General features: G+C 57.6%; 99 protein-coding genes and 1 tRNA gene (2 of these 100 cut by a window edge). 46 read left to right on the forward strand and 54 right to left on the reverse strand.

The genetic code is table 11. The features are described 5' to 3' along the window. Window positions 1–285, reverse strand: the 5' portion of a protein-coding gene (locus tag ACPOL_RS05585) for a PadR family transcriptional regulator (protein WP_114206183.1). Its footprint begins 45 nt before the window's first position; only the first 285 of its 330 coding nucleotides appear in the window; its start codon is at window positions 283–285; its stop codon lies off the left edge, out of view. A 141-nt stretch (window positions 286–426) separates the two neighbouring features. Here ACPOL_RS05585 and ACPOL_RS05590 point away from each other — a divergent pair, with 141 nt between their 5' ends. Next, on the forward strand, window positions 427–1,089 hold the full coding sequence (locus tag ACPOL_RS05590) for a DUF6629 family protein (protein WP_114206184.1): 663 nt from the start codon (window positions 427–429) through the stop codon (window positions 1,087–1,089). A gap of 193 nt (window positions 1,090–1,282) precedes the next feature. Then, a complete protein-coding gene (locus tag ACPOL_RS05595; protein ID WP_114206185.1) occupies window positions 1,283–1,534 on the forward strand; it encodes a hypothetical protein in 252 nt (83 codons plus the stop codon). Between the two features lie 906 nt (window positions 1,535–2,440). On the opposite strand, the gene ACPOL_RS05605 is transcribed toward ACPOL_RS05595, so the two are convergent. From ACPOL_RS05605 to ACPOL_RS05635, 6 genes are all read right to left on the reverse strand, one after another. Then, complete coding sequence (locus ACPOL_RS05605; protein WP_114206187.1) at window positions 2,441–3,670, reverse strand: S41 family peptidase; 1,230 nt, start codon at window positions 3,668–3,670, stop codon at window positions 2,441–2,443. Between the two features lie 122 nt (window positions 3,671–3,792). Next, entirely contained in the window at window positions 3,793–4,332 is a 540-nt protein-coding gene (locus tag ACPOL_RS05610; RefSeq protein ID WP_114206188.1) for a hypothetical protein, read from the reverse strand. 154 nt (window positions 4,333–4,486) lie between these two features. Next, window positions 4,487–4,738, reverse strand: coding sequence for a hypothetical protein (locus tag ACPOL_RS05615; RefSeq protein WP_114206189.1), 252 nt, complete (start codon window positions 4,736–4,738; stop codon window positions 4,487–4,489). A gap of 152 nt (window positions 4,739–4,890) precedes the next feature. Beyond that, window positions 4,891–6,702, reverse strand: coding sequence for a sodium:solute symporter family protein (locus ACPOL_RS05620; RefSeq protein ID WP_201759103.1), 1,812 nt, complete (start codon window positions 6,700–6,702; stop codon window positions 4,891–4,893). A gap of 525 nt (window positions 6,703–7,227) precedes the next feature. Continuing rightward, window positions 7,228–7,722 carry a zinc-ribbon domain-containing protein gene (locus tag ACPOL_RS05630; RefSeq protein WP_114206191.1) on the reverse strand — a complete coding sequence of 165 codons (495 nt, stop codon included), beginning with the start codon at window positions 7,720–7,722 and terminating at the stop codon, window positions 7,228–7,230. 490 nt (window positions 7,723–8,212) lie between these two features. Further along, the gene (locus ACPOL_RS05635; protein ID WP_236657254.1) at window positions 8,213–10,366 is read right to left on the reverse strand and encodes a beta-galactosidase; all 2,154 of its coding nucleotides are present in this window, start codon (window positions 10,364–10,366) and stop codon (window positions 8,213–8,215) included. Between the two features lie 306 nt (window positions 10,367–10,672). Here ACPOL_RS05635 and ACPOL_RS05640 point away from each other — a divergent pair, with 306 nt between their 5' ends. Beyond that, a complete protein-coding gene (locus ACPOL_RS05640; protein ID WP_114206192.1) occupies window positions 10,673–11,434 on the forward strand; it encodes a hypothetical protein in 762 nt (253 codons plus the stop codon). On the opposite strand, the gene ACPOL_RS05645 is transcribed toward ACPOL_RS05640, so the two are convergent. Beyond that, window positions 11,435–13,462: an arginine--tRNA ligase gene (locus ACPOL_RS05645; RefSeq protein ID WP_114206193.1), complete on the reverse strand. Its 2,028-nt coding sequence runs from the start codon at window positions 13,460–13,462 to the stop codon at window positions 11,435–11,437. It lies immediately after the preceding gene. A 225-nt stretch (window positions 13,463–13,687) separates the two neighbouring features. On the opposite strand from ACPOL_RS05645, the gene metG reads away from it, so the two are divergent. The 5 genes from metG (at window position 13,688) to ACPOL_RS05670 (ending at window position 18,856) form a co-directional block, all read left to right on the forward strand. Next, window positions 13,688–15,748 (forward strand): methionine--tRNA ligase, encoded by a 2,061-nt coding sequence (gene metG, locus ACPOL_RS05650; RefSeq protein WP_114206194.1) that lies wholly within the window; start codon window positions 13,688–13,690, stop codon window positions 15,746–15,748. Between the two features lie 166 nt (window positions 15,749–15,914). Continuing rightward, window positions 15,915–16,742: a TatD family hydrolase gene (locus tag ACPOL_RS05655; RefSeq protein WP_114206195.1), complete on the forward strand. Its 828-nt coding sequence runs from the start codon at window positions 15,915–15,917 to the stop codon at window positions 16,740–16,742. 80 nt (window positions 16,743–16,822) lie between these two features. Next, window positions 16,823–17,323 carry a YajQ family cyclic di-GMP-binding protein gene (locus ACPOL_RS05660; RefSeq protein ID WP_114206196.1) on the forward strand — a complete coding sequence of 167 codons (501 nt, stop codon included), beginning with the start codon at window positions 16,823–16,825 and terminating at the stop codon, window positions 17,321–17,323. A gap of 19 nt (window positions 17,324–17,342) precedes the next feature. Further along, entirely contained in the window at window positions 17,343–18,332 is a 990-nt protein-coding gene (locus ACPOL_RS05665) for a polyprenyl synthetase family protein (RefSeq protein ID WP_114206197.1), read from the forward strand. A 104-nt stretch (window positions 18,333–18,436) separates the two neighbouring features. Next, entirely contained in the window at window positions 18,437–18,856 is a 420-nt protein-coding gene (locus ACPOL_RS05670; RefSeq protein ID WP_114206198.1) for a cobalamin B12-binding domain-containing protein, read from the forward strand. Between the two features lie 16 nt (window positions 18,857–18,872). On the opposite strand, the gene ACPOL_RS05675 is transcribed toward ACPOL_RS05670, so the two are convergent. Continuing rightward, window positions 18,873–19,064 carry a DUF1059 domain-containing protein gene (locus tag ACPOL_RS05675; RefSeq protein ID WP_161557222.1) on the reverse strand — a complete coding sequence of 64 codons (192 nt, stop codon included), beginning with the start codon at window positions 19,062–19,064 and terminating at the stop codon, window positions 18,873–18,875. A 209-nt stretch (window positions 19,065–19,273) separates the two neighbouring features. On the opposite strand from ACPOL_RS05675, the gene ACPOL_RS05680 reads away from it, so the two are divergent. Both ACPOL_RS05680 and ACPOL_RS05685 read left to right on the forward strand, forming a co-directional pair. Then, complete coding sequence (locus ACPOL_RS05680) at window positions 19,274–21,142, forward strand: ABC transporter ATP-binding protein (protein ID WP_114206200.1); 1,869 nt, start codon at window positions 19,274–19,276, stop codon at window positions 21,140–21,142. Window positions 21,143–21,282: 140 nt separating this feature from the next. Continuing rightward, on the forward strand, window positions 21,283–25,815 hold the full coding sequence (locus tag ACPOL_RS05685) for a glucoamylase family protein (protein ID WP_114206201.1): 4,533 nt from the start codon (window positions 21,283–21,285) through the stop codon (window positions 25,813–25,815). A 40-nt stretch (window positions 25,816–25,855) separates the two neighbouring features. On the opposite strand, the gene ACPOL_RS05690 is transcribed toward ACPOL_RS05685, so the two are convergent. Further along, window positions 25,856–27,103, reverse strand: a complete 1,248-nt coding sequence (locus tag ACPOL_RS05690; protein ID WP_114206202.1) for a PP2C family protein-serine/threonine phosphatase — start codon at window positions 27,101–27,103, stop codon at window positions 25,856–25,858. Window positions 27,104–27,359: 256 nt separating this feature from the next. Here ACPOL_RS05690 and ACPOL_RS05695 point away from each other — a divergent pair, with 256 nt between their 5' ends. From ACPOL_RS05695 to ACPOL_RS33980, 3 genes are all read left to right on the forward strand, one after another. Further along, window positions 27,360–27,587 (forward strand): CDGSH iron-sulfur domain-containing protein, encoded by a 228-nt coding sequence (locus ACPOL_RS05695; RefSeq protein ID WP_114206203.1) that lies wholly within the window; start codon window positions 27,360–27,362, stop codon window positions 27,585–27,587. Window positions 27,588–27,778: 191 nt separating this feature from the next. After that, window positions 27,779–27,940: a DUF433 domain-containing protein gene (locus ACPOL_RS36065; RefSeq protein WP_414633360.1), complete on the forward strand. Its 162-nt coding sequence runs from the start codon at window positions 27,779–27,781 to the stop codon at window positions 27,938–27,940. A gap of 146 nt (window positions 27,941–28,086) precedes the next feature. After that, entirely contained in the window at window positions 28,087–28,275 is a 189-nt protein-coding gene (locus ACPOL_RS33980) for a hypothetical protein (RefSeq protein ID WP_201759104.1), read from the forward strand. A 32-nt stretch (window positions 28,276–28,307) separates the two neighbouring features. Here ACPOL_RS33980 and ACPOL_RS05705 read toward each other — a convergent pair whose 3' ends face one another. From ACPOL_RS05705 to ACPOL_RS05725, 5 genes are all read right to left on the reverse strand, one after another. Beyond that, window positions 28,308–29,177 (reverse strand): hypothetical protein, encoded by an 870-nt coding sequence (locus tag ACPOL_RS05705; protein ID WP_114206205.1) that lies wholly within the window; start codon window positions 29,175–29,177, stop codon window positions 28,308–28,310. A gap of 52 nt (window positions 29,178–29,229) precedes the next feature. After that, the gene (locus ACPOL_RS05710) at window positions 29,230–30,465 is read right to left on the reverse strand and encodes a vWA domain-containing protein (RefSeq protein WP_114206206.1); all 1,236 of its coding nucleotides are present in this window, start codon (window positions 30,463–30,465) and stop codon (window positions 29,230–29,232) included. 36 nt (window positions 30,466–30,501) lie between these two features. Next, entirely contained in the window at window positions 30,502–32,037 is a 1,536-nt protein-coding gene (locus ACPOL_RS05715) for a magnesium chelatase ATPase subunit I (protein ID WP_114206207.1), read from the reverse strand. Between the two features lie 176 nt (window positions 32,038–32,213). After that, window positions 32,214–32,834 (reverse strand): LON peptidase substrate-binding domain-containing protein, encoded by a 621-nt coding sequence (locus tag ACPOL_RS05720; protein ID WP_114210613.1) that lies wholly within the window; start codon window positions 32,832–32,834, stop codon window positions 32,214–32,216. A 90-nt stretch (window positions 32,835–32,924) separates the two neighbouring features. Further along, window positions 32,925–33,242, reverse strand: a complete 318-nt coding sequence (locus tag ACPOL_RS05725; protein ID WP_114206208.1) for a tetratricopeptide repeat protein — start codon at window positions 33,240–33,242, stop codon at window positions 32,925–32,927. A gap of 192 nt (window positions 33,243–33,434) precedes the next feature. Between ACPOL_RS05725 and ACPOL_RS05730 the strand changes: the two genes are divergently transcribed. Both ACPOL_RS05730 and ACPOL_RS05735 read left to right on the forward strand, forming a co-directional pair. Continuing rightward, window positions 33,435–33,926 carry an acyl-CoA thioesterase gene (locus ACPOL_RS05730; protein ID WP_236657256.1) on the forward strand — a complete coding sequence of 164 codons (492 nt, stop codon included), beginning with the start codon at window positions 33,435–33,437 and terminating at the stop codon, window positions 33,924–33,926. A 174-nt stretch (window positions 33,927–34,100) separates the two neighbouring features. Then, window positions 34,101–34,937, forward strand: a complete 837-nt coding sequence (locus tag ACPOL_RS05735) for an Mrp/NBP35 family ATP-binding protein (RefSeq protein ID WP_114206210.1) — start codon at window positions 34,101–34,103, stop codon at window positions 34,935–34,937. A gap of 156 nt (window positions 34,938–35,093) precedes the next feature. Here the strand turns inward: ACPOL_RS05735 and ACPOL_RS05740 are convergent, their stop codons facing one another. Next, window positions 35,094–36,818, reverse strand: coding sequence for a DUF4932 domain-containing protein (locus ACPOL_RS05740; RefSeq protein ID WP_236657257.1), 1,725 nt, complete (start codon window positions 36,816–36,818; stop codon window positions 35,094–35,096). Between the two features lie 62 nt (window positions 36,819–36,880). Next, entirely contained in the window at window positions 36,881–39,448 is a 2,568-nt protein-coding gene (locus ACPOL_RS05745; RefSeq protein ID WP_114206212.1) for a beta-glucosidase H, read from the reverse strand. Window positions 39,449–39,686: 238 nt separating this feature from the next. Here ACPOL_RS05745 and ACPOL_RS05750 point away from each other — a divergent pair, with 238 nt between their 5' ends. Further along, the gene (locus ACPOL_RS05750) at window positions 39,687–41,243 is read left to right on the forward strand and encodes a hypothetical protein (RefSeq protein ID WP_150132918.1); all 1,557 of its coding nucleotides are present in this window, start codon (window positions 39,687–39,689) and stop codon (window positions 41,241–41,243) included. A gap of 72 nt (window positions 41,244–41,315) precedes the next feature. Here the strand turns inward: ACPOL_RS05750 and ACPOL_RS05755 are convergent, their stop codons facing one another. The 12 genes from ACPOL_RS05755 to ACPOL_RS05810 form a co-directional block, all read right to left on the reverse strand. Continuing rightward, entirely contained in the window at window positions 41,316–42,248 is a 933-nt protein-coding gene (locus tag ACPOL_RS05755; protein WP_114206214.1) for a phytoene/squalene synthase family protein, read from the reverse strand. Window positions 42,249–42,413: 165 nt separating this feature from the next. After that, window positions 42,414–43,466 (reverse strand): zinc-dependent alcohol dehydrogenase, encoded by a 1,053-nt coding sequence (locus ACPOL_RS05760; protein WP_236657258.1) that lies wholly within the window; start codon window positions 43,464–43,466, stop codon window positions 42,414–42,416. A gap of 32 nt (window positions 43,467–43,498) precedes the next feature. Then, window positions 43,499–44,602, reverse strand: coding sequence for a zinc-dependent dehydrogenase (locus tag ACPOL_RS05765; RefSeq protein WP_114210615.1), 1,104 nt, complete (start codon window positions 44,600–44,602; stop codon window positions 43,499–43,501). Between the two features lie 25 nt (window positions 44,603–44,627). Further along, on the reverse strand, window positions 44,628–45,347 hold the full coding sequence (locus ACPOL_RS05770) for a phosphorylase family protein (protein WP_114206215.1): 720 nt from the start codon (window positions 45,345–45,347) through the stop codon (window positions 44,628–44,630). Between the two features lies 1 nt (window position 45,348). Then, window positions 45,349–46,356, reverse strand: coding sequence for a hopanoid-associated sugar epimerase (gene hpnA, locus ACPOL_RS05775; RefSeq protein WP_114206216.1), 1,008 nt, complete (start codon window positions 46,354–46,356; stop codon window positions 45,349–45,351). 72 nt (window positions 46,357–46,428) lie between these two features. Further along, on the reverse strand, window positions 46,429–46,854 hold the full coding sequence (locus tag ACPOL_RS05780) for a hypothetical protein (RefSeq protein ID WP_114206217.1): 426 nt from the start codon (window positions 46,852–46,854) through the stop codon (window positions 46,429–46,431). Next, a complete protein-coding gene (gene hpnH / locus ACPOL_RS05785; protein ID WP_114206218.1) occupies window positions 46,851–47,975 on the reverse strand; it encodes an adenosyl-hopene transferase HpnH in 1,125 nt (374 codons plus the stop codon). Before hpnH ends, ACPOL_RS05780 begins: the two co-directional genes overlap by 4 nt. A gap of 145 nt (window positions 47,976–48,120) precedes the next feature. Beyond that, entirely contained in the window at window positions 48,121–50,166 is a 2,046-nt protein-coding gene (gene shc / locus ACPOL_RS05790) for a squalene--hopene cyclase (RefSeq protein ID WP_114206219.1), read from the reverse strand. A gap of 49 nt (window positions 50,167–50,215) precedes the next feature. Continuing rightward, window positions 50,216–51,205 (reverse strand): 4-hydroxy-3-methylbut-2-enyl diphosphate reductase, encoded by a 990-nt coding sequence (locus tag ACPOL_RS05795; RefSeq protein ID WP_236657509.1) that lies wholly within the window; start codon window positions 51,203–51,205, stop codon window positions 50,216–50,218. A 144-nt stretch (window positions 51,206–51,349) separates the two neighbouring features. Beyond that, on the reverse strand, window positions 51,350–51,946 hold the full coding sequence (locus tag ACPOL_RS05800; RefSeq protein WP_114206221.1) for a Uma2 family endonuclease: 597 nt from the start codon (window positions 51,944–51,946) through the stop codon (window positions 51,350–51,352). Window positions 51,947–52,000: 54 nt separating this feature from the next. Continuing rightward, entirely contained in the window at window positions 52,001–53,725 is a 1,725-nt protein-coding gene (recN, locus tag ACPOL_RS05805; RefSeq protein WP_114206222.1) for a DNA repair protein RecN, read from the reverse strand. A 141-nt stretch (window positions 53,726–53,866) separates the two neighbouring features. Continuing rightward, a complete protein-coding gene (locus tag ACPOL_RS05810; protein ID WP_114206223.1) occupies window positions 53,867–55,186 on the reverse strand; it encodes a metallophosphoesterase family protein in 1,320 nt (439 codons plus the stop codon). Between the two features lie 368 nt (window positions 55,187–55,554). Between ACPOL_RS05810 and ACPOL_RS05815 the strand changes: the two genes are divergently transcribed. Next, window positions 55,555–56,091 carry a hypothetical protein gene (locus ACPOL_RS05815; RefSeq protein WP_114206224.1) on the forward strand — a complete coding sequence of 179 codons (537 nt, stop codon included), beginning with the start codon at window positions 55,555–55,557 and terminating at the stop codon, window positions 56,089–56,091. Between the two features lie 84 nt (window positions 56,092–56,175). Here the strand turns inward: ACPOL_RS05815 and ACPOL_RS05820 are convergent, their stop codons facing one another. From ACPOL_RS05820 to hslV, 3 genes are all read right to left on the reverse strand, one after another. Further along, entirely contained in the window at window positions 56,176–58,098 is a 1,923-nt protein-coding gene (locus ACPOL_RS05820; protein WP_114206225.1) for a sulfatase-like hydrolase/transferase, read from the reverse strand. A gap of 367 nt (window positions 58,099–58,465) precedes the next feature. Continuing rightward, the gene (hslU, locus tag ACPOL_RS05825) at window positions 58,466–60,037 is read right to left on the reverse strand and encodes an ATP-dependent protease ATPase subunit HslU (RefSeq protein WP_114206226.1); all 1,572 of its coding nucleotides are present in this window, start codon (window positions 60,035–60,037) and stop codon (window positions 58,466–58,468) included. Window positions 60,038–60,167: 130 nt separating this feature from the next. Further along, window positions 60,168–60,830: an ATP-dependent protease subunit HslV gene (gene hslV / locus ACPOL_RS05830; RefSeq protein WP_114206227.1), complete on the reverse strand. Its 663-nt coding sequence runs from the start codon at window positions 60,828–60,830 to the stop codon at window positions 60,168–60,170. A gap of 240 nt (window positions 60,831–61,070) precedes the next feature. Between hslV and ACPOL_RS05835 the strand changes: the two genes are divergently transcribed. Beyond that, window positions 61,071–61,553 (forward strand): hypothetical protein, encoded by a 483-nt coding sequence (locus ACPOL_RS05835; protein WP_114206228.1) that lies wholly within the window; start codon window positions 61,071–61,073, stop codon window positions 61,551–61,553. Between the two features lie 135 nt (window positions 61,554–61,688). Next, window positions 61,689–62,639, forward strand: a complete 951-nt coding sequence (locus ACPOL_RS05840) for a cation diffusion facilitator family transporter (RefSeq protein WP_114206229.1) — start codon at window positions 61,689–61,691, stop codon at window positions 62,637–62,639. A gap of 81 nt (window positions 62,640–62,720) precedes the next feature. Here the strand turns inward: ACPOL_RS05840 and ACPOL_RS05845 are convergent, their stop codons facing one another. Continuing rightward, on the reverse strand, window positions 62,721–64,592 hold the full coding sequence (locus tag ACPOL_RS05845) for an ATP-dependent DNA ligase (protein ID WP_236657260.1): 1,872 nt from the start codon (window positions 64,590–64,592) through the stop codon (window positions 62,721–62,723). 321 nt (window positions 64,593–64,913) lie between these two features. Here ACPOL_RS05845 and prfA point away from each other — a divergent pair, with 321 nt between their 5' ends. Together prfA and prmC are read left to right on the forward strand one after the other, a co-directional pair. Next, window positions 64,914–65,990, forward strand: coding sequence for a peptide chain release factor 1 (gene prfA, locus ACPOL_RS05850; protein WP_114206231.1), 1,077 nt, complete (start codon window positions 64,914–64,916; stop codon window positions 65,988–65,990). Window positions 65,991–66,177: 187 nt separating this feature from the next. Next, on the forward strand, window positions 66,178–67,029 hold the full coding sequence (prmC, locus tag ACPOL_RS05855) for a peptide chain release factor N(5)-glutamine methyltransferase (protein WP_114206232.1): 852 nt from the start codon (window positions 66,178–66,180) through the stop codon (window positions 67,027–67,029). A gap of 19 nt (window positions 67,030–67,048) precedes the next feature. Here the strand turns inward: prmC and clpB are convergent, their stop codons facing one another. The 3 genes from clpB to ACPOL_RS05870 form a co-directional block, all read right to left on the reverse strand. Further along, on the reverse strand, window positions 67,049–69,694 hold the full coding sequence (gene clpB, locus ACPOL_RS05860; RefSeq protein ID WP_114206233.1) for an ATP-dependent chaperone ClpB: 2,646 nt from the start codon (window positions 69,692–69,694) through the stop codon (window positions 67,049–67,051). A gap of 106 nt (window positions 69,695–69,800) precedes the next feature. Further along, window positions 69,801–70,298: an Hsp20/alpha crystallin family protein gene (locus tag ACPOL_RS05865; RefSeq protein ID WP_114206234.1), complete on the reverse strand. Its 498-nt coding sequence runs from the start codon at window positions 70,296–70,298 to the stop codon at window positions 69,801–69,803. A 122-nt stretch (window positions 70,299–70,420) separates the two neighbouring features. After that, entirely contained in the window at window positions 70,421–71,818 is a 1,398-nt protein-coding gene (locus ACPOL_RS05870; RefSeq protein ID WP_114206235.1) for a class I SAM-dependent rRNA methyltransferase, read from the reverse strand. Window positions 71,819–71,835: 17 nt separating this feature from the next. On the opposite strand from ACPOL_RS05870, the gene ACPOL_RS05875 reads away from it, so the two are divergent. The 9 genes from ACPOL_RS05875 to lipA all read left to right on the forward strand — a co-directional run bounded on the left by ACPOL_RS05875 (window position 71,836) and on the right by lipA (window position 78,379). Continuing rightward, the gene (locus tag ACPOL_RS05875) at window positions 71,836–73,251 is read left to right on the forward strand and encodes an alpha/beta hydrolase family protein (RefSeq protein ID WP_114206236.1); all 1,416 of its coding nucleotides are present in this window, start codon (window positions 71,836–71,838) and stop codon (window positions 73,249–73,251) included. A gap of 93 nt (window positions 73,252–73,344) precedes the next feature. Beyond that, a complete protein-coding gene (locus ACPOL_RS05880) occupies window positions 73,345–73,746 on the forward strand; it encodes an STAS domain-containing protein (RefSeq protein WP_114206237.1) in 402 nt (133 codons plus the stop codon). A 123-nt stretch (window positions 73,747–73,869) separates the two neighbouring features. Continuing rightward, window positions 73,870–74,217, forward strand: a complete 348-nt coding sequence (locus ACPOL_RS05885; protein ID WP_161557223.1) for an STAS domain-containing protein — start codon at window positions 73,870–73,872, stop codon at window positions 74,215–74,217. Between the two features lie 139 nt (window positions 74,218–74,356). Further along, entirely contained in the window at window positions 74,357–75,433 is a 1,077-nt protein-coding gene (gene purM, locus ACPOL_RS05890; RefSeq protein ID WP_114206239.1) for a phosphoribosylformylglycinamidine cyclo-ligase, read from the forward strand. 20 nt (window positions 75,434–75,453) lie between these two features. Next, on the forward strand, window positions 75,454–76,059 hold the full coding sequence (gene purN, locus ACPOL_RS05895) for a phosphoribosylglycinamide formyltransferase (RefSeq protein WP_114210616.1): 606 nt from the start codon (window positions 75,454–75,456) through the stop codon (window positions 76,057–76,059). Between the two features lie 47 nt (window positions 76,060–76,106). Continuing rightward, window positions 76,107–76,439, forward strand: coding sequence for a c-type cytochrome (locus ACPOL_RS05900; RefSeq protein ID WP_236657262.1), 333 nt, complete (start codon window positions 76,107–76,109; stop codon window positions 76,437–76,439). Then, window positions 76,436–76,804 (forward strand): DUF2127 domain-containing protein, encoded by a 369-nt coding sequence (locus tag ACPOL_RS05905; RefSeq protein ID WP_114206241.1) that lies wholly within the window; start codon window positions 76,436–76,438, stop codon window positions 76,802–76,804. The genes ACPOL_RS05900 and ACPOL_RS05905 overlap by 4 nt, the downstream gene beginning before the upstream one ends. An 81-nt stretch (window positions 76,805–76,885) precedes the next feature. Beyond that, window positions 76,886–77,371 carry a quercetin 2,3-dioxygenase gene (locus ACPOL_RS05910; protein WP_114206242.1) on the forward strand — a complete coding sequence of 162 codons (486 nt, stop codon included), beginning with the start codon at window positions 76,886–76,888 and terminating at the stop codon, window positions 77,369–77,371. A 90-nt stretch (window positions 77,372–77,461) separates the two neighbouring features. Further along, entirely contained in the window at window positions 77,462–78,379 is a 918-nt protein-coding gene (gene lipA / locus ACPOL_RS05915; protein WP_114206243.1) for a lipoyl synthase, read from the forward strand. Here lipA and ACPOL_RS05920 read toward each other — a convergent pair. Further along, on the reverse strand, window positions 78,376–79,686 hold the full coding sequence (locus tag ACPOL_RS05920; RefSeq protein WP_150132919.1) for a metallophosphoesterase family protein: 1,311 nt from the start codon (window positions 79,684–79,686) through the stop codon (window positions 78,376–78,378). The genes lipA and ACPOL_RS05920 overlap by 4 nt on opposite strands. 161 nt (window positions 79,687–79,847) lie before the next feature. Here ACPOL_RS05920 and leuS point away from each other — a divergent pair, with 161 nt between their 5' ends. The 8 genes from leuS to ACPOL_RS05960 all read left to right on the forward strand — a co-directional run bounded on the left by leuS (window position 79,848) and on the right by ACPOL_RS05960 (window position 88,324). Then, complete coding sequence (gene leuS / locus ACPOL_RS05925; protein WP_114206245.1) at window positions 79,848–82,550, forward strand: leucine--tRNA ligase; 2,703 nt, start codon at window positions 79,848–79,850, stop codon at window positions 82,548–82,550. A gap of 3 nt (window positions 82,551–82,553) precedes the next feature. Then, on the forward strand, window positions 82,554–83,477 hold the full coding sequence (locus ACPOL_RS05930; protein WP_114206246.1) for a hypothetical protein: 924 nt from the start codon (window positions 82,554–82,556) through the stop codon (window positions 83,475–83,477). Then, on the forward strand, window positions 83,474–83,698 hold the full coding sequence (locus ACPOL_RS05935; protein WP_114206247.1) for a DUF2905 domain-containing protein: 225 nt from the start codon (window positions 83,474–83,476) through the stop codon (window positions 83,696–83,698). Before ACPOL_RS05930 ends, ACPOL_RS05935 begins: the two co-directional genes overlap by 4 nt. Window positions 83,699–83,854: 156 nt before the next feature. Then, window positions 83,855–84,577, forward strand: coding sequence for a ZIP family metal transporter (locus ACPOL_RS05940; RefSeq protein WP_114206248.1), 723 nt, complete (start codon window positions 83,855–83,857; stop codon window positions 84,575–84,577). Window positions 84,578–84,748: 171 nt separating this feature from the next. Next, window positions 84,749–85,018 (forward strand): hypothetical protein, encoded by a 270-nt coding sequence (locus ACPOL_RS05945; protein ID WP_114206249.1) that lies wholly within the window; start codon window positions 84,749–84,751, stop codon window positions 85,016–85,018. Between the two features lie 121 nt (window positions 85,019–85,139). Further along, window positions 85,140–86,405 (forward strand): EAL and HDOD domain-containing protein, encoded by a 1,266-nt coding sequence (locus ACPOL_RS05950; protein ID WP_114206250.1) that lies wholly within the window; start codon window positions 85,140–85,142, stop codon window positions 86,403–86,405. Window positions 86,406–86,465: 60 nt separating this feature from the next. After that, window positions 86,466–86,542: transfer RNA gene (locus ACPOL_RS05955), tRNA-Arg, on the forward strand. Between the two features lie 153 nt (window positions 86,543–86,695). Then, on the forward strand, window positions 86,696–88,324 hold the full coding sequence (locus tag ACPOL_RS05960) for a S10 family peptidase (protein ID WP_236657263.1): 1,629 nt from the start codon (window positions 86,696–86,698) through the stop codon (window positions 88,322–88,324). A gap of 32 nt (window positions 88,325–88,356) precedes the next feature. On the opposite strand, the gene ACPOL_RS05965 is transcribed toward ACPOL_RS05960, so the two are convergent. The 6 genes from ACPOL_RS05965 to ACPOL_RS05990 form a co-directional block, all read right to left on the reverse strand. Next, entirely contained in the window at window positions 88,357–88,755 is a 399-nt protein-coding gene (locus ACPOL_RS05965) for an EamA family transporter (RefSeq protein ID WP_236657264.1), read from the reverse strand. Continuing rightward, window positions 88,755–89,201, reverse strand: coding sequence for an EamA family transporter (locus tag ACPOL_RS05970; RefSeq protein ID WP_236657265.1), 447 nt, complete (start codon window positions 89,199–89,201; stop codon window positions 88,755–88,757). The genes ACPOL_RS05965 and ACPOL_RS05970 overlap by 1 nt, the downstream gene beginning before the upstream one ends. Window positions 89,202–89,317: 116 nt before the next feature. Then, window positions 89,318–90,802 (reverse strand): hopanoid biosynthesis associated radical SAM protein HpnJ, encoded by a 1,485-nt coding sequence (gene hpnJ / locus ACPOL_RS05975; protein WP_114206251.1) that lies wholly within the window; start codon window positions 90,800–90,802, stop codon window positions 89,318–89,320. Between the two features lie 204 nt (window positions 90,803–91,006). Next, a complete protein-coding gene (locus ACPOL_RS05980; RefSeq protein ID WP_161557224.1) occupies window positions 91,007–91,768 on the reverse strand; it encodes a class I SAM-dependent methyltransferase in 762 nt (253 codons plus the stop codon). Between the two features lie 340 nt (window positions 91,769–92,108). After that, window positions 92,109–94,949 carry a GH36-type glycosyl hydrolase domain-containing protein gene (locus tag ACPOL_RS05985; RefSeq protein WP_114206253.1) on the reverse strand — a complete coding sequence of 947 codons (2,841 nt, stop codon included), beginning with the start codon at window positions 94,947–94,949 and terminating at the stop codon, window positions 92,109–92,111. 286 nt (window positions 94,950–95,235) lie between these two features. Beyond that, window positions 95,236–96,132, reverse strand: a complete 897-nt coding sequence (locus tag ACPOL_RS05990) for a proline iminopeptidase-family hydrolase (RefSeq protein ID WP_236657266.1) — start codon at window positions 96,130–96,132, stop codon at window positions 95,236–95,238. A gap of 234 nt (window positions 96,133–96,366) precedes the next feature. Here ACPOL_RS05990 and ACPOL_RS35425 point away from each other — a divergent pair, with 234 nt between their 5' ends. Beyond that, window positions 96,367–96,495 carry a hypothetical protein gene (locus ACPOL_RS35425; RefSeq protein ID WP_275066508.1) on the forward strand — a complete coding sequence of 43 codons (129 nt, stop codon included), beginning with the start codon at window positions 96,367–96,369 and terminating at the stop codon, window positions 96,493–96,495. On the opposite strand, the gene ACPOL_RS05995 is transcribed toward ACPOL_RS35425, so the two are convergent. The 3 genes from ACPOL_RS05995 to kaiC all read right to left on the reverse strand — a co-directional run bounded on the left by ACPOL_RS05995 (window position 96,492) and on the right by kaiC (window position 99,856). Further along, window positions 96,492–97,571 (reverse strand): GGDEF domain-containing protein, encoded by a 1,080-nt coding sequence (locus ACPOL_RS05995; protein WP_114206255.1) that lies wholly within the window; start codon window positions 97,569–97,571, stop codon window positions 96,492–96,494. The two genes, ACPOL_RS35425 and ACPOL_RS05995, sit on opposite strands and share 4 nt — an antisense overlap. 176 nt (window positions 97,572–97,747) lie before the next feature. Beyond that, window positions 97,748–98,092 (reverse strand): circadian clock KaiB family protein, encoded by a 345-nt coding sequence (locus tag ACPOL_RS06000; RefSeq protein ID WP_114206256.1) that lies wholly within the window; start codon window positions 98,090–98,092, stop codon window positions 97,748–97,750. A 3-nt stretch (window positions 98,093–98,095) separates the two neighbouring features. Beyond that, complete coding sequence (gene kaiC / locus ACPOL_RS06005; protein ID WP_114210620.1) at window positions 98,096–99,856, reverse strand: circadian clock protein KaiC; 1,761 nt, start codon at window positions 99,854–99,856, stop codon at window positions 98,096–98,098. A gap of 328 nt (window positions 99,857–100,184) precedes the next feature. On the opposite strand from kaiC, the gene rpmI reads away from it, so the two are divergent. Both rpmI and rplT read left to right on the forward strand, forming a co-directional pair. Then, window positions 100,185–100,382 carry a 50S ribosomal protein L35 gene (gene rpmI / locus ACPOL_RS06010; protein ID WP_114206257.1) on the forward strand — a complete coding sequence of 66 codons (198 nt, stop codon included), beginning with the start codon at window positions 100,185–100,187 and terminating at the stop codon, window positions 100,380–100,382. 171 nt (window positions 100,383–100,553) lie between these two features. Continuing rightward, on the forward strand, window positions 100,554–100,934 hold the full coding sequence (gene rplT, locus ACPOL_RS06015) for a 50S ribosomal protein L20 (protein WP_114206258.1): 381 nt from the start codon (window positions 100,554–100,556) through the stop codon (window positions 100,932–100,934). A 102-nt stretch (window positions 100,935–101,036) separates the two neighbouring features. Here the strand turns inward: rplT and ACPOL_RS06020 are convergent, their stop codons facing one another. The 3 genes from ACPOL_RS06020 to rpsU form a co-directional block, all read right to left on the reverse strand. Then, entirely contained in the window at window positions 101,037–101,441 is a 405-nt protein-coding gene (locus tag ACPOL_RS06020) for a GlcG/HbpS family heme-binding protein (RefSeq protein WP_114206259.1), read from the reverse strand. A 117-nt stretch (window positions 101,442–101,558) separates the two neighbouring features. Further along, a complete protein-coding gene (locus tag ACPOL_RS06025) occupies window positions 101,559–101,858 on the reverse strand; it encodes a zinc-ribbon domain containing protein (protein WP_114206260.1) in 300 nt (99 codons plus the stop codon). A gap of 493 nt (window positions 101,859–102,351) precedes the next feature. Further along, window positions 102,352–102,549: a 30S ribosomal protein S21 gene (gene rpsU / locus ACPOL_RS06030; RefSeq protein ID WP_114210621.1), complete on the reverse strand. Its 198-nt coding sequence runs from the start codon at window positions 102,547–102,549 to the stop codon at window positions 102,352–102,354. Between the two features lie 209 nt (window positions 102,550–102,758). Here rpsU and ACPOL_RS06035 point away from each other — a divergent pair, with 209 nt between their 5' ends. The 3 genes from ACPOL_RS06035 to aspS all read left to right on the forward strand — a co-directional run bounded on the left by ACPOL_RS06035 (window position 102,759) and on the right by aspS (window position 106,643). Beyond that, window positions 102,759–103,283 (forward strand): gamma carbonic anhydrase family protein, encoded by a 525-nt coding sequence (locus tag ACPOL_RS06035; protein ID WP_114210622.1) that lies wholly within the window; start codon window positions 102,759–102,761, stop codon window positions 103,281–103,283. A gap of 190 nt (window positions 103,284–103,473) precedes the next feature. Then, window positions 103,474–104,793 (forward strand): histidine--tRNA ligase, encoded by a 1,320-nt coding sequence (gene hisS / locus ACPOL_RS06040; RefSeq protein ID WP_114206261.1) that lies wholly within the window; start codon window positions 103,474–103,476, stop codon window positions 104,791–104,793. 8 nt (window positions 104,794–104,801) lie between these two features. Continuing rightward, window positions 104,802–106,643 (forward strand): aspartate--tRNA ligase, encoded by a 1,842-nt coding sequence (gene aspS, locus ACPOL_RS06045; protein WP_114206262.1) that lies wholly within the window; start codon window positions 104,802–104,804, stop codon window positions 106,641–106,643. Window positions 106,644–106,649: 6 nt separating this feature from the next. Here aspS and ACPOL_RS06050 read toward each other — a convergent pair whose 3' ends face one another. From ACPOL_RS06050 to ACPOL_RS06070, 5 genes are all read right to left on the reverse strand, one after another. Further along, on the reverse strand, window positions 106,650–107,246 hold the full coding sequence (locus tag ACPOL_RS06050) for a putative signal transducing protein (protein WP_114206263.1): 597 nt from the start codon (window positions 107,244–107,246) through the stop codon (window positions 106,650–106,652). 25 nt (window positions 107,247–107,271) lie between these two features. Further along, complete coding sequence (locus ACPOL_RS06055; protein ID WP_114210624.1) at window positions 107,272–108,303, reverse strand: ComEC/Rec2 family competence protein; 1,032 nt, start codon at window positions 108,301–108,303, stop codon at window positions 107,272–107,274. Between the two features lie 86 nt (window positions 108,304–108,389). Then, window positions 108,390–110,519: a fused MFS/spermidine synthase gene (locus tag ACPOL_RS06060; protein ID WP_150132920.1), complete on the reverse strand. Its 2,130-nt coding sequence runs from the start codon at window positions 110,517–110,519 to the stop codon at window positions 108,390–108,392. 38 nt (window positions 110,520–110,557) lie between these two features. After that, a complete protein-coding gene (locus ACPOL_RS06065; RefSeq protein WP_114206265.1) occupies window positions 110,558–111,610 on the reverse strand; it encodes a hypothetical protein in 1,053 nt (350 codons plus the stop codon). Between the two features lie 95 nt (window positions 111,611–111,705). Continuing rightward, the gene (locus tag ACPOL_RS06070) at window positions 111,706–113,043 is read right to left on the reverse strand and encodes a tol-pal system YbgF family protein (protein WP_114206266.1); all 1,338 of its coding nucleotides are present in this window, start codon (window positions 113,041–113,043) and stop codon (window positions 111,706–111,708) included. A gap of 305 nt (window positions 113,044–113,348) precedes the next feature. Here ACPOL_RS06070 and ACPOL_RS06075 point away from each other — a divergent pair, with 305 nt between their 5' ends. Both ACPOL_RS06075 and smc read left to right on the forward strand, forming a co-directional pair. Next, window positions 113,349–114,074: an SDR family oxidoreductase gene (locus ACPOL_RS06075; RefSeq protein WP_114206267.1), complete on the forward strand. Its 726-nt coding sequence runs from the start codon at window positions 113,349–113,351 to the stop codon at window positions 114,072–114,074. Window positions 114,075–114,408: 334 nt separating this feature from the next. Next, on the forward strand, window positions 114,409–115,343 hold the 5' end (the start) of the coding sequence (gene smc, locus ACPOL_RS06080; RefSeq protein ID WP_114206268.1) for a chromosome segregation protein SMC. 3,013 nt of this gene lie beyond the right edge of the window; the window shows 935 of its 3,948 coding nt (coding positions 1–935); its start codon is at window positions 114,409–114,411; its stop codon lies off the right edge, out of view.

Below are 115,343 nucleotides of genomic sequence, written 5' to 3' on the forward strand. Positions count from 1 at the left end.
TTGCTGGCTCTCTTCCTTGAGGGCCTTCCGCCCCGCGGCGGTGAGCAGGTAATACTTCGCCCGGCGGTTGTTCTCTGTCGATCGCCACTCGGCTTTGATCTTGCCCCCGCGCTCCATCCGCGCCAGGGCCGGGAACAACGATCCCGGATTCACTTGGAAGACTCCGTTGCTGATTTGCTCGATCCGCAAGGCGATCCCGTAACCATGCATCGGTTCCAGCGCCAGCGTTTTCAACACCAGCATCTCGAGGGTCCCCTGCACCAGATCGCTCGACTTGTCCGTCATTTCGTTCGGCTCCTCTCGACAAGCTAGAGGTACGCTCTGCTCCTCTAGTTTGTCAAGAGGTGAGGGAGGGATCCGCCTTTTCCTTATCTCAATCCTGCTAAGTGTGAGAACCTTGCACTGGAAGAGCGGGGAGAAAGCACAATGTGTTTCTCGGCAACGGCCAATTTCGTTGGGAGCGCGGTCCTCGGAACCGTCGGCGTCGCCACTCTCTCTAAGGTGAAGCACCGGCGCGAACTGCTCTTCGCTTCGATCCCAGCACTCTTCGCCGTCCATCAGTTCATCGAAGGATTCGTCTGGCTCGGCCTCGATGGCGTGCTCTCGCCTGCGGTCGCCCATAACATGGGCGCCGCCTACGTCCTCTACGCGCAGGGGCTGCTCCCGTTTCTCTTGCCCTTGAGCGTGTTACTGGTTGAACCCGACGTGGCCAGCCGCCGCCGCATGCTGCCCTTCACCATCATCGGCACACTGACGGCTCTCTACATGCTCTGGGGACTCACCGCGGCGCCGCTGCAGGTCTACATCGAACGCGATAGCATCGTGTATGTGAATGCCGCCACCAATCACACCACCTTGGCCGTCTTGTATGTCATATCTACCTGCGGCTCACTCTTCTTTTCGAAGATCCGTCCCATGATCATCTTCGGCGCCGCCAACCTGGTCATTCTGCTCGTAGTGATGGCGGTAAGACGGTACGCGTTTACCTCGGTGTGGTGCGCCTACGCAGCCATCGCCAGCGTCATCATCCTTGTCTATCTGTGGAGGAGCAGCCCCGAGAGGCCGTTTCAATACGCTGTACAAATTTGAGACCTTCGATTCCGAAACCTACAATTCTGAGAGCTGCGATTCCGAGACTTGCGATTCCTAGATTCGCCCCGCCCTTCGCTCCCGACAAATGCCAATTTCAACCCGCCTGTAGCCGCAGCGTCCGCTAGACGCACCTTCAGGCGTGTTCATCCCAGTAGGGTATCCACAAAATCACGTCTGCGAGGAGATCGATATGCTGCTGCCCTGGAATGCACTTGGAAGGACGAACCGCTGGAAGCACTTCGCCGCCATGGCCATAATTGGAGACGGAGTGATGGCGATCGTAAGGCCGCGCCGTGATGCGACCGCATGGGCCCAGGGACCAGCCGTCTGGAAGGGACTTATGCAGGCATTGAATGAGCGTCCCGCGCTAACCCGCCTGATCGGCGTCGCCGAAGTGGTCGGGGCCGTCTGCTGGGTCCTCAGTCACGAAGAACCCGAATGATCTGCAAGGGATAGGCAATTGTCCGGACCGGAGCGGTATTTGACCGGGTAAGATCCAGTATGCAGAGAAACGCAATGCTGGTGGCCCTTGGCCGGGATAGGTTCAGCCACTTGTTGGTGGCCCGTCATCATTGAACCCAATCTTGATTGGCCTCTCTGGTGGCTTGCACTGAGCTTGGTCGCTTTCGCAACCGGGCTGGCCACTCTCTTATCCGATATAGGGCGGCCAGCCGTTGTCAGCGCCTCTATCGTGGGAACACTAGTCGGCCAGTGCGTCGGGTTTTGGATCTGGCGGCCATCTGATGCGATTACCGCATCCTTTGTGCCCTTTGCAGCTGCTGCCGCCGTCCTGGTAGCCGTTCCGGTTGCGTTCGTTGCTGGCTTCGCACTGCCAAGCCTTACGGTATCGGACCCGAAGCGCCGCCGAGCCGTGTGGACTGCACTGCTCTGCTGCGTCGCATTTGGGCCGATGGTGGTCTTGATGACACCGCCGCTCGTCGCGTACAGGGTGGCGCGGAACGATCAGCTGGCGGCACAACGGTTCCACTCATTAAACAACGCCGTGCAACAATTGCTAGCTGAACCCGGCTATCTGGCTGGAAATTGTGAAGGATCCGCTTTACGGCGGCACTACGCAGGCCCTTCGTTCAGCGAAAGCAGCTGGCGCTATATCTCCGGCAATGCGGTGAGAGAGAACGGTTATTCCTTCGTCCTCAGTTGTGCGCAGAGTGGGCAATACAGGCTCAACGCGTCACCGACTAGAGAAAAAGGGGATGGGACACGCCAGTTTTGCGCCGACCAGTCCTGGACAGGCACCTGTTCAATAAAACGAAACCAGTCGCAGTGCGCATGCATGCCTTCCATGCAATAGGCGAGGGGGCCCTATTTCACGGAAGGCGGCTGAAGCCTAGCTATTCTTCGCCTTGAGCAACGAAAGCCCCTTATTCAGCTGATCGTCCGCGGCCGGAGGCGCCGTGCTTTTATCTTCACTCTCCGCTGCAATCTGCTCATCGAGGCTCGGCACTACCACCACATTCGGCGTGACCGCCTCATCCTGGATCTTCTTCCCGCCGGGAGTCGCGTATTTCGCAACCGACAAAATGACTGCTCCGCCGCCAGGAAGCTCGATTGTCTTTTGCACCGAACCATCGCCGAAGGTTCGATCACCCACGACGTCGCCACGCTTGTTGTCCAGCACCGCGCCGGCAATCAGCTCACCCGAGCCCGAAGTTCCATGATTCACGAGCACCACCAGCGGGGCGGACGTGATGAACTCGGATTTCTGAGCACTGAAGACCTGCTTGGGAAACTTCTGCCCCTCGAGGGTAGCGATCGTGCCGGTTTCGATGAATGCGTTCGCCAACCGGATCGCCTGCTGTTCATCACCCAGCGCCACGTTCCTCAGGTCGAGCAGCACCTTCCGGTTCTTAGGTCCGGCCTTCAGCTTGCCAATCACCTCATCGACCCGGGCCTTGGTCAACACCACCGGCTTCAGGTAAAGAATGCTGGAGCTCTCGTATTCCTGCTGACCGAGCGCCGGAATCTCGTCGGCCGCCTTTACCCGGGTGAGCGTCACCTTGTCCGGCTCCGCCTTGCGGGGCCTCACCAGCGAGAAGGTCACATTGGTACCTGGCTTGCCTTCAAGCAGCAACCGGATCAAAGCCACTGACATCTCCCGAGTGGATTGCCCCTCGATTGATTCGAGGATGTCGCCATCCTCAATATTTTGCTTATCAGCGGGAGAACCAGGAATCACCGAGACTACGGTTGCGTAGCCAAAGCGCTTTGACATATTCAGCCCGGTCACACCGACGCCGCCCGTCGAGTCTTTATCCTCACCATCGCGATGCTGTTTGTAAGTCGCATATTCCGCGGGGGAAAGGTAGCTCGAATCCGCATCCAGGCCTTCCAGCAGCCCATGAAGCGCGCCGTCGGTCACCTTGTCGATATTCGGATCGACGACATAGTCGGTCTGGACCTTTTTGAGGACTTCCTCATAAACGCCCATCTCGCGGTAAGCGCCATCATCGCTCTGCGTATTTGCCCGGACGCCATGGAGGCCGACGGCCCCGAGGAACACGATCACCACCAATAACGCCGAGAATCCAAAAATCGCCCGTTGGAAGCCTTTGCTCATAGCACCGCTCAAGGCCCCGTAGGGACCTAATCTCTAGATAATACCGCAGCCAGTCGCCCGGCCACACCAAGCATTGGACGCCGTAGCGCCAGGAATGGATAGCGGCCTTTTACTCTGAGCCATCACTTCTCACCCCTCAGGTGAGTGACAACCTCGAAGAAAGTCGGCTCGTCTACCCCCTGGCCCTCAAAATCAGCCACCCACCCATCGGCGACCGAAATACAGGTCCAGACTAGATCCTTTTCATGAAAAGGGCTTTTCGCCCCCAGGCAATTCACCCCGAGAGGAACTGACACCGGTGTTTCACCAACGAAGTTCGACCCCGGATGGGTGGCTCGGAAAGCCTCCATCCAACTCGCCGTTTGCTGCTCGACCGATTTCCCTGGATCTTGCGAGATCACGGTCACGAAGATCGCCTGCACCGCTAGTCGCCGGTCCATCGTATAAGGCATTTTCTTGAGCGATATGCCCTGAGGTGAGACAAAGGAGTCGGATTTCACCGCGTCCACATCCGCGGTCCAGGGCCACGGCACCCGGATATTTAATCCGCGATAGTTCACCCTGCCCGTCGGGTGAAACAAATGCCAGGCCGCCGCGGTGATGAAGGGGCTATACCAGCCAGCAAACCCCACAAAAAGGGCGGCAATCGAGACGCGAACCATCCGGGTTGTCCAGTGAGGGTTGGGCATTCTCAGGTGGTGTCGTCACTGTATCCTTCCACGACGATGATCAAAACGCCACAAGAATGAGAGCAGGAAATGAAGAACGGCGAGGAGCGGGACTGAAGTGGTCTGAAATGCTCCGCCCGATTTGGACTTAGTGGGCGCTCCGGCCGAGCGGGCGGGTCGTCCCTTCAACTGGCGGCGCCGGTTTCGCCTGCGAGCGGCGGCCCAAGAGGAACATCGTCCCTCCAAAAACCAGCATGACCAAGCCCCAGATGAGGTTGATGTTCATCCCTACTGATTTCTCATAGATCGGGCTGCCCTGCGTGACCAGCCCATAGATTGTCAAAATCGCGCCCACAATCAAGAACATCAGCCCCATCGGAATACGAAGATCCAAGTTCATCTCAAACCTCTAATCTTTATTCCACTTCCTGTCAGCGAAGCACAACGTTGCGATCGAAAAGCGCCGCGACCGAACCATCAGATGCCGAGGGCCCCATTCATACCGCCTTTTGCTTGAGTGGGACTCTCGAATACCAGGTTGACGCTCAATCTCTATCGAAAGATGATGTTCAACCCGACCAGCAGCACAATCAACCCCACTGCCAAGGTAGAAGGCCGCGTATACCAGCTCATCGTATGCTCCACCGGCTTTGGGGTCAGCGAATAGACCAGCCCCACCAGGTCCTTCTCTTCGCGTGGCTTGGTGAACAAGCTGATGATGATCGTGAGCACAAAGTTCACCGAGAACGCCCAGATCGCCGTCCAGAAATTCTGCGCCATGTCGCTCGGATAGCTATGTACGACCGCGATCCAGCCGCCATGAATTCCCGGATGCGCATCTGCCGGCAGCGTCAGACCATGATGAACGATTGCCGCCACCGTCCCGCTCACCAACCCGGTAAACGCCGCATGGCCCGTCGTCCGCTTCCAGAACATCCCCAGTAAAAACGTCGCGAACAGCGGCGCATTCACAAACGAGAAGACCAGCTGCAGCGTGTCCATAATGTTGTTGAACGAAGTCGCCGCATACGCCGCGCAGATCGACAGCAGGATTCCCCCTACCGTCGCCCACCGCCCCATCTTCAGATAGTGCGAATCGGAAGCGCCTTTATTGATGTAGCCCTGGTAAAGGTCGTAGGTCCAAACCGTGTTGAAGGCGGTCACGTTCCCCGCCATTCCCGACATGAAGCTCGCCAGCAGCGCCGTCAGGCCTAGCCCAAGAATTCCGGTTGGAAAGTAATGCAGCAGCATATTCGGAATCGCGAGATCGTAGTCGAGCAGCGGCTGCCCCTTCTGGTCATAGAGCACCTTGCCATTGATGGGGTCGACCTTCACCGGGATCAGCCCTTTGCCAGCAGGGACTACCTCTCCGTTCGCAGCATTCTGAACCGCGATTCCATTCACGATCTTCGCTGAGTTCGCCGTGAGCGGAGTCGCAATCGCCAGCAGCCCCGGCAAAATGACCAGGAACGGAAAGAACATCTTCGGAATCGCGGCGATCAGTGGCACCCGGCGCGCGTTCTCCTCTGAGTCGGTCGCCATCGCCGTCTGGATGACCAGGAAGTCGGTGCACCAGTAGCCAAAGCTCAGCACGAATCCCAGTCCCATTGCCAGGCCAAAGACCTCGACCCCCAGCGGATTTGTATTCGCATGGGTCATCCCCCGCCAGGCATGCGAATAGGCCTCGGGAAGCCGCGTCTTCAAGCCGTCCCAGCCGCCAACATTGCGCAGCCCGATCCACACCAGCGGCAAGAAGCCTGCCACGATCAGGAAGAACTGCAGCACTTCGTTATAGATCGCTGAGGTCAACCCACCGAGAAAGATATAGCCGAGCACGATGATCGCCGAGATGACGATTGCGAAGTGGAAGATCCACCCCAGTGGCAGTCCCATGCTCAGGAATAAGCCGTCAAAAACATGCAAGGTCTGGATTAGCCGCGCCATGGCATACATCGAGATGCCCGAGGAAAATACCGTCATGACCGCGAACGAACATGCGTTATAAGCGCGCGTCTTCTCGTCATAGCGCAGCCGTAGAAACTCCGGCACCGACCTCGCCTTCGATCCGTAATAGAACGGCATCATGAAGACGCCCACAAAGATCATCGCCGGGATCGCGCCGAGCCAGTAGAAATGGCTGGTCGCGATGCCATATTTCGCCCCTGACGCCCCCATGCCGATCACTTCCTGCGCGCCCAGGTTGGCTGAGATAAACGCCAGGCCGCAGATCCACGCGGGCAGCGCCCGTCCTGCCTGGAAGAAGTCCTTACTCGTCTTCATGAACCGCTTTAGGGCAAAGCCGATGCCTAGCACGAAGACGAAATACAACAGCATGATCAGCCAATCAACGAATGTCAGGTTCAAAGCAGTCCGCCATCACCTTCCCCAGCAAGAATCGAAACCCACAACAAAACAACTCGAAAGCCCAAAGAATCTGGCGCCCTATTCATGCCGCCCCTGGCTTGAATGGGAAGACGAATTCCACGCATCATCACAATCCACAATCCCTTGACTAGCTTTTTGGGAGACGGGAGAAAGATCTATCCATCTGAACGATCTATCAAACTGAACCGCTGCGCGCCCCAACCCTAAATCCTGTGACCTAAGCCACGCCAGCGAAATCCCAATGTACGCGGTTTCATGAACACAGTCCAGAACCACCCAGGAGACTATTTCGAGCCACTTACAGAACTTGTCATATAGAGCGAGGACCTGAAGCGCAGTGAAAAGGCCGACCGTCTTCACTACCACCACAAATCCGTCCTTCTGGAAGGAGGTGCAGAGGATGCGGCGAATTTCTCTCTGGACGAATGGTTCTTACCTACAAATTAGAGGAGGAGGGATCGGAGCTGGGGGCCGACGGAGCCCCCAAACTTCAAACCTTAGAATTCAAACCGTACTTCCAGCAATACTCTTCGCGACCCCTGCAGCTCCGGGCACTTCGTAGCGCTTTCCCTGATAGGCAAAGACCATCAGGACGATCCACGCCACCAGCGTCACCAGCGATATCAGCATCGAAAGCAGCGCCCAAAAGGAAAAAATGCCGTAGTAATGGACGCCGAAGAATCCGAATGCCAGCACAATTCGGAGCAGGTTCAAAAACCCAAATACCACGATTGACTGCGCAGCATGGAAGCGCACGAAAGGACGCTTATCGATCAACAGAAAGATGATGCCGGTGATCCAGCCGACCAGGTAACAGAGCATGCCCGCTACGTTTTCCTGCAAACCGCTTGAAGTCGCGACCGCGGCGGCGGGCGCCGGCGCCCATGCTGCCCCGGGTGGAGGTGGAGGTGCCGCCGCAGCGCCCATTGGCGCGCCGCACTGAGGGCAAAAAGCTACGCCTTCTGTTACCGATGAACCACACTTGCTGCAGAATGCCATGGTGTCCTCCACTCTAGGTTTCTCAGGGACTGGTACGTTTCACAGATACGGGACAGACGAGGATTGAGTACGGGCATTTCAGAACCATAACAACGTACTCCAACGCAAACCGGGTTTCAACAAGAACCGTTTTGGGCGCATGGTTTCTCTCTGAGAGGCAGGAGACCTCCAGGAAGCCGAGACGAAAGATCGACAGGCGTTGGCTCTACGGGAAGTGATCTACGTGCCGTCAAAAAAGAGAAGTCGCCCTCCATTTCACACGTGACGAAGGGCACGTGACGAAGAGCGACTGGGCGACCCAGGGAGGGCCAATCAAAGCGGGTAGGCAGGTGACGAGTTAGACGTACGGGATATGGCCGCCGCACACCCGATTGATTCCGTCGGGCATCGCCAAACGTCATCTACCTACCTACAGGTGCAAAGAGTAGTGCAGTTACAGCGACCGGTGTGTGCAATATTGCTCAGTTTCATCGATTGAAAAACGAAGGTACTAGCGCTCCTCGATGATCGCCAAGTCCCAGGCCTTGATCCTCATCGTTCCCGAATTGGGAACGGCAGAGTTTTTGGTCAAATCTACGCCGGCGCCATAGGAATAAGGCACAGATTGCTCCTCACCCGAGTAGTTCAGGTAATAGTGGATCTTCTTCCCCATCCCGTTCAACCCATGCTTGACCCGCACCGCCGGCGGCAATGACTGGTCCGGCCCACTGAGCCCTGCCTCTTTCAAAACGCCGAGCAACACATCCCGTTGGAGGGTGTCGGTGAGATAAGTGCCCTCGTAAGTCAACGACCCTGAACCGAACTGGTTCTCAGTAATCGCTGGCCATTGGCCAAAGAAAGGATGGTCATAGGAAGCGAGAGGCTTGGCATGTTCGGGAAGCAGGAACTCCGCCCAATAGCTCACCTTGTTCTCGGCGCCAGCGTGATAAGGATCATCTTTAAGCGCCAGCGGCTTCTCGAGGTTTGAGAACTCCTGATAACTGAACCCCGCAGCCTCACGCAGCGGTCCAGGCGCCCGCACCCACCGCACCGCATTATTCTCGTTGGTAAAGCCGCTCTTGAAGGTCATCAGGACCCGGCCGCCGCCTTTCACGAAGTCGGAGATCTTCTGCAACAAGGCGTCATCCGCCACATACAGCGCCGGAACAATCAGCACTTTGTACCGGGAGAAATCCGGATCGTCGGCGAAAACGAAATCGGTCCCGACATTCAGTTGGTAGAGCGAGCGATGAAGCTGATTCAACAAACTCGTATATTCAGGACCAGTCTTCGCCGCCGGCCACGGATCGTTCCCCTGGCGAACGATCGGCATGAAATCCAATCCATTCGCCGAGTCGACGCTATAGAGAATCGCGACCTCGTTCGCGATCTTCAAGTTCACTAAATGCGTGCCCATTTTATTCAATTCATGCGCGGTCTTCGACACCTCGGCATAGGCGCGGTTCGGCTCCAGGTCATGGCCAAGAACACCCTTCCAATAGACCTCCTGCCCGGAAGGAATCGAAGCCCAATGCCAGTACTCGACCATGTTCGCGCCGCTCGAGAGGTGGGTGTAGACATCCAGTCGAAGCTGCCCATCGTACGGTGGATATTGCATCGTCGAGTCCCAGCCAATGGTCTGTGCGTTGGTCTCGGTGACTAAGTAATTCGCATGTTTCAGCGAACGCGCCAAGTCGCCCTGAAAGGTCTGCGCCTCCCCATCCATGTGGTCCTGGGTGCCGTGGTAGGGATTGTCCGCAACGACATCGAGCGACTTGGCGACCTGAAACTCATCCACATCGCGCCGCCCGATCCCGCCAAAGTCGGTCGTCACAAACTGGTCAGGACGCCGGTACTGCCGTACGATCGCCGCCTGCCAGGCGAGAAAGTCCGTCACTCGGATCTGCGACCAGCGCGACCATTCCAGTTTGTAACCGGTGCTGATCGTCCCATCGCGAGGCGGCAAGTTCTCCCAGCCATTCACGTCCTGACCCCAGTAATTTAGCCCCCAGGCCTTATTCAGCGCGTCCGTCGTGCCGAACTTCTGCTTCAGGTGGTTGGTGAAGCCAACGAATACGTCGTGGTTGGTTGCGCCATTGGAGCTGGTTTCGTTGTCCACCTGCCAGCCAATCACCGCCGGGTTGTCGCGGTAATGCTCGACCAGCTTGCGGATCAGCCGTTCCGCATAGAACCGGTACGCCGGACTATCGGTATCCATGTTCTGCCGCATGCCGTAGGAGCTTTCGCCGCCACCCATTGGTCTCGCCAGCACCTCCGGATGCGCGTGATACATCCACGTTGGAATCGAGTAGGTCGGGGTTCCGAGGATGACTTTGATGCCCGCCTTCCCCATGGCATCGACCACCCGGTCCATCCATGCGTACTCGAATCTGCCGTCCTCCGGCTCCCAAAGACTCCACGTCGACTCACCCATACGAACGACGGTGACGCCGGCCTCTTTCATCAGCGCCACATCCTTATCCAGCCGCTCATAAGGCATGTACTCGTGGTAATAAGCGGCGCCATAAAGCACGTTGGTGAAAGGGGCGTCCGCCGGGGCGGCTGCGCTCACCGGAACCGCGGCGTCCGTAGCCGCCTTTCCAGACGACGCGGTCAGCAGCATAACGGCCGCCAAGGATAGAACTCTGCGATAGCTCTCGATCACGGGTCTCTGCCTCCGAATGGGCTTGGCTGCGTTGTGCGATGAAACGTTTACTATAAACACTCCCCTCTGCTCACGAACAGTGCTATTCGAGCCGTGAACTCGTCCCGCGATCTCAGGAGCTGATCTGGGTTAGACTGCTGGGGATGATTGAGCCGTCCAACGCGAAGCGGCTCTAGAAGCTGTTGCTCATCGTGGCGGCGGGTGGTCCTCGCTGGCATCATTCCGGCCGTCGTTTATTAAGCGGCGGATTAAACGCGCACACCTGGTTCTCTACTTTCTCATCGCTGTAGGTTTTTTTAAAGGACGATGCCACTTTCCCCGCTACTCGTGCCGCTGCTCGCCAGCCTGGTGCTCTCCTACCGGGCAAGCCCTACCACCGTCTACGTCGCCGCCGACAGCCGGCTCACTTCTCCAGCGAGCCAGGGTGTAACACCCCCGCCGGTCGACACCGCGTGCAAGATTCGCGTCCTTAAAGGTGGAGTCGTCTTCGTCGGCACCGGCAACGCTCTATTTTCTGCCGACGGGGTCGAGACGAATATCTATGCTTTAGCCGCCCACGCGGCAGCCGCGCTTCCCAGCCGTCCGCTCGAAGACGCCGACATCCGCGACATTGCCTTGGTGTGGCAGAACCTGATTCATGGCCGCCTGCAGGAGAAGCTCCAAGCAGGGCCACAAAACACAGCCAACACATCGAAGGTGGCGGCCACCGCTGGAACGACGGGATCGTTCTATGCCGCCACCGCAAGCGGCGACGTCTTCGCCATTACCCTGCGCGTCGCGCTCGATGATCAAGGCCTGCTCCGCGATACCGAAGAACCGCAGCCGCAGCCCGGCTTCCTCGTCGCTACCGGAACAAATATAGCCAAGCAAGACGCTCTAGAACTGGCCACATCGTCACAAAATGTTATGCTTCCCTGGCCCCGGAGATTGCAGGCGATCGAACTGCAGACCATCCGCGAGGAAGCCCAGCGGTACGGCCGCGGCTCCGACATCGGCGGCCGTGTCGACATGATCCAGATCACCTCGAAGGGCCCTGCCTGGATCCTCCGGAAAGCGAATTGCCGCTGACTACATCACTTCCGGCGATTCAATCCCCAGCAGCTTGAGGGCGCGCACCAGCTCCCGTTCCGCCACAGCTGCGGTCGCCAGCAAGAACGTCTTCCGGGCCGCATCGCTTTCATGCAAAACGTGATGACGGTGGTAGAAGTTGTTGAACTCCTGCGCGAGCTGAAAGGCGTGCTTCGCCAGATGGGCGGGTTCGGCGGTTGCAATGCACTGTTCCACCAGAAATTGCAGCTTCGAAGCCCGCAGCCAGAGCTGCCAGATGCCGTCTCCATCTTCACCCGCGAGATAAGGCGTGGTGTCAATCCGAGTCAGTTCTGCCAGGACCGTCTCTGCGCTCGTCTCCGCCTTGCGAAGAATGTTCCGCGCCCTCACGATCGCATACTGCACATAGGGCCCAGTCTCGCCTTCGAAGCTGAGCGCCTCGCGGAAGTCGAAGGCTATGACCGTATTCCTTGTGAACTTGAGCATGAAGTAGCGTAGCGCGCCTACCGCAATCTTGGTCGCAGTCGACTCGCGCTCTTCCTCGCTGAGTTCAGGATGCCGCGCATCGACTTCCTTCTTCGAAGCCAGGATCAGCCGGTCGATCAGGTCGTCGGCCTTCACTCCAAAACCCTTGCGTCCGGAGACTTCGATATACGGCCGCGCCTGGTCTTCCGGAGAAACCGAATACCCCAGTTCCATCGCGCAGCGCGGCGTCAACGCCACCATCTCGTAGGAGAAATGCGTGTAGCGCGAAGCTTCTTCGACATACCCAAGGCCCTTCAGCGCTTCGATCACATTGCTCTGCGGATCGGACTGCCGGCTATCGATCACGTTGTAGATCGAGGTGGCTCCGCCAAAGTGAGGATGCTCCGCTTCACCACCTTTTGAGGTGGAAATCCAGCAAGTATGCTCCGGAGATTGATCTATGTACGCGAAGAAGGGCAGATACTCAAAGTCCTTCCCAAGCAAGCCGAACTTCCAGAGGTGATAAGCAATGTCTTTGCCGACATAGGTGACGGTGCCATTCGAGCGAACGATGACTTTGGCGTCTTCATCGGGGCCACGGGCGCCATCGGGGCCTTCTTCGATGACCTCCGACCCAGCACGCTTCATCACCCAGCAGCCCTTGTTCTTGCCCTCGGTCTCGAAGTAGAGCACGCCCTTGGCCTTCATCTGCTCGAAGGCCGAGTCCCAGAAATGCAGCTGCAGGATGTCGCTCTCCCGGGGAAGGAAATCGTAGTCGATGTCCAATCGAAGCATCGTCTCTAGATGCCGCCGCAAGACCGCGGTGGAGACCAGCTCCGCGATTGCGGCGAATTCGTTTCCGCCCGCCTCCAGCTGGTGCAACGCTTCAAGGCGAACTTGCCGTCGGGACTTCTTCTCTGCTTCTTGCGCGGCTGGGTCAACATCGGCTGCCTCATACCACTGCGAAACCCGCGCATACAGGTCCCAGCAGTAGTAGTCGATGCGCTGTCCGCTTGAAAGCAGACTCACCATAAGGCTGCGGACATCCTCCAGATTCAACCGCTCCAGATGGGTCAGCCCCACCACCACATCAGCGACCTGGACCCCGGTGTTGTCGATGTAGTTCTGCACATCGACCCGCTGCCCGGCCGCCCGCAGCAGCCGGACGAAGGTATCGCCGAGCACGGCATTGCGCAGATGCCCGATATGGGCGGCCTTGTTGGGATTGATACTCGTGTGTTCGACGAGCGAGCGAACGCCGGTCGGCGGGACTACTTCGACTGCGTCGGCAATAGCCGCGACCGCTTCACCCCGCTCCAGCCGTGCATTGATGTAGCCGGCGCCCGCTACATCAAATCCGGCGAAGCCATCGATCGTTCCCAACTCGGCAACCAGCTCTTCGGCGATCTTTCTCGGAGCTTTCTTCAGACGCCTCGCCAGCTCAAATGCCAGCGGCAGAGCATATTCGCCAAACTTGATGTCTGGAGGCTGTTCGATGACCAGCTTCGGGTCCTCAATCTGATACTTCTTGCGAAGCACCGTGCGCAGTCGTTCCAGCAAGACTTTCTGTTGTTTCAAATACAAACCATTCACCGTCCAAACAGGCGGGAAGACGTGTCTAAACCCCTGATTTTCTTGCTGATTTTAGCAGACACGCACATAGCTGCTCCCACAACAGCCGGGTCATCCTGAGCGGAGTGCGAAGCACGGAGTCGAAGGACCTTCGGGTTTTCCCTCGGCTTCAACGATTCCCCGCCAAATATTCTAAGATAGAGAAAAGACAGGATAAGTCCCGCAACGCATCGACCAATGCCCGAAAACAAGTACTACATCACCACCCCGATCTATTACGTCAACGCGCGTCCGCATATCGGACACGCGTATTCGACGATCGTTGCGGACATCCTGGCGCGGCGTCACCGGCTGCTTGGAGAGGACACCTGGTTCCTGACCGGCACTGACGAACACGGGCAGAAGATCGAGCGTTCCGCCAAGGCCGCGGGAAAAGAGCCGCAGGCCTTCACCGACGAAGTCTCGGCCCAGTTTCGCGGCCTTTGGGACCGCATGGGCCTTAGCTACGACGACTTTATCCGCACCACTGAGCCGCGCCACAAACGAGGCGTGCAAAAGCTCTTTGCCGAGCTTCAGAAGCGCGGATTCATCTACAAAGGCTCCTACAGCGGCCAATATTGCGTATTCGATGAGCTCTATGTCGACACCCCGCCCGGAGTGCCGTGTCCCGACTGCGGCCGCCCTACCGAAACGGTGATTGAAGAGAATTATTTCTTCAAACTGTCTGCCTTCGAACGCAAGCTGCTCGAACACTACGACGCCAACCCCGACTTCATCCGCCCTGAGAGCAGCCGCAAAGAGGTGATCTCGTTCGTCAAGAGCGGGTTGCGGGACCTCTCGGTCTCGCGCACCAGCTTCAACTGGGGCATCCCGGTTCCCGGCGACGAAAAGCATGTCATTTACGTCTGGCTCGATGCCCTCGCCAACTACATGACCGCGGTCGGCTACGGCAGCGACGCCCCCGAAGACATCGCCAAATTGCAGAAATACTGGCCTGCCGACTTACATTTGGTCGGCAAAGAGATCACCCGTTTCCATTGCGTCTACTGGCCAGCCTTCCTCATGGCCGCCGGACTGCCGCTGCCCAAATCGATCACCGCCAACGGCTGGCTGCTCTTCGAAGAATCGAAGATGTCGAAGTCGAGAGGCAATATCGTTCGGGCAGAGACGATTGTTGAAGTGCTCGGGAGCGATGCGTTGCGGTACTTCCTGATGAGGGAGATTCCTTTTGGACAGGATGGGAGTTTTTCGTTCGACGCGCTGGTGCAGCGGTATAACGCGGATTTGGCTAATGGGTATGGGAACTTAGTCAGCCGCGTTTTGGCAATGATCGAGAAGTATTTTGATGGCAAGATCCCCCCAGCGCAGGCGCAAGACGGGACTGATCTAGCAGAAGACTTTCTGAAGAACACCTCCACCATTCAGGAGATGTTTGACGATCTAGACTTCTCTCGTACGCTTGAGCACCTGTGGAGATTGGTTGGCATAATGGATCTCCAGCTAACCAGAGAAGCTCCGTGGAAGAAGTCCGATGGCGTATCTGAAGAAGATCATCAGAAGCAGCAATCGGAAATTCTTTATAAAGCCGCGGAAGTGATCCGCATCCTGACTGCCCTCCTTTACCCATTCATCCCCGAAGCCGCCAGCAAAGTCTGGCAGCAACTCGGACTTGGGGTCTTCAAAGACGGCAAGACCGAAAAGTGGCTTCCCGGGGAATACGAACAACTTCTCCAATGGGGAGGCCTCCAGCCCGGCACCAAACTTGGCGAACTCGGCCCTATCTTCCCCCGCGCAGACAAGGACGCTATAAAAAGAATGCAAGAACTCGAAGATAAAAAGTCGCAGGAACTCGAACAGAACAACGCCGCTCCGGCGCCCGTAACTTCCGCCGAAGCCTCTGCTCCCGTCCCAACGCCGGAGGCGCTTGCCGCCGCCGCGCCAACCGCCGCTCCGACGCCTGCGCCCACCGAAATCATTGGCATCGAAGACTTCGCCAAGGTTGAGCTTCGTGTCGCCCAAATCAAGGTTGCCGAACGCATCCCCAAGGCCGATAAGCTCCTCCGACTCGAAGTCGACCTCGGCTATGAGACTCGTCAAATCCTCTCCGGCATCGCCGAGTACTATACCCCCGAGTCGCTCATTGGCCGCAAGATCGTGATCATCGCCAACCTCGCGCCCCGCAAGATGCGCGGTCTGGAATCGAACGGAATGCTGCTCGCCGCTTCGCTTGGCGAAGGCGACAAGCCCGTTCTCGCAGGATTCTTAGAAGACGTGCCACTCGGAGCCAGGCTCAAATAGAATTGCCGTCTCTAACGTTTTCACACTGCGCGGAGCGCGTAGCTGCTACATAAGGGAAGGCTCGTCATCCTGAGTGGAGCACGAAGTGCGTAGTCGAAGGATCTGCGGTTCCACCAATGTGCGTTGAAGCACTACCTCCATTCTAAGAATTCTTTATTAGCCACGAATGCTCATCGACTCCCACGCTCATCTCGACTCCCCGCGGTATGCAGAAGATCGCGAAGCACTTCTGCATCGCGCCTGGGACGCAGGCGTGCGCACTATCCTCTCGATCGGCATCGGCGAAGGTCCCGAAACCATGCACCAGGCGCTCGAGATCAGCCGCCAATATAAAGACCAGCCCGAGATACCGCGAATCTTCGCCTCTGCCGGAATCCATCCCCACGAGGCGAGCCTGGCTGACGACGCGGCCTATGCCAAGCTCGACCAGCTGCTCCAGCAGCCGGAGGTCATCGCCTGCGGCGAGATCGGCCTCGACTACTACTACGACAACTCTCCCCGCGACATCCAAAAAGCCGCCTTCCGCCGCCAGATGGAGATTGCCGCCGCCCGCCAGCAGCCCATCATCATCCACTGCCGGCCTTCGGAAAACTCGACCAACGCCTGGGACGACACTCTCGACCTCCTCGAAGCCCAGTGGAAACGGACCGGCCTCGGTGGCATCCTGCACTGCTTTACCGGCGAATGGGACCACGCCCGGCGCGCCCTCGATGCCGGATTCCTGATCTCCTTCGCCGGCAACATTACCTTCCCCAAGGCCCAACCGATCCGCGACGCCGCCTCCCAGGTGCCGCTCGACTGTATTCTGGTCGAGACCGACGCGCCGTTTCTCGCTCCGGTCCCCAATCGCGGCAAGCGCAACGAGCCGGCCTTCGTCCGCGAAGTCGCCGCCAAGCTCGCCGAGCTCCGCCAAATCGATTCGGAAGCCGCCGCTTCGCGCACCACTGAAAACTTCCACCGTTTTTTCGGTACAGCGCCGCAGCTAGAATCGTGATCCAAGGAAAAGAATCCGTCTTACGCGGATAATCTAATGAGAGAAAGCAAGAAGGAATTGCTTAAAGGCACTCAGAGTCCATGGCAGCAGACAACTCGTTTGATATCGTGAGCAAAGTGGATATTCAGGAAGTCAGGAACGCGATCGACCAGGCGTCGAAGGAAGTCAACGCCCGGTTCGACCTCAAAAACTCGCATTCGAGCATCAAGCTCGAAGGGGACGACACCATCCAGCTCGCCTCCGCTGACGAATATAAGCTCCAGGCGGTCATCGAAATCCTCCAGCAGAAGATCATCAAACGCGGGATCTCCCTCAAATCCCTTACGTTTGAGAAGCTTGAGCCCGCTTCGGGATCGAGCGTTCGCCAGAAGATCAAGCTCACTCAAGGGATCGCCAGCGAGAAAGCCAAAGAGATTGTGCGGGTAATTAAAGACTCCAAAAAGAAGGTTCAGGCGTCTATCCAGGGGGAGACCGTCCGCATTACAGGCAAAGACCGCGATACTCTACAAGAAGCTATTGCTTTGTTAAAGGGCCATGACTTCGGCATAGACATGCAGTTCACAAATTTCCGTACCAATTAGCAAGAACCCGGGAGAACGGTTGAGTACACTGGCACTATCGACGGCAAAAGAAGTCTTCGATCTGCTGCGCGACGATCTCCGCGCCATCGAACGAGAGCTTGGCCGCGACGCTGTCTCCGATGTCGCCGCAATCACCGAGATCGCCGACTACCTTCGCGAAGGCGGAGGCAAGCGCATCCGCCCCTCCCTCTTGCTGCTCGCCGCCAAAGCTCAGGGCTACGAAGGCCAGGGGATGGTCAAGCTGGGTGCGGTCGTCGAGATGGTGCATACCGCGACCCTGGTTCACGACGACATCATTGATGCCGCCGACACCCGCCGCGGACGCCCCTCCGCCAATACCACCTGGGGGAACGCCAAATGCGTCCTGGCCGGTGATTGGCTCTACATGCAGGCCTTCCACATTGCTCTTGAGGAGCGCAATTTCCGCATCCTCGACCTGCTCATCTCGCTCACCCAGCAGATGGTTGAAGGCGAGTTGCTGCAAATGGAGACCCTGGGGCGCGCCATCTGCGAAACCGAGTATTTCGACCTCATCTACCGTAAAACTGCTTGTCTTTTTCAGGTCTCCATGCGCCTCGGCTCCATCCTGGCCGGCGCTACCGACGAAATCGAAGACCAACTCGGCGAGTATGGACGCTCCCTCGGGATGGCCTTCCAGATCGTCGATGACGTGCTCGATCTCACCGCATCCGAAGATATGCTAGGCAAGCCCGTCGCCAGCGATCTCCGTGAAGGCAAGGCCACCCTGTCCGTCATTCACTCCTTGGAAAACGGGACCGAGGCCGACCGCGGGGCCATCGAAAAAGTCCTCCTCGACCAGAGTTTCGACAGGGTAGACCATGCAGAGATTCTTGAAATACTGAACCGCAACGGTTCGGTCGAATACGCGATGGCCGCCGCTTTCCGCTGCGCCGAAGCCGCCCGCCAAGGACTGGCCGCCCTCCCCGACAACGAATTCAAACGCGCCCTGTTATGGGTGCCCGATTTTGTTGTGGCGCGGGATAAGTAGGCCCGATGCCCTACTGATTCTCACCTTTCTCGGGCTGAAAAGATCGTTTAGTCGCGACAGCGAGCGAAATCTCAACGGCTGGAGTATTTTGAAGAAGCCCAGTCATGGAACTACCCACCCCTATTCGCGTCCTTGTCGCCAAGCCCGGACTTGATGGCCATGACCGCGGCGCCAAGGTCATCGCCCGGGCTTTGCGCGATGCCGGCATGGAGGTCATCTATACCGGTTTGCGCCAGACTCCGGAGATGATCGTCAACGCAGCCATTCAGGAGGACGTCCAGTGCATTGGACTAAGCATCCTGTCGGGCGCCCACAATGTCATCGTTCCGCGGATCATGGCCCTGTTAAAAGAGAATGCCGCCGACGACATTCTTGTGGTACTCGGCGGCACTATACCCTCTCAGGATATTCCGTCCCTGAAAGCTCAGGGGGTTGCTGCGGTCTTTGGTCCCGGAACCTTGCTTGCGGCGACGGTTAACTTTATCCGCAGCCATGCCCGCCGCACAACGCTACACCCTTCCTGAGCCGATTGTCCTGAGTTCAGGCAACGTCTCGAATGGCCTGCCGCACATGCTGGACCGCTTCCTCTTTCAGTTCCAGGTGATGCACCTTCGCCGCATGGTCCTGGATGGTCGGCACCATCTCCTCCTCAGAGTTGCCTTCCAGCTTCCAACCGCACTCCGTGTAGCCGACATCGGCGCACCGGAATTCCTTCTTTGTCTGCTCCGCCATAAACTCCTCCTCGCCGAAAAACGCTCGGCTTACTCTCCTTTGGGATGCATTGACCTCAAGGGAGATTGCTCCATGACCCATGGCAACAATTCATGAGACGATGGTTTCACTAATATCCAACGCGTTGTTATTGGCCCGCATCAAAGTGGAGTGATTATCCGCTTTGGCATTGTAATCGGCTTCCTGCTGCTTAGGAAATACAACCAGCTATGAACGTAAATGGAACTGGTCAAACCGGTGCGCCGGCAAATGGTGCGCCCAAAAAGCATGTAGAGGTTCCTGGAAGCGCCTGGGGGGATCGGCTTCGTGCGCTCAAGAATGTGCCGCCCGTCCTCAAGATCCTTTGGGAGTCCGGTCCAGCGGTCGTCACCTGGGGCATCATCCTGCGGCTCATCACTGCCGGATTGCCTGCCCTGCTTGGTTACATATCTTCCTGGATCCTCGGCAATGTCAAGCTGGCGATCGATCACCAGCCACTGCCTCCGCGCTTCTGGTGGATGGTTGGGGCTGAAGTATTCTTTGCCGTTTTTGCGAACGCGATCAATCGCCTGATCGACTATCTTGATAGCCTGCTCTCCGACCGTTATACCTTTTTCGTCAGTGTCCGGGTGATGCGGCAGGCTGCCGACCTCGATCTCACCACCTATGAAGACCCGGTCTTTTATGACCGGCTCGAACGTGCCCGCGTCCAGGCGACTGATCGTCTCGGCATGATCCAGCAGATGGGCCGGCTCTTGCAGCAGGTAGTCACAACCGCCATCTTCACCGGCATTCTTATGTATCACTCGCCGTGGCTGGTGCTCCTGCTGACGCTGGGCGTACTGCCATCCTTCCTGGGCGAGACCCACTACGCTTTTCTTGGCTATGCCAAGAACTTCCGCCAGACTCCCGCCAAGCGGCAGATGGACTACTTGCGCCAGGCCGCGGGCAGCCGCGAAGGCGCGAAGGAACTGAAGCTCTACAACCTTGCCGATTACTTCACCGGCCGTTTTACCTCCCTCTCCAAGGAGATCTACGAAGAGAACATCGAGCTTTCCCGCCGCAAGCTTTTTTGGGGCGGCATCCTGACCATGATCGGAACGCTCGGCTACTACGGATCGTATGTTTTCGTGATCTGGCGCGCGGTCGAGGGACAGCTCGACATGACCACCCTGTTGTTCCTGACCACTTCGATTATCCAGGCGCAATCGAACTTGCAGCAGGTCTTTTCAACTGCCTCAGGCATCGCCGACCAGGCGCTCTTCCTGACCGACCTAATTGCGTTCTTCGATATGAAGCCGACCGTGATATCGAAGCCGAATGGCCAGCTCGTACCTCGCCCGATCCGCCGCGGCTTCGAGTTCCGCAACGTCTCTTTCGCTTATCCAGGGACAACTCGCCGGGTTCTCAAGGACTTCAACTTCACCCTTTCGCCCGGGGAGCGCATCGCTCTAATCGGCGAGAACGGCCAGGGGAAGACCACGGTCGTTAAGCTGATTACCAGGTTGTACGACCCCACTGAGGGTCAGATCCTGCTCGATGGCGTTGACCTGAGGGAATACAAGCTTGAAGATCTCCATCATGAAATCGGCGTCATCTTTCAGGACTTCATGCGCTACGAGATGACCGCTCGCGAAAACATTGCGGTGGGCCGGGTGGAGCGTCAACATACCGAAGAGGAAATCGAACATGCCGCCGAAAAGAGCCTCGCCGCCAGCGTGGTGGCAAAGCTCAGCGGCGGGTATGACCAGATGCTCGGCCGCCGCTTCGAAGGCGGAGTCGAACTCTCCGGGGGGGAATGGCAGCGGGTCGCCCTGGCGCGCGCTTACCTGCGCGATGCTCAGCTGCTGATTCTTGATGAGCCGACCGCAGCGCTGGACGCCAAGAGCGAGCTTGAAGTCTTCGAACGTTTCGCTGAACTCACCACCGACAAGATGGCGCTCCTCATCTCTCATCGCTTCTCGACGGTACGCATGGCCGATAGGATAGTTGTATTGGCGGGGGGCCGGCTGGTCGAGGAGGGCAATCATCAGCAGCTAATGGCGCTTGGCGGACGCTATGCCGAAATGTTCGAGATGCAGGCCGCCAGCTACCGGTAAGTGTTGATACTTGACGATCTACAGTTGGATCCGTATGGCTGGTTTGAACCACACTGCGGCGAACAGATTTAATGTTGAATGGGCTGCAATTGGAGTAGCGCTGAAAACCTTTTTCCTGGACAGAACAAACCTTGACATCAATGACTGAATTCATTCAGATAGCCGACGAAAGAAATCCTGACGCCGCTCCCCTCTCGGTCGACCATCTTCGTCAGCATGCACGTACCACGGCCCGCGGCTGGGGTGTGACCCGAAGGCCACAGGGACGAGGTGCATTTCCTGCCCGTGTGGAAGCTGCCCGCACCTTGCTCGATAAACTTTACGGTCAGCTCGACCGAATGCCGCCGCCTGACTACTCTAAAGTTACTTCCCCCGACCCTATCCTTGAACTGCGTGAAAACCCCCGCCTCATCCGGGCAGTCGTCTTGGAGGCGGCTTCCTTGCGCCGTAAGATCCCGGGGCTCCCTCGGGTGGTCACGCAATCCGCCCATGCTTCCGCCCATCCGGGCGAACAACAGGGAAGCTTGCCGCGGAATCTATACATCGCCGAAGCCTATTTCGATGCCACTCAGTCGGTCTGGAACCCGGACGCTTTTCGCATCTACCTTGAACAACTCCAGCTGGACGATCCGCTCGATCTCGAAGAGCTCTGGGCGATTCCAAGCTTCATGAAGTTCCATCTTCTGGAGCAGGTCCTCGATCAGGCACAGGGTATGCTTGACTCGCCCTCGACCGTAGACCTCGCCTCAAAGAAGCTACTCTCGACCCGCATCAGGACCCTTCGAGATGTGGGCTTCGCCGACTGGGTCCCGCTGCTGGAGTCGTTGATCATTTTCGATCCCACCTTGCGCCAGGATCCAGCACACTCCTACTCGCTGATGGATTTTGAGACTCGTGAGAGCTATCGCAAGCGCATAGCGAAGGTGGCCCGCTACTCCGAGTTCACCGAAGCTCAGGTAGCCTCTGCCGCCTTAGACCTCGCTCACGAGGCATGGAAGCTTCCCATCACCGACGCTCGTCTCTACCTGCGACGCAGCCACGTCGGCTATTATCTGATCGATAAAGGATTTCCGCAGCTCGCCAGCCGCATCGGTTATCGCCCCGCCTTCATCGATCGTTTGCGTACGCTTATCCGTAACAACGCCGATGATTTTTATATTGGCGGCATCGAGGTCATCACTATCCTGCTGATGGCAGCGGTAATCGCGCCCTTGGCTTCTCGCTATCCGGTGATCGGCGGTCTGACACTCGCCTTCTTTCTGCTCCTGTTACCCGCCGCCCAGGGCACCGTTGACCTCTTCAATAACATTGTCACCGCGCTCTTCAAAGCGCATCCTCTTCCGAAGCTCGACTTCAGCAGCGGAATTCCAGCCGAGTTCGCCACATTTGTGGCTGTGCCCACGTTGCTGATGAATGAGAAGCAGCTTCGCGAACTCGTGGAAGAACTTGAAGTCCGCTTCCTCGCGAATCCCGATCCCAACCTCCACTTCGGCCTGGTTACCGATCTGCCGGATTCTGTCACGCGGCCTCGTGAGAACGACACCGATCCGTTGGTCGACCTGGCATTGAGCCTCATTAACGAGCTGAATGCCCGCTATCGCGAGAGCAACTATGGATCCTTCTTTCTCCTGCATCGTCACCGCATTTTCAATGCCAGGCAAGGCGTGTGGATGGGCTGGGAACGCAAGCGCGGCAAGCTGCTTGATCTGAACAAGTATCTGCGCGGCGACTTCGACGCCTTCCCCGTCAAGGCGGGAAACCTCGAGGTACTGCGGCAAGTCAAATACATCATCACCCTGGATTCCGATACTCAACTGCCCCGCGGCACTGCGTCCCGCCTGGTCGGCGCGATCGCTCATCCGCTCAATCGCGCCATTATCGATCCGCGTTTGCGCATCGTCACAGAGGGCTACGGTTTGCTGCAGCCGCGAGTTGGGGTCAGCGTCAGCTCCGCTTCCCGTTCTCGCCTGGCAGCAATTTATTCGGGGCAAACCGGCTTCGACATTTACGCACGCGCGGTCTCCGACGCATACCAGGATCTTTATTCTGAGGGCATCTTTACTGGCAAAGGGATCTATGAAGTTGCCAGTTTCCATGCCGTGCTGGACCGTCGTTTCCCTCGCAACTCCTTGCTGAGCCACGATCTGATCGAAGGCTCATATGCTCGGGTGGGTCTGGCCACTGACATCGAGGTCATCGACGACTATCCTTCGCACTATAGCGCCTACACCAGGCGCAAGCATCGCTGGGTGCGCGGGGACTGGCAGATCGCGCAATGGATGTTCTCGAAGGTGCCGGACGAATCTGGCCGCTTCGTGCCTAACCCCATCAGCACGATCTCCCGCTGGCGCATTCTCGATAACCTGCGCCGCTCACTCGTCGAACCGTTCACCTTCCTGCTGCTGGTAGCCGGTTGGCTGGGCCTGCCTGGCGGTCCGCTCTATTGGACGGTTGCCACCCTGATCATCTTTTTCCTGCCCAATATCGTTCAACTCTTCTTCTCGCTCGGCCATGCAGCCTTTTCAGACCAGGAGGGCGCTGTCGGCGAAGCCTTCTCGGGGTTCTTGCAGGCACTTGGTGTTTCGCTGCTCACTCTCGCGTTTCTTCCTCATCAGACGCTGCTTTCACTCGACGCTATCGTGCGCTCGCTCGTCCGCCGCTTCATCACCGGGCAGCGGTTGCTTGAGTGGGAAACTGCTGCGGAGGCCGAAGCCAACGCCAAGTCCAAGAAGCGAACTCCGGTCGACACTTACCTTGCCGCAATGCCCCTGATTGCGATAGCGCTCGCTGCCATCATCTGGTACTTCAACTGGGGCGCGCTCCATATCGCCGTACCCGTCCTTGTTTTATGGGGATTCTCCGGCTCAATCACTGCCTGGCTCAACGCGCCGCCCCGCGAGCAGCATGCACGCATCAGCCCCGCAGATGCGGTCTTCCTGGAGCAGCAGGCACTGCGCATCTGGCGTTTCTATGCCGAGTTTGGCAGCGAGAAACACAACTATCTCATTCCCGATAATGTCGAGGAAGAACAGCTCGTCGAAGCGCCGCGGGTTTCCACCACGAACATCGGCATGTTGCTCAATGCCCGCCAGGCTGCCGGGGATCTCGGCTTTATCACCGCCCATGAGTTCGTCGATCTCACTCGCCGTACGCTCGCCAGCATCCACAAGCTTGAAAAGCTCAACGGCCATCCCTACAACTGGTATGACACTCTGACCCTGGCGCCATTGCAGCCGGTCACAATATCCAGTGTGGACAATGGCAACCTGGCCGCTTCTCTTTACACGCTCCGCGCCGGGGCGCTTGCCATGCTCAAGCTTCCGCTCCTGCGACCGAATCTCTTTGGCGGCCTGCGTACTCATTGGCAGCTGATGCTGGCGCAAAAAGGAATTCCGAAGCAGATCGCCAGCCATCCGCTTCCACCTGAAACAGCGAGCAATGACACTTGGGTCAGTTGGTGTTTGGGAACCGAAATGCTGGAGGGTTTTTCGGCGCACACCGAGCTTAGCGGCGAGGCTGCCTGGTGGCTTCGCGAGACCGGGCAGCGGATCAAAGCGATCAGCCAGCTTATCCGCGACTACCGTCCCTGGATGCTGCCTGAGTTCGCCCCGTTGCGGGCGATCCCGCAGCTAGGTTTCTCGCTTGAAACGCCTATAGCACTGGCCACTGCGCCAGAGTTCGCCACTCAACTCGAGGCACGCCTCGACCGCATGTGGGCGACCTCGACCGACCAAGCCAACTCTGTGCTCAGCGAACAGCTTCGTTCCTTGCTACCCGACGCCATCATTCGGCTTAAAGCGTTAAACTCTGCCCTGGTGGCAATCGCGGAGGATGCATTCCACCTCGCCGATCAAATGGATTTTGGATTTCTGCTGGAGAAGAGCCGTCTGCTTCTCTCGATCGGCTACGAAGTCGCCACCAAGAAGCTGCATACCGCGACATACGACATGCTCGCCTCCGAAGCCCGGATCGCGACCTTCCTGGCGGTGGCAAAGGGAGATATTCCCCAGCAAAGCTGGTTCAAGCTGGCGCGCACTCACACCATCGCCTTCAACCGCCCGGTGCTGCTCTCCTGGACCGGCACGATGTTCGAATACCTGATGCCATCTCTCTGGATGCGCAGCTATCCCGACACCCTGGTTTCCCGAACTTTAAGTGCCGCGGTTGAAATTCAACGTGATTTCGCCCGCAAACATCGCATCCCGTGGGGCATCTCCGAATCCGGATATGCCGAGCAGGACCCTGCCGGCCACTACCACTATCAAGCTTTCGGCATTCCCGACATGGCGCTGAAATGGGATGCGACCGCTGGCCCCGTCGTGTCGCCTTACTCCACCTTCCTGGCGCTCGGCACCGATGCGCCGGCGGCCATGAAGAACCTTCGCCGCATGGCCAAAGCCGGATGGGTTGGCGCCTATGGCTTCTATGAGTCCGCCGATTACTCCCAGACGAAAGGCCAGGCCAAGCTCGTTCGCGAGTGGATGGCCCATCATCAGGGAATGTGCCTGCTCGCCATCCTCAACCTGTTGCACGAAAACGTCGTCCAGACCTGGTTCCACTCCAATCCACAACTGCAAGCGACCGAGCTGTTGCTGCACGAGAGACCGATGCGCGAAGCGGCTTTGAGGGCGGAATACAAACAGTTCTCCCCTAAGACTCGCCGCACCGCCTGAACCGGGAGCAGAAACGAAAGATCGCGAAAATTAGCTGGGCTCAATCGCAGCTGCATTTGGCGACAATTAAGGTAATGTCGTCGTGTTGTTCCTCGGAACTGAATCGACGAAGGGCCTCAACGATCAATGCCAAAATCGCTTGTGCCGGTTGCGCCCGGTGGCGTCTCAATGCTTCGATCAGACGAGCTTCGCCGAACTCCTCTTCTGCTTCATTGAAGGATTCAGTAACGCCGTCGGTGTAAAGGGCCAGCATGTCTCCCGGATGCATCTGGCACTCTACCGTGGGGCCATCCCAATCTTTGAACAAGCCCAACACCGTGCCGGTTGAATGAAGCATCTCCAGGGTGTCATCCTGGCGCAGAAGGATAGCCGCCAAATGGCCGCAATTCGTATATCGCAATCGTTGTTTCGGGCCGTCATATTCGGCGTAGAAGAAGGTCGCGTAGGAGCTGTCCGCGGTGTTCTGATAGAACAGCTCATTCACTGAGCGCAATAGAAGGTGCGGCTGCTCGCGAGCCAGGGCAAATTGGCTGCGCAGGTTTGCTTGAAGATTGGCCATAAGCAGCGCCGCTGCCATTCCCTTGCCGGAGATATCGCCGATCAGCAACCCCAGCCGCTCTTGTCCCAAGGCCAGGAAATCATAATAATCCCCACCGACGTGACGGGCCTGGATGCACACGCCGGCATAATCGAGGCCCGCCACCGCAGGCAGGGTCTGCGGGAAAAGCCTGGCCTGCACCTGCTTGGCAATCTCCAGCTCCTGTGCGGTGCGCCTTTCCAGCTCCGCCTTCTCAGCGATCGCGCGGCGTTGCGCTTCAATGTCTCGGCTCATCTCGTCGGAAGCGATCAATTCAAATGCGTTTTTGTCTGGATCGCAAAAGCGGGCGAACGTTCCTCCCCAAAGCTGCGACTGCGGCGGTTGGGAAAAATGCACTCCCCGGCTAAGCCACAACTCATAGGTGGCATTGATGTCCTCGGTAATGAATCCGATGTTGGTCGGCCGCCCAATGAGCTTGTAGTTGTCAGAGTTCCGCTTCGGCGCGAGCAGCGCCAGGATCGTGCTTCCATCGGGAGGAGCGACGGCGATCCACCGGCCAAATTCGAAGCGGCCATCGGCCAGGACGCTGAACCCTAACTGATCCACATAAAAGGAGACGCTCCGGGCGAGATCCCGAACGTAGACATTGGATTTGAAGATACGAAGATACGGGCTGTCCGAGCTTCCGCGCCTTGTCCCTCGTTCCACCAGGTCCAGCGGAGCGGAGGTTTTCTTCTCAGGAGTTTTCACTCTGGCTCAGTGTTGATTCCCTTTCTGCAGCTATGGTAACGCCGCCGGTTCTCGCAGGCATTTCCTTTCTCTCGGTCTTGCGGAATTCCTCCATCCACAGAGCTCTTTCGTCATGAGAATGGAGAATTTGGATGAATGCTGAGATCCTACGGCAGCCGTCATTCATCGGTAGTCAACGGTCGTATCTCGGCAGTCGGCTCGCTGATAAACTCGAATTAAAGCAGCTCATCCAAAATTTGCAGGAGTGTCACACCGCATGTCCGATACCGCAGTCAAGATCACTACCCGGCCGAACGGCCCCTTCCGCGTCGAAGGTCCGATTACCCTCATCAATGTCGATGGTCAGGAAATCGATCTGACCGGCAAACCCGCCGTCTCCCTCTGTCGCTGCGGCGCCTCGGTCAACAAACCATTCTGCGACGGGACCCACTCCAAGATCGGCTTTCAGGCGGCTGAGGCCGCGGTTGCCGCCGAGCAGAAGTAGCGCGTTTCAGTGCTCTAGGCTCAATGGGCGGCGGAGCGGGAACGACTTACCGACGGCGAGTTTGACTGCCGCTGCCCGTAGTGCATCCGCTTATGATGGAACGGAGGGTAAGCAAGATGAGAACAGCAACTCTCGATTGATCGCGATGCCCTGCCGTGGAGAGCACCCCTGGTAAGCGTAGCGGCGCATGGGTGTTCAAAGGGACGCGGACGCCCGTTTCAACCGTGTTCGAGAACCTTCAAGACATGAGTGTCGACGAGTTGGTCGAGGGGTTCGGAGCGACTCGCGAACAGGTTCAAGCCGTCCTACAACTCGCGGCGCACAGTGCGGAAGCAGCGGCTTCTCGCCCATAGATACTGGTTCTTTTACAATGGAGCCCCGCGCACTCTCGCCCGCTACCTGATCGAACATCATGCGGTCACTGAAGCCCGCGCCCGTGGGCTGGCAGGATTGGAAAACGGCGACCTCTTAAACGAGGCCGAAGCCGCATGGCCTTGAAGTGCTGGTAACAACCGACAAAAACCTCAGTTATCAGCAGAATCTAGCAAGCCGGAAGACGGCCGTGGTTGTGCTCGGCCAAGGCCTCTGGACACTCATCAAGCCATATGTGGCGCAGGTCGTTGCGACGGCGAATGCGGCGACACCGGGCAGCTTTTCCGAGGTGGAAATTCCGTTTGATTCCAGTTAGATCCGAAGAGCGGGGAAGAAGCGGCAACCCGGCTACTGCGATCCCAATCCCAGCGGTTCTCGCAAGAACGTATAGGCGATTAGCAATCCTGTGAGCCCAAGACCAATAAACACAGAAGCAAGTAACGCCAGACGGTTCACCGGTCGAGCGCCGCTACCTTCGCCGATCTCGCCCAGGAAAGCGCAAGCGCCGATTATGGCTCCAACCAGCGCGACCATGACCCATCGTTGCCAAGCGGTTAAGGAGCGGTTGCGCGCCGGTATCTCTTCTGTGCGACGTTCATCGGATGCGTATGGCACGAGGGCGTTCAGCAACGGTCTCATCGGTGCGAAGAGAACGATGGCACCCGCAACCACCGTGAGCAGATGGGTAGCAGTGCCGTGAATTAACTGCTCTGGATAAGCGACCAATACCAATATTGCAAATACAGTAGCGACTGTGGCCGCTTTCCAGTCTTTGGCGGTGGGCTCTGTAGCGCTCTGCGAGGTGCGGATGGCCAGTTGCACGGCTGCCGTGACAAGTGCCATGCCGCCAAGTAACGCGATGAGCATGTTCTGCGACTTTGACCCAATCCACATCGAAGGGTGGCGGCCCATGGAGAGTGCATCCGACCCGAGGGTGATGAAGACTACCAGAACCACCGCCTCCTGTGACCGGATGAGATACACCTGTCGCTTTCCGGAAGGGGCTTCGCGGTAGGGGCGAAACGCGCGAAAGAGCGACAGCAATGCGACAAGAATTCCCACTATGACACCAAATGAACCAATAGCATCATACGGGTCTTCCCCAAAAGGGATGACGTCGAGCAGAGCGGGATCGTGTTTGGCAAACATGAACAACCAGTAGAACAGGCAAGCGAGTCCGAAGACGATCACGGCATTGCGCTGGAGAACCTTCGGCATGGATTAGCCCCACTCATTGCGATACCGGCAAAGGCGCTTTTCGTGACTGACCTCAGTGAATGGTCTTCATCTTTCGTTGCATATAATCCATCAGCAAATACTCGCCCAGCGTATCCGGCGTCGTGAAGTATGCCTTGCCGCGACACATCGATGTCACCTTCTGCACGAACTGCACCAGCCCAAAATCCGAAGCCAGCATGAAGGTGTTGATCATGATGTTGGACCGTTTGCAGCGGGCGACCTCATCGAGCGTCTCGCTTACCACGAGCGGATCAAGTCCGAAGGCATTCTTGTAGATCCGGCCGTCGGGCAGCGTTAACGCCGAGGGCTTGCCGTCGGTGATCATTACGATCTGCTTCATGTCCTTGCGTTGCCGGGAGAGAATCTGCTGGGCGACCCGCAGCCCTTCGCGAGTGTTGGTGTAATGCGGGCCGACCTGCACACGCGGCAGCTGCGAGATGGGCATCTCTTCCGCTGAATCGTGAAAGAGCACGAGGTTCAGCGAGTCCCCCGGATACTGAGTACGAATAAGATGCGAGAGCGCCATCGCCACTTTTTTCGCCGGGGTGAAGCGGTCCTCGCCATAAAGAATCATCGAGTGCGAACAATCCAGCATCACCACCGTGGCGCAGGAACTCTGATACTCGCACTGATGCACGTGTAAGTCGCTGTATTCGAGATTGAGCGGCAGAGTGATCCCCTCGCGCGCGATCGCCGAATTCAGGGTAGCGGTGGTATCCAGGTTAATCGTATCCCCGAACTCGTACTGCTTGGAGGCGCCGCTGGTCTCGATGCCGGTGGCCCAATGCCGCGTATCATGACGGCCGAAGCTCGACTTTCCCAGCGAACCTAGTAGATCGCGTAGCGTCTTGAAACCCAGAAAGTCCAGGCTCTTGTCGGTGACTTCGAAGCGGACTTCTCCCTGCGGTCCGCCTGCCTGACCGGGCCCTGGACTGTTCCGCGAAGGGTCGCGAGGCTGCTGCGTCGACAGGTAATTTTCCTGTTCCATGCGATCCATCAGCTTCTCGATCAACTCATCCAGCTTGCCGTCCGCCGCCATCTCGTCGATCTTCTGCTGAAGCTGTTCATCGAACAAGTCGCCCGCTTCAAGCGCCTGCTTCAACGCCTCTTTGAGGTCGTCCATGGTGTGGTCGAGCTCAGAGAAGCGCGTGAACGGGTCTCGGTACCCTGAATTAAGCAGGTAGTCGGAGAGCGCCTTCAACAGGTCGTCCATCTCCATCTCGGAGGCCAGGTCGCCGTTGTACTTGGTGTAGCGAACACGTTTCATGGTTCCACCTCGCGGTCTAGTTCAATCCGCCGCGCCCTAGTTCAAACCACCGCGTCTTGACCGCCGCTGTTGCTGCTGCCAGTCCTGGTAGTCTCCCTCAGGATCGAGGCGCTCCTGCTTCCGCTGGACCTTGTCCGGAGAAGCAAACCCCCGCTCCTCGCTGCGGCTCAGCTTGCGGTGAGCGACCATCCCCTCGAGCAGGAACTCCGCCGCCGCGACGACTCGCTGCGGAATGTCGGAACTCTTCACTCCCACGGCGGAAAGCTTTTCAAAGAGCCCTTGTATCTCCTTCAAGTCGGTGAGCGCCGAGGCTGTCGGCTGGTCGTCATCAAGCTTGACGGTCCCGCCGAGGTTGAACCACTGTTCTATCTGCTGGGTATTGATGGTGGAGAAGTATTTGTCGTAAATCTTGCCGGCGGCAGTCCGGATCAGCTCACGAACGACCACGTCGGCGCCTTTCATCTCGCCTTCGTATTCGAGCTCGATCTTGCCGGTAATCCCCGGAAGCGCCGCATAGAGGTCGCTGACCCTGGGCAACACCAGCGTCTCGCCATGAGTGAGCGCTCGACGCTCGGCATTCGAGACGACCAGTTCCATGGTCGAGATCGGAAGCCGCTGACTCACTCCGCTGCGCTTGTCGACGCGTTTATCTTCGCGTGCCGAGAAGGCCACCTGCTCGACGATCTCGCGAACATACTGCGGTACCTCCGTCTCCAAGCTTCCGCGCTCGCTCCAGGCCTCCTGCGAAGTGATCGCGATCCCCTCTTCGATGGTCTCCGGGTAGTGGGTCCGGATCTCCGACCCGATCCGGTCTTTCAGCGGAGTGACAATCTTCCCGCGTGCCGTATAGTCCTCCGGATTGGCGCTAAAGACCAGCGCAACATCCAGCGCCAGGCGCACCGGATAACCCTTAATCTGCACATCGCCTTCCTGCATGATGTTGAACAAGGCGACCTGGATCTTGCCGGCTAAATCGGGCAGCTCGTTGATGGCGAAGATACCGCGGTTTGCTCTGGGCAGCAATCCATAATGCATGGTCAGCTCATTTGACAGATCCTGGCCACCGCGTGCTGCCTTGATCGGATCGAGGTCCCCGATCAGATCGGCGACGGTCACGTCCGGCGTTGCCAGCTTCTCCACATAGCGCTCGTCGCGGGTAAGATACGCAATTGGCGTCGCATCGCCCTTCTCGGCGATCAGGTCGCGGCAGCGCTTGCACAGCGGGTCATAGGGATTGTCGCGAATCTCGCATCCCGCCACATAGGGCAAACGTTCATCCAGGATTGCGGTCAGTGCCCGCAAAATGCGGCTCTTCGCTTGCCCGCGCAGCCCCAGCAGGATGAAATTCTGTTTAGAAAGAACAGCGTTCACGATCTGCGGCACTACGGTATCTTCATAGCCCACGATCCCGGGAAAGATGGTCTCCTTGGTACGAAGGCGACAGATCAGGTTTCCACGCAACTCCTCTTTGACACTGCGCGTTTTGAGGCGCGCCTCGGAGAACTGCGGGCTGGCACGAAGGCCGCCTAGGTCGAGCGGCAAGGAGTTCGGAATAGGACGCACTACGGACATGAAAGACTCCTGATGGCCTCGACCGCTGAATCGAGTGAACGAAGCCGTATGGGACAAGTATGACTCTAGAGTAGACGATCGTCGCAAACGATTCGATTATGGCGTGGGATCGAAGGGAATCGATTTGCGTCAGGTCGAATCATTTAACCCGAACTCAATGACGCTGTGCGGTCCTGCTACATGACATGCCCATTGCGGCCCGACGCCCGGGAAGTCTGCGCGCCACGCCGCAGCTTGGGCAGGATCGCGTTGTAGAAGGCCAGTAGCTTTGCCGTCCGCTCCGCATCGGAACGCGTGACCAGCAACTCCTGTTTGAAGTTAAGGTCAGCCGGCAGTGTCCAGGCAAGGGTGAAAGAAACCGGCGCATCGAGATCAATCGCGAGATTCCGCGGCGAGGCTTGATTATCGTTCAACCCGATCAACTCCATGACTTCGAGATGGAGAGCGGTACATTGCGCACGCTCTTCGCGGCTGGATTCTTCGCCAAGATCGAGGAAGCGATCCACTTCGGCCTGCAGGTAAGCCTGTGAAGTGTCCAACAATTCGATCTCAAAACGCTCGCCGCCTTCGCAGAGAATGTCCATCCGTCCGTCGGCATATTGCTGAAGCACGGTTACGATTTGAGCCGTGCAACCTACGACCGCAAGCCCTTCGCTTTGCGCACGGACAACTCCGAACGGCATTTGCCGCTCGATACAGCTAGTCACCATCTCCTTGTAGCGGTCCTCAAAAATGTGCAATGGCAGCGGCGCTCCGGGAAAGAGCACCACGTCGAGCGGGAACAGGGGGATCTTCATGACTTCTGCAATTATGCGCGAATAGATAGGGTCCGGACATCCGCCCGGATCCATCTCTTTGATTGGATTATGCCTTTTCAGGAATTTTAGTTAGACCTGGCCCTCGAGTTCATCCAGCAGTTGCTGCATCTCGTTGAGGGCATGCTGGTTCCCTGTCCGTTGCGCACTAGCGATGCCTTCCCGCAGGCGGCTCTTCGCTTCATCGGTCCGGCCAGCCTTCGCAAGCGTCTGGCCGGCCATGAAATACCCTGCAGTATAGTCGGGATGCTCGGCGAGCAACCGGTCGAACTCCGCTACTGCGGTTCCTGCATCGCCTTCCGATGCGTAAGCCATGGCCAAGCCATATCGCGCGAAAGCATCGGCGGGCTGCTGGGCGAGGATCTCCTTCAACATCGCAATCTTGTCCATAAACCTATTTCACCACGCACAAGGGGTGGAGAGAAGGATTCGAAACCCATCGATGCCGATTTGCTTAAATTCATTGAAATGCCCAAACTTGAATCTAGAACCTAACATTGGCAGTAGCGCGAAAGAGAGCAATCCATGGAATTCACCGGCCACTCCCTTCCTGTTCGGCGGGGAGGTGAATCGCAGTCAGAGATGACCGAATTGATTCTGCCGAATGACACCAACACTCTCGGCAACCTGCTCGGCGGCCGATTGATGCACTTCATTGACCTCGTCGGCGCGATGGCTGCCTATCGCCACTCCCGGACTCATGTGGTTACGGCTTCCATGGACCATATCGACTTCATTGCACCTGTCCATGTCGGGGACCTGCTGATCCTCAAGTCACTGCTCAATCGCGCTTTTAACACTTCGATGGAGGTGGGCGTCAAGGTCTGGGTCGAAAATACGATCGTCGGCACTCATCGCCACGTCGCCTCGGCTTACCTCACTTTCGTGGCAGTGGATTCGCAAGGACGCAGCGTCCCGGTTCCCAAGCTCCTGCCGGAGACCGAGGAAGAGATTCGCCGCTACGAAGACGCCGGCCGACGGCGCGAAAATCGCCAGCGGGAACACGAGCGCCGCATGGCCAGCAAGTCCAGCCCCAACCACCAAACCACCCCCCCGCTCACTCAGGCTAAATAGGTGCAGGATGCCCCACTCCGCCTGAGTGCTCCCTTCAAGCCGGCGTTGGCATGAATGGGAGTCTGGTGCGCCATTCAACCCGACCTGGGCTTGAGTGGCGCGTAGGCGGCTGAACCTTGTCATCTCCTGATAAATGCCACGTCAACTGTCATACTAGAGAGAGGAGTCATTCCCATGGCAGCATCTACCCACGGCGTCGCGCCCACCCCCCAATCTCTTCCCGGAGTCGCGAATATCGTCGCAATCGGCTCTGGCAAAGGCGGCGTCGGCAAGACCACTTTGGCAGTCAATCTAGCCGTCGCGCTCGCTAAACTCGGCCATAAGGTCGGCCTCATCGACGCCGACATCTACGGCCCTAATGTCCCGCTGATGATGGGTTCCGGCAAACAGCCCCGCATTCTTGAGGGCAACATGATCGAGCCGATCCTGGCACACGGCGTGAAAGTAATCTCAATCGGCTTCATCTCCCCGGGCGACAAGCCCATGGTCATGCGCGGGCCGATGCTTCACCAGATCATCCGCCAGTTTCTTCAGCAGGTTGAGTGGGGCGAACTCGACTTCCTGCTGGTCGACCTGCCCCCTGGAACCGGCGACGTCGTGATTTCGCTCGTCCAGACTGTGCCACTCACTGGCGCCGTCGTGGTCTCGACCCCGTCTGATGTCTCCCTACAGGACGCGCGCAAAGCCCTCGAGATGTTTCATCAAGTCAATGTCGAAGTCTTGGGCATTGTTGAGAACATGAGCCACTTTACCTGCCCGCATTGCCATCAGGAGATCGACATCTTCTCCAAGGGGGGCGCCGACCGCATGGCCCGGCAATTCAGCATCGCTTTCCTGGGATCGATAGAGCTCGACCCGGAGATCCGGCACGGCGGCGACACCGGGCTTCCGGTAGCTCTCGCTGGCGAAGGTTCGCCTCAAGGAGATCAGTTCTTCAAAGTAGCCAAGCAGGTCGCCGCATTGGCAGTGGCTCAGTCTGCCAAGACTCGGGATGTGCTCGAGATCAGTTAGTCAGGATCTCAGACGCACAAAAGCCTCCGGTCAATCAAGCCGGAGGCTTTTGTTTGCGCCAGTGTCCCCGATACAGAGCGCCGTCTGCAAAACTCCCCTAGATCCATTACGTAACGGCAACGGGCCAAACGCCATGACATGAACGGTCTTGCGGGACTACTTTGGCTTAACCGGCGCGGGGCTGGTTCCCTCATCCGAGGAATCCGCCTGATGCGGCAGAGCAAAGGGCTGCTTTAAGCCCTTTTCCGCTGCCTGCTTCGTATCCGCTTGGCCGTCGCGGACCGTCAGAGCAGCTTTATACTCCGCCACCGCCTGCTCCCGCTCTTCCTCGACGTCGTGGATGCGGCCGAGATAAATATGCGCCCAGGCCAGCGTTCTCGGGTCCTTCGAGAGCCGCACCGCGTCCCCGAACCGCGCCTGAGCGTCATCCATATTGCCGCTGAGCAGCGCCACCTGGCCCAGGATGTAATCGGCGTAAGCTGGATCGCCGGATTTTTGGTCGATAGCCGCCTGCGCCAGTTGCGCGGCGCCCGCCTTGTCTCCCTTGATGAGCTTCATTTCGGCAAGGTCAAGGCCATGTAACTGTCGTGAAGCATGAGTCACCACATCCGACGTGCCAGTCTTCGAGAACTGGACATGCTTGGCGCGACTGATCTGGCTCTCGACATCCATACCGTAGACCATTTCGCCGATGCTTTCCTTCAAGCTGGCGGAATCGCGCTCAAAGGACCCGAACGCGTCATAGAAATACTGGGTGAGCACATACCCCTGAGACATGGCCGTATCCACGGCTTGCTGGCGGGCGGCGCCGACTTTTTGCAGATAGGCGGTGCGCTCGCGATCAGCGCGCTCAAGATCGACGCGGCGAAGATCGGGGGTAGGCGCCTTGACCTCGGGAATGCCCGTATCCAGCGTTCGCGCCTCAACTGCCCGAATCATCGACTCAATCGTCAGCGCCACGATATCGCTGCGGAAGGTGTAATCCAGTGGCGCTTCGCGCACCGATTTCAATAATGGCAGCAGCCGATCCATGGACGAAGCGCGGGCAAACAGCAGCGGCTCAATCTCATAATGAAGATAGGTGTGCCTGACCTGCTGCATGTTGATGCTTCCATTTACCGGCGAGGCGACCACAACATAATCTGTTCCATAGACGCGTGCGTTGGTTTGGCTTGGTGCGAGCAGCGGCTCAATCACCACCAGGAAGCGCCGGCCGTCGTATCCACCCGCAGGCATCTTCAAGTAGAGATTCGTGGCCAGGATCATCTTGGTCAAGGGGTCATGCAGCCGGTTGACTTCTTCCTCATAGGCGTTGCGGTTTGCTACCCAGATGACATGGAGTTGCGCAGCCTCGGCGAAGCTGCGCAGCAAGGGAAGGATCTCCACCACCTGGGTTGAATCCGGCGGCATCTCGGTGAGATCGACACTGGGTGTGAGTTCAGGAGGTGGCGTCAGATAGAGCGCGAGGGAGATATACTGAGCCAGATCGCGACCCGAATCGGCGAGCCGGTGTCCGGCAATATAAGTGCAAACCCGGTCCCGCGCATCGCGCGCCTCCGCTGACCCCTGCAGATACTGGTTTAACTCGTCGCGGATCCGCTGACGGAGCGGGTCAGAGCTCTCCAGTTCCTGGTCATAACCACAGGTATTCAGCGCAATGGCAACATCAAAGAGGGCTTCGCTGGTCTCCAGGCTGATCGCCGGCCCGGCGGGATCGACCAGCGCAGGCGGCTTCGGCGGTACCGGCTGTCTTGGCGCTTGCGAAGACGAAGCACTGGCTGCCGGAGTCTCGTTGTTCTGGCCAGCCGCGCCAATCGCGGCTAACAGAAGCGAAAACGACAAACAGCTAGTACAACGAAACTGACGCAAGAAAGACCGCATAGCTGCAACCTGCAGTGTATGCAACCGCGGGATAGGGGGTCAAATGCCGGTTCTCCTCCGCGTTATTGCAAAGTCGCGTTTTCCGCCGCGGATACCGAGACTGAACCCGACAGCGGAAGATCAACCGACGATTCGCCGACCAGTATTCCGAAGTTCCCTGGCGAAACCCTCCAGCGTTTCGCCGAAACATCGTAGTACGCGAAGGCCCGCGCATCGAGGGTCACTGACAAATGTTGGGTCTCTCCCGGTTTGAGGTTGACCTTGCTGAAGCCCTTTAACTGCTTGGCTGCATGCGCGATGCTGGTGTGATCGTCGGCCACATATACCTGCGCGACCGTCGCGCCAGCGCGATCTCCGGTATTTGTGACATCGAAGGCGACGGTGTAGTTCCCGCCGGAACCGCCATCCTGGTTCACCGTCAAGTTGCCATACTTGAAGGTGGTGTAGGACAGACCATAGCCGAAAGGAAAGAGCGGTTTTACGCCGTTCTTTTCATACCCGCGATATCCAACAAAGATTCCTTCCTTGTAGGTGACTTTCTTCGAATCTCCCTCGGGGTAATAATTCGCAAAAGTAGGATTGTCCTCAGCCTTGCGTTCAAATGTGGCTGGAAGATGTCCGGAAGGATTGACGTCACCGAACAAAACCTCCGCTAAAGCCCTTCCACTCCCCTCACCGCCATACCACTGCTCAAGGTAAGCGGGAACCTTGTCCAGCCATGCCAAAGAGTCGACATTCCCGCCGGAAGTCACCGCGACAATTGTGTTTTTGTTGGCCGCGGAGATTTCCTTGATCAGTTCCTCCTGGCCAAAAGGCAGGCCAAAGGTGCGATCGCTCCCCTCCGATTCGCTGTCCTGGTCGAATCCAGCGGCGACCACGACTACATCGGCTTTCGCCGCCAGGGTCTTTGCTGCTGCGCTGACGAGCGTTGCCTGGTCGGCGATCGCCAGCCGTATGCGGCCGCCAAACATTGAAGTCTGGTTGTCCTCGACAACCACCTTATGCGGGCCGGCCGAGAGCTGAACCGTGAGCGTCGGCTGAAAGGCGCGGCACAACCTCCAGTCATCGATGATGAGCTTGTCGTCCAGATAAACGCGACTGCCTGCTCCCTCACCTGAGCTCTGCACTCCGATTTCGTAGGTCCCAGACGTTTTCGCCGTGTAGTAGCCTATCCAACGGCGGGACACCTCGTGCTTAGCTCCCGAAGAAAAGAGCGCCAGTATGGTGTCCATATCTTCCGTCATGGTCTGCCAGGTGAAGCCGGCGCTATTAATGTGAGAGATGGTCTTCGTCGTCGCCGCCGGTCCCGAGAGCTCCGCGTTGTTGAAGCTTTGCACAATCAGGCCAGCCTTGCCGCCATGTGCGGTCGTTGTGAAGTTCGTCTGAGCAGCGAGATCGGGAATCGTCGGCAGACCGCGCTCATAGTAGACCACGGCGTTGTTGCCGAGGTATCCGGCTATGCCTTCCAGGTCGCTGACTCCATGAAACGGAACGACGCCCGCACTGCCGCCACCAACTGGCACCGCCGGATAGGCGTCCGGTCCAACAACCAGGATGGTCTTGACCTTTGTCTTGTCGAGCGGCAGAAGTTTGCCTTCATTTTTAAGCAGCACGATGCCTTCTCGAGCCGCATTGAGGGCAACTTCCTGGTTATTGAGATCGTAGGTCGAAAGCGAGAGGTCGGTCTGCTGATACCCCGGGGCTAACCATCCGAAACGGTTTGCGGTGTCTACAATATGGCGGACCTTCTCGTCGATCGTCGCCTGTTTCACCCTGCCGTCTTTGAGCGCAGGAAGAAGGTTCTTGCGGTTCATGAATGCACCGGTCGGCATCTCAATGTCGAGGCCGCCGTTCGCCGCCGCTACGCCGTCATAGGTCGCCACCCAATCGGACATGACCACCCCGTTGAATCCCCACTCCTTCCGCGCAATTTCTGTGTTGAAGTAGCTGTTCTGGGTCATATGCTGGCCGTTGGTGAGGTTGTAGGAGTCCATGATCGCGCCAACATGGGCCTTCTTGACCGCCGCTTCAAAAGCGGGCATGTAAATCTCCCGCAGACTTCGTTCGTCGATGATCGAATCAGAATCGTGCCGCAAAAATTCCGAGTTGTTGCCGAGATAGTGCTTTACCGTCGAACTGACTCCTTGTTTCTGCATTCCATCGATATAGCCGACCGCCATCGCCGCAGAGAGAAACGGATCCTCTCCGAAGTACTCGAAGTTGCGGCCGTTTCGCGGTGACCGGTAGATATTGACACCCGGCCCTAACATGAAGTGAATGCCTCGTGCCCGCGCATCCTTGCCAATCCCTGCGCCCACCTCCTCGGCCAGCTCTGGATTCCAGGTGGCGGCGAGACCGATTCCTCCCGCATAGGTCGTCGATCTGAATCCGGAGTTGCTGCGAACCCCCACCGGCCCATCCGACATCTCCAAAGCCGGCAATCCAAGCTCTGGCTCGGCGCGGATCGCAAACCCTGTGCCGCCGATGTAATCGATTTTCTGCTCCGGAGTCATCTTGCCGAGAATGGCGTCTGCGCTGGGCGCGGACTGCGCGAAGCACGAACCTACCCCCAGCGATATTGCCGCGAAGGCGCACATGGACGAAACTACCCGTTTGATCCCAAGCATCATGGTTGTCTCTAGAAACACTTTCTAGTTTGAAAAAAGATGATAGCAACCATACGCACTCTATACGGGGATGTAAACTCGGCAATATACGAGGATGTAGACTCGGCAAGTAGACATGCTGAAGATGCTGCTCTCCTCATCGGCGAGGAGCGAACCAAGCACCGTTTGCCTGCCGCGCTAAGGAGTGCGGGGACCGAACGATCCGTGGGCGCTTCGCGTCTTTGTCGCGTGGGGATGCACAATGCTTCGACGAACCTCCGATTCCCGACCCGCGATGCTCTTATTCCTGCTCGTGGTTTTTTGGGGGGCGGGTGCCTGTGCACAGGACATCTCTGTCGTTCGGTTGCCGCAAAGCAGCGACATGACCGTACGCCTGGTAAATCTGGCGAGCCATCAGAGCTATGACCGCACGGGGGATGCCTATTTCATCGTTCCCGCGGGCAGATATTCGATCCAGTTATTACGCGCCGGAAGTACGGTCTATCAGGAGGCCGAATACATTTCGGCCTCCGCCCCGAGTTCCCGCACGGTCAATCCCAAGAAGTTGGAACTGGCTGTAGGCATTCCGACGCCAAGTCCGCAATTTGACTCGAACGTATGTTCTGCGTTGGAATCGGCTATCCGGTTGACGATCGCGAGCTTTGGATTGAGTGACGCTGATATCCAACGCCGGCTGGCGAACGCCGATCTTCGAGGTTCGCTGCATTGCACAACCAGTGCAGACTTGGACTCCGTGCTGAGCACGCTTACAGGGTCCTACGGGATCAACTCGCTGGGAATGGTCGACGTATCCATCGACTACTCGCCGCTCGCGCCCCTGCACCGGCCCCACAACCGCGGAAATTCACCGATTTATCTTGATCCGTCGACACAAAGGTTAGCGACGGCCCAACAGCCTGCTTCGAACCTGACCCCTGACCTGGTGAACGATATCAAGAACGGCATCGCCGACCTGGGAGTCGATGAGAGTGGCAAGCCGCTGTTGGTGTGCGGCGCAATCGATGTCAACACTCCAGTGTTTTGCGACACCAACGGCCTGGTGACCGCAACCCCGGCGATCGCCCATCTTCGTGCCCTTTATCACCTCCGCGTACAGACTAAGCCGGTTGATTTCCGCGGGGTCGAAGACGACCGCTGGACCACCTTTGCCGGCGAGGAGGAATATCGCGTCACCCAGGAAAAACTTGCCGCCGACGTCAAAGCGATTCAGGAGAACTTGCTTAAGAGGATCGCGCAAGTACAGGCGAGTTTGGTCTCCGCGCAGAGTGCTCAGGCCGACGGCCAGACTGTCCAGTCCTACGTAACTTCGGATCTGCTGACACTGCTCGACGCGACTCAGTCGGAGTTCAACCAGGCACTCCGCGAGGCTACGCTGCATCCGCTACGCCAGCACTTTCCTCAAGTGCTGGCAACTCTGCCGGAGAGCGCCGATCCATCGACGCCCGCGCCTGTCGCGGAGAAGGCGTTTCGGGACTTAAAGGACGCCATAACCACGCTAGGCGCCGCCTCAGGCAACCTTGGCATCGACCTCGTCTTCAGAACGACCCCCGTTGAGGCCGAGGGGGTCCACTTGAGCTTTGATCATTGTGAAAGGTGCATGCCAGTTGTCAGTCAGGGCGGCGAGCGTCGCTTCTATCGCGGAAGATACTACGTGAGAGCCAATCTGGATGGGTATGTTCCGTATGAGGGCTGGCTCGATCTGGTCGATGATCCTAGAACCATTCTCGAATGCGAAATGGTGAGAGTGCACCGGGCTTCCGATGCACGCGGATCCACCTGTTCCCTGCGGTCTCAGTGACTCTAAAACCGAACGGCGCACCTGTATCCCAAGTTGAAGGAGGAGGAAAGCCCTTGTCTCCTACCAATACTTTCAGACGCGCAGCAGCAACCGGTTGCCGAGCACCCGGAGAATGCCCCAGGCAAGGATGGCAAGTTTCTCATAGGTCGGCACTCTGACCCGCGAACGAAACACCTCGTAATTCGAAGCTTTGATCCTGTGTAACAGCCGGTGGTAGATAGTAATCAGCACCCACATTGCCGGACGGCTGTCTGGGACGATCAACGGCAACAGTTCTCGACCTGATTGATAGTATCGCTCGGCCCGTTCCGCTTCGAACCGCAGCAGCTCGCGAAGCTCGGCCGGCGCGGCTCCGCCAAGACTCGATAACTGTTCCACACTTACCCCGAAGCGGCCTAAGTCTTCGCGGGGAAGATAGACTCGGCGGCGCTCTGCATCTTCGCGCACATCGCGCAGAATATTTGTCAGTTGGAAAGCAATCCCGGTCTCCTCGGCAAGCTTTTCCGCTCGCTTATCTTGATAGCCGAAGATGCGGATGCATACCAGACCCACGACGGATGCGACTAAGTAGCAGTATTGATAGAGATCGGCGAAAGCCGGATAAGTCTGGTAATCGCCGGTCGCGGAATTGCCCTGAACAGCTTCGCGGGAAAGGTCCATTGTCGTCCCTTCCACTAACTGCTCGAGTAACTGGTTAGGTATATCGAAGCGGCGCTGCGCATCGGAGAGCGCAACAAAGACGGGATCGTTGGTATCTCCGTCATGCGATGTTTCTCGACACGATGCTTCGCGCCAGGCAATAAGCCACTGCTCGAGATTCGCACGCCGTTGGTCGATCGGCAGGCTTTCATCGTCGGAAAGATCGTCCGCATGGCGCATAAAGGCGTAGACTGCGCAGATCGCGTTGCGCTTCGCCGGAGGTAATGCGACAAAGGAGTAATAGAAGTTCTTAGCTTCCTTACGCGCGATCTCTCTGCAGATTTGATAGGCTTCCGCAACCTGCATAGTTAAGCAGCCACCTCTCGGCTACTCTGCCGTTTGCTGTCGCACGAGTTCGATCTCTCAGATGTCGATTCTTCCTGGCTCTGCAAGACGGGCAATGCCATGCGCTCCGCTCGATCTATTGGTGTATAGCTGATGCATCTCCGAAACATTATCTCAGGAGAAGGATCAAGGAATGATGGCCGTCTTGATGTCGTTCGAGCGGTCCATCAATTTGCGGAAGACACTGTTCAGTTCCATCAACCGGGCGCGGCCGGTAATGTATTCACTACATTTGAAGCGCCCGCTCACCACCAGATCGAAGGCCCTGCGGCAGGTGGCCGGGGTATGGTGAAAGCTGGCCTTTAGGGTGATGTCGTTATAGTGCAGCCTGTTGGTGTCGAGCGAGACGCGAGTTCCTACAGCGCAGCCGCCAAAAAAATTGACCGTGCCGCCTCTGCGAACCATATCGACCGCCCACTGCCACGTCATCGGGGTAGCCGCGGCGTCAATGGCGATATCGACGCCCCGGCCTTTTTCAGTAAATCCGCGAACGGCGGCGATCACATCGCGCGTGCCGGTGGTCCGCACAATCTCTTCCGCGCCGAATAGTCGAGCGCTTTCCACTTGCTCCGGACGTTTCACCACCGCGATGACGCGCAGGCCGCTCAATGCGGCGGCATGAATAAACATGAGCCCGATCGGACCGGCGCCAATCACCGAGATCGTATCTCCAGGACGGGCCCCGCTCTCTTCCAGCCCACGAACGACACATGCCAGCGGCTCGGTCAGCGCCGCATGCTCCAGTGGCACATGCGAGGGAACGACCAGCGTGTTCTTTTCAACAATGCGGGCGGGTATACGGATATATTCCGCATACGCTCCATTGTTAAATAAGAGGTCTTCGCAGAGATTTTCCTGCTGGCGCGCACACCAGAAACATTTACCGCATGGGGCCGAGTTCAGCGCCACGACTCGCATCCCTGCAGCGAAGCGGGTGACTCCCGCTCCAACCGCTTCAACTACCCCGGCCAATTCATGCCCGAAAAGCGCAGGCAGCGCCAGCATCTTCGCGTGATAGCCGCGGCGGTAGGTCTTGAGATCGGTGCCACAGGTAAGCGCGGCTTGGACCTCAACCACGATTTCGCCCTTCTCAGGGTGGGGCATGGGAACGCGTTCAATCCGGACATCCTCTTGTCCGTACAACACCGCCGCGTTCATTTCAGTTAGCTGAGTCAGCATGGCACGCTATTTCTTCACTCCACGCGTGGGACCTACGCCCCCGGATGGATCATGACTTTCATCGAACTGGCACAAGGGTTAGACGCAATTTGAATTGCTTCGACCGCTTGGTCGATGGGGAACCGGTGGGAGATAAGGCGCGTCAGATCAAACCCGTTACGGTATCCCTCAAAAACCAGCTTAGCCCCTTCCTCCTGAATATCCGCGGAGGAGCTATACGAACCCATCAGGCTCTTTTCATCCATGCAAACGACTGCTGGGTCAATTGTCACCTCACCATGTTGAGTCTGAGCAAAGAGGAGAATTCTGCCGCCCGGGCGCGCTGCATCCATGGCCGTGCGGATGAGCGAATTTCCGCCGACGGCAAGAATCACGACGTCCGCGCCGCGGCCTTCACTCTCCGCTCTGGTGACGGCGATCACGTCTTCTCGGGAGGCATCGATCGGGTGGGCAAGCCCATAATTCGCAGCAATCTTATGGCGCTCCGGATATAAATCCGAGGTCAGCACCTTGGCCCCGGAACGGGAAGCCAGGCTGGCTAGCAAAATCCCTATGGGCCCCTGCCCGATCACCAGCACTGTCTCATCTGCCTCGATCTTGAGATTGCGGACCGCCTTGAAGCAGGTATTGACCGGCTCGACAAAAGCGGCCTGCTCAAAAGGCACATCGTCCGGAATCCGGACCAGTCCTCGTTTCACGATCCAATCCATCACCCGCACATACTCGGCGAATCCGCCGCCCGAGGGCTCAAACCCCGCCGTGCAGCCCACCCGTTTATAGCTGTCGCATTGGGCGAATGTCTTCTTGCGGCAGTAATAGCAATCGCCGCAGGGAACGTGGTGAAAAACCACCACCCGGTCGCCCGGCCGGAAACCGGCGACGTCACGACCTACCGCCGCGATCACCCCGGCGGTTTCATGGCCGAAGATGCGCGGCGCGGAATGGGAGCCGGTATGGATCTTTTTCAGGTCGGTTCCGCAGACGCCACAAGAGTGGACTCGGATCAGGACTTCGCCGGCCCCAATCTGGGGAACCGGCATTTCCTCCAACCGGACATCGTTGATACCGCGGTAGACGGGCGCCTTCATCCTTGCGGGAAGAGAGCCTGCCACGGTAAATGGGCCTGTTCCAGTCATCGTTGCCATATTTTCATCTCATATCCTACGCTTTACCCGGGTTTTCGTCTGCGGCCAGGAATCGTTCCAGCTCGTTACATAGATTGAGTGACGCTCGCGAGCTGGCCCGCGCCATGCGGCCGACCAGCTTCCAGAGTCCCGGCCTCAGCGCCACATAAGCCGCAAAAGAACCCTCCTGGAATTGGCCTTGCGGCGAGATGAAACGCTCCATTCCCGGCAGGTCGAAGTTATACTCATCCGAAATCGCCTTGATGGAGGCAAAAGGAATCTGGTGCGCGCGGGCGGCCCGAGCGACTGATGCCGCCTCCATATCAACGAGATCGGCAGCAAATCGCTCCCTTAAGCGATGCTTCTGTTCCGCTGAAACCACACGATCCACGGTTACGAGAAGCATGCCTTTGCCCGCGAGGTCGGTGGTTACTGCCCCATTTGGCTCGTTGATCTCGTAAAGTTGCCCCGATGACGCGTCGATGACCGCGTGAACTGGGCAAACCGTTCCCGCCGTCAAGCCACTGTGAAGTCCCCCTGCCCAACCGGCAGAGGTAAGCTGGTGGACCGGTCCAAAACTCAACGCAGCCTCGGTAGCCAGATGGGCGCGCGCCGCACCCATGCCTGCGAATGCGGCGATCGCCTTCTCCGAAGAGTAGACCACGACCCCTGCGGCGGTGGTCTCTCGCTTCCAATTGCGAACCAGGGGCTGCAACTCCCTCGCTAGCGCCGCGATGATAGCAATCCTGGATCTCAATTCAACGGCTTCCTCGATGGTCCCCGACGTAGCCGTTAAGCTGAAACCACTCTACGGCCGCGCGCAATGCAGGGTAGACCGGAACCTGGCGAAACCCTAATTCCCGCACCGCCTTTGCCGACGATGCGAACATCATTTTCTTGCCCATCCTCACCGCCTCTACGGTTGCTCGCGGTTCTTTACCGAGCAGTCGGCCGGTGACGTTCTCATCGAAAAAAGCAAAAGCCATGGCGACCGCATGCGGCACCTTCACCGTCGGAGAAGGGAGCCCAGTGATCGCCGAAAGCTTATCCAGGATCTGCTTCAAGGTGAGATTTTCGCCACCGAGAATGTACCGTTCGCCAAAACTGCCCACTTCGAGTGCATCCGCGTGCGTCCTTGCTACTTCGCATACATCGACCAGGTTCAGTCCGGTATCGACATACGCCGGGAACTTGCCGTTGAGAAAGTCAACAATGATTCCTCCGGTAGGTGTGGGTTTGAGATCGTGAGGACCGACCGGCGTGGTTGGATTGAGAATCACGACCGCCTGGCCAAGCCGGGCGGCGCGGACGGCCTCTTGCTCGGCAAGATATTTCGAACGTTTGTAATGTCCGATCATGTCGGCAAGAGAAACCGGCGTCGATTCATCGACAATCGTGCCGTCCCTCCGGAAACCCATCGTCGCCACGCTGGAGGTGTAAACGAAGCGGGGGATGCCTTGTTCGCGGGCCAGTCGAAGCAGATCTCGCGTACCGTCCACATTGGCGGCATACATCATTTTGGGGTCCCGTACCCACAGCCGATAGTCGGCGGCCACATGCATCACCGCATCGCAGCCGCGGATCCCGATCTCCAGGGTGCTTGGGTCGCACAGATCTCCGACGAAGCTATCTCCGGCGATTCCCTTCAGATTGTCCAGCCGACTTGTCTTCCGCGTCAGCAGACGGAGACCAGCTCCCCTGTTAGCAAGTTCTCGCGCCACATGACTACCAACAAAGCCCGTTGCGCCGGTAAGAAAAACTTTCATATAGAAGGAAGACGACACTCCGCGCCAGAAGTGGCGAGAGGATAAAGAAGCCCCATTCCAGTAAATTGGCCTCTAGTCCAAGGCCTCTGGCTGCAGGCCTATATTTTTTTCACCCGCAGCTTTTTTCTGCTGATATTGCGCAACCCAGTGCTCCCAATGCTTGCCCGCTGCCCGGTCTTTGCCAAACTCCAGCCGGGCAATGTCAGCGTAAGAAATAGAGAGCTTCTCATTCGAATTCACCGGAAAGAGTCTCACGAACGACTCACTCAGTGACTTGCCCGGTCGCCGGTCGAAGATGTAACCATCGAACTTGGTTCCGTCCTTGCCGGTGATCGTGATGTCACCGCGATAATCAAAAGCCTTGTCGAGAGCGGCGACGATCTCAGAATCAGACGCCAACTCAGGGATCCAGCCTTCGAGATTCTCGTGTTCGAAGCCGGCGGCGACCTCGATGCTATCGGGATCAGCTGCGGCCGGCGTTGTAACTCTTTCGCTCAAGCGCGCAACTCCTCGACTTCTCTTTCGACGGGTTCAGAGATCTGGACAAGGGTGCCGTGACCGCCCTGCGCTGGCTTGTTCAGCAGATCGAGCGCGCCGCGATCTTCATACTTGTTGAAGAGCGTCGCCTTGACCATGCCGAGGAACCCGTTGAGCGAACCAAAGCCATGATCGACAGCGGTCGGCTCGTATCCGCAGCTGACCATGCAGTTCGCGCACTTGGGATTTCCGCTTTCGGTCCCGTAACCGTCCCAATCGGTTAAATTCATCAACTCTTGAAAGGTGTCGACATAACCATCCTGCAGCAGGTAACACGGTTTCTGCCAACCGAAGATGTTATATGCTGGCGAGCCCCAGGGTGTGCATTTGTAGCTCCGCTTGCCCATGAGGAACTCAAGGAAGAGCGGCGACATATTGAATTTCCAGCTTTTCTTCCGGTTAGACAGAATCGCCCGAAAGAGCCTCCGCGAACGGGCGCGCCCGAGGAAGTGCTTTTGATCCGGCGCCTTATCATAGGTATAGCCCGGTGAGAGCACAATGCCTTCAACCCCCATCGACATGACCTCGTCGAAAAAGGCGCGCACGCTGTTGGCATCGGCGCCATCAAAAAGGGTCGTGTTAGTCGTCACCCGGAAGCCGCGTTTTACGGCCTCGCGAACGCCCTCGACAGCGATGTCATAGCCGCCTTCGCGGCAGACCGAGAAATCATGGTGTTCGCGTTGACCGTCAAGATGCACCGAGAACGTCAGGTATTTCGAAGGGGTAAACTCCGGCAGACGCTTCTTCAATTCGAGGGCGTTAGTGCACAGATAGACGTACTTCTTGCGTGCAACCAGGCCTTCGACAATCTCGACGATTTGCGGGTGCAGCAAAGGCTCGCCGCCAGGGATGCTCACCATTGGGGCGCCGCACTCCTCGACTGCCGCAAAGCATTCCGCGGGCGAGAGATTTTTCTTGAGAATATGCGGAGGATATTGCACCTTGCCACAACCTGCGCAAGCTAGGTTACAGCGGAAAAGCGGCTCAAGCATCAGAACCAGCGGATACCGCTCGCGTCCCTTCAGCTTTTGCCCCAGGACGTACGTCGCTACCGTCCACATCTGTGAAATCGGTACAGCCATGGATCCAATCTCCTTTACCTCAGCAACCGTATTCGCCGAAAGTCCCCGCTTCGGCCTTGCTTGATCTCCTAAGCCCTGTTGTTGATCTCCTAAGCCAGGAACTCAAGCCGCTGCGGAACTGCTTCGTGACTCCGTCCGTTTGCTGCTAAACACCGCGCTCCATCGACTTGCGGTAAGTGGTCAATGCCAGGAGCGGAAAATAATCGCGATAGTGGTGGTAAGCCAGATAGAACACCCGGGGAAAGCCGGTACCGGTATAGATCGCCTGTTTTTCGGCCCCTGATCCACGACTTTCATCCCAGGATCCATCCGTCCGCTGATGGCTCAGCAGCCAACGAATTCCCTTGGCCACTGAATCGCTTCGCGTATCGCCCGCCGCCAATAGCCCCAGCAACGCCCATGCGGTCTGCGACGGCGTGCTGACTCCAACCCCGCGGGTACCTGGATCGTCATAGCTCTCGCAGCTTTCGCCCCAGCCGCCATCGGAATTCTGCACCATACGGATCCACTCCGCTGCCTGTTGAATCTGCGGCTCGTGATTCCACACTCCGATCGCTTCCAGCCCCCGCAACACCAGGAAGGTCCCATAGATATAGTTCACGCCCCAGCGGCCAAACCAGCTTCCGTCCGGCTCCTGCTGGTCATAGATGAACTTGATCGCTCGTTCGACCCGTTTGTCTTTGCTCGTATAACCGTAGGTAGCGAGCATCTCCAAGATCCGCCCGGTAATGTCGACGGTCGGAGGATCCAGCATCGCGTTATGGTCAGCAAACGGAATGTACTGAAAGATCATCTTGGTGTTGTCTTTGTCGAAGCTTGCCCAGCCACCGTTCTGGCACTGCATGGCGAAGATCCAATCGATCGCCCGCTTCGAGACATCGTACTGGTAGCGCTCGCGTGGATTGTCGACCTTGTTCAGCGCAAGCAGAACCTGCGCGGAATCGTCGACATCCGGATAAAACTCATTATTGAACTCGAAATACCACCCGCCCGGCTCGGCATTTGGCGCCTTGACCGCCCAATCCCCCTTGTGGCGGACTTCCTTCGACAGCATCCAGTCAGCCGCCTTCAGCAAGCGAGAATCGTTGCGCGAGACTCCGGCTTCCCCAAGTGCATAGACCGCGTAAGCCGTGTCCCAGACCGGCGACATACAGGGCTGCATCCGAAAGGTTGGCTCAATCTGATCGGGGACGCCGGGATCTTCGATGCCCAGCTTCTCGAACTCGTCCATCGCCCGGATCACCTGCGGATCGTCCACCGAATATCCAAGATGGCGTAGCGCGATGATCGAATTCAGCATGGCCGGATAGATCGCGCCCAGGCCATCCGACATTTCGAGCCGTTCCAGCATCCACTTCTCGGCTCTCTTCAGAGCGACTTGACGCAAGGGCCGGATATGGACCCGCTCGGCGAGGTGAACTAACCGGTCGGCAACCAGGAAGAAATTCCTCCAGCTCACCAGCTTCTTCCGATCGAAACGCAGCCGAAGGTCGGCGTTCTCCCGTCCGCCTACGAATAATTCGTCAATCCCCTGCTCTGGCGCCAACTTCTTGAAAGGCTTCTTGGCGTAAAGAATGGAAAGCGGAACCAGGATCGCCCGTGACCAGGAAGAGATCTCGTAAATATTGAAATAGAACCAGTTCGGAAACAGCACGATCTCGGGCGGCACCGCCGGCACCGCGTCGTAATCGTATTGGCCGATTGCGCAGAGATAAATTTTGGTGAAGGTGTTGCATTCCACCACTCCACCGTGCTCCAGGATCCACTCTCTCGCCCGCTCCAGTCTGGGATCCTGAGCAGGCATCCCCATGAGCTTTCCGGCGAGGTAGCACTTTACCGACAAGCTGATATTCGATGGACCGCCAGGATAAATCGACCATCCGCCATCTTCGTTCTGATAGCGAAGGATCTCGCTCATCGCCCGGCCCATCTTGCCAGGATCACCGGTGCCGAGCAGTACATGGCCGAAGATGTAATCGGCTTCCAGCATCGAATCTGCTTCAAGCTCGCCACACCAATAGCCGTCCGGATGTTGCTGGCCCAGCAAATAATTCTTGGCGTGTTCAGCAGCCGCGGATACATCCTCGAGGGATGCATCGATCCTGCCGAATCTTGGCGTGGGAGGCTCGATTGGCTCCGGCGAGACTGCCTTCGATACCCCGAATTTTCCACTTGCCCTGAGTACGCTCATCTTGTCGATAATCGACCTGCTTCCATTCATCAAAGGCGGGGCACGAGTATTAGGCGCTCACCGCAGGGATCGCCGGAGCGGCGGCAATCGCTTGCACGATCTCCGGGGGCAGCCCGAAGCGCACATTCTCCGGCATCACTTCTACCTCTTCGACGCTGCCAAAACCCTTTTGACGCAAATAATTTACGACGTCTTCGACCAGCACTTCCGGTGCCGATGCACCGGCCGTCAGGACCACCGTCTTGACCCCTTCCAGCCATTCCGGCTGAATCGAACTCGAATTTTCTATGAGATGACTTCGGGTGCTCAAATTACGCGATACTTCCACCAGCCGATTGGAATTCGAGCTGTTGTCCGACCCGACCACCAGCACCAGGTCCGCCTCATGAGCCACGTTCTTGACGGCCACCTGGCGATTCTCCGTGGCATAACAAATATCTTGAGAATGGGGGCCGGCAATTTTCGGAAATCGGGCTTTTAACGCGGTAATGATGTCGCGTGCTTCATCGAGGCTCAAAGTGGTCTGAGTAAGATAGGCGACCCGCTCTGGATCGGGCACCACGAGCGACTCGACCTCTTCGGCACTCGATACTACCTGGGTCACGTCTGGCGCTTCGCCCAGCGTGCCCTCGATCTCATCATGGTCGCGATGGCCGATCAGCACCAGTGAATATCCCTGCTTGGCGAACTTGACCGCTTCGACATGGACCTTGGTCACCAGCGGGCAAGTGGCATCGATCACCTTGAGCTTGCGCTCCTTGCTGCGCTCACGCACCGCCGGCGAAACGCCATGGGCGCTATAGATCACCCGCATCCCCGAAGGAACGTCGTCGATGTCATCGACGAAAATCGCGCCCTTCTCCGCCAATTCGTTGACCACGAAGCGGTTGTGGACAATTTCCTTACGGACATAGATTGGCGCGCCGAAGGTCTCAAGTGCTATGCGAACGATGTCGATCGCACGCACGACGCCGGCGCAGAAGCCGCGCGGCTTCAGCAAGAGAACGCGCTTCTCCGCATCGGGAAAAGCCTGAATCAGATCGGCATTGAAGGTGTTGGTTGACGTGGCTGTCACATCTCCCAGTATACAGGCGAAGCCTCTTCTCCAAAGAGAACGACTTTGGAGTACCACTTTGATTCGGTAGGCATTACCGGATATGGTACGAACCCAACTCCTGGGCGTCTATGCCCAAAATCGTTCCATCTTCAGCTGAAAACCCTCGACAGGCGGATTGCCTTCCAGGAACTCCGGCTTGAGGATCGTCTCCGGCGCTAGCCCAGGACGGTAGATGATCGCCAGCTTCCGAATCGGATCGATGAGCCACGCAAGCTGGGCGCCGTTCGTTATCCACTTCAGCATCTTTTTCTCGACGGCAGCCGCGCGATCGCTCGGCGAGCGCACCTCGACCACAAAATCGGGGCAAAACTGACCAAATTCCTCTTGCTGTGCCGGCGTCAAGGAGTTCCAACGTTCAGACGAAATCCAAGCCGCATCTGGCAGACGCAAGGATGTATCCGGCAGGCGAAATCCCGCGTTGGCGTTGACCGCGAAACCGTTGCCTGTATGCTCTACCCAATCATCCAGCTTGCGGAAGACATAGCCCTCGATATTGCTGCCCTTCAGGCCCAGTGGAGTCATCACGAGGATTTCTCCCCTCTCATTCATCTCAAACTGATAGGGCTCGTTGGCTTTGCAGAAAGCAAGAAATTCGTCATCGCTCAGGCGAGCGGCAGGGACAATCTTCGCAGGCAGAGTCAATAGCTCTAAAGACGATCCCATGGAGGCTACTCCTTCAACGATTCTACTCGTCCGTCCCTAAGGGTGCGCCACCACCTACCGGCTGCCACGCAACAACTGTTCAGCATGCTTCACCGAGGTCTCGGTCACCGCGGCTCCGCTGAGCATTCGCGCAATCTCCTGCGTTCTTTCGGACTCATCCATCAGCCGGATCGCCGTCTTGGTTCGCCCCTGATGTTCGCGTTTTTCGATGAGGAAGTGTTGGTCGGCAAAGGCGGCTATTTGCGGCAGATGGGTCACGCACAAGATCTGTTGCGCGCGCGATAGCTCCTTCAGCTTCTGGCCCACCGCTTCAGCCGCGCGCCCCCCAATGCCGATGTCGATTTCGTCGAAAACCAACGTGCGCGGCGCCGCTGTTTTCTTCTTTCCTCCCTTTGCCGAAGCATGGGAGGCAGCCAGGTTAGCTCCCTCTTCAACGCTGACCTTCAACGCGAGCAGCACCCGGGACATTTCGCCGCCCGAGGCAATCTCATCAAGCGGCTTCAGCGGCTCGCCAGCATTCGTCGCAATCCGGCATTCGACCGTGTCCCAGCCATGCGACGTCCAAAAGGTCTCTTCTTGCCTCGAGGCGACTCCCACCGCGAACTTCACCTTCATGGCCAGGTCGTTGATCTGGTGCTCGGCGAGCTTTTCCAATCGCTTGGCCGCCGCAATCCGTTCTTTGCTGAGCGAAGCAGCCGCCGAACAATAGCGCTCCGCTGCTCGCAACAGATCCGCCTTGAGGCTTTTCAGGACTTCGTCACGATTCTCAATCTCCGCCAGCTTCGCGGAAACCTCCTCGCCATAGGCGATGACCTCGCTGAGCGTTGATCCGTATTTGCGCTTCAGCCGTTCCAACAAGGCCAGACGGTCTTCAATCTCCGCCAGCCTCTCGGGCGACGCCTGAATACTCTCGGCGTAATCGCGAACGGTTGCACCAACATCCTCAACCACCGCCCGCGCCGAGGCAAGCTGCTCCGCTGTCTCTACAAACTTGTGATCGAAGCGAGCCAGTTCGTCAAGGTGCTTCTCAGCAGCCCGCAGATTTCCTTCCGCCGAACTGCTTCCCTCGTACAGCAGTTCATAAGCACTCATCGCCGCCGCGTAAAGCTTCTCGGCATTCGCGAGGATGCGCCGCTCATTTTCGAGAGCTTCGTCTTCTCCTGCGACCGGCCGAACGCCGGCAATCTCTTTGTTCTGAAAGCTCCAGAGATCAGCCGCCCGGAGCCGGTCCTGTTCATCGCGCTCGAGATCGTCCAGGCGGGTAGAAATCTCGCGCCAATTCGCAAATGCCGCCGAGACTGCCGTTGCCAGCTCCCCATCGGCAGAGATCCCGGCAAACCGGTCCAGCAGGCCACGCTGCTGGGCCGCGTCAAAGGCGCCCAGCGTCTCAGACTGAGCATGGATCAGCGCCAGTTCTGGGGCCAACTGACGCAAAACGGTCACTGTCGCCGGCTGGTTATTCACATAGACGCGACCCTTGCCGTTCGGAAGAATCTCGCGCCGCAGAATGACCTCTTCGCCATCGCCGTCAAGTCCGTTCGCCTCCAGCGCGGCCTCTGCCCCAGCCGTACTCTCAAAAACACAGGCCACTACGGCCCGGTCCGCTCCGTGGCGAACCATGTCCGAAGAGGCCTTATCACCCATTAGCAGCGCCAGAGCGTCCACCAGAATCGATTTCCCCGCGCCCGTCTCACCAGTCAGCAGGTTCAGCCCAGGCCCAAAGACGGCGACCGCGTGATCGATCACCGCATAATTTTCAGCCCGCAGTTCGAGCAGCATGGTCCCTCTGGGAGCATTCTTGCACGAAGGCGTCCGCCTCGTGCAAACTCCCACTTTTCCATCCCGAACTCTGACCTCCTGACGGCGTACGAAGCGGCGGGTCGAACGATTCGGTTTCGGCTCAACTTGTTTTCGCCAGCTTTACGACACCGTCCGGTTCTGGATATTCACCGTGACCACGTCGTCTGGAGTCTTCGCTCCGGCTCCGTCGGACGCAGGATGAAACTCGATCCGCAGGGTCTCGGCGGTCACAATGATCCGGAGATAGCCGTAGCCGCTATCGTCATAATTTTCAAAGGTGAGAGTACTGCTGATGCTCACCGGTGTGCGGATGGCGCCATTCGAGCCCGACTGGAGCTTGTTGACATTGTGGCCGCCACATCCAGCAATGATGTATGGGATCTGCGTGTTGTTCACCTGCCGTGTGAACCGCTGGTAATTGTGGGCATGGCCGGAGAGCACTGCGTGAGGCCAGAACCCAGCAGTGGTCGCCGCCTGATCGATGTCCTGCAGCATCCGCGGACTGCCGGAATGCTGGGATCCATAGGTGAAAGGCGGATGATGGACGGCGATGAGCAGCGCTCCCGCATAACTTTCGCTCTTCGCCCGTCCCAGAGCGGTGGTGAGAAAACTCAGTTGGATATCGCTTACCGGCGACGCCGGGTTCCCTTCACTCGAGATCACCCCGGGATCCTCCAACACATTGCTGTATATGCCCAGAATGCGCACAAACGGAGCGTCAAAAGTGTAATAGACGCCTGGTTGGATCATGGCCGTTCGCGAAAGGCCGCCGGCATCGGTACTGACGACTGGAGTTTCGGAGCAGAAATTTCTCAGGAAAGCTTGCAGAGTCGGGGAAGGATCGGTCTTGTAGACGACCCCGTCATGATTGCCGGCAATCGCAACGATCGGCGCCGGGTAGTGGCGGTAAGGCTCGTAGAACTGGTCATAGTAATACGCTCCCTCGCCAAAGTTGTAGACGACATCGCCGAGATGAAAAAAGAACGACGGGACGTCTGCGGCATCGGCTTCATCGAAGTCCGCGACCATCTTGTCGGCCACGAGCGATTGGTTCTGCGGACCTTTTACGCTCCCCGTATCTCCTACCGAATGAAAGACAGTCTGTGCGGATTCCTCGATCTTGCTAACCACCGCGGAGCCGGCATCGCCCCAAACCTGCGCCAGCGTCAGGATCGGCTCCGTAGCGCCTCCACGCGCCTCGGGGATAGGTTCCTGCAGGGTGGGATCATTGAGGCTGTAGTCGCCCTCATCGGAGGTCGTGTCGACGAAGCCGGAAGGGTCAGGGCTTGGCGTCGGCTGCGCGAAGACCGGCTGCCCAGGCGCGGGAGCAGGCGCGGGCGTCGGATCCGATGCTGTTGGCGGAGTCGGCGCGGACGGGTCAGGCGCCGGCTTGGGGTGCTTGGTGGGATGAGATTTTTTCGGATGTTTGGGGGCGGCCATAATGCTCCTTCGTCTTTGAATACAACGACGATCCAGATCCGACGTCGCTCGACCACCATCCAGGCAAATCGCTTTTACGGAAACGCTGCCGGCAGGTTGCCATTTGGACGCGGCTATTCTGAATCGGCTCTAGAATAGACCTTTTCCATTCACCTGCGATCAACGCCACGTTGCTATTCGAGCCTGGATCCATTTCGAAAACACAAGAGTTGACCCTCGCAATTTGCCTGCCAGAGTGCTAGCGAATTAGGCACTCCCTGCCGATCTTTCTTGGTAATCGGGCAAACGTTCGATAGATTCTGTAGTCAATAGTTACAGACGGATGAATTTCAGCCAGGCAAGGCATTCGGTTAGGCAAAGGAGAATGGATGGTCCCTGAATCGCATTCGCTTCGTCACCTCTTTCACCAGTTGGTGGAAGACTGTTATGCCGAGCATGTCGGCATCCGCGATACGGAAGTATCGAGCTATGTCGCTGACCTACTTACAGATTTCTGCGAAACCGACCGGCTCTATCGCTTACGGGATGCCAGCGGTCGCCCGCTTGAAGAGGTTGGCGAGATGATGGCCGCCTCCGATCCTGTCCACGGCACCGCTGCCTCTTTCGACGAGGAGCGTCACATTCGCAAGCACATCGGCGACTACACTCTTTTTCTTACCGGCATGTACCCAGAGTCGCTCCATCTCTGGAGGCAGCGGGTTCGCTTCCTGCAGATGGTCAGGGCGGGCAAGGAGAGCTACTGGATCGTCTCTCAATTCAATGTCTTCGAATACGCTCAGGAGGCGCCTCTCTTCCAGAAGCTTGCTGAATCCTTCGAAGGCTGCGTTTACGGATTGACCAAGGTACGCGGGGAGATGGAAAAGCGCATGGCGTTGCCGCCGTCCACGCAAACGCGAGTGATGTGAGACGAGTCACAATCAAAGAATTACTGAAGGGTTAACGGCACATTTCCTGATGGATCTGTGCCGTTTTTCCCTCTTCCCCTGTTTTTAGAACTGCCCTCCGTAGCCGAGGATGCTGAACAGCCCTCCTTGCAGCCATGTCGTGTCCGGCTGTTCACTTTCAACCAGTTTCCGGTAGACGAGGTGGGCCACCTTCGATTCAATCTGTTTCAGTCGGTAGGGAGGTGGAAGTTTTTGTTGAAGTTCATTCGGAATGATGTAGTTTGTCAGCAACTGAAAAGCTTCTTCTGCCCGGGGATCACAGGTCGTGTTTTCAAGCTCCATGCGCCCACGTTCCGTTGCATAGTCGTAGAACTCGAATTCCGCCGAGCTCTTCTTGATAATGCTGGTGGTTTTAAGCCAGTCGGCATAAACGCCAAACTTGAATGCATCGGTACGATACCCGAGTACGTGCGTGGGGGCGCCCCCTGGATTGAAGTAATCGGGTGCGATTTCATCCGTCGCGTGAAGGACGTACGGACGCCCAGGAGCGTCTTTGGATTTGAGCATCGAGAGCATATCGTGGCGTCCGCCGTACATCGCCGCGAGCGGGCCCCTCATCCAGTCGGTGCTTCCCCCAGCCCCGATGCTGACCAGCATTGGCATGAGATCCACCGAGGAAGTAAGGCCGGTGCGGATATCGTCGATATCGCCGGTAAGCTGTCCGCGCGGGTCGACGACGATCAAGGGGACGTGCCAGGCCTCTTCATACATGGTGGCCAGTTTCCCTTGCGGCAGTCCGTGAGCGCCCGAATATTCGCCGTGGTCCGACACAAAGACGATCACGGTGTTGTCGACAATGCTGTCGGGCAGGCTGTACAACGTGTCCAGCACCCTCCCTATCTCGCCGTCGACCTTCTTAATGACCTGGGCATAACTGTTTAAGCCCCGTTTCCAGTAGCTGAAGGGCGCTTTCGCCACTCCTCCATGCAGATCCTTAGCGGGATACTCCTCGATGGTGAAGCCGGTTTGTGATGGGTCCTCGCTGATACCGCCCCAGATGTATTCGGAAAATGTCTTGATGAAGCCTTGGGTCGAAGGCTTATTCTGCTTCTTCCAGTCTGCCGCGTTCTCCCAATTCGGGGGCAGGTCGGGAAAGTCGTAATCGGGCGGAGTCTTGAGCATGTTCTCGTCCCACGGCACCTGCGGTCCCGTTCCGGGATAGCTCGCACCTTGGGCGTAGTTGTTTGGATTCACCCCGCTATCCGGTGAGAAGAGGTTGGTGAATGTCTGAAATTCGGTCCCGGCGGGGAAAAATTCCCTATCATGAGGGTTTACAAAGCTCGCGGTGAGACAAAAGGGGGTATCCCCGGGCTTCACGCCGCTGAGAAACTCAGCCGCCTGGATCGACGTGTAGATGTCGCTGTGATAGCCGTGCTGCCAGTCACCGTAAGTACCCTGAAGATTGAAACCGGTCGGATCGGGATAAGTGGCATAGTCGAAGCCGTAATCCTCCAATCCGTTATTGCCCATGTCATCGGGCTTCCGGGCAAGGGAGACATGCCATTTTCCGCGGTAGGGTGTCTGGTAGCCGAGTTTTCGCAGGAGTTTGCCGTAGGTCGGGTAAGCGGAATTGAGCACCGGTTGCTTATACAACAACGGGTTGGTGATGATGGGTGGCGAGATGATCGTGGTGAGCAGCCAGTTCTGCTGCGAGTAGAGGCCGGTGATCATGACGCCCCGGGAAGGAGTGCAAGCATTTGCGGCAGTGTGGTAGTTGTCGAACTTCACTCCGCGCTGCCAAAGGTCGTAGACATGCGGCATGAACTGCTTGAAGAATCCTGCTGCATCGGTAATGCCCTTGGGAAACACCGAGGGGTAACGCAGTTCATCGACAAGAATAAAGAGGATATTAGGCTGGTTCGATTTGTTTGGCGCGTTTTGAGCGGACAGCTTACTCAAACCAAGACCACTCATTAGGCTCCCGCCTGTCACGGCGGCGGTGGATTTCAGGAAATCTCTACGCTTCATCTAAGCACTCCCTTTCGACCGTAACTCTCGCTGCACGCCCTTTCTTTGTCCATACAGAGTCTCTAAAGTGATCTAAATTTGGTCTAACGAATCAGAATTCGCATGACTAAGCCGCCTTCATTCGGCAAGAGTAGAAGGACGCAATGCCGGCTTAGGATCGCGTTAGAAAAGAGGAATTGAGTGGTGGGGCTCCAAGGAGGCGCAAACGCAGAGGGAGTAGAACCGGCAGACCGTACCTTCTAGTTACCAAGGAATTTTGCGAAGCAAATCTGACGGGATAAAGGAACGTGGCCTCTCGGTAAATCGAAGGACTTTGCCGATCGACTCGGAAACCGTGACAGGTCCCGGAGCGACCGGCGCCTGTCGCTTACAGGATGTAGCGTGCCAGATCGTGATCCTTCACAATTGAAGCGACCATATGCCGGACGTATTCCGGATCGATCACAACCACCGTCTCCAACCCTGAAGAGGTCTGACGCTCGATCACCGGCAGCGGGAAGCTCGCGCCGCTCTCTTGTGCGGAAGCTGCTACGTCGATCAGGTTCCCACTTTCGCCCTTGCGCGCCTTGGTGAGATCGGGAGCGAGGAAGCTAATCTCGTCGAGCACCTTTTCCATAATGGTATGCAGACGGCGAGCCCCGATGTTTTCCGTCGTTTCGTTGACGCGGAAGGCGAAGTGAGCCATCTCCTTCAATGATTCCGGGGTGAACTCCAGCTTGAGGCCTTCGGTATCGAGAAGAGCGGCATACTGCTTCGTGAGAGATGACTTCGGTTCAGTGAGGATGCGAACGAAATCCTCGACAGTGAGCGATTGCAGCTCGACTCGGATGGGGAAGCGCCCCTGCAGCTCCGGAATCAGGTCGCTGGGCTTCGAGACATGGAAGGCTCCGGCGGCAATGAATAAGATGTGATCGGTTCGCACCATGCCGTAGCGGGTATTGACGGTAGTGCCTTCGACGATCGGCAGGATGTCGCGCTGCACACCTTCGCGCGAAACATCCGGGCCGTGTCCGCCCTCACGCCCGGCAATCTTGTCGATCTCGTCCAGAAAGACGATTCCGGAGTTTTCTACTCGCTCGACGGCGACCCGAGTCACCTGATCCATATCGATCAAGCGGCCTTCTTCCTCTTGGACCAGATACTCAAAAGCCTCGGCCACCTTCATCTTGCGCTTTTTCGTGCGCTGGCCAAAGAGATTGGGCAGGATGTCCTTGAGGTTAATGTCCATCTCCTCAACACCTTGATTGGAAATAATTTCAAAAGAAGGGGAGTTCCGCTCCCGCACGTCGATTTCCACCGTACGCTCATCCAGCTTGCCTTCGCGGAACTGCTGCCGCAGCTTCTCCCGCGTCCGATTGTGAGATTCGTTGCTCGGGTTCGGAAAGCTCAGCGTTCCATCGGACTCATGACTGGGAGCGTCGGCCGATACCCCCCCAGGAGTCGATGGCGCTGGTGGATTCGCCGTTGACGCCGGCGATGGCGGCGGCAGCAACAAATCCAGCAGCCGCTCTTCGGCATTCATCTCGGCTTTGTCTTCGACCTCTTCCAGTTTTTCCTCGCGAACCATGTCAATGGCGATTTCAACCAGATCGCGGACGATCGACTCGACGTCCCGCCCCACATAGCCGACCTCCGTAAACTTCGAAGCTTCGACCTTGAGGAAGGGCGAGTTAGTCAGCTTTGCCAAACGGCGGGCGATCTCCGTCTTGCCGACCCCGGTTGGCCCGATCATGATGATGTTCTTGGGCATGATCTCATCGGCAAGCTCGGGCGAGAGCTTCTGACGGCGCATCCGGTTACGTAAAGCAATGGCAACTGCACGCTTGGCGGCGTGCTGGCCGACTACATATTTGTCGAGCTCCGCCACGATCTCTCGCGGAGTCAGATCATCGAGTGCAAGTTCCTGGTCCTCAGCGGCCCCAGGCAAATAGATCGCCATATATCCAATCCTTTGCTGCTCCACAATGTCCGTTTGCCGACAATCGTGGAGCTTTTTGCCACCATCGATCAAAGCACTGTCTGGTTAGGATGCGGAGCTTAGAGACCCACAAGCAACCGTCTGGAGGCGCTCAGACCTGCACTGCTGCCGCGGGAGCCGTCAGTTCTTCGATCGTGATCTGGTCATTGGTGTAGATGCAAATCTGTCCGGCAATCCGCAACGACTTCTCGGCAATCGCACGCGATGGCAGATCGGTATTCTCCATCAGCGCTCGGGCCGAAGCCAAGGCGAAGGAACCGCCGCTGCCGATTGCTGCAATCCCTTCGTCCGGTTCGATCACGTCGCCTGATCCGCTGATCAGGAACGTGGTTGTCGGGTCGGCCACCACTAAGAGAGCCTCCAGGTTGCGCAACATCTTGTCCGTTCGCCAGTCTTTAGCCAGCTCCACCGCGGAGCGGCCAAGGTTTCCTGCATACTGCTCCAGTTTCGACTCGAAACGGCCGAATAGCGAAAATGCATCGGCCGTCGATCCGGCAAAACCGGCTAAAATCTTATCCTGGTAGAGACGCCGGATCTTCCGCGCGGAGTGTTTGATCACGCTATCGCCCATCGTCACCTGGCCATCTGCGGCCATGACCACGCTCCCGTTCCGGCGGACACATAAGACGGTCGTCGACCGGATGCGCGGCCGGGTCTCGGAAGACTGCGACGCGTTCGACTGGGGATTGAATTTTTGTCCGGTGTTAAAGGAAGCGCCGGGGCCGGCTGACAGCGAAGACGAGCGTTTTACCATGTTCTATTCAAGTATAGCTCAGCGCCTTCAGGCAGCAGTTCCACGAGCGGGAACCGCCCACTTAACGGTCGCCATAAGGCCAAGATTCCAGAGACATAGGCAGCCTGAGCTGCTTCTTCTTCGCATTATCCGGCGCGGCGGAACGGCCCTCTTCATCCTGGAGTATCCTGCATCTATCCTCGCAGTGAAATCGGCGCGACTGCTATCGGCGCGAGCGAGCCAAGCCTGACGGAGAGTGAAATGCAGGGCCTATCACTACGCGATCCCGAGCTGTTGGGAACACTCGCCGCAGTGGGCCTTGGTCTCGCCGGAATTGCCCTCTACATGAGCCGGCGCAAACGTCTTTCTGCTGAGGAACTGGAGCGCGAACGCCGCCTGGACCTGGTTAAGACCGGTCGCATCATCGACGGTACGGTCATCGATGTCTCCGACATAAGCGAAGCCGAAAGTGGCCACGCGGGCGGTCTTCAACTCATACTCTACAAGTACGAGATTGCGGGCGTCGTCTACGAGTGTTCGCAGGACGTTTCGGCGATGAAGAACTTTGTTGACATCCAGTCTTGCCGGCTGGGATTTCCCTGCTCCATCCGCTACGACCCGCACCAGCCGGAAAACAGTATTGTCGTGGCTGAAAACTGGAGCGGTCTGCGCGATTCAGCGACGCCCTTCCAGCTACGCCGGCCCACTAGAAATCCCAACGCTGCCACCGTGCCGAGACGTTAGCGTCAAGCTGATGCGACTTGAGTTCCAATTTCGTTCCCACCCGCGCGCTGCTAAGCGAATAAAGGATGTTCCCGTCGAATACAAGACTTCTGGCAATTGATTCCGCTATGGCCCCGGCATAGACTAAGGAGCACCATGCACGTCCACGCGCCAGTGACCGGAGCTGCCCAGCAAAGGATGCAAAACATCCTGCGTTTCTCGCTGGTGCTCACGCTTGCCTACGTACTCGTCACCTTCATCGCCGGCATCCGGGCCCATTCATTAGCCTTGATCTCCGAAGCGGGACACAACATTTCGGATGCACTGGCGCTGCTGCTTTCCTTCGTTGCCGTCTATTTTCAAAGCCGCCCGGCGACCGACGCCAAAACCTTTGGTTACCAGCGCGCCGGCGTCCTCGCTGCGTTCGTGAATGCCACGACATTGCTCGTGCTTTCGGTGTGGATCGCGATCGAGGCAGTGCATCGGCTCGCCACTCCGCAGGCGGTGCAACCGAAGCTGATGATGTATGTTGCTGCCGCGGGCGTACTCATGAACGGTTTGATCGCCTTGCTGCTCTCCCGGGTGAACACCGATGTCAATATCCGCAGCGCCCTAATCCACATGCTGGGGGACACGCTTTCGACCGCGGCCGTCATTGTCGGTGGCGCGGCAATCCTCTTCACCGGCCGCACCTGGATCGACCCGGCGCTCTCGATCATCATCGCCGCGCTCATCCTTTGGAGTTCCCTGTCGATCGTCCGGGAGACGCTCAATATCCTGCTCGAAGGAACCCCCAAGGGCATCTCACTGCCGGAGATTCGCTTCACATTGCAGCAGATCGCAGGTGTCGAGGACGTCCATGACCTCCACGTCTGGAGCCTCGGCTCGCAGACCCATGCGCTTGCCACCCACGTCACGATCGCTGATATTCCTCCGTCGGAGAGCGCTCTGATCCTCGACCAGATCAAGCTGACCTTGCGAGAGAAGTTTCATGTCCACCACACGACAATTCAGTTCGAAAACGTCGAATGCGAAGTCGCGCATGGCTGCGTCATGCCAGTCGGGACCGTCTCCGCGCACTCTCACTCGCATAGCCATTCGCACTGATATGCTCCCGCTTGCCTCGCGATCTTCTTTACACTCAAGGCGCTGAGCAGCAAAGGGGCCGCAGAAAATCGCTGTCACGGTTCACTGGCTCAACTCCTCGTTTCGTATCAATTCCGGCTGGGAGGCATAAATCTCCTCTACCCGCGCGAGCGAATCGATCTCGGCAACCGGCTTGTCCTGCCGGATTCGCAGGATGCGAGGAAAGCGCAAGGCGAAGCCGCTCGCATGACGGTCTGACCTGGTGACATTGTTGAAGGCAACCTCCAAAACCAGGACTGGTTCGACACTTCGAACGTAACCGAAATCCTCAACGGTGTGATCTTTGAAGAACTGCGAGAGCTCGGCAATCTCCGAATCGGTTAGCCCCGAATAAGCTTTGCCCACATTTCTCAGCTGCTCTCCGTCGCGCACCGCAAACGTATAGTCGCTCAGAATACCCGCGCGTCTGCCGTGGCCAAACTCGGCGGCCGTGACCACTACGTCCAGCGTGGCCAACTCGCGCTTCAGCTTCAACCACGCCAGCCCCCTGCGCCCGGGCTGGTAGATGCTGGCGAGAGACTTGATCATTACGCCTTCATTGCCGCGGTTGCGAGCGTCCATGTACGCCTGATCGAGCTGCTCGGCGCTGGATAAGACGATTGCCGGAGCCAGCACGAGACGGGATGGTCCGTCGGCAATCTCTTCTGAAAATAAACTTCCCTGGGACCGTGCCGTGTGTGCCTCCCGGAATCCAGCCCGTACCGAATCGGTGTGGTTCCGGGCAAACTCCTCTAGGATCTTTCGCCGTGCTGAAAGAGGACGTTCCAGCATTAATTCGCCATCTAAATAGAGCAGATCGAACGCCATAAAGATGATTGGGGTTTGTTCCCGCATCTCGTCAGTGACCTTCTTGCGGCCGATCCGCTTCTGAAGCAGGGAGAACGGCAGTGCCCGCGAATTCGCGACGTCCCAGGCAAGGATTTCGCCGTCCAGAATCACCGGCAGGTGGAGGGATGCAAAAGCCTCTATAAGCTCCGGAAAGGCAGCTGTCATATTGTCCCGGGAGCGCGAAAATAACGCGACTCGTCCCGGCTGCTCCGGATCGCCGCAATGCAGCTGGGCGCGAATGCCATCATATTTATCCTCAACCTGTGCCTCTTTGAGGACCGACTGAGCCACTTCGGTCTCAATGAAGGAGAGATCCAGTTTTGAAGATGAACCGGCTTCATCGACGGAGAGCTGGTTTCCGGTGGCCTCGGCAGCCACCTCTACGGCAAAACGCGCCACAGCCTCGTCGACGCTATCGACCGGACTAGCCAGCATGAAACCCAGGGGATGAAACAGCGACATTCGCGCCTCTTGCAACCGGCCGGCAGCGGCCAGGCGAACCACCTCCGGGAGCGAACCCTTTAACATCGTCGCCTGGCGGATGGCGGAGGCCTCGGCTCCGAAGGCAGCGGCGATTGCTTCTTCTACCAGACTCTGCTTGACTCCGGTGCGCATATCGCCCAGCGCAAGCTTGATCAAATACTTCGCTTCGAGCGGAGTTGCCGCGCGCAGCAACTCCAGGATCACCGGCAGCTTCGCCGATGGACCTTTGGCTGAGGCAATCTGCGAAAACCGCTCCTCGACTTGTGCCAGGGTCAAAGTCACGGGCTTACCGGCTTGCCGGAGCAGCAGGTCGGCTGCAGCCGCTCCCAGGTCGCCATGGCGGCGATACGCTTCATGCATTGCCGCTTCGCTTGCACCTGACTCCTCTGCCAGCGCCTTTGACAGGATCGCTCCGCCCAGATTCAGAACCCGCGGATCGGTCTCCGCAAACGCCTGCCCAGCCAAGTACAGCGACCCCCGCGCCGCATCCTCGACGGACAGCGTCTTCAGCCAGTCGGCTATCTGTGCCCGCTTCTCGAGCTTCTTCGTCGTCGACGCAAGCGCATCGCAGAGTTGAGCGAATTCAAGAAAGGTAGCAGCCACAGTCTCGAATATAGATGCCGTTAATGGCGCCGCGGGGTTGGGACCTATCTTGCGTATGAAGCTGGAACTGTCGCATTCACCATCCGGGCGAAAGCCCAAGCGGTCAGCGATCTCCCATACCGGATCAGGACCCGACCACGCTCCCTGAAACCTACCATGCCCACCCTGCATCAGTTAAAATAGCGCTATGCGTCATCTTCTTCCTTTCCGCGCTCTTGTCTAGCGGCTCCCGCCGCCGATACTGCTCGTCTGCACGATCCTCAGAATTCATTGACCAGAGACGAACCGGGCTCCAGCTCCCGGGTGAAGGAAGCGCACCTCATGTTTGACCGTTTAGAACAACTCGAAGCCCGTTACGAAGAATTCGGCCGCCAGCTTGGCTCGACCGAGATTGTGAATGACCACGAGAAGTACCAGAAGATCGCTAAACAGCATCGCGACCTGGAGACCGTCGTTGAGAAGTTTCGCGAATACAAGCAGATCAAGACCGGCATCGCCGACGCCGAAAGCATGCTGAGCGAAAGCGACGAAGACATCCGCGCCATGGCCGCCGAAGAGCTGGCCCAGTTACAAGCGCGGCTGCCAAAGGTTGAGGACGACCTCAAGGTCCTGCTGCTGCCCAAAGACCCGAACGATGAGAAGAACGTTGTCCTCGAGATCCGCGCCGGTACCGGCGGGGATGAGGCCTCGCTGTTCGTCGCTGAGGTCTTCAAAATGTACGTGCGCTTCGCTGAACTGCATCGTTGGAAGGTCGAAATACTATCGTCATCGGAGAGCAGCGTCGGCGGCTTAAAGGAAGTAATTGCAATCATCGAGGGTGACCGCGTTTATTCACAGATGAAGTACGAGAGCGGAGTGCACCGCGTGCAGCGCGTCCCCGAGACCGAGACCCAGGGTCGCGTGCATACCTCGGCAATCACCGTCGCCGTGCTGCCAGAGGCGGAAGACGTCGACGTCAAAATCGAAGCCAAGGATCTGCGAATCGACACTTTTTGCTCTTCCGGCCCTGGCGGTCAGTCGGTGAACACGACCTATTCGGCGATCCGCATCACCCATCTGCCGACCGGAACGATCGTCAGTTGCCAGGACGAAAAGTCGCAGATCAAGAACCGCGAGAAGGCGATGCGTGTTCTCCGCGCGCGCCTCTATGAAGTTGAAATGGACAAGCAGCACGAGGCGCTCGCCAAGGAGCGCAAGCAGCAGGTGGGTTCAGGGGATCGCAGCGAAAAAGTCCGTACCTACAACTTCCCGCAAAATCGGCTCACCGACCATCGCATTGGGCTGACCATCCACCAGCTGAGCGAGATGATGCTGGGGAAACTCCAGCCAGTCGTGGACGCACTTACGGCGCACTATCAGGCCGAACAGATGAAGGCAGAGACGGCAGCCGCAGCTTGAAGACTAAAGAGCTCTTTATGACCGGGGCCATAAACGACAAGCTACGGGACCAGGCGCGATCAGATGGTATGCTCTCTAAGACGACTGGAGGGGGCCGCTCCTCAGCGACCCGGGGTCAATCCCTCAGCCGTCCCAATTCAAGAGAAGGCCGCCAAGTGGCGGCCTTGTTCGTTAAGGCCCTCCCAACGTGACTTCTTTAAGGTCAGTTGCTCACCAACTCAAAATAGCTGTCATAGAGCTTCGTAAGTCTGAAATCCGCGAACCGGGCAGAGATGCTGAACTTCTTTTGATGCATGTTACCGGTCTCAGCCGAACCGACCTGATCGCCCACCCTGAGCACACGTTGACTGAGGAGCAAATCCGCCAATATGAAAGGCTCGTCGCTCGAAGAAAACGCTCCGAGCCAATCCAATACATTCTTGGCGAACGGGAATTTTACGGCTTGCGCTTCGTCGTGACGCCGGACGTACTGATTCCCCGTCCCGAGACTGAACTGCTTGTTGAAGCGGCGCTAGAGCATATTCCGGACGAAAAACCGGCGAGCCTTGCCGACGTCGGTACCGGCTCCGGAGCGATCGCCGTAGCCCTGGCACACTACCGTCCGATGGCCAAGATCGCAGCGCTCGACGTCTCTCCATCTGCACTCGAGCTGGCACGGCGCAATGCAGCGGCCCACGCAGTTGGCGACCGCATCCGCCTTCTGCAATCCGATCTGCTTGAGGCGGTAGCAGGTGAACAGTTTGACGTAATCGTCTCAAATCCGCCCTACATCGCCGATGGCGACCGCGACTCACTCGAAGCGCAAGTCCGCGATCACGAACCGGCGATCGCGCTCTTCGCCGGACCAACCGGCCTCGAGGTCTATGAGCGTCTCATAATTCAAGCAGAGACGCGCCTCAAACCAGGCGGCTGGTTAATGATGGAAATCGGCGCTGGACAGCATCTGCAACTGCGACAGCTACTGAACCGCTGGCAGGATGTCACCTTCAGGGACGATCTACAGGGAATTGCGAGAGTCGCTCTCGCTCGACGAGCCTAAGCGACTCCCAAAAACGCATTTACACGGTCTGCGCAAGTGCCGGTTGGGCGGCTTTGCGCCCCACCACTCGAAAGGACAAGCGGTTATTCAGCGGATCGGCATCGACCAGCACGTGGTCGCCATGAAGCACTTCGCCATCGAGGATTTTCATAGCGAGAGGATCCTGAATGAGCCGCTGCAGAGCCCGTTTGAGGGGTCTCGCCCCGTAGGCCCGGTCATAGCCGGTAAGCATGAGTTGATGCCGCGCGCCCTCGGTGAGTTCGAGCGTGATCTTGCGGTCGCTCAACAGCTTCTTCAGGTCCGCCAGCCGCAGGTCGATGATGTGGGCCAGTTGTTCCTCGCCCAACGGACGGAAGATCACGATGTCGTCGACACGGTTGAGGAATTCTGGCCGGAAGCTCTGGCGTAGCACCTCCATCACCTCATCGCGGGCATGATCGAACGCAGCTTCGCTGTTCAGGTTTTCGCCTTGCAGCACGTGAGCGCCGAGATTCGAGGTCATGATGAGCACGGTGTTCTTGAAGTCGACCGTTCGCCCTTTCGAATCGGTGAGACGGCCATCATCAAGCACCTGCAGGAGCACGTTGAAGACATCGGGATGCGCCTTCTCGATTTCGTCGAAGAGCACCACCGAATACGGCCGTCGCCGCACGGCTTCGGTCAGCTGACCCCCTTCGTCATAGCCTATGTATCCCGGAGGGGCGCCAATCAGCCTCGAGACGGCGTGCTTCTCCATATATTCGGACATGTCGATGCGGACCATCGCCTGATCATCGTCGAAGAGAAATTCGGCGAGGGCCTTTGCCGTCTCGGTCTTGCCGACCCCTGTGGGTCCGAGAAAGATGAAGGAGCCAATAGGGCGCTTGGGATCGCTCAAGCCGGCGCGTGAACGGCGAATGGCATTTGCCACCGTGGCCAGCGCATCGTCCTGGCCGACAACCCGCTCTCGCAAACGGCCTTCCATCGCGACCAGCTTTTTCACTTCGCCTTCCAGCATCTTTGAAACCGGAATACCGGTCCATTTGCTGACGATGCGGGCGATATCTTCTTCGTCGACCTCTTCTTTCAGCATCCGCGAGCCTCCTGCGGCACCATCCTGCGCGGCGTTCAGTTGCTTCAGTTCGGCTTCGAGCTTAGGCAACTCGCCGTATTGGATTTGCGCCGCCCGCTCTAACTGTCCGGCACGGGTCTGCTCCTCGGCCTCGAAGCGCTTCGCCTCCACCTGCTTCTTCAACTCGCTGAGCCGGGTAATGGCTTCGCGTTCGGTCTGCCAGCGGGCGCGAAGCCCGGTAGACCTCTCCTTCAACGCGGCCAGTTCGCGCTCCACGACCTCACGGCGGTCTTTTGAATTTTGATCGGTCTCCCGCTTCAGAGCCGCTCGTTCGATCTCAAGCGAGGTTTGCTGACGTTCCAGCTGGTCGATTTCGGTAGGCACGGAACCGATCTGGATGGCCAGCGAAGCAGCGGCCTCGTCAACCAGATCAATGGCCTTGTCGGGGAGGAACCGGTCGGAAATGTAGCGGTGAGAGAGCGTTGCCGCGGCAACGATCGCTGAATCCTTGATGCGAACATTGTGGTGCGCCTCGTAGCGGTCTTTGAGTCCGCGAAGAATGGCGATCGTATCTTCGATATTTGGCTCGCCGACGAACACGATCTGAAAGCGGCGTTCCAGCGCCGCGTCTTTCTCGATGTATTTGCGATACTCGTTCAGCGTGGTCGCTCCGATGGCCCGGAGTTCGCCGCGCGCCAGCGCCGGCTTCAGCATATTCGAAGCATCCATCGATCCTTCGGAGGCGCCTGCGCCTACCAGGGTGTGTAACTCATCGATGAACAGAATGACCTGACCGCGCGCTTCTTCCACATCTTTGAGGACTGCTTTCAAGCGATCTTCGAACTCGCCGCGATACTTGGCGCCGGCGAGCATCGATCCGAGATCCAGGGCGACCACGCGTTTCTCGCGAAGAATTTCAGGAACATCGCCGGAGACAATGCGGCGCGCCAATCCTTCGACAATGGCCGTCTTGCCGACTCCAGGTTCGCCGATCAGCACCGGATTGTTTTTTGTCCTTCGAGAGAGCACCTGAATCACTCGGCGAATCTCCTCGTCGCGGCCGATGACGGGATCCAGCTTGCCTCGCCGCGCCAGGTCCGTCAGGTCTTTCGCGTACTTTTCGAGCGCTTGATACTTCGCTTCAGGATTCTGGTCCGTGACCCGCTGCGATCCTCGCACCGAGGTCAGTCCGCGCAGGATGGCGTCGTGCGTCGCCCCGACTGCCGCCAGGGCCAGCTGCGCCGGGTCGTTCTTTTCCTGGGCAAGCGCCAGCAAAAGATGCTCGGTCGAGACGTAGTCATCTTTAAAGTTCTGGGCTTCTTTGAATGCTCGATCGATGACCTTCTGTGCGGCGTTCGATAGGCTGGGCTGCGTTCCCGAGCCGGAGACCTTAGGCAGAGTGCCTACGGCCTGGTTGACTTTGTTGAGCAACTGCTCGGTCGGTACGCCGACCTTTTGCAGCAGTGGCACAATGATTCCCTCCCGGTCTCCCAGAAGCACCGCCAGGAGATGAAGCGGCAAGACTTCCGGGTTGCCGTTTTCCGCAGCCAACGCGCTCGCGCTCTGGATCGCTTCCTGCGACTTTACTGTGAACTTGTCCCAACGAATCGCCATATAGTTGTGTCTCTCTTGTCTAGTTAAACGTCCTCAGGCACTTCTGAAAAAGCCACGGGAGGCCTCATCAGCCCCCCGTTGTGGTCTCTCTTTACTCGTCAACCAATCAGGCAGCCGTCTTCGATGCCTCGACGGTCCGGGTTTCCGGCGTGGCGCCGTTGACGCCAATCTTAATCTGCTTTGGCTTCGCTTCGGCGCGCTTATCCAGCTCCAATTTCAAAATACCGGAGTCATAGCTGGCTTTGACATTCTCGGTGTCAACGGTCGTCGGCAGCGTAAAGGCGCGGAAAAAGGTGCCATATCGACGCTCAATGCGGTGAAAATTCTCTTCCTTCTCTTCTTTTTCAAACTTCCGCTCGCCGCGGACGGTCAAGGTATTGTTCTCGATGCGAACGTCCAAATCTTCCTGCTTCATCCCGGGCACTTCGAGCTTCAGCACGATCTTCTGTCCGTCTTCATAGACGTCGACCGGGGGGACAAAGCCGGTTGTTGTGGGTAGGTCATCATCGCCGCCCTGGGTACGAGAGAAGTCCTGAAACAGCGAGTTCATACGGTTCTGCAAGGTAGCTACTTCACGAAATGGATCCCAACGTGTAATCGCCATATCGTTCCTCCAAGTCATCAGTCGTTGTGTTCAGCGTTTTCGTACGCTTCATCACTACTGATGAAACTATAGCACAGGGGATTCACAAAATATGAGCGATATAGACTCACTTTCTGAAAAATTCATGATTCGACGATGCAAATCAGACACTTCAGGTACTCCGTCTCCGGCACTCCGAGTAAAACCGGATGATCGGCGGCGGCGCCACGCCGCTCAATCAGGCGCACCTGCCGCCTGGCGTCTGCCGCCGCCGCCGCAACGACTGCCGTAAACTCTTCTATGCCAACGTGGTGAGAGCAAGAGCAGGTCACCAGAGTTCCTCCAGGCCGCAGCATCTTCAGCGCCCTCAAGTTGAGTTCTTTATATCCCCGTAATGCTCCCTCGGCGGCTCGCTTGGATTTGGCGAAAGCCGGAGGATCAACCACGATCGAGTCAAAGAGAACTCTGCTGTCGCTCCACTCGCGCAGGAGGTCGAAGGCATTGGCTTCGAACCATTCCACTTCCAGCTTCCCGAGGCTGTCGCGGTTAAGGGCGAGGTTCTGCTCGGCAACCTCCAGCGCTGAACGCGAAGAGTCCACTCCCGTCACCGTTTCGCAAGATCGAGCGAGGTGGAGTGCGAAGCCGCCTTGATAGGTACATACGTCCAGGGCATGGCCACGGCAGTGCTTCGCCGCAGCCGCGTAGTTTTCGCGCTGGTCGAGAAAGGCGCCAGTCTTCTGGCCTGAATTCGCATCGTAGTGGAATTTCAGGCCATTCAGGCGGAAGACGGTCGAGGCCCCAGCAAAGTGCGCCGGGGGATCGGATCGTGAAAATAAAGGATCGGCAGTACCCGCGTCCAGCTGTTCGAGCGCGACAATCTTTGGATCACTGCGTTCAAAGACAGCGCGAACATCTGTCTCTTCACGAAGAACTTCGACGATGGTTGCACGCACCATTGGCGTGGCCATTCCCTGCGTCAGAAATTGCAGGACGACTAGATCGCCATACCGGTCCGCGACCAGTCCAGGAAGAAAATCCGCTTCGCTGAAGATGAGGCGGCAGGAGTCTGTCCCTGCAGGTCCACCCTCTAAAAGGCGCCTGCGATATTGCACAGCCGCCAGGACTCGCGCTCGCAATAACTCCTGCCATGCATTCTCATCGATGATCTCGCGGCTGACCATTCGCAGAGCGATAAGAGAACTGGTGCTGTAAAGCCCCGTGCCGAGAGATGCGCCGCGCTGATCGACGACGTGCATTAATCGCGAGTCGGCGACCATGCTGACTTTTTCTACATCCGAGCGATAGACCCAGACATGGCCGCCGCGCAGCCGATCGGCAGCCCTGCGCGAGATCACGGCAAGCGGTCCTCGCCGGCCCGGCCCGGCAGCCGGCTGGGATACCCCAGCCGTTGCGGCGGCCTTGGCCCTGGCGCCCTTGACCCTTTGGTTCGATCGCGACTCAGCCGCGGCCGAAGTTCCATTCGAAGCTGCGCCTGCTCTGTCTTTGCGGCCGGATTGTTGCGGAATCTCTTTAGATGGCATCAGAATGAAGGATCACTGTGGGCAATCTTCGCACAACTCCAAACTCACCCGCCTTTCAGCGAGGGAGACTTATTCCTCTTCGAATCAGACGTTGGTGCTTCTCGCTGCTTCTGCTTGCAGTAACCGCCGAAATCATCCTTCCGGCGCAGGTCGGGAGTCCGAATGGCCAGGCTAACAGTCCTGGTCAGAAGTCGGCAGCGCCGCCGAGCACACAAGCACCGAAGCTCACGACGAGTAAGCCGGCTCAGCCGGTGGCTGTCCCTGCCGGGCCCCCGCCGGTGCCGGTGAAGACTGAAATCGGCCAGTTGCATGGAGCATCGTTCCGCATCGATGTACCGCAGAACAACTGGAACCACAATCTGGTGATGTACTACCACGGCTATGAATCGAAACCGCGTGTCTTTGCCGAGGTAGAAGGCCAGCCGCGACCGCCCAGCCGTATCCTCCAGCAGATCTTGAACCGCGGATATGCAGTCGCCGAATCCGGCTATTCCGCCGGCGGATGGGCAGTGGAATATGCCTTCAAGGAGACCGAGGAGTTGCGCGAGTACTTCAATAAAAGATACGGGAAGCCCAAGGAGACGCTGGTCATGGGGCACTCCATGGGCGGACTGCTCACGGTGATGACACTTGAACAGCGGCCAGAGAACTATGCAGGTGGCCTGGCGCTTTGCGGAGTTCTCGCCCCGACCGACCTCGTGATGCAGCGGGCGTTTGCCAATCGGGTAGCCTTCGACGCATTCTTCCCGGGCGTGTTGCCGGAAGTCGACCACATTCCATCCACATTCATGATGAACGATGTGCCGGTGATCACGAATGTCCAAAAGGCGCTGGATGCAAAGCCGGACTCGGCGGCACTCATCCGCTCACTGGCAGACATCCATACGAATCGGGGATTGGCGGATGTCCTGGTCTTCAACACGTTTGTGATCGAAGACCTTCGGCTAAAGACAGGCGGCAATCCTTTCGATAACCGTAACTTGATTTATACCGGCACAACCGATGATTACACCCTGAACACCCAGGTGAAGCGCTATGCCGCCGACCCTAGAGCGGTCCGATATATGAGCAGCTTCTATACTCCGATGGGCGCGCTCAAACGCAAGCTGCTCGCAGTCCATACCACCTATGATCCGCTGGTGCCGGCAGCGACAGCCGCCTATTACGACGAGGCGACGCGACGTTCCGGGGTGGGGGACTTGTTTGTCCAGAAGTACGTGAACCGGGACGGCCATTGCAACATTACTGCCGACCAGACCGGAGAAGTCTTCGACGAATTGACGAGATGGATTGACAAGAGTCAGAGACCTCAGCCTGGCCTTCTGGCAGAAACCCCGGCAGAAGCTGCGGAGCCGCATCCGCCAACGCCATTGAAAAGCCCTCCTGAGCCGCAGCCCAAGTCTCCACCCAAAAATGTCGGCCGCCCGCAATGATCGGCCTCACCTATTCCGGACGATTGATTACTAAATCGATCGGCTATGCTAAAGTTCGAAGCACGCTGGTAAGTTACCAGAGCGGGAAGCGCCATGCAGCTTGAATCCGAAGTCATCCAGGCGGAAAGCGGAATTATCGTGATTGCCCTGAAAGGCCGATTAATCGCCGGTCCCAGGTTAACGATCGCCGAAGCGCAAGTGAAATCGATCATCAAGCAGGGCGCGAACAAGCTCGTTCTGGACGTTTCACAGGTGGAACACGCGGACAGCTCCGGTTTCTGCTTGCTGTTGCATGCCTATACGGCGATCACCGCGGTCGGAGGGCAGTTGCGCATCTCCGCACCGAACAAGCGGCTCTTGGACCTCTTTCAACTCACGGAGACCGATCGGCTACTTTCCATCTGCCCCGATCGCGAGAGCTGCTTCGTCAGCTTAAAAAAGAAAGCTGCTCCCAAAAGCAGCGGTCCAACTCAGATCCCAACTGCAAAAGCGTGACATGCAAGCGGGGTTTACGCCGGGCAAAACAAAGCTTTAATTTTGCAGAACTTCAGGCGAATGGTCCCCGTTTCTTGTGCTAAGGTTTGCTTTCCACACTCCAAGTGGCTAGGCGGGAGACAAATGCAGCTCGATACGGAAGTTCTTCATCTTGAAGGCGGCATTGTCGTACTGGTGCTCAAAGGCAGGCTGACCCTGGGCAGCCGCCTCAGCCTGCTGGAAGCCGAGATCACCAGCCTTGCCGATGGCGGCGCTGGAAAGGTGATCCTCGATCTTCAAGCGATCGAGTACGCCGACAGCGCAGCGCTGGGCGTGCTCATTCACGCCTCCAGCGCAGTGCGATCCAAGGGCGGACAACTCCAACTCGCGGCTCCTAACCAGCGCCTTCAGGATTTGTTCAAGCTGACGAATACTGCTGCATTACTCACTATCTATCCTGACCGGGCAGCCTGCATTTCGCACCTCCAGTAATTTCTTAAACCGCTTGGTTTGTCCCGGATTTCGGTACAGGCGATGCTAAACTTGGAGTTTCCGAACGAATCGCTGTGCTTCGGTGGGCTGTACGCCGGGATCGGCCTTTAACGTTCAATTCTGAATCGCGGATTCACCCTTGCCAGACGCCAAAGCCCCCGCCAAGCAATCCCCCAAACCCCAACCCGCACCTGCTACCTACGCCGATGCCGGAGTAGACATCACCGGCGGTGATCGGGCGAAACAGCGAATCCGGTATCTTGCCCAGCGCACCTTTGGCAAACAGGTGCTGAGCGAGATCGGCGGGTTTGGTGGCCTGTATCGCCTGGATACTGCCCGGTTCACCTCCCCGGTGCTGGTCTCAAGCGCTGATGGAGTGGGGACCAAGCTCAAGATTGCCTTCGAAATGGGAGTTCATCACACCGTGGGCTGTGACCTGGTCAACCATTGCGTCAATGACATCGCCATTCAGGGCGCGACGCCACTATTTTTTCTTGATTATCTGGCTACCGGCAGATTAGACGAGGGAGTCATCGAGAAAGTGGTCACCGGACTTGCGGATGCCTGCCGAGCGAACGGTTGTGCACTGATCGGCGGGGAAACCGCTCAAATGCCAGGCTTTTATACCGACGGCGAATACGATCTGGCAGGCTTCATCGTGGGCGTGGTCGACAAAGAGAAATTGATTACCGGCGCCAAGATTAAGGCGGGCGACGTGCTGATCGGCTTTCCTTCAACCGGCCTGCATAGCAATGGCTATTCTCTGGCGCGCAAGCTGTTTTTCGAGGTGGCCGGCTACAAGCCAGACCAATATGTCACCGAACTCAAGGACAAAGCAGGCGCTGCCCTGATGAAGGTCCATCGGAGCTATCTTCCCGTGATTAAGAAGCTGACGGCGAGCGACTATACGACTGGCATGGCTCATATTACTGGAGGTGGCATTACCGAGAATTTGCCCCGCATTCTGCCGAAGAATATCTCCGCGATCATTGAGACCGGAAGCTGGCCCATTCCGCCGATTTTCGAGCATCTGCGGGAGCTTGGCAACATCAGTCAGGAAGAAATGCTACGCACCTTCAATCTTGGAATTGGCCTGATTGCCGTCGTTCCTGCTGACCGCTTCACCCGGGCCAAGGCCATGCTTGATCGAGCCGGGGAGAAGTTTTTCGTGATCGGCCGCGCGAGTAAGGGCGATCGCAAGGTCATCTATTCCTAATGAGCGATTCCTGAATGGGCATGAACAAGAAGTTAGGAATTCTGCTCTCCGGCCGGGGATCCAACTTCCTCGCCATCGCCGATAGCATCGCAGAAGAGAGACTGTCTGGCGCCGAGATCGCAGTGGTGGTCTCAAACCTGGCCGACGCACCTGGAATCGCTGCCGCCCGCGAACGCAGCTTTGCCGCCGCCGTGATCGAATCTCGAGGGCGCAAGCGAGCCGAGCACGATGCCGAGATCGTCGCCACGCTGCAACATCACGAGGTTGATCTGGTGTGTCTCGCTGGCTATATGCGCCTGCTCTCTCCGGAATTTGTGCGGGCGTTTCCGCAGCGCATCCTGAACATTCACCCCTCGCTTCTGCCGGCGTTTCCAGGTTTGCACGCGCAGCGCCAGGCGATCGAATATGGCGTTTCCTATTCGGGATGCACCGTCCACTTTGTCGATGAGGAGTTGGATCATGGTGTCATCATTGTGCAGCGCACGGTCCCGGTGCTTCCGGGAGATGACGAACGAACCCTTTCCGCTCGTATCCTTGAACAAGAGCACCTGGCGTATCCCGAAGCGATCGCCCGGGTGCTTTCCGGCAACTATGAAGTGAAAGGCCGCCGCTACATAGCTAGATGATTGAAGAATTTAGATCTCGCCGGCAGAGGGCGTGGCGTGGGGGTGGGTTGGCCTGCGCCAGCGTGCTCCTGCTCGTGGGATGTAAGCCCCCGCTCCCGCCATCGAAGCCGCTTTCAGAATTGACCCCGCAGGAAAACAGTGGCTACGCCGTCTTTCAATCCAGATGCGCGCGCTGCCATTACGCAAACTCCGACAGCGGTCTGCGTGGCCCTGGTCTCCAGGCCCTTTATAAACAGCCATATCTGCCCAGTGGAGCGCCTGCCAACGACGACCGGATCACCTACGTCATCCGCTATGGACGAGGCATGATGCCCGCCTTTGGCAGCGACCTTGACGAACGCCAACTCAGCAATCTGATCGCCTATCTGCACACCCTATGAGCGACGAATTGGAGCGCAAGGATCCATCTCAAACCGGGAAAAAGCCTCTTCCCCTCCCGGGAATGGCAGGCATTGCCCTGTACATGCTGGCCTTGTCGGTGGTTATCGGTTTCGGGGTGGTGGGGCACCATTATCCGGCATTGCTGCTCATCATCAGCGGCCTGACGGCATGCGCGAGCTTCGGCTTATTGCGTCAGCAACGCTGGGGATGGGCGCTGTCACTCGCCGCTACCTTCCTGCTCATGGTCTATCAGTTCTATATTCTGGCCCGCTTTCACCAACCGCCGGCCGGATTTATGGGCGCGCTGAATCTAATTCTGTTTTTATATCTGGTCAGGCCAGAAGTGATGGAGCGGCTAAAATAATTCCGTCGCTGGTTAAGCAGCGGAACGCCCTGCCGGAGTACAAATCCCAATTGGATCAGATCCTGTTCAGAAGGATTGAGCATGCTTGCAAATCTCCCGCCCCACATACTCTCACCGGAAGAAGGTCCAGCCTTCTGGTTTCTGAATAACCTCATTACGGTGAAGGCCACGACCGAATCCACAGGAGGCGCATATTCTTTGTGCCATCAGATCAGCCCTCCCGGATCGGCCACGCCCTACCACCTGCACCACCACGAAGACGAAGCGTTCTATATCCTCGAAGGTGAATCCACATTCACTTGCGACGGAAAGAAGACGATCGCCGGCCCGGGCGAATATCTGTTTCTTCCTCGTGGAATTCCGCACGGAATTCAAGTGACCGGGTCGATCCCAACTACCATGTTGATCTTCGCCATGCCCGGCGACGGCTTCATTGGGATGATGGAAGAGATGGGCAAACCTGCGAAAGAACGAGTCCTGCCGACTCCTGCCGCTCCCGATCTCGAGAAACTCACCCGGCTCTGCAACAAATACAGTATCGACATTCTCGGCCCGATACCGGCATAACCCCGGGACAGAAACAGATCCTGTGTCTGCCAAGAACTGCCCAATTCGTTAGCTCTTCGAGCCGAACGTTACAATGAGTGAAGACAAACCATGGCTTCCAGCGTCGAACTTATCCAGATAGAATCCGCCCGCAAAACCCCAATCTCCAAGCCGGAATGGCTGAAGGCCCGCGCTCCCGTCGGCGACAATTACCACAGCCTCAAGAAACTGGCGCGTTCGCTCAATCTGCATACGGTATGCGAGTCCGCCCACTGCCCCAACATCGGCGAATGCTGGAACCATAAGACCGCGACCTTCATGATGCTGGGCAACACCTGCACCCGTCGCTGCGGATTCTGTGCCGTTCCCAAGGGCCGCCCCGACCCGATTGACTTTGACGAACCCCGCCGTGTCGCTGAAGCCGTCGCTACCCTTGGCTTGAAACACGCCGTGATCACCAGCGTCAACCGCGACGACGATATCGTCGGAGGCGCCCGCGCCTTCGCCATGGTCATCGAAGAGATCCGCCGTCAGGCCCCCGGCTGCCAGGTGGAAGTCCTCATTCCCGATTTTCAGGGTAAGGAGGAGGCCATCCGCATCGTCGTCGAGGCGCGTCCGGAGATGCTCAACCACAACACCGAATCGGTGCCGCGGCTCTATCGCGTCGTCCGATCCGGAGCCCGGTACGACCGGACACTGCGCCTGCTCGAATATGCCAAGGAAGTTGACCCCAAAGCCGTCACCAAGTCCGGAGTCATGGTCGGCCTCGGCGAGGAGATGCACGAACTCCTCCAGGTTTACCGCGATCTCGCTGCGGTCGGCACCGACGTCCTCACCATCGGGCAATACCTTCGGCCATCAAAAGACCATTTGCCGATGACCCGGTATTACACGCCCGAAGAGTTTGCCTTCATGAAGGAAGAAGCGCTAACAATGGGCTTCCGCCACGTGGAGTCAGGTCCACTGGTGCGCTCTTCGTATCACGCGCATGAACAGGCAGCCAGCACTGGCGTGACGCTCCTGAGTTAAAGCGTCAGGAGCCCTTCTGGAGGGCAGTTGCGCGGATCGCCGCCTTCCGGGGTCCAGGCCACGCGGCCGTCTTCGTCGTAGAAGGTCTCGGCGAGATTCGGCCCATCCAGCTGCAAGACTGCAAATCCATTCAATACGCGAAGCTTGTTTTCAGGATCGTTCGCGGAGCAGGTCTCGAACCATGCCACGCGGGCGTCGTTCTGCAGCTCGTTCGCGAATCCCCACGGCAACGCTCCGTGACCGATGCAGCGGCAAAGCGTTCCATTCGCCAATGGCTTGTAGGCGATGCCGGCGTGAACGTGCCCCCAGAACCAGTAGGCCGGTGGAACAGTGCCTTCAAACGCGCTGCTCACTTCGGTGGACAGCCTCAACGGAATCGGCGATTGGATTCCGGTCTCGGGAATGCCATTGTGATGAGTCAAGAGGATGACCTTCTTGTTCTCTTGAGCTGCTCGCTGAGCCAAGCTGCGCAAGAAGGGAAGCTGAGCACTGTCTCCCAAAGAACCATCCAGGTAGAGCGTTAAGACATCGGCGTGGTAGGCCGAATCGAGGCCAATGATCATCCAGTTGGAGTTCTCCAAAGCGAAGAAGCTATAAGGCGATTGATAGGTATTGAAGACCGGGCCGCCCACGACCTCGTTGAAGTAGGGGCCGCCGCCGCAATACATGTCATGGTTGGAGTTCAAGGCAAACGACCCAAAGGAGCCTCGAGGCCAGATGCTGGTAAACCGGCTGCTCTGCTCAGCGCTCGTGCCAGCGTAATAGACGTCGCCGAGATGAATGGTGATATGGGGATTGAGGCGGGGTATGAACTTCGAAATCTTGGTGCTCGGCGAGTCGCCTGCGCCGAAATTGCCAGTCCCGAAATCGCTCACCATCGCGATCGTAACTACGTCCGGAATAAGGACGGGATTCGGCGCGCCTGGCGGAAACGGATGTTTGTGCAACAGGTTCTCGAGCCATACGGTCCCCGAAAGCAGCTCCCAGAATGGATCGAACTCCTGGAATTTTCCGGTGCCCAGGATCTCGCCCCGGGGACCCACCCCACCCCGGCCGGCTTCGCCTGATTGCTGAAGGAGTCGCTGATTGTGCCCATCCCAATCTCCAATCAGGAAACTCTTCAGCCGCAAAAGCGGACGGAATCTGGGTTGAGCGAGTTGGCCGGTCTTCAGGTAATCGCCGAGTTGTCCGTGGGCCTCGTCCAGCATGGGCTTGAGCCTTGCCTGTTCCTCGGTTGGCAACGCGTTCCAGGCGGCTTTCATTCGTGCGATGCACTCTTCTCGTTGCGCGGCAGTCAAAAGGGTCACGGTTGCATCCATCCTGAGAGTTTGGCACGGTTCCTTCCGGCCTATTCTTTTCCTCGCGCGTGAAAGGCCAATGAACCCGGTATCTTTCCTGCAGCCTCCACCCAAGGTTGCCTGAACGCCGGGAATCCCGCACGCCCGCCACGTTTACAATCAAGACAGCCATGTCTGTCCCCACCAACACCGACGAAACTGCTGTCGCCGTGTCGACAGCTGCCGCGCCGGAGCCCGAGCGCGAGCAGCGCTACACTCCTGCCGAGATCGAGCCGCGCTGGCAGCAGCGCTGGGCTGAACAGCCGGAACTCTACGTCGCCGAGCCGCATTCTACTGGCAAGCCGAAATATTATGTGCTGGAAATGCTGCCCTATCCCTCAGGGCAGCTACACATGGGTCACGTCCGCAACTATGCGATTGGCGATGCGTTGGCGCGGTACATGTGGATGCGCGGGCACAACGTCCTGCACCCGATGGGCTGGGACGCGTTCGGCCTGCCCGCCGAAAACGCCGCGCTCAAAAACAACACGCCTCCCCGCGAATGGACGCTATCGAATATCGCCGCGATGAAGCGCCAGATGGAGCGCCTCGGCCTCAGCTATGACTGGCAGACCGAAGTCACCACCTGTCTGCCCGACTACTACCGCTGGAACCAATGGTTCTTCCTGCGCATGTACGAGCGCGGCCTTGCGTACAGGAAAAAGAGCAAGGTAAATTGGTGCCCGCAATGCGCCACCGTGCTCGCGAATGAACAAGTAATCGACGGTTGCTGCTGGCGGCATGAAGACCAGATCGTGGAACAGCGCGACCTGGAACAATGGTTTCTTCGCACTACCAATTACGCGCAAGAGCTGCTCGACGGCCTCGACAAGCTGCCGGAATGGCCGGAAAAAGTTCGCACCATGCAGCGTAACTGGATAGGACGCAGCGAAGGGGCGACCGTCGAGTTTGCCGTCGATCCGTCCACTCTCGAGGAGAGCAATGCCGACCAGGCCTTGGAAGAGAAGGTCGAGCATCGTCCCGGACACACCTTGAAGCCGGCCGCTGAACCGGTCGCCGGTGCCGTGGGATCGGCTACGAATGCAGCGGCTACGGAGAAGATCGCGGTCTTCACCACTCGCATTGACACGATCTTCGGCGCGACCAGCCTGCAACTTGCACCGGAGCATCCGATCGTTGCCGAGTTCGCGGCCAAAGACAGCAAACTTGCAACCCACGTCGCCACGTTGATCGAGCAGCAGGCCAGGGCACGCGAATCGGATGACATCGGGGCCATCGATAAGCACGGCGCGTTCACCGGTCACTACGCAATCAATCCTTTCAGTGGTGAGCGTATCCCTATCTGGGTGGCGAACTACGTTCTCTCCGGGTACGGGACCGGCGCGATCATGTCGGTACCCGCTCACGATGAGCGCGATTATGAGTTTGCCAATAAATACGATCTCGAAGTACGCATCGTAGTTCTGCCGCGCCGGGTGGGCGAGCCCCCTGCCGCCGGCGACGCCGAAGCTCCCTTGCTGCCCTACACCGAAGAAGACAGTCTGCTCATCAACTCCGGCGAGTTCAACTCGCTCGGCTGCCAGGAAGCTCGGCGCAAAATGGCTGCATATGCCGAGGAGCATGGCTTCGGCAAGACCACGGTCACCTTCCGGTTACGAGACTGGGGCGTCAGCCGCCAACGTTACTGGGGTACGCCAATCCCCATGCTTTACTGCGAGAAGGACGGCATCGTCCCGGTGCCAGAGGACCAGTTACCCATCCTGCTGCCCGAGCAGGTCGAGATCACCCAACAGGGCGGTTCTCCGCTTGCGAACGTCCCCGATTTCGTCAACGCCACCTGCCCGAAATGCGGCGGCCCGGCAAGGCGAGAGACCGATACGATGGACACCTTTGTCGACTCGTCCTGGTATTTCTATCGCTATACGAGCGCGAAAGAGAACAAGGCTCCCTTCGACTCCGATGCCGTATCCTACTGGTTTCCCATCGACCAGTACATCGGCGGCGTCGAACATGCCATTCTGCACCTCATATATTCGCGTTTCTGGACGAAGGTCATGCGCGATATGGGACTCATCCAGAACGATGAGCCCGCCACCCGCCTTTTCACTCAAGGCATGGTCATCAAAGACAAGGCAAAGATGTCGAAGTCCAAGGGCAATGTCGTCTCCCCTGACGACATGATCGCCCGCTATGGCGCCGACGCTACACGGATGTACTCGCTCTTTGCCGCGCCGCCGGATCGCGACCTCGACTGGCAAGAAGATGGAGTCGCCGGCGTCAGCCGCTTCCTCGCTAAGGTTTACCGCTTTGTAACCCGCTACGCGGAGACGCCTGCCTCCAAAGGACAAGCGTCCGCTCCAAATTCGAAAACGTCACAGGCGTTGTTACGGAAGCTGCACCAGACAATCCGTCAGATCACTCTCGACTTCGATGAGCGCTGGCATTTCAACACTTGCATTGCCGCATTGATGAAGTTGATGAACGATCTCGTTGCTGCCGAGCCTGAAATTGAGGCGGGAGTAGTGCCCGGCGAGGTGCTGGCTCAGATTCTCAATCCGATGGTGTTGCTGTTGGCGCCGTTTGCTCCGTACCTGGCCGCGGAACTCTGGGGGCAGTTGGGCAACGAAGACCCTATCCTGCGTCACCCCTGGCCTGTCTATGAGGAAGCGCTCGCTCGCGAAGACGAGATCGAAATTCCGGTGCAGGTGAACGGCAAGTTGCGATCGGTGATTCGGGTTGCTGCGGAAATCTCCCAGGAGGCGCTTCGGGATGCGGCGCTGGCGGATGAAAAAGTCCAACACTTCCTGCAAGGCAAGCAGGTCATCAAGGTCATTATCGTCCCGGGTAAGCTCGTCAACCTGCTGGTGAAGTAGTCGATGCCGACGCAGCCGACTGCTTCGCCTGCCGCTTCTTTATCGGGTCGTCTCCGCGGCACGCAATCGCTGGTGCAGATCTTTGGCTATTGCTGGTCACACCCGGCGCTTCTGCTGATTGAGCTGGCCTGGCGGTGGAGTTACGGCGCGCTTGCTTTGCTATTGATGTATTACGAAGGCTCTCGCCTGTTGGCGTCAGTTCCGCTCGCGCCGACCGGGGTCTATGAATTCTCGCTGCAGGATACCGATCGCGCGACGGTGATCATTGCGAATGTATGGTCAGTTCTCACGCCGCCGCTATTTCATCTCTTGATTTGGCTGGCGCCGCTGTTGGGCTTTGGCTGGGCGCTCGCCTCTGGGATCGGCCGCAGCTATGTCTTGTGCCGTTACGCGCCTGATCTCCCGTTTCGTCCAAGAGCTCTGATCCTCCTCCAACTCCTTCGGGTACTCGCTTTGGGGGGAAGTTTTGTCGCCTGGTTCGCTGCAATTCAATGGTCGGCGAACACCACCTTGTCGGGCGAGTCCCCAAACCTCGTTCTTTATTTCGCGCTGGTCATCTGCATTTCCCTGGGGATCTTCACGTTTTGGGCATTGGTCAGCTGGGTTTTCTCAGTCGCCCCGCTGCTCGCCTTGCTGGAGCACAAAACCGCGGCGGCCAGCCTGGCGCGCAGCCTAAGGTTAGGGCCTCTCTCCGGCAAGCTGGTCGAGGTCAACCTGGTCCTTGGTATTGTGAAGCTGGCTCTGGTCGTCTTAGCCATGGTCTTTTCGGCTACGCCGCTTCCTTTCTCTTCGGTGATGGCTGGCACTCCGCTGTACTTGTGGTGGGCCGGTGTGACGGTCGCCTATCTGGCTGCCTCCGATTTCTTTCAGGTCGCGCGCCTGGTGGCGTTTATTCGCTTCTGGCGAATCTATGATGAGGCTCCATGAAGAACGGCGTCAGCGGCAGGGTACTTCTCGGTGTTGTGCTGATCGCCGCGGGCGCGGCCGTCCTGCTCTTGGGGAAGATCCGTCTGCCTTTTGGCCGCTTGCCGGGCGATTTTGCTTACCGCGGCAGGAATTTCTCTTTCTACTTCCCGGTTGCAAGTTCCATCGTGATCAGCATCGTGTTGACGCTCTTCTTCTACCTGCTCTCCCGGTTTAAACGCTAGAGCAGCGTTCGCCGATACCCTTTTCCCACAGGCGGTCCAGCCCTGAAAGGTCTCCTAACAAATCGCATCCACTCTGATTTCCTCGCTTGCGCGAGCCTGTCCTGAAGCCGCGTTGCAAAACTGTAAACTGAACCCTACCCGGTCACCTGCACGCCTATGAAATTGCCTATCCTGCTTGGAACGCTCGCCGCTCTCGCCGACATATTCGGCGGTCTTCTGCTGGTCCGGCGGAACTGGGAAAAACGATATCTCCGTTACTTTGTCGCGCTCGGGGCGGGGTTCATGATGGCAGCCGCGTTCCTGGAGATGCTTCCGGAAAGCTTCAAGCTCTCCATTAATTGGGCTCCGGTCCTGGTGCTGGCCGGCTATTGCGCTATTCATCTACTCGAGCATACGATTACGCCCCATTTTCATTTTGGTGAGGAGACTCATCACGACGAGTTCCTTACCCGGCATACTGGCAACTCGGTGGCGTTTGGCCTGGCCGTTCATGCACTCTTCGACGGAGTGGCGATCGGCTCGGGATTTGTTTTGTCGAATTGGTTGGGCTGGATCATCTTTCTCGCCATCTTCCTGCACAAAATCCCAGAGGGATTTACGGTGGCCTCGGTGATGGTCGCCAGTGGCCGGAGCCGGACGAATGCTTTCTATTCGGCGGTTCTGTTGGCCGCCGCTACCCTGGCAGGAGTTTTGGTGATCAGTTTGCTCCCGAGCTGGGTGCGGTTCGGCCTTCCGGTCTCCGCCGGCGTTGCCATTTATGTGGCCGCCACCGACCTGGTTCCCGAAGTCAACCGCGAGCCGGGCATTCGGATGGCGCTGGTGTTTTTCCTGGGCGTGGTCGTCTTCTTTCTGCTGCGCCTGCTCGCGCCTTCGATCTAAGCCGTGTGCCAGTAAATGGACTCACGGTGCGGCTCCGCAAACGGGCGCCATAAAGTGGGTAAGTAAGAAGATCAGCCAAGTGAAAAGACTAGGCAAGTCAAACTGTCCCGAATCGCTACTCGAAAAAGTCTCCTGCTTGGTGCAGAATGTCGGCCTTGGTATCATCGGGTTATGACCACAGTCGAGGTTCTCTTCCGCTACGAACGTCATCCCTCAGAGGCAGCGATGATCGCTCTCGGCAATATGAGCGAGATTTATGGAATTCGACGGGTCACGATCAATGAGGCATGGCAAACAATTCGCATCGAGTACGACGCGACCCGCTTGAACGCAGCGACGGTCGGTCAACTGTTGCGCCGCGCAGGCATCAGTGTCAGCGAAGAGTTGCCGCCACTGCCGCAGCTTGATCAGCCAGCATCACAACCGGCTCCCGCGAAATAACTGGTTTTCTCTCCTCGCGTTTCGATTTCATCCACTTCAGCCGGATTGAGAACGAAAGCCCTCGGCCAGCCCTCTGGCAAATCGCCCTTTCTGCCGATAACCCAGCGAGGGCAGATATTTGATGAAGCCATTGGACAATGCGGGGACGACTTCATTACCTATGAACTCGTCACCTCATCGGCTTACGCGATTTCTCGCCAGACAGCCGATCCTCGACGTGCACCAGAAGATTGTCGCCTACGAATTGCTCTTCCGATCCGGATGGGACAATGTCTACGCAGGCGAAGATGACGACAGCACCCGGCAAATCCTGGATAACATCCTGGTGGTCGGCGCCCAAGGACTTTCGTCGAATACCCTGGCCTTTGTCAATTGCACTCGGGCAGCGCTGGTTGGGCATTTGGTAACACTTCTGCCGCCCGCATATACCGTGCTGGAAGTACTCGAGAGCATCGAGCCGGATCAGCAGGTCATCACTTCCTGCCGCGAGTTGAAGAAGATGGGGTATCGTCTCGCCCTGGACGATTTCTCTGATCGTCCCAATATGGCCCCGCTGGTTGAATTAGCGGACTACATCAAAGTAGACTTTCGTGCTTCGGGCGAGAAAGCCCGCCGAGCGATTCGATCCAACATACGCCACTGCCATGCAGCTTTGCTGGCCGAGAAGATTGAACAACAAGCGGAATTTGCGGTTGCCGTAGACGAGGGCTACGACCTTTTTCAGGGATATTTTTTTAGCCGCCCGGTCATTCTCGCGCGCGAGGAAGTTCCGCTGAACCGCATCAACGCCGCCGGTCTGCTTGCGGCCGTAGCGAAGCCGGTACTCGACCAGAAGGAGATCGAGCGACTGGTGATGGCCGATGCCCCACTCTGTTTCCGGCTGCTGCGATTAGCCAACTCACCACTCTATGGCGTTCGGGACCGGGTGGACAGTGTTCGGCGCGCTCTTATCACGGTGGGTGAGGATGAGTTTCGCAAGCTGGTGACCGTGGCCGTCGCCGGCGCCTTGAGTAAGGACCGTCCCCACGCCCTCATCTGCCTCTCGCTACAACGAGCACGCTTTTGTGAGCTATTGGCCTTCCACTTAAAGGAAGATCCTTTCGAGCAATACCTTATGGGGCTGCTGTCTTTGCTGGACGCCATTTTGCAAGCTCCCATGACTTCGATCGTCGATCTTCTACCTCTTCGCCCAGCGGCAAGATCTGCTCTGCTTGGGGAATCGAATAGTACCGGGAGGGCGCTCTGCTTTGTGAAAGGGTATGAAACCGGGGACCTGTGTAGTGCGAACTCAGCGGAGTTAATAGCTCTTGGACCGACGGTGCTCAACGATATCTGCGCACAAGCGGGCGACTGGGCGGAAACTGCCCTGCGATCCACCGGCTCGTGAGATTCGCGGGCATACTCCAATTGACGCGCCATTCCCGCATTGCTATCCTGAAATAGGCATGCGCTCCTAGCTCAGCTGGATAGAGCAATTGGCTACGAACCAATAGGTCGGGGGTTCGAATCCCTCGGAGCGCACCACTCCCCTCAAGAAGCAATCCTGAACGCGGTCTTTTCCGCTCCAGATTTCCTGGAGTTGCGGGCTACCGGCCTGCCGTTTACAGTGTGCGAATTTTATTTTCATCTGTCATGATGATGTCAGACCTTTCCCTTTCATAGATTTCGGAGAAAGCATTGACCATCAATCCCTCCTCATTGCTCCTTGCCACGATCACGTTGGCTTCTCTGGCCGGACAGCCAGCAACCCTGTGGTCGGCGGATGATCCTCCAGCCAAACCTGCGGCGGCGACACCCTCCACAAATCCTCCGGCGGACGTAACGACTCAAGGATCTATCGAAGTTGGTGGCCAGCGCATCTCTTACGACGCGGTCGCGGGGACCCTCACGGTTGGCGCCACCGACGAACAGGATGCCCAACTGGGAGCCGATGGCAAGCCGCTCCCTGACTCGGATGCGGCTCTGGTGAAGGAACCGAAAGATGCGCCGGCTACCGCACGCATGTTCTACGTGGCCTATTTCAAGAAGGGTGAGAAACCGGAAGATCGCCCGGTCACTTTCTTTTACAACGGCGGACCAGGCAGCTCGACCGTTTGGCTGCACATGGGTTCGCTCGGTCCAAAACATGTGGTAACGCCAGGCGATCAGCATGCTCCCGCTGCCCCTTATCGTCTGATCGACAACGCACAGAGTTTGCTCGACACCAGCGACCTCGTCTTTATTGACATGCCTGGGACCGGCTTCGGTCAGCTCTACGGCAAGGACAAAGAAAAGGCATTCTGGGGGATCGATGAGGACGCGAACGCATTCGCCCGTTTTATTGCGCGCTTTCTGGTCAAATACAACCGCTGGAATTCGCCCAAGTATCTCTTCGGGGAAAGCTACGGTACGACCCGCTCTGCGGTTCTCTCGAACATCCTCGAGCAAAAGAGTGTCGATCTGAATGGCGTCATTTTGCTCTCGCAAATCTTCAATTTCACCTCTGACATCGACGCCGCCAAGAGTAACCCCGGCATCGACCTGCCTTATGTGTTGGCGCTTCCCACTTACGCCGCAACCGCCTGGTACCACAAGAAGCTGCCCAGTCAGCCGGCGGCGTTAGAGCCATTTCTCAAGGAAGTCGAGGCCTTTGCCACCAGCGATTATGCACACGCGCTCAGCGAAGGCACGGATTTATCCGCTGGGGAAAAACAGACGGTTGCCGAGAAGCTGCACACCTATACCGGATTGCCGGTTGCCTACCTGGTAAAGGCCGACCTTCGCGTCTCCGGAGGCGGTTTTGAGAAAAATTTACAGGACGACCAGGACCTTACGACTGGGCGGCTGGATACCCGCTTCTCAGGCCCCTCGATCAACCCGCTCAGCGAAGAGGCCGACTATGATCCGCAGAGTTCGGCTATCTCGTCCGCCTATGTGTCGCTCTTCAATGACTACATTCGCCGGGAATTGAAGTTCGGGGCAGGCCAGACCTACTTGCCCGAAGCCATCTTTGGTAGCAATCAATGGGACATGAAACACAATGGCAATCCCATCGAGCCCAACGTCAGCGCCGACATCGCGACGGCGATGAAGACCAATCCCAATTTGAAGGTGATGGTCAACGGAGGGTATTATGACCTTGCCACACCGTTTTATGCGGCGTATTACGAAGACAAGCACCTGCCGATTTCATCCACCCTCTCTAAAAATATCGAGTTCGACTGGTATGAATCGGGACACATGGTCTATGTCCGCGAGGAATCACTCAAGCAGCTGCATGACAGGGTTGCTGCCTTCATCAAGAGTACCGATTCCGGCAACAAGTAATGATACTTGGGTGATCGGACTAAGTTGGCCTCTCAGTGGGCCAACAGCGCTACGCCAATGCAGACACAGACGGCCGCTAGCGCGCGCCGGCGATCCACATTTTCTTTTAGAAAGAATTTGGCGGCGAAGGCGTTACTGACAAAAGTCAGGGACGCCGAAGCCGGCGCGATCAGGCTGAGGTCTGCGTGATTGAGCGCAAAGAGCAACGCGAAAAAGCTGATTGCCATGCACAGGAGGCCTGCGAGAAAACGCAGATTACCAAGCACGGCCCGGATTGCTCCCGGCAATCCTCGGTGAGCCCGGATGAGATCGAGATCGCCGACCTTCCGCATTGCGGATGCCGTCAGCACATCACCGGCAGTTGCACTAACGACGATGCTGGCGATCATCGCGGCAGTCGATCCATTGGAAGCATTGGAAGCCAGGTTCATCACGGGCACACTCCCTCTTGCGATTGAAGAGGTTCAGCCGCCGCATGTTCGGTGAGTGCAGGACCGCGAGTGACGAAACCGACGCCGGCGGTGATGAAAAGGATCCCCAACCAGCGATAGAGCGAGAGTTGCTCATGAAGCCAGAATTTCGAGAGCAACGCAACCACGACATAACCAAGCGACGATGCGGGCAGCACATACGTCAAGTCGGCCCATGATAATGCGGTCAAATAGGAGGCGAAGAAGCCGATGAGTAGAATAATTCCTCCGCCAATCCAGGGATTGAAAACCGCCGCGAAGAGTTGACCTAAATGGTCGAGTGGAATCGCTCCCACCTGTTTGGCGCCCACCGAAAGAAAGGTATCTCCGACCGACCCAGTCAAGGTAACCATCGCCAGGACGAGGTAGCGACGAAGCGTCATGGTCGATTGATGAGGATTGGTCATAAGCAAACTGCCCGACTGAATAGAAACGGCCAGCGAAGCTGCTGGCCGTTTTGTCTTTCTAATGGATGCCGGTGGCAGGAGCAGAGATACAGTTACCGTAAAGCAGAGGGCGTGCTTTAGGCGCCGGCTCCCACCGCAGACGGTTTATTGCCAGCACGCTGATCCTTCTTGCTTTGCGCAACGATCTTATTGCGCTGCGACCGCAGCTTCAGGAACGACTTTGCCTCAACGTAGAGGCGCGGCACATCTCGGTTCACGATCGCTTTCCAAACCACCCGGAATGCGGCCTTGGGCCGGAAGTAATATTCGTCATAGAAGCGGTGGACCATCTCGAGCACATATTCAACCGGCAGGCCGGGGTACTCGATGTGGGCCATCTGGTGACCGCCAGCGTCCGCCATATTCTCGTTGGTGATGAAGCCGTTCACCTTGGCGTACTCATAAAATTCAGTGCCTGGAAAAGCGTGGGCGATCGATACCTGAATCGTCTCGCAGTCCAGCGTCTTGGCGAAGTTGATGGTGTTGCGGATCGACGCTTCCGTCTCCCCGGGAAGCCCGAGGATAAAGTCGCCATGAACCACGAGCCCAAGTTTGTGGCAGTCGCGGGTAAAGTCGCGGGCCCGTTCAACGGTCGCGCCCTTCTTGATGTTCTTGAGGATCTGGGGGTCGCCCGATTCGTAGCCCACGATCAGCAGCCGGCAGCCGGCTTCCTTCATCGCCTTGAGCGTCTCATAGCTGGTGGTCACCCGCGACGTGCAAGACCACGTGAGACCTAGAGGCTTGAGCTTCTCACAAAGCTCGATCGTTCGCGGTCCGTTGATGTTGAAAGTGTCGTCGTCAAAGAAGAATTCCTTGACCTCGGGAAAGAGCTTCTTCGCATGGGCCATTTCAGCGGCAACATCATCGGTCGACCGCTTGCGCCATGCATGCCCGGAGAGTGTCTGTGGCCAGAGGCAAAAGGTGCATTGCGCCGGGCAGCCACGCGTTGAGTATAGGGCGACATAGGGATGAAGCAGAAAAGGCACGTTGTACTTGGTGACGTCGAGATCGCGCTTGTAGACGTCCGTGACCCATGGCATATCCGGCTTATCAAGCTTTTCGATCTGCGGACGGTCCGGGTTGTGGACGATCCTGCCGTCCTTGCGGTAGCTAACGCCCAAGATCTCTTCAAGCGGCTTGCCGTTGGCGTATTCCACCACGGAGAAATCGAATTCACGGCGGCAGATGAAGTCGATCGCTGCGCACTCGTTCAGCGCCTTGTCAGTGTCGGTCGTGACAGGAGGCCCGACGAAAGCTATTTTGAGCTTCGGATGGGCGGCCTTCACGGCCTCAGCGGCGCGTTGATCTCCACTCCAGCCGATGGTGCTGGTGAAAAGCACTAAAAACTCGTAGTCCTTGAGAATTTCAGTTACTTCCTCCCAGGAGACGTGGTGCGGATTGGCGTCCAGCAGCCGTGACCCCTCAAGCATGCCAGCCGGATATGCGAGCCACACCGGATACCAGTAGGACTCAATCTCGCGGGTTGCGGGCCAGCGCGAACTGGCGCCACCATCGAAGTTTTCAAAAGAAGGCGGATTCAGGAACAGCGTCTTTAGCGGCATAGTTTCTCATAATGAGTTTACCATTCGGAAACCACTCAGCCCCATCACGAGTACCGGTAGCGGGCGGGCCGGAAACTCATTACACTCAATAAGATATTTGCTTTCATAGACTTAGCTGCCACCCCTGTAGGAAGAGCAGCGGGTGGGGGCACTTCCGTACTCGCACTCGCAGTACTCGGCGAGGATTTCCAACCGCAAAGCGCTTTATGTCGCGAGCTGCTGCGCCTCCGGCAGCGCATCGAGCTCAACATACTGACGATAAGAATAGCGAAGACCGATCTTTCGTTTATAGAGAAAATTATCGATCGTCTTCATCTCGGTTGCGAGATGGCGGTGGAACAGATAAGAGGATGCAAGTTGAAAGAACATCATTTCGGGATATTCAATGCCAACGCTGAATTGCTCCCGCAGCATATTTATTTCTTTGGGGCTCAGCGGAAACTCATCCTTATCCCCGTATTTCGGCACACCGAACTTCCCGGTAACCTGCGTCCGGAACCAGATCAGCAAATCGCTGGCCGCATTGTTTTCGTAGAAAAAGGCTTTGCCGCGCGCGCTGAGTGTGCGCCGGAGAACGGCTGCAAACTCCTGAAAAGGCTCGAGATGGTGCAGAATCATAGAGCCAAAGATGTAGTCGAACTGTCCGAGTTGATCGATCTTCATTACATCGCCAACTAGTGGATGAATATTCTTGATGCCCATCTGCTCGCACCGGGTCTCGAGCGCAGCGATGGCCGAGGCGCAGTGATCGATTGCCGTAACATCAGCGCCGGTATTCGCCCAATAGATTGCGGTTGCTCCTGGCCCGCAGCCGACGTCCAGCACCTTAAAGCCGCTGGTGGACTTGAAGAAGGCATGGGCACTGTTGAGCGCGTGGCTGATTCTGTCATTCAATTCCCGAGAGTAAGTCGTATTTGCGTAGATCTGCTCCCAGAATGCGGCGGCCGCACTACCGGTTTCCATCATGCACTCTCCAGATAAATTGTTATGCGGAATTGTGAGCATGACTATAGGAGAAACAAAAAGCATTGTCCATTGAATTCGTACTCACCAATTCTTTTGTGAGAGCGGGAACCGTCTACCGCGAATTTCTGATAGCGCTGAAGCCTTCTACGGAGGCGATTTCATCATCGCAGGAACATTCAAGATAAGTAGTGATGAGTCTGATGCAAGTTACCCCTTTCGCTTGCTCATCTTCCTAACTCGCAGAGAACTAGTCTTCTTTCTCGGAGACCTAAACTTATGAAAGGGACAAACACTTTCGTGTTTACGTCATGCGCAGAGCGCTAATGCCGTTGCCGCGCGATCAGTCGTAGGACAAAGACCAACTGAGTGGTTCTTCGACGGAAGAGGTTCCGGAGAATTGAATGACTCCTTCGGCTTGAGTCGTCGCGGTTTGCTTCTTGCCGTTAATGCTCTGCTGGGTAAGCGGCTGTTCGCTTGCAGGAAGCTTGAAGCGGACAGTCCATTTCCCTTCCTTCTGGGGGGCGTACCAGCCTTGATACCCGCGAACGCTCTTCTCTAAACCTAGAAGCCTGGAGTGAAATCTGTATTGGGGCCTAGGGATGGCGGGGGCCAGATTGACTCCTTCTTCTGTGAACTCAACGCCGAGAAGCTTGGCGGCGCTGTAGAGAGGCCAAGCATGGCGATGCATATTCATCACCGGCCATGCGGTCCAACTCAGGCCACGGTAGTTGTTGGGTCGCCGCCGAGCTTCCGGATCCGTGAGCCCGGGATCAAAGCCAGTCTGCCCGGCGTGGTCCGACTGCGAGGAGCAATAAACGTCGGGCCCACTCCAGATGCCGTACCAGACATCGCGATAGGTATCGGCGTGATGAGCCCGGCTGTTCTTTTGCCACTCTTCATATGCGGCTCCAGGACCGGCCACGGATGCGTTGGCTGCAAGCGCCCAGATCAACGGGCCATCTAGAGTGTCATAGACGCCGCCATTCTTGCTCTCTCCAGGCATCACTCCAGGCCAGTCAACCGGGCTGCTGAGTTGCTGGGCCCCGACGCGAGATGGCTTACGGAGGAGTTCCTCGATCGACTGAAAAAGCGTTTTGCGCTGGTCCGCCGTCGCGCAGTCCCCTAGAATCGCCCACGGCTGTCCATCAAGCCACATGCGGTCTGCGCCCAGCCAACCGGTCGAGTCGCCGAGCCAAAGACGTTTAAACCACTTCCCTGTCCACTGCGCTCGGACAGCATTGCGCTGCTGTTCGGCTTGCACCTGAGCATCCCTGGCGGAGCCGAGATCCCCGGCATAACGTAGCATCCGGGCGTAATGGTCGAGGATGTACGCTCCCATCGCGGCATTCATGACACTCTCGGACTCACGGCCTATTTGATCGCGAAGGTTTTCCGGGAGATTGCGGAAATAAATTTGCTCATTCCAATCCGCGCCGCCGCCGCGAAGCAAGCCATGTTTGCCGGTTCCTATGGTATCCACCAGATGGCGATAGGCGCGAGCCAGGCATTCGTGGACAGTGAGAGCCTGGCCCTCGGTAGCAGCCGGCCAGCGAGAGATCCTCTCCTCAAGGAAGGCATTGTCACGGGTTGCCAGGATGTATTCGCTCGCCAACCAAAGCAGCCATAAATCAAGGTCACTCGGCGCGGCCAAGTTGGGGACGATTTGGCCATGCCCCGTCATCGCATAGGGCAGCGAGCCGTCAGCGGCTTGAGTTTTGAGCGTGTAGCGAAGCACTTGTTTAGCCAAGTCGGATTGACCGAAGATGAGCGGAAGAGCATGTTGCAGCGGGTCGCGGGCGGCTCCCTGGTACCCGATGCAGTACTGGTAGACCTGACCTTGCGAAACGATGTGCTCTTCCAGACGGTCGTCGTAGGTGAAGCCACTACGGAGATAGCAACTATGCCAGCGGGTCTCCCGTTCAACCCACGGATCGGCATCGACGGCCAACTGGATGCCTTCGTCTTTCCATGCCGCACAACTCTTTGCAAAAAGGCCGGCGGCCTGGGCGCGATACTTAGCCAGGAGTTCAGTCACCCTGAAACCGGCCGGCAGATAGCCGTATATGAATCGAAGGGTCTGCGTCTGTCCAGCTTCGAGGATGAAGGGCTTGAAAAGAATTAATGCACTCTCCGGGCCGGTGGTCGAGAGGTCGTCCGGGGCAATCTCTTGAGGGATGCCATACCCCGGAACGATGGAGCCAAGGCCGGCCGGATGGAGCACCTCGGCAGGAACGAGAACACTTTCTGGTCCTGCTGCGCCGGTGTGGCGGAGTACATTGCCGGGACCGAAAAAGCTGGCCGCGTCGGTGAGGCATCGGACCGGTCCATGGTCGAGCGAGGCGAGAAACGTTGGTGGCGGAAGCGCATCTTCGCCCGCCGCCGAGGACTGTTGAACCGCAGACGAGTTCGGCAAGGCACTGGATCCGCTTGCCACTTCCTCCTGCATTGCCACGCCGAGATGAGGTGACGGCGCAGAAAGAAGGCGCTTGGACTCGAGCATGCCGGCGGATGCCGACAAGCGCTCAAAGCGGTGCTCATAGCCCGCTGCAAGCTCTCGGCGTAATCTAGCGACCTCCTCAGGAATGACCTGAGTGCCGAACGGGGTGGAGAGATGGCCATCCGCGAACGCCTGATAGGAGAATTCATAAGGTTGGCAGCCCCAGTATTCGACCCAGGATAGATTGGCCGTATGCGGGCTTTGACTGCTCACGATCACTTCCGAGATCAAGACGGGATCATCACCAAATGGGGCGTAAATGGTTTGATCAATGGAATAATTCTTCCCGGCGGTCTGTTTCCGCAGATAACCCGTACCGAAAAATCGATCAAAGCTTTTTCCGGTGCCGGGATAGTAGGTGCTGAGGACTTCTTCTCCGTCGCTCAGATAGCCAAGGCCGGCTCCGAAAAAGCCGGAGTCCGGCTTGTAATCGTTGAGAAACCGGGCTCCCCCTTCGTCCTGACGCACCTGAATGTAGCCGTAATTGGAAGCTGCCGCGACGATGCGATCATTCCCGATCTGGTGAGTGTGGTCGGTCGGCGAACGCCAGGCGACCTCCACGGGAGAGACGGCGATGGGATCTTCGGTCTGGTTGCAGAGGTATTCATAGCAAGGCAGGCCATGAGCATCGGTAATCCAATCCCCAAAGTTGCCGGAGCCATAGCTCCGGTTCTCGCGGACCAACCGCTTCTTAAGGTGGACCTCCGCGTCCTGCAACTCGGCATGGAGCGAGGGGTCACAAAAGGGGAGTAGCAGATCCGCTGCGACTCCACGAGCGACAAGGGAAAGGAGCTTGCGGCGGGTGAGCGTCCACGGTTCCTTTAGGGACGAGGTTGAATTGCAGAGCGCCAGTAGTGACCTCAGGATTAAAGTTCAACATACCACCGCGCCGCCCCGCGTACACAATTGGACTCCTTAAATAGGGCGCAAGAAGCTGATCATCTTTCCTTCTGAAGTCTTTTGGAAAAGCCTACACAGTGCGCATAAAGGCGAGGAGATACTGAAAGTAAATCGCCTGATCGTCCCACAAGGCCATATGACTGCCATTAGGACAAATGGCGCAGGTTGCATTCGGCATCAGAGTCGCCATCTTGCGCATATCGGCAGGGTCCATCTCGTCATGATTTGAGCCCATGGTGAGCGTCTTCACCTTGATTTCATGCAAACGATCCCATCGTTCCCAGTCCTTGAGATTGCCCGTCACCTCGAACTCGCTCTTGCCTTGCATCTGGTTGTAGATCTTATCGTTTCCGAGACGAAACGCGCGCGTCACCGGCTCTGGCCAGGGTTTCAGGCGGCAGATCATCTGAGGGTAGAGCACCTCCGTGACGATGCGCGTGTATTCCGGATTTCCGTAGTCATGCGCAGCCTCCATTGCATTGAACTTTGCCAGCAGCTCGGTCGGTAGCAGTTGCGTCTTCAGAGAAGCCGTTCGCTGGAGGTAAGACTGGATGCCTGCCGTCATATTGGAGATCACCAGGCCGCGCAAATGCTGCTGATAGTGCAGGGCGTACTCCATCGCGAGTATGCCGCCCCACGAGTGGCCATAAAGCACAAAATCATCCAATCCGAGACCACGCCGCACCTCCTCGACTTCGCTGAGGTACCGAGGCAAGGTCCAGAGCGACGGGTCGTCCGGAACATCGGAGTTACCAACACCAAGCTGGTCGTAGTAATACATTTCAATCCCGGCTTGTGGTAGGAACGATTCCATAGCCTCCAGGTAGTCATGGGGAAAACCGGGCCCGCCATGCAGTAGAAGCACCTTTAAAGAGCCGGAGCCAATTCGTTTGGTCCAGACTTTATATTTGCCTCCCGCCACTGGAATCATTCGAATGCCCGCAACGCGAATCCCGGCTGGGTTCAAGGCATCTCCGATTGGAGAAGGCTCAATAGGGATCGATTCTTTTGCAGATTGCGATAGAAGCGATGTGGAGGCGGTGGTTGCAATGGCAGCAGCGGAGCATTTCAGGAAGCTTCGGCGTTTCACATTCCTCAGGATAAGGGACTCGTCCAGTCCCCTGACTTGGCGATCGAAGAAATGACAAACGGATGACTTTTACCAAAGTTTGAGGCGTGAGCCGGCCCGGAGAGGGCTTCGATGAAGATCGAACAAGCCTTCCATCCGCGCGTAGCTTTACCACCGGCAAAAGCCCGATCGATTCAGGCGGAGTCGCGCATCGCTCCTGTGGGTTTCGCACTTTCCCAGACCCAATCGCCGTTTCTCTAGAGCGCTGGTGATGGCGCGCGTACAAGTAACTCGGTGCGGTCGTGACTGCTGTCCCGGTGATCGCTCCGCCCCTTGCTTCTTTTCTGGACGTACATCGCTGCATCTGCCAACGCGAGCAGATCGCCGATTGAGGAAGGATCGCAAGGACCGCATCCGACGACACCGATGCTCATCGAAAGTTGATATTGCCTTTCCATCCCCCTGTTGCAGGCATCGAGCTTGGCTTGCAGCCGCTCGACAATCGCCGCATGATTGACCTCCGATGTACTCATGGCTAGAACGGCAAATTCGTCGCCGCCGAGACGCGCGATCACGTCGGACTCGCGATATGTCTGTCTGAGAACGTTGGCTATGTCGATCAGCGCCTGATCTCCTGCCGAGTGACCGAGGGAATCGTTGATTGCCTTGAATCCGTCCATGTCGGCGAACACCAGCAAAGCCTCCGTGTTGAGCCGCCGCGCTAGATTCAGCTGTTGCTGGGCGAGCGTCAGAAATCCGCGTCGATTGGACAATTCCGTCAACTCGTCGATCAGCGACAAATTGCGCAGTTCGTCTCTGGCCTGATTTCGCAGGGTGAGATCGGTCGCTACGGCGCACACTCCGGACGAACCATGGGTATACATCGGACTGAGCGAGAGTTGCACCGGTTCGATGGAGCCATCCTGACAACAGAAGGTCGTATCCATGGAGCAACTCTCCCTCCTGGCCCGCTCAACAAGCAGAGCTATTTGTTCTCTGTCCTGGGAGGCGATGAAGCCAAATAAGGAATTGCCCATCACCCTCTCCAGGGGAGCCTTCAACATGGCAGACAGGCGGCCATTGCAGTAAAGCACAATCCCCTCCTCCTTCAGGATTGCGGCACCTTCGTTCATTGCTTCCACCAGGATGCGATGTGCAGACTCGATGCCGTCCAGCGTAAGCACGTGCTCTTTATGCTCTCCGATCACAAACAACGCATCGACTTGGCCACAATGAATTGCTCGCAAGGTTTCTTCCAGTTCCAACAGGCGGGCGCGCAATGTCTTGTTCTCTTCGATGAGCGCTCGTCGTGTGCTGGCTTCCGATTGCGTCTTCATCTCCGCCTTTCCTCCCTACGTCTAGGGTGAGGTGCGTTGACTTCCCACGACGACGAAAGCCGCACCATCGGGTTTTGACTTGGTGCCCGCTGGATTCTAGCCGGGTCCTAATCGAGACCCACTTCATCTCGCCCGAGGCGTCCGCCGGTCAATCCCCTTGTCTTGAACGGCAAAATTCACGTTGGATGGACCAGCAAATCGAGGGCAATCAGAATACGTTCAGCGTTCGAGAAGTCCCCCACAAGCCGCCGCAGCGGCTTGGGGTAATGCCTCACTAAGGTTGGAACAGCGATGATCTGTTCATCCCGCGCCAGCACCGGTCGCTGGTAAATGTCGACGACCTCCAGCCGGTATTTGCCAGCTAGATGGTCGTCGCAGAGTCTACGAGCGTCTATGATTGCCCGCGTAGACTGGGCCGTGCCTCCAGCCACATATAAGCGCAAGAGGTAGGGCCGGTTTTTTTCATCGAGGGCTTTCGGCAAGGGAGTTGACTCGGCAATAGGGTTCTTGCGCGCGGACATGGGCTACGCTCCTTTGTTTTGCTTCGTCTTCGGATTGGGTTCGTCATCCGCCGAGGCATCGGCCCGACGCGCTTGTGCCATTTCCAAGCGGTTGGCGAGAAGCATCTTGTTCTTAGCTCCATTCTGAGCGCCCAGCTGGGCTCGTCCGCGCACCGCGATCTTCAGTTCCAACGCCAACGACTTCGACTTCGCCTGCAACGACTGAATGGACCTATCCATCTCATGCCTGCGACGCGCGAACTCTTCCTCGTCCAACAGCAGGTCCGCCGCCTCCCGGGCTTCCTGTGCCAGCCGGGCAGCGCCAGTGAGCACTCCTCCAGGTCCCACATACACGTCCACCAACTCGATGCCGTGATCGCTCAACTGAAATTCGCGGACTTGATTGGAGTGGGCCATGCCGCGTGATTTGAGGACGTAAAGCACGCGGTTGCGTTCCCCGCCAGATTCCACGTTCCTCACCAGGATCCAAGTGTCCATCAGTGACGAAATACCGGCGTCGGTGGTCTCTTCATCTTTGCCGCCACGGGTAAGACTGGTGAACAGGGTGGTAATCTGCTTGGCTTTAAAAAAATCGATCAGCCTGGTCAACAGCGAGCTTGCCTCGTCTGCAGTTCCGCCGGACTCGAGGTTGGTGACCGGATCGATGACCACTACGCTTGGTTTGAACTCTCCGGCGATACGGTGCATCGTCACAAGATGGGTCTCCAACCCACAGAGCGTCGGCCGAGCGGCGTGGAAGAGCAGAAGCCCGCACCGGATCCAGGGTTCAAGGTCCAGACCTAGCGAGCGCATGTTGCGGATGTATTGGCTAGGCGATTCTTCGAAAAGAAAGATGAGGCAACGTTGACCGGCTGCGCACACTGAATTCGCCAAATGCGCCGCAATACTCGTCTTGCCGGTGCCGGAGCCGCCCGAGATCAAGATGCTGCTGCCCCGGTGGTACCCCCTGCCGCCCAACATTGCGTCCAGCCTCTGGATGCCGCTGAGGACTCGACCCGCCGGCGTCAGATGATTCAGCCCTACCGAAGTAATCGGGAGTACGGAAATTCCGTGGTCACCGACGATGAATGGATACTCGTCCATGCCGTGGCGAGAGCCGCGATATTTGACGATCCGTAAACGGCGCGTCGCGAACTGGTTATTGACCCGATTGTCCAGCAGAATGACGCAGTCGGAGACATACTCTTCAAGCCCATGTCGGGTTAGGGTGCCCTCCCCCCGCTCCGCAGTAATGACCGAAGTGACTCCCTTCGCATGTAGCCAACAGAACAGACGGCGCAACTCGGAGCGAAGCAGAGCGGCATCGCTTAGGCTAGCGAAGAGCACTTCCAGCGAGTCCATCGCCACCCGCTTTGCGCCGATAGAATCGATCGCATACTCAAGCCTAACGAACAAGCCTTCCAGACTGTATGCTCCCGTTTCCAGCATCTCGCTTCGCTCGAAGTGGACATAGTCGAGCACCATCTTCTTCGCCGTGACCAGTTGCGCGAGCGGAAAGCCAAGCGACGCCAGGTTCTGGGTGAGATCTTCACGAGTCTCTTCAAAGGCGATCAAAACACCAGGCTCATCAAACTCCATAGCGCCACGAACCAGGAACTCGGCAGCCAGGAGCGTCTTGCCGGACCCCGCTGCCCCGCACACCAGAGTGGACCGCTGCCGCGGAAGGCCGCCCTCGAGGATCTCATCCAAGCCGTGAATGCCAGTCGGCGCTTTGGGGAGAATGAGCCGGGCATAAGTCGGACGTGCGGGAGGTCGCTTTCTCATGATCATCCTTCGGCAAACGTACTTCGGGTCACCAATGCTTGTCGTACCGTGCTATTTCTGATTGAGAAGATCGACACGATCCTCGCCTTCAGTACTTCAGCCAGACTGGTGGCAAGGGAAATGCCAAAACATAGTCACAAGTCTTTGGAAATTCTTAGAAGAGAGTGCCAGCAGGCTCGAATCGACGCCTACTACCGCTAAGACTCGCAAGCGCGCCCTTCACGGTGGCTTTACATGTAGCAGTTTGCTGGCTTTGCATTTTGCGGATTCGAAATGCTCCCGTATACTGAATGATGTTGTAAAGACAGAATTTCCTTGTAGGACAACCATGCCTAAATTGAAGACCCATAAAGGCGCAGCCAAGCGCTTCAAGAAGACTGGAACCGGCAAGATCAAGCGCGGCCAGTCAAAGATGCGCCACATCCTGACGTCAAAGGAGACCAAGACCAAGCGCAAACTTGCTCATTCTGCGCTGGTTTCGGACGCCGACTACGCCAAGGTATCGCGCATGATTCCCTATGCCTGATCGGTCGTCTTCGACTTGGGCCGCATTAACGTCACATGACGGCCCCCGACACCTCATCGCAGGTGTCGAGAGATCAGTAACAAGCGAGTGAAGAGGTTCTCAAGTGCCGCCCTGAGGGGTGTCGCCTCCTGCCTCCAGCCGCATAACGAATGACTTAAAGGAGATCAACCCATGCCCCGCGTCAAACGTGGAACCAAGCGCAATGATCGCCGCAAAAAGATACTGAAGCGCGCGAGCGGTTACTTTCTTACAAAATCGAAGCTCTACCAGGCTGCCCAAGAAGCAGTTGAGCGCGGACTCAAGTTCGCTTACATAGGACGCAAGCAGAAGAAGAGGCAATTCCGCTCGCTGTGGATTGCCCGAATCAACGCTGCCGCGAAGCTGAACGGCACCACCTATTCACTGCTCATTCACGGTCTCAAGGTCGCTGGAGTGGAACTCGACCGCAAGGTGCTGGCTGAGATCGCCGTCGCCGATCCGGCCGGCTTCACTGCCTTGGCCAACCAAGCCAAGGCAGCACTCGCCAAGGCGCCCGCTACCGAAGCCGCCTAGGCCGGTCGGCAACCAGTGGTATAGGGCACTGCACCGAGCAGTGCCCGCCAATCTCCACCGAATTAGGCATCACCAGCAGTCCGGCGCCAAATCGCGTCCAATCTAGAACGCAGCGGCCCCCGCCTCCGCCACGGCATGGTCCTGGTCCCCGGAACCCCCGCTCACGCCGACCGCGCCGACGACTTTGCCGTCCGACTTGAGCGGAATTCCTCCAGCGAAGATCATGATTTTGCCGTCGTTCGAAGCATGAATGCCAAAAAACTGATTGCCCGACTGCGAGTGGCCGGCCAGGTCTTTGGTGCTGATATCAAAGGCCCGAGAGGTGTAGGCTTTCTTGATCGAGATATCGACAGATCCTAACCACGCGCCATCCATGCGGACGTGGGAGACCAGATTCCCACCTTCATCGGCCACGGCAATGTTCATGGGCTGACCGATTTCAGCTGCCTTCTTTTCGGCCGCGGCGATGACTCGGCGTGCGTCTTCTAGTTTCACTTTATTGGACATAGTAACCCTCAGTTCTTGATTTTCGAGATTAGATGCTCACTACATAAATCCGCGCGACCATCATGAGGTTACAACAAGAAGAGGGTGAAGATGGCTAAAGGATCAAAGCTGCACAACCTAGTGCGCAGCGACGCTTCGTGCGGGGCCGCGCTTCGACTGGAAACAGTGGCGGCAGAGAACAGGGCGCCCTTGTGTGGGAAGAAAAGGGACGGTGGTGTCGGCACCGCATTGGGAACAAGTGGTACGGGTTTCCGGGCGCACACCGGAGGCTCCCGACGCCCGCTTGGCCTTGCACGGCTTACACCTTTTAGGATCATTTCTGAATTGCTGCTGGTGAAAGAACAACTGTTCTCCCGCAGTGAAGACAAAGTCACTTCCACAATCAACACACTTCAGAACCCTATCGGCAAGCTCCATTTCATCCCCTCCCCGCGTTCGCCCCTTGCAGAGGACAAACGTTCCGGCCGCGCTGATCCGCGCACGAACCGATTCGCTGCTAGATGCATCAAGGAACTGGACTCCCCTCTACTCCGCAAGCGCCGAGGGATCTAAGAGCCGTCTCCATGAGGAAAACAGCCCTGCGATATTGCACGGCGTCAGTGCGCGTATCAAGGAAATCCGGTTTGAAGCACTACCCAGTAGAGTGGTTCGGCGACTAAGGGATAGCAGCAGAGCCCTCGAAACGAGGAATCGACTGCTTATCGCTGACTCTATTGTGAAGTGCTTTCGGGGCCCAGCCGCCATTGGAGAGCGGCTACTTCAAGCGGTTGGAAAGGAAACCGTAAGGGCTACAGGAAACTACCAGCAGAGATCGCAGGGTAAGAACATCAGTGTTACTTGGCACGGCGGGGAAGATATGTCGGACGATCTAACCCGCCGTACTTACTCAAACTTCGTTCATGTTTCAGTATTAGTCGGCTTCTTTGCGCGCCTTCTTGCGATTCCGTTTTCGCGCCAATGCTTCCTTGACGCGACGCTTTTCCCCGGGTTTCAGATAGAAGGAGTGACGCTTGACTTCCTTGATGATGTCTTCCTGCTGAACCTTCCGCTTAAACCGGCGTAGCGCGTTTTCAAGGGGTTCACCCTCTTGAACTCGAACCTCTGCCAAAAGAAATACACCTCCAAACATCCCCACGTGGGCTCTTTTATGATACTTCAATTCAGCGGATTTTTCTGCGATCCCGGGCATGAATTCAGCCTAAGTCGCGAGCAAACCAGCTGAGCGTGTGGAGAGATCTCGGACTTTGCTGCAGAGTTGGTGCAATGAGGTTCGCGATAGACTGCGAATTGACCACTTTTTACCTTAAGGCAGGTTTCATGATTCGGTCTTATCAAGGACATTCTCCCATCATCCCAGCGAGCTGCTACATCGATCTGTCGGCGCAGGTAATCGGCGACGTCCGCTTGGGCGAAAATTCCAGCATCTGGATGAATGCGGTGGTCCGAGGCGATGTTCATTCCATTCGAATCGGGGCAAACTCCAACGTGCAGGATTGTTCTGTTCTCCATGGGATGCGTTACAAATATCCAGTCGTTATTGGCGATTGGGTCACAATTGGCCATAACGCGACCGTGCACGGATGCGTGATCGAAGACGCCTGTCTTATCGGGATGGGCGCGGTGGTACTCAATGACGCAAGGATCGGAGAAGGATCCATCATCGCCGCCGGGGCGGTGGTTCCGGAGCATACTGTGATCGAGCCGAACAGCCTATGGGCCGGAGTGCCAGCAAAGCAGCGTCGCAAGCTGGAAGGAAGCGATCGGGAGATGATTCTTCAATACGCGCGGAACTACGTTGATTATGTGGCGATCTATCTGCAGGAGCAGGAGATTGGAAGTTGAACATATGGCGGTATCTGAGCCCGGTCCTCGCGCAAGCGCATCAGAGCATTCAACTTCTTGCCCTCTCGAACGAACTGCTTCTTCATTGCCCTTGCTGCTACTCCGTTGGGGACGACCTATCACTTCGCATCAGCTAGCTTCCATCTTCGGTAGACTTATATAACACGAGGAAAAGAGAAGCTACCCAAGCATGAGTATCTTGAAGGCTGTACGCGGCACCCGGGATTTATTGCCGCCCGAAACCGAAATCTGGAATCACATCGAGAACACGGCACGCTCAGTCTTCGGCCGCTACAGCTTCGGCGAGATCCGCACGCCGATCTTTGAAGATACCCAGCTCTTCGCCCGTGGCGTGGGCGAGGAGACCGACATTGTTGCGAAGGAAATGTATACCTGGGAAGACCGAGCACGCGCCCAATCAGAGAAGGCGCAATCGCTGACTCTCCGCCCCGAGAATACGGCCGGGGTGGTTCGGGCCTACATCGAGCACGGCCTGGGCGAATCGGGGATGCTGCAAAAGCTCTATTACATCGGGCCGCAGTTCCGCCGGGAGCGTCCGCAGAAGGGCCGCTACCGCCAGTTCTACCAGATCGGGGCAGAAGTGATCGGGCCGCCGAGCGCGGGTTCCGAGTCTCCGCTGCGGGACGCCGAGGTGCTCGAGATGCTGGCCACTTTTCTCAATGAACTCGGCATCACCGGCTGGAAGCTGCTGATCAACTCGGTCGGCTCGGCGAGCGATCGTCCGCGCTACATCGCCGCGCTCAGAGAGGCGCTCAGGGATGTTGCGCCAACCATGTGCATCGATTGCCAGAGGCGAGCGGAGACCAACCCCTTGCGGGTGCTGGACTGCAAAGTCCCCGAAGACCAGCCGATTATCGAGACTTTGCCGCGCATTGCCGATTATCTCGACGAAGCATCGCAGGCGCATTTCGCTGCCGTTCGCGCAGCGCTTGATACCTGTGGCGTGGCGTATGAGATCAGTCATCGTCTGGTGCGCGGGTTAGATTACTACACCCGAACGACCTTCGAATTTCAGGTCCAAAGCGAAGAAGGAGGTCTCGGCGCACAGAATGCCCTGCTCGGCGGTGGCCGTTACGACGGGCTCTCCGAGATGATCGGCGGCCCGAAGGCGCCCGGGATCGGCTTCGCCATCGGCGCGGACCGGTTGGTGCTGACCCTGGAGGCGCAAGCCGGGCAGATCGCACCTAGGCTCGCAGACGCCTACATTGCTCCGCTCGGCGAAGGGCTGAATCCGGCCGGGTTGCTGTTGGCCCGGGAGTTGCGTCGTGCAGGATTGCGGATTGAGGTGGGCGACGGAGGATTCCGGCTCAAGAAATCGTTCGAAACCGGAAACAAGCTGGCCCGCAACATCGTGCTGTTGGGCGAAGATGAGCTGCACTCCGGTATCCTGACAGTAAAGAATTTTGCCAGCGGCGAGCAGACGAAAATTGCACGGGGGGAACTTGCCTTCGCGCTGAATCCGGACAGCCATAGCTCGCCCCAAGAATAGGATCTGCATTGCTCGACTTTTTAGGAACGCTGCAACGTACGCACACTTGCGGAGAACTCCGCGCGGCCTCGGCCGGAGAATCGGTCATCCTCATGGGTTGGGTCAATCGCCGCCGCGACCACGGCAACCTGATCTTTCTCGACCTCCGCGACCGTTTCGGCATCACCCAGGTGGTGCTCGACGCCGAGTTGAGTCCTGAGGCCCATGCCAAAGGCGAAGCCGTTCGTCCGGAGTATGTTGTCGCAGCGATCGGCAAGGTACGGCTACGCGGGAGAGACGTCATCAACCCGAAGATGGCAACCGGTGAAATCGAGGTCGTTGCCGAGCAGCTGCTGGTCTTGAACGACGCCAAGTTGGCGCCATTCTCCCCTGCTGAAGACGCGATCGCGAATGAAGAGGTCCGACTCAAATACCGCTACCTCGACCTTCGACGGCAGGAGATGCAGCATAATCTCAAGCTGCGCCACGACATCACACTGGCGATCCGGCAGTACCTTTCGGGCGAGGGCTTCCTCGAAGTCGAGACCCCCTTCATGACCCGCTCCACGCCCGAGGGTGCGCGCGATTATCTGGTGCCGAGCCGCGTTCACGCGGGCAGTTTCTACGCCCTGCCGCAATCCCCGCAGCTGTTCAAGCAGATCCTGATGATCTCCGGACTGGACCGGTATTTCCAGATCGCCCGCTGCTTCCGTGACGAGGATTTACGCGCCGATCGCCAGCCGGAGTTCACCCAGATCGATCTGGAGATCTCCTTTCCACAGCAGGAGAGCGTCTTTGCCGTTGTTGAAGGATTTCTAAGCGCCGCCTTCGAGGTAGCAGGCACGAAGCTCACCCCTCCCTTTCCGCGGATGACCTTCGACGAAGCGCTGCGGCTCTACGGCATCGACAAACCCGACCTGCGGTTGCCGCAGTTGACCCGCGTCAATGATGTCTTTGCTCCTGGAGATTTGGAGACCCTGGCAGTGAATCCGGCGCTCCCGGTGGTGGCCGTCCGGATTCCTGCAGTCGGCGAACTCTCGCGCAAGGAGCGAGATGATCTACGCCTGCTTTATCCCGCCAAGCTGACACAGCAGGGCACCAAGGTGCTGGACGATTTCAAGCGACTCGAAAAAATGTTCCCGGAAGCCATGAACAAGGTGCGCGAGCTGACCGGCGCGGGCGAGCAGGATGTGCTGGCCCTAGTGGCAGCGGCGAGCACCGTTGAGGCAACCAGCGAGCCGCGCGCTCCTGGCGTGCTTTCAAGCCGCGAACGGCAGATTTACGAGGCCGCCGGAGCAGTTCGTCTGGCGATCGCGCAGAAGTATGCCGACCGGCACAAGCTGTTCGAGAAAAAAGGTAACAGCGACGATTACAAGTTTCTCTGGGTTACGGATTTCCCCTTCTTCGAGTGGGACGAGGACACCAAATCCTGGACCTTCGCGCATCATCCCTTCACTTCGCCGCACGAAGACGATCTCAAGGCCGGGCGGCTCACGTCTGATCCTGGAGCGGTACGAGCGCTCGCTTACGACATCGTGCTGAACGGCACCGAACTAGGCTCGGGATCGATCCGTATTCATCGCCAGGACGTGCAGCGGGAGATCTTCCGCGCGCTCGGCATGAGCGATGAAGAGGCCAAGGCGCGCTTCGGATTCTTTCTCGAAGCGCTTGAGTATGGCACGCCTCCCCACGGAGGAATCGCCCTGGGGCTGGACCGGATCGCGATGATTCTGGCCGGAGCACAGAGCCTGCGCGAGGTCATCGCCTTCCCCAAGACCGCCAAGGCCATCGACCTGATGGTCGACGCTCCGACCCCGGTGAGCGAAGTTCAGTTGCGAGACCTCCACATTCGGACCGTTCTGAAGAACTAAATTCCCTTAAGGCTTATCTTGCCACCGGGCATCGCACGAGTTGCACCGCCATGTCTCCTTGCCGAGCGGAAGGGGCATAGCCAGCAGATACAGCGAGGTGAGCGCGGCACTTCGGGACGAGCCCTCGAAGGTGATGTCTCTCGAACCGCACTGAGGACAGACCGGCTGAGCAAACACGGCCTCCTGACCAAACGCAACCGTGTCCGGAATCGGCTGATTCAGGAGCTCGGCTGCAGCACCCGCGTTTGCCTGCTCCACCTGAAGGCGGATGCCGCCGATGAAATTGGATATCTGCCATTCGAGCCGAACGAGGTTCTCGTCGCGAAGATAAACCGGAATGCCGGCAGATTCGAGAAGAGAACGCGCAACAATCGCTTCGGAGAGATCCCGATAACGCCGGACCGTCACGAACGTTCGGTCGCTGGCGACTTGATCTTCATTCTCTTGAACCAACGGCGGCTCGAGATCACGTCTGCCGAACTCCGCTCGGAGAAGAGCCTGAGCCGAGTCAATGAGCGAGTCGTAGGAGCGGGCTACCTCAATCAACTCAGACTCACTCATCCGGGAGTAGGTATTCGCGATGTCCTCGTCATTAGGGTTCATGGGTAGGAATTCTGGCAGAGCGTTCTTATCTTGCTGCGTAGCTCTTACTCTGTTGCGTCCGTGAATTAAAGACGGCAAAGCTGCCATCCGGGCTCGCGGTGAGCTTGAGATAATTCCCCTGGTCCGCTCCTCCAGAGAAGTTCGCGTCATATTCGTCGGCGGTATTATGCTCCGTCCCTCCCTCCTCTGAGAAATGCAGCTGCCAGAGCGTCTCAAGACCGGGTGCTTTGCGGACAGTGTCGAGAACCGGTGTCGACCCTCCCTTCTTCGCGCCGTTGTCCATGATCGCGATTCGGGCTTGTATCGCGTCAACCAGCGCGGGACTGGAACTCTGATTCCATCCATGGTGGGAAACAATCAGGACGTCGACCTTGCCGAGCTTGTTGTCTGGACACATCAGCTGCATTTCCTTGTCCCAGGTCAAGTCGCCGAGGTCAAGAATTCTTAGTTTGCCGAAGGTCATAAGAACGCCGACCGAGCGGGCATTTTCGGTCTGGTCTGCAGGACGAGTCTCGCTCGCTTTGCAATACTCATTTGGCTGGCCTGCTCCGTCGAGAGGTTTGTCGATCAATTTGCCGTCGGCGCTGATCACCTGAACGTGGATTCCGGAGATTGGCAGCGTCTCTCCAGGTTTGGCGATGATGCGTTTGTAGTGGCCGCTGGCAAGAGTCTTCTGATAGGCGTCGAAGTTTCCATTGACGTCCGGAGTCAGCTCGCGGTTCGGGCCGTGATCGATGAAGGCGCCAACCGGAATCCGCTGCACAAGTTGCGGAACGCCGCCGACGTGGTCATCGTGAAAGTGAGTGATGAGGACATAGTCTATTTTGGCGATGCCGGCCGCTTTCGCTGCGGCGGCAATGCGGTCGGCGTCGCGGCTGTTGTTGCCCGCCCATCCCGTGTCGATCAGCAGCGATTTGCCTTCGGGAGTGACGAACAGGGTCGACTGTCCACCTTCAACATCGATGAAATAAATCTGTAGCTGAGTGCCAGCGGACGACTGTGCCGGGATCACAAGTGCGGAGCAGAGCAGGACGAGAAGAGTTAAAAAGTTGCGCATAGGTTTCGCTGCAATTTTGTCATATTCTCCCTTGGAACGCTTTCGCGTCCAGGTTATCGCGATGGTGCCTCCGTGCAGTGTTCCATTCAACGTTGAGAACTTCGCCTTTCCCTTGTGCGCCACTTCATGAGTGGCAGCAACGAGGAGTAATCATCGGTCCATAGACGCAGGCCCGGAGTCATGGAGACGGGCTGGGCGACGTTGGCTATTTCAGACCGGTGCAAGAGCGCGTGATTGGCAGACATCAGCAGCCAATCGGCGGTGAAGAGGCCGCGTGATTCATCGGCTTCGGAGTGGACAAGCGCAGTCTCAAGGCCTGCATGTTGCGCCTGCAACTCTAGTTCGGGTGCGAGGTCGAGATACTGGCTGGAGATGTTGAAGACCAGGACACCATCAGGACGCAACCTGCGACGATAGAGAGCAATAGCCTGGGCGGTCAACAGATGAATCGGTATCGCGTCGCCAGAAAATGCATCGAGAACGATCACGTCATTCAGGGGCTGAACCTTGCCGATTGCGGATTCCCGGGCCAGCGAGAGGCGAGCGTCCCCTAGAACGACATGCACCGCCGCCTGAGAATCGTGGAGATAGGTGAAGAGTGCACGGGCTAGACGCTCAACGAGTGGATCGATCTCATAGAAAGTGATGTCATCGCCGGGTTTTCCGTAAGCGGCGACGGTTCCGGTTCCGAGGCCGACGACGGCGATGCGTTTCGGGTGCCCCTCGCAGCATAGGTCAAGAGCTAGCCCGACCCCGGAGCTCTGCGCATAGTAGGACGAAGGCTGGGTTCGGAGACCATTTCCGAAGAGCTGAGTACCATGCTGGATCCTGCCGTGATATAGCGTGCGGGTGGTTTCGGCTTCTGGCGGCAGATGGGTCTCGGTGACCCGGAGAGTGCCGTAGAAGCTGCGCAGTTGAACGATGGCTTCCTGACCAAGGCTCCTCGCTTGCATGACGGCAATGTAGATCATGGCGATCGTCGCAGCAGTCCAGAGGATCCTTGGGGTCATCCCCGACTTCCAAGTCACGATCAGCGCTACGGCAGCGAGCAGGATCACGGTAATGGCTAAGTCGTAGCTCGCATGAAAAAAGTTCGGGGCTACGAGCCCAACGAGGATCGCACCGGCCGCTGAGCCCCCCGAAAGCGAGAGGTAGAAGCCGGTAAGCCGGTTGGCGCTCGGGCGAAGGCGGTAGAGTTCGCCATGGCAAAAGAGGCAAGCGAAGAAAAGTGCGAGGGTGTAGACAGGAATGGATATCTGCGGAGGGAGACTCATCCGGCTGCTATAGAGCAGGTAGGCAAAGGTCGCGAGCGTGAGAGCGAGCATGCGCACCGAAACAAAACGTGGCCACGCCCGCGGTGACGCAAAGGCGACGATAAAGCTCAACAGATAAGCCGCCAACGGGACGATCCAGAGGAGTGGAATGGCGGCGATGTTTTCGCCCAGATGGTTGGTGACTGCGCAAAGCAGCATCGAGGCGCAGCCGGGGAGCAAAATCCAAAGTGCCCAGGAACGAGGCGAATCTTGGTCGGGACTTGGTCTATCCACTGCCGCAGCTGCAGAGCCGATCCGCCGGCTTTGCAGCGCGAGCGCCCCGCAGAAGGCGCTGAAAACGCAAAAGCCTATAGCCCAGACAATCACCTGCCAATGAAGCGCCAGATGCGTCTCGATGAGGGCTGGATACAGGAAAAGCGCAAATAACGATCCCGCGTTCGATAAGGCGAAAAGCCACCATGGAGGCGCCTCTGATCCTCCGGCCCTGGAATACCAGGCTTGTAGTAACGGGCTGGTAGCGGCGAGGGTCAAGAAGGGGAGACCGATGCTGACGGCGAGTAACCCAAGAATGCTCAAGATCGGGTGCCACGTAACAGCTGTGGCACTGGGATGTACCCGTAGCTCGAGGCTCAGCAATGCGAGGGTGAGCAGCGCCATATGGATGACCGCCTGCGCGCGTGGAGCGGTGTGAGAGATGAGCAGATGAGCGTACCAGTAGCCGGCCAGGAGAGTGCATTGGAAGAAGACCAGGCAGGTGATCCAGACCGCAGCTGAGCCGCCAAAAAGAGGAAGCAACTGCCGGGCGGCGATCGGTTCCAGCAAAAAGAGCAAGAAGGCTGAAAGGCAAATGACCGTGGCGTAGAGAGCAGTAAGCAGCTTCATCGTAAATAGAGTCGGACTTTCAACATCGGCAAGCCTAGAGCAAAGCAGAGCAGATGTCATGTGGAAGCCTATGGCGGCAACGCCTTGCTGTCGGTGCCCTAGCGCTGCGAAGGCGGGGAACCAGGTCGAGGATCTCTTTCCTCGGGAAGGATCCGGCTTGGCGGATTTGGCGCTTCGGGTATATACCGGCGAGCGGGCAATGGGAGTGACGATGTGGCAGCCGGACTGGCATCCGGGATTGTAGATGTCCCCGATGCTGCCGGTGCCTGGCCTGACGTCGATTTCTCGGCCGGTTTGACGGCGCCAGTTGCGTACGCGGAGCTTGCTCCACCACTCGCCGCGAGCAGCGGAGACTCGGCTGGATGGACGGAGTATGGCTCGCGGGCTACGGCCATGAGATCTCCGGCAGCCGCATACGTGAATGTCCAGACCTGGTAGGTATCGCCGCCGCTCCGAACGGAGAATACCTGCTGCACTCTTCCCCTCTCCAGGAACGCCAGCGTAGGGACAGGAGCATGGATGGTACTCGACTCGCGCGAAGGGTCGCGTTGGGCGATAGGCGTTTCTCCCACCATCGCTAAATAACATAGACTCCGCTCGAGCAGCGGCTCTTCTGGGTGTTCGGCGTTGGCGGAGATGAGCTGTTCAATGGGTTCGGGAGCGATGGCTTGGTTAAAAACCTCGATGGAATGGGAACTCGACCAGGCGGGTACAAAAAGGGCCGCGCCAGCGCGTTGAATAGGCAGAATCTGGACGACACTATGGCCCGAGCGGTTCCTCAGATTCTCCCGGGAGATGGTCGCCGTGAAACGCGAGGTAGAACCATTCGGCTGGATTGATTCATACGCCAGCAACAGATGGCGGGTGACAAGAGGACACGCGATCTCTTTATATTCGTAAGAAGAACGAACGGGACTATGGCCACCGAGAGTACTCTCGCCGAGAGTAAACCCATACAGACGTGCGGAGTCGGCAAGAGCCCTTTGGCTATTCTCGACTAAGCGAAGTTGTGTCGGGTCCATCTGTGAAGCCGGCACCGAAGAAATCGCGAGCCCCGGCGATGACTGCTTAGTTCCTTGAGTCAAGCCCCGACCGGCAACAAAAACCAGGGTCAGCGGGATAAAACAGGCATATCGATTGAAGAGGCCCATTTGGGTCGACGCCTCAGATGAAACCAGGAAGCAGAAAGGCAGCCAACCGGCTGCCTTTCTGCGGATATTCCTTTCTCCATGCGTCGGAGCTGCGTCTACTGATGAGCCGCAGGCTTCCGGCGGACAGGAGCTTTCGTTGCTTCCGGCAGTGATCCCTCGTTCAGGATGATCATCGGCGGCGTCTTGGTATACGAGTCGAACGTGGCATCGTACTTGACGCTGTCGCCGATGGCCGGAACGGTAGTCAATGGCTTGGTGAAGTTCACGGTGAAATCGGCCGTCTTCGACTGCTGGGCGTCAGGCGAAACTGCGAGTTGTACCGAGTCCGGCGTAGCCTGAATCACGATTCCGGGAACCTGGGTGCGGACACCCTTCATCACCGCCCATACCTTGTCCGCGTCTTCCTGGTTGCCATTGGCGAGGACGAACTCCTTATCAGAAAGCGCCATATTCTTGAGCGCCTCTGGTGTGGATGCAGCGGCTACAGCGTCGTGCGCAAGCTTATCAGGAGCTGGCGGCGGCGGCGCCGGGGTGGGAGCGTAAGAAGCGGGCGGCGTCGCGTTGTCATGAGCAAGCTGCTTAATCGGATCGAACCCATCCATGCCACCGTGGTACTTCTGATACCAGTATTCAGCAGCTTTTTCAACCGAGTCCTTCGCGGCCGGAGGTGCATATTGCGCTGCGCGCTCCAGATAGAAAATGCCGTTCGGCAGGTCTTTCGGATCCTTGTCCTGAATGTAAGCCTGGCCAAGCAAATAAGTCTCGTTAATACCAGGGGCGTTGGCCGGAGAAGTGAGATCGGGATAGCTCTTCAGCTCCTCCTGATAATTCTGGATTGCGCCCTGATAATCCTTCTTCCCAACATCATCGGTGGCGATGGCGCTCTGGAATATCGGGGTGGTCGCCGCCTTGAGCTTGGCGAAATCCTCCGCCGAGATGCCGGAATTGGGGGTGGGCGCGGTGACAGCGAGCGCCGTCTGGGCCACCTTTGCCGCATCATCCAACATGCTCTGAGCCCCGGCCGGATCCGTCGCCGCCTTGGCGGTAGCCTGCTGCTTGGTCAGGTAGACATACACCAGAGCTGCGCGCAGATTGTTCGGGTCCGCATCGAGGACGCGTTTGGCCGTCTTCAAGAGGTTTGCGGTATCGTTTGCCTGCTGATAGGTCAGCAGCAATGTCGTCAATACCTGGTTCTTGACGACGGTATTCGGATATTTGGTCAAGAAATCTTCAAGAGCAGCAGCTTTGGCCGCCGGGGCCGACGTGCCGATCGCGTTTTGATAGGCATTGAACTCGGCTGGATCTTTAATGGTGATCTGGTCTGACGATCCACTGGGAGTCGATCCAGTCGCGGCTTGGGAGAATGCGGCAGGCACCGCGCAAAGTGTGCCGGTGGCGATGGCCAGCACGGAAGCAAAAACGACCTTCTTCATCTTCTAACGCTCCTGGGAACTACTTGTATCAAAGCCGCGTCCGCGGTACGACTAGATCGAAAATTCTGGGTTCGGAGAACGAACGCCGATACGCGTTCGCCACGGTGAGTTGATTGCTGGATTATAAGAACCACCGGTGTATGTGACAAGCCAAGCTTTGAATCACGTGCTTCTAACAATATCGGTGAGATGAAGAATTCTGGCAACGGGTCAAGTTGCTTCGACGAGTTATTTCCTGATTTGACAGCGGCCGCGCTGAACGGCGCCGCATCAGGAAAGCGAATCTTACTATAGAGGAGTGACCGATGAAGGATACAGGTGTCAAAGGGCTGGACGGACAAATAGCCGTAGTCACCGGGGCAGCGCGAGGGATTGGCCGGGCAGTCGCGATCCGTTTGGCGGCGATGGGCGCCACCGTAGCGCTCGTGGCCAGAGACCAGGGACAGCTCGAGGCGCTGGCTAAAGAAATTCAGTCAGATGGTGGGCAGGCAGTGGTGGCGACCTGTGATCTCTTGAACCCGGCACTGATTGTCCAACTCGGCAAGCGCATTCGCGCCGACTATGGACGTTGCGACATTCTGGTAAACAACGCCGGCGTCGGCAACCTTGGTCAGCCTTTATGGGAGATGCCGCTCGAGGAATGGGAATTGCTGATGGCGACGAATCTACGGGCCCCCTACCTGATGATCCAAGCGTTCGCGCCGCTGATGGTCGAGGCGAAGCGCGGCCACATCGTGAACATCTCCTCGCTGGCGGGCAAGAACCCTTTGCCCAATGGAGCAGCCTATGCGGCGTCCAAATGGGGGCTCAATGGACTGACTTACTCAGTTGCTGAAGAGCTTCGGTCCCATGGAGTCAGAGTCTCGGTAGTAGCACCCGGGTCGGTCAATACTCACTTCAGCGGCGGCAGCGGCAAAGATCCTGCCAAAGCGCTGCAGCCTGACGATATCGCCCAGGTCGTGGCTCTGCTGGTAACCCAGGCGCCGCAGAGTTTTATCAGTGAAGTGCTTGTGCGTCCAACCCAGAAGTAATCTGGAGCAAAGATTCACCGGCTGCGGCGAGGTGGCTCCAAAGTGCCAGAAAGATCCAGGCCAAAAGATAACGGAACTGTCTGCCTGATCAGAGTGGACGATAGGCGGAGTAGCATAAGCGACAGAGCCCCTTCTTGATCGTTTCCCTAATTTCTGGCCGGCATCTTGAGTGGTACCCGAATATGTTGCGGTGGGGACACCTTATCCACAAGATGTGGGGTCCCCTATGTTGACCTCGCTTATAGCGGGGGATAGCATTTTCTTAGGCCATCCTGAGTAATTCTGCATACCTGAAGATCGGCCTGATCTTTACCTGGAAGATGGGTTATCGACAATGCTGAAGCTGAAGAAGATCCAGATCCTGGGGTTCAAGTCCTTCTGTGATCGCACCGAAGTGCAGGTTCCCGGTCATGGGATTGCGGTTGTCGTCGGTCCCAACGGCTGCGGCAAATCGAACATCCTCGATGGCGTGAGCTGGGTGCTTGGCGAGCAGAGCGCCAAGACGCTGCGCGGCGGCAAGATGGAGGACGTCATCTTCGCTGGAACCCGCGACCGGAAGCCGCTGGGCATGGCGGAGGTCTCGCTGACCTTGATCGATCCGGAAGCGTATGAAGGCGGCCCGCTGCTGGAGACCGCAGTTGAAATCGAGAACGAACTTGCTGACTGGAACGAGGAAGAAGTTCGCGCGGAAAAAGCTGCGGAAGTAGAAGAGATCATCGCTGAAGCACAACCCGGCCAGGTGATTGAAGAGGAGCTTTCGGCTGGCCCGGCTACCCCGCCAAACAGCCCCCAAGTCACCCCCGATACTGCAGAGGCCCTACGGAACTCGAATGCAGTGGTCCTGAAGATTCGGCGGCGTAAATTTCAGAGCACCCCTCAGCGCGGCGAGATCGTCATCACCCGGCGTCTGTTCCGCACCGGCGATAGCGAATATCTGCTGAATGGAAAGCTTTGCCGGCTGCGTGACATTCAGGATATCTTCATGGGCACTGGTCTAGGCCCTGAATCGTACGCCATCATCGGACAGGAACGGATCGGACAACTTCTCAGCTCAAAGCCGCATGACCGTCGCGCCATCATTGAGGAGGCGGCCGGGATCACCCGCTTCAAAACCAAAAAGCGGCTGGCCGAGCTTCGGCTGGAACAATCCAAGCAAAACCTGGCCCGGGTAAACGACATCTTCGAGGAGGTCGCCAAGCAGGTGACCTCGTTGAAGCGTCAGGCCGTCAAGGCCGAGCGCTATGGAGCGTTGCGCGATGAGTTGCGTAC

Origin of the sequence: Acidisarcina polymorpha (genome assembly GCF_003330725.1) — a bacterium.
In the GTDB taxonomy this organism is placed as follows: Bacteria; Acidobacteriota; Terriglobia; order Terriglobales; family Acidobacteriaceae; genus Acidisarcina; species Acidisarcina polymorpha.

Excerpts from the sequence above, each read along its gene's own strand:
- ACPOL_RS05590 (WP_114206184.1), top strand. The coding sequence starts at position 427 with ATGTGTTTCTCGGCAACGGCCAATTTCGTTGGGAGCGCGGTCCTCGGA.
- ACPOL_RS05595 (WP_114206185.1), top strand. The coding sequence starts at position 1,283 with ATGCTGCTGCCCTGGAATGCACTTGGAAGGACGAACCGCTGGAAGCAC.
- ACPOL_RS05605 (WP_114206187.1), bottom strand. The coding sequence starts at position 3,670 with ATGAGCAAAGGCTTCCAACGGGCGATTTTTGGATTCTCGGCGTTATTG.
- ACPOL_RS05610 (WP_114206188.1), bottom strand. The coding sequence starts at position 4,332 with ATGGTTCGCGTCTCGATTGCCGCCCTTTTTGTGGGGTTTGCTGGCTGG.
- ACPOL_RS05615 (WP_114206189.1), bottom strand. The coding sequence starts at position 4,738 with ATGAACTTGGATCTTCGTATTCCGATGGGGCTGATGTTCTTGATTGTG.
- ACPOL_RS05630 (WP_114206191.1), bottom strand. The coding sequence starts at position 7,722 with ATGGCATTCTGCAGCAAGTGTGGTTCATCGGTAACAGAAGGCGTAGCT.
- ACPOL_RS05640 (WP_114206192.1), top strand. The coding sequence starts at position 10,673 with ATGCCACTTTCCCCGCTACTCGTGCCGCTGCTCGCCAGCCTGGTGCTC.
- metG (WP_114206194.1), top strand. The coding sequence starts at position 13,688 with ATGCCCGAAAACAAGTACTACATCACCACCCCGATCTATTACGTCAAC.
- ACPOL_RS05655 (WP_114206195.1), top strand. The coding sequence starts at position 15,915 with ATGCTCATCGACTCCCACGCTCATCTCGACTCCCCGCGGTATGCAGAA.
- ACPOL_RS05660 (WP_114206196.1), top strand. The coding sequence starts at position 16,823 with ATGGCAGCAGACAACTCGTTTGATATCGTGAGCAAAGTGGATATTCAG.
- ACPOL_RS05670 (WP_114206198.1), top strand. The coding sequence starts at position 18,437 with ATGGAACTACCCACCCCTATTCGCGTCCTTGTCGCCAAGCCCGGACTT.
- ACPOL_RS05675 (WP_161557222.1), bottom strand. The coding sequence starts at position 19,064 with ATGGCGGAGCAGACAAAGAAGGAATTCCGGTGCGCCGATGTCGGCTAC.
- ACPOL_RS05680 (WP_114206200.1), top strand. The coding sequence starts at position 19,274 with ATGAACGTAAATGGAACTGGTCAAACCGGTGCGCCGGCAAATGGTGCG.
- ACPOL_RS05685 (WP_114206201.1), top strand. The coding sequence starts at position 21,283 with ATGACTGAATTCATTCAGATAGCCGACGAAAGAAATCCTGACGCCGCT.
- ACPOL_RS05695 (WP_114206203.1), top strand. The coding sequence starts at position 27,360 with ATGTCCGATACCGCAGTCAAGATCACTACCCGGCCGAACGGCCCCTTC.
- ACPOL_RS05705 (WP_114206205.1), bottom strand. The coding sequence starts at position 29,177 with ATGCCGAAGGTTCTCCAGCGCAATGCCGTGATCGTCTTCGGACTCGCT.
- ACPOL_RS05710 (WP_114206206.1), bottom strand. The coding sequence starts at position 30,465 with ATGAAACGTGTTCGCTACACCAAGTACAACGGCGACCTGGCCTCCGAG.
- ACPOL_RS05715 (WP_114206207.1), bottom strand. The coding sequence starts at position 32,037 with ATGTCCGTAGTGCGTCCTATTCCGAACTCCTTGCCGCTCGACCTAGGC.
- ACPOL_RS05720 (WP_114210613.1), bottom strand. The coding sequence starts at position 32,834 with ATGAAGATCCCCCTGTTCCCGCTCGACGTGGTGCTCTTTCCCGGAGCG.
- ACPOL_RS05725 (WP_114206208.1), bottom strand. The coding sequence starts at position 33,242 with ATGGACAAGATTGCGATGTTGAAGGAGATCCTCGCCCAGCAGCCCGCC.
- ACPOL_RS05730 (WP_236657256.1), top strand. The coding sequence starts at position 33,435 with ATGACCGAATTGATTCTGCCGAATGACACCAACACTCTCGGCAACCTG.
- ACPOL_RS05735 (WP_114206210.1), top strand. The coding sequence starts at position 34,101 with ATGGCAGCATCTACCCACGGCGTCGCGCCCACCCCCCAATCTCTTCCC.
- ACPOL_RS05740 (WP_236657257.1), bottom strand. The coding sequence starts at position 36,818 with ATGCGGTCTTTCTTGCGTCAGTTTCGTTGTACTAGCTGTTTGTCGTTT.
- ACPOL_RS05745 (WP_114206212.1), bottom strand. The coding sequence starts at position 39,448 with ATGATGCTTGGGATCAAACGGGTAGTTTCGTCCATGTGCGCCTTCGCG.
- ACPOL_RS05750 (WP_150132918.1), top strand. The coding sequence starts at position 39,687 with ATGCTTCGACGAACCTCCGATTCCCGACCCGCGATGCTCTTATTCCTG.
- ACPOL_RS05755 (WP_114206214.1), bottom strand. The coding sequence starts at position 42,248 with ATGCAGGTTGCGGAAGCCTATCAAATCTGCAGAGAGATCGCGCGTAAG.
- ACPOL_RS05760 (WP_236657258.1), bottom strand. The coding sequence starts at position 43,466 with ATGCTGACTCAGCTAACTGAAATGAACGCGGCGGTGTTGTACGGACAA.
- ACPOL_RS05765 (WP_114210615.1), bottom strand. The coding sequence starts at position 44,602 with ATGACTGGAACAGGCCCATTTACCGTGGCAGGCTCTCTTCCCGCAAGG.
- hpnA (WP_114206216.1), bottom strand. The coding sequence starts at position 46,356 with ATGAAAGTTTTTCTTACCGGCGCAACGGGCTTTGTTGGTAGTCATGTG.
- hpnH (WP_114206218.1), bottom strand. The coding sequence starts at position 47,975 with ATGGCTGTACCGATTTCACAGATGTGGACGGTAGCGACGTACGTCCTG.
- shc (WP_114206219.1), bottom strand. The coding sequence starts at position 50,166 with ATGAGCGTACTCAGGGCAAGTGGAAAATTCGGGGTATCGAAGGCAGTC.
- ACPOL_RS05800 (WP_114206221.1), bottom strand. The coding sequence starts at position 51,946 with ATGGGATCGTCTTTAGAGCTATTGACTCTGCCTGCGAAGATTGTCCCT.
- recN (WP_114206222.1), bottom strand. The coding sequence starts at position 53,725 with ATGCTGCTCGAACTGCGGGCTGAAAATTATGCGGTGATCGATCACGCG.
- ACPOL_RS05810 (WP_114206223.1), bottom strand. The coding sequence starts at position 55,186 with ATGGCCGCCCCCAAACATCCGAAAAAATCTCATCCCACCAAGCACCCC.
- ACPOL_RS05815 (WP_114206224.1), top strand. The coding sequence starts at position 55,555 with ATGGTCCCTGAATCGCATTCGCTTCGTCACCTCTTTCACCAGTTGGTG.
- ACPOL_RS05820 (WP_114206225.1), bottom strand. The coding sequence starts at position 58,098 with ATGAAGCGTAGAGATTTCCTGAAATCCACCGCCGCCGTGACAGGCGGG.
- hslU (WP_114206226.1), bottom strand. The coding sequence starts at position 60,037 with ATGGCGATCTATTTGCCTGGGGCCGCTGAGGACCAGGAACTTGCACTC.
- hslV (WP_114206227.1), bottom strand. The coding sequence starts at position 60,830 with ATGGTAAAACGCTCGTCTTCGCTGTCAGCCGGCCCCGGCGCTTCCTTT.
- ACPOL_RS05835 (WP_114206228.1), top strand. The coding sequence starts at position 61,071 with ATGCAGGGCCTATCACTACGCGATCCCGAGCTGTTGGGAACACTCGCC.
- ACPOL_RS05840 (WP_114206229.1), top strand. The coding sequence starts at position 61,689 with ATGCACGTCCACGCGCCAGTGACCGGAGCTGCCCAGCAAAGGATGCAA.
- prfA (WP_114206231.1), top strand. The coding sequence starts at position 64,914 with ATGTTTGACCGTTTAGAACAACTCGAAGCCCGTTACGAAGAATTCGGC.
- clpB (WP_114206233.1), bottom strand. The coding sequence starts at position 69,694 with ATGGCGATTCGTTGGGACAAGTTCACAGTAAAGTCGCAGGAAGCGATC.
- ACPOL_RS05865 (WP_114206234.1), bottom strand. The coding sequence starts at position 70,298 with ATGGCGATTACACGTTGGGATCCATTTCGTGAAGTAGCTACCTTGCAG.
- ACPOL_RS05870 (WP_114206235.1), bottom strand. The coding sequence starts at position 71,818 with ATGCCATCTAAAGAGATTCCGCAACAATCCGGCCGCAAAGACAGAGCA.
- ACPOL_RS05880 (WP_114206237.1), top strand. The coding sequence starts at position 73,345 with ATGCAGCTTGAATCCGAAGTCATCCAGGCGGAAAGCGGAATTATCGTG.
- ACPOL_RS05885 (WP_161557223.1), top strand. The coding sequence starts at position 73,870 with ATGCAGCTCGATACGGAAGTTCTTCATCTTGAAGGCGGCATTGTCGTA.
- purN (WP_114210616.1), top strand. The coding sequence starts at position 75,454 with ATGAACAAGAAGTTAGGAATTCTGCTCTCCGGCCGGGGATCCAACTTC.
- ACPOL_RS05905 (WP_114206241.1), top strand. The coding sequence starts at position 76,436 with ATGAGCGACGAATTGGAGCGCAAGGATCCATCTCAAACCGGGAAAAAG.
- ACPOL_RS05910 (WP_114206242.1), top strand. The coding sequence starts at position 76,886 with ATGCTTGCAAATCTCCCGCCCCACATACTCTCACCGGAAGAAGGTCCA.
- lipA (WP_114206243.1), top strand. The coding sequence starts at position 77,462 with ATGGCTTCCAGCGTCGAACTTATCCAGATAGAATCCGCCCGCAAAACC.
- leuS (WP_114206245.1), top strand. The coding sequence starts at position 79,848 with ATGTCTGTCCCCACCAACACCGACGAAACTGCTGTCGCCGTGTCGACA.
- ACPOL_RS05930 (WP_114206246.1), top strand. The coding sequence starts at position 82,554 with ATGCCGACGCAGCCGACTGCTTCGCCTGCCGCTTCTTTATCGGGTCGT.
- ACPOL_RS05935 (WP_114206247.1), top strand. The coding sequence starts at position 83,474 with ATGAAGAACGGCGTCAGCGGCAGGGTACTTCTCGGTGTTGTGCTGATC.
- ACPOL_RS05940 (WP_114206248.1), top strand. The coding sequence starts at position 83,855 with ATGAAATTGCCTATCCTGCTTGGAACGCTCGCCGCTCTCGCCGACATA.
- ACPOL_RS05945 (WP_114206249.1), top strand. The coding sequence starts at position 84,749 with ATGACCACAGTCGAGGTTCTCTTCCGCTACGAACGTCATCCCTCAGAG.
- ACPOL_RS05950 (WP_114206250.1), top strand. The coding sequence starts at position 85,140 with ATGAAGCCATTGGACAATGCGGGGACGACTTCATTACCTATGAACTCG.
- ACPOL_RS05965 (WP_236657264.1), bottom strand. The coding sequence starts at position 88,755 with ATGAACCTGGCTTCCAATGCTTCCAATGGATCGACTGCCGCGATGATC.
- ACPOL_RS05970 (WP_236657265.1), bottom strand. The coding sequence starts at position 89,201 with ATGACCAATCCTCATCAATCGACCATGACGCTTCGTCGCTACCTCGTC.
- hpnJ (WP_114206251.1), bottom strand. The coding sequence starts at position 90,802 with ATGCCGCTAAAGACGCTGTTCCTGAATCCGCCTTCTTTTGAAAACTTC.
- ACPOL_RS05980 (WP_161557224.1), bottom strand. The coding sequence starts at position 91,768 with ATGATGGAAACCGGTAGTGCGGCCGCCGCATTCTGGGAGCAGATCTAC.
- ACPOL_RS35425 (WP_275066508.1), top strand. The coding sequence starts at position 96,367 with ATGAAGATCGAACAAGCCTTCCATCCGCGCGTAGCTTTACCACCGGCA.
- ACPOL_RS05995 (WP_114206255.1), bottom strand. The coding sequence starts at position 97,571 with ATGAAGACGCAATCGGAAGCCAGCACACGACGAGCGCTCATCGAAGAG.
- ACPOL_RS06000 (WP_114206256.1), bottom strand. The coding sequence starts at position 98,092 with ATGTCCGCGCGCAAGAACCCTATTGCCGAGTCAACTCCCTTGCCGAAA.
- kaiC (WP_114210620.1), bottom strand. The coding sequence starts at position 99,856 with ATGAGAAAGCGACCTCCCGCACGTCCGACTTATGCCCGGCTCATTCTC.
- rpmI (WP_114206257.1), top strand. The coding sequence starts at position 100,185 with ATGCCTAAATTGAAGACCCATAAAGGCGCAGCCAAGCGCTTCAAGAAG.
- rplT (WP_114206258.1), top strand. The coding sequence starts at position 100,554 with ATGCCCCGCGTCAAACGTGGAACCAAGCGCAATGATCGCCGCAAAAAG.
- ACPOL_RS06020 (WP_114206259.1), bottom strand. The coding sequence starts at position 101,441 with ATGTCCAATAAAGTGAAACTAGAAGACGCACGCCGAGTCATCGCCGCG.
- ACPOL_RS06025 (WP_114206260.1), bottom strand. The coding sequence starts at position 101,858 with ATGGAGCTTGCCGATAGGGTTCTGAAGTGTGTTGATTGTGGAAGTGAC.
- ACPOL_RS06035 (WP_114210622.1), top strand. The coding sequence starts at position 102,759 with ATGATTCGGTCTTATCAAGGACATTCTCCCATCATCCCAGCGAGCTGC.
- hisS (WP_114206261.1), top strand. The coding sequence starts at position 103,474 with ATGAGTATCTTGAAGGCTGTACGCGGCACCCGGGATTTATTGCCGCCC.
- ACPOL_RS06050 (WP_114206263.1), bottom strand. The coding sequence starts at position 107,246 with ATGAACCCTAATGACGAGGACATCGCGAATACCTACTCCCGGATGAGT.
- ACPOL_RS06055 (WP_114210624.1), bottom strand. The coding sequence starts at position 108,303 with ATGCGCAACTTTTTAACTCTTCTCGTCCTGCTCTGCTCCGCACTTGTG.
- ACPOL_RS06060 (WP_150132920.1), bottom strand. The coding sequence starts at position 110,519 with ATGACATCTGCTCTGCTTTGCTCTAGGCTTGCCGATGTTGAAAGTCCG.
- ACPOL_RS06065 (WP_114206265.1), bottom strand. The coding sequence starts at position 111,610 with ATGGGCCTCTTCAATCGATATGCCTGTTTTATCCCGCTGACCCTGGTT.
- ACPOL_RS06070 (WP_114206266.1), bottom strand. The coding sequence starts at position 113,043 with ATGAAGAAGGTCGTTTTTGCTTCCGTGCTGGCCATCGCCACCGGCACA.
- ACPOL_RS06075 (WP_114206267.1), top strand. The coding sequence starts at position 113,349 with ATGAAGGATACAGGTGTCAAAGGGCTGGACGGACAAATAGCCGTAGTC.